General features: G+C 69.6%; 103 protein-coding genes, 3 tRNA genes and 1 pseudogene (2 of these 107 only partly in view). 63 read left to right on the forward strand and 44 right to left on the reverse strand.

All coding sequences use genetic code 11. The features are described 5' to 3' along the window. Both ABT254_RS22905 and ABT254_RS22910 read right to left on the reverse strand, forming a co-directional pair. On the reverse strand, positions 1-527 hold the beginning of the coding sequence (locus ABT254_RS22905; RefSeq protein WP_351473023.1) for a glycosyltransferase family 87 protein. Its footprint begins 982 nt before the window's first position; only the first 527 of its 1509 coding nucleotides appear in the window; its start codon is at positions 525-527; the stop codon falls past the left edge of the window. Positions 528-658: 131 nt separating this feature from the next. Next, a complete protein-coding gene (locus ABT254_RS22910) occupies positions 659-3328 on the reverse strand; it encodes a transglycosylase domain-containing protein (RefSeq protein ID WP_351473026.1) in 2670 nt (889 codons plus the stop codon). A 352-nt stretch (positions 3329-3680) separates the two neighbouring features. Between ABT254_RS22910 and ABT254_RS22915 the strand changes: the two genes are divergently transcribed. The 4 genes from ABT254_RS22915 (at position 3681) to ABT254_RS22930 (ending at position 7491) form a co-directional block, all read left to right on the forward strand. Further along, a complete protein-coding gene (locus ABT254_RS22915) occupies positions 3681-4364 on the forward strand; it encodes a helix-turn-helix transcriptional regulator (protein ID WP_099930059.1) in 684 nt (227 codons plus the stop codon). A 44-nt stretch (positions 4365-4408) separates the two neighbouring features. Then, positions 4409-5491 carry an inositol-3-phosphate synthase gene (locus ABT254_RS22920; protein WP_351473029.1) on the forward strand — a complete coding sequence of 361 codons (1083 nt, stop codon included), beginning with the start codon at positions 4409-4411 and terminating at the stop codon, positions 5489-5491. Between the two features lie 86 nt (positions 5492-5577). Further along, entirely contained in the window at positions 5578-6840 is a 1263-nt protein-coding gene (locus ABT254_RS22925) for an MFS transporter (protein ID WP_351473032.1), read from the forward strand. Positions 6841-6963: 123 nt separating this feature from the next. After that, positions 6964-7491, forward strand: coding sequence for an LppU/SCO3897 family protein (locus ABT254_RS22930; RefSeq protein ID WP_351473034.1), 528 nt, complete (start codon positions 6964-6966; stop codon positions 7489-7491). Between the two features lie 98 nt (positions 7492-7589). Here ABT254_RS22930 and ABT254_RS22935 read toward each other — a convergent pair whose 3' ends face one another. Beyond that, positions 7590-9056, reverse strand: coding sequence for a CCA tRNA nucleotidyltransferase (locus ABT254_RS22935; RefSeq protein ID WP_351473036.1), 1467 nt, complete (start codon positions 9054-9056; stop codon positions 7590-7592). A gap of 259 nt (positions 9057-9315) precedes the next feature. Here ABT254_RS22935 and ABT254_RS22940 point away from each other — a divergent pair, with 259 nt between their 5' ends. From ABT254_RS22940 to trxA, 7 genes are all read left to right on the forward strand, one after another. Further along, entirely contained in the window at positions 9316-11703 is a 2388-nt protein-coding gene (locus ABT254_RS22940; protein ID WP_351473039.1) for a DUF6049 family protein, read from the forward strand. 44 nt (positions 11704-11747) lie between these two features. Next, the gene (murJ, locus tag ABT254_RS22945) at positions 11748-14033 is read left to right on the forward strand and encodes a murein biosynthesis integral membrane protein MurJ (protein ID WP_351473041.1); all 2286 of its coding nucleotides are present in this window, start codon (positions 11748-11750) and stop codon (positions 14031-14033) included. Between the two features lie 138 nt (positions 14034-14171). Next, positions 14172-15890, forward strand: coding sequence for a serine/threonine protein kinase (locus tag ABT254_RS22950; RefSeq protein WP_351473044.1), 1719 nt, complete (start codon positions 14172-14174; stop codon positions 15888-15890). Positions 15891-15921: 31 nt separating this feature from the next. Beyond that, positions 15922-16659: an RNA polymerase sigma factor SigM gene (gene sigM / locus ABT254_RS22955; RefSeq protein ID WP_351473047.1), complete on the forward strand. Its 738-nt coding sequence runs from the start codon at positions 15922-15924 to the stop codon at positions 16657-16659. After that, on the forward strand, positions 16656-17576 hold the full coding sequence (locus ABT254_RS22960) for an anti-sigma factor family protein (protein WP_351473049.1): 921 nt from the start codon (positions 16656-16658) through the stop codon (positions 17574-17576). The genes sigM and ABT254_RS22960 overlap by 4 nt, the downstream gene beginning before the upstream one ends. A 169-nt stretch (positions 17577-17745) precedes the next feature. After that, complete coding sequence (gene trxB / locus ABT254_RS22965) at positions 17746-18714, forward strand: thioredoxin-disulfide reductase (RefSeq protein WP_351473052.1); 969 nt, start codon at positions 17746-17748, stop codon at positions 18712-18714. A 41-nt stretch (positions 18715-18755) separates the two neighbouring features. Next, on the forward strand, positions 18756-19088 hold the full coding sequence (trxA, locus tag ABT254_RS22970) for a thioredoxin (protein ID WP_003991504.1): 333 nt from the start codon (positions 18756-18758) through the stop codon (positions 19086-19088). Between the two features lie 96 nt (positions 19089-19184). Here trxA and ABT254_RS22975 read toward each other — a convergent pair whose 3' ends face one another. From ABT254_RS22975 to rpmH, 9 genes are all read right to left on the reverse strand, one after another. Next, positions 19185-19802, reverse strand: coding sequence for a GNAT family N-acetyltransferase (locus ABT254_RS22975; protein ID WP_351473055.1), 618 nt, complete (start codon positions 19800-19802; stop codon positions 19185-19187). Between the two features lie 329 nt (positions 19803-20131). Further along, entirely contained in the window at positions 20132-21232 is a 1101-nt protein-coding gene (locus ABT254_RS22980) for a ParB/RepB/Spo0J family partition protein (RefSeq protein ID WP_351473058.1), read from the reverse strand. After that, complete coding sequence (locus ABT254_RS22985) at positions 21229-22302, reverse strand: AAA family ATPase (RefSeq protein ID WP_115907067.1); 1074 nt, start codon at positions 22300-22302, stop codon at positions 21229-21231. Before ABT254_RS22985 ends, ABT254_RS22980 begins: the two co-directional genes overlap by 4 nt. A 301-nt stretch (positions 22303-22603) precedes the next feature. Next, positions 22604-23320 carry a 16S rRNA (guanine(527)-N(7))-methyltransferase RsmG gene (gene rsmG, locus ABT254_RS22990; protein ID WP_123966235.1) on the reverse strand — a complete coding sequence of 239 codons (717 nt, stop codon included), beginning with the start codon at positions 23318-23320 and terminating at the stop codon, positions 22604-22606. Positions 23321-23440: 120 nt separating this feature from the next. After that, positions 23441-23953 carry a Jag family protein gene (locus tag ABT254_RS22995; RefSeq protein ID WP_351473061.1) on the reverse strand — a complete coding sequence of 171 codons (513 nt, stop codon included), beginning with the start codon at positions 23951-23953 and terminating at the stop codon, positions 23441-23443. Positions 23954-23968: 15 nt separating this feature from the next. Then, positions 23969-25255 (reverse strand): membrane protein insertase YidC, encoded by a 1287-nt coding sequence (yidC, locus tag ABT254_RS23000; RefSeq protein WP_351473064.1) that lies wholly within the window; start codon positions 25253-25255, stop codon positions 23969-23971. A 3-nt stretch (positions 25256-25258) separates the two neighbouring features. Continuing rightward, positions 25259-25612 carry a membrane protein insertion efficiency factor YidD gene (yidD, locus tag ABT254_RS23005; protein ID WP_266957591.1) on the reverse strand — a complete coding sequence of 118 codons (354 nt, stop codon included), beginning with the start codon at positions 25610-25612 and terminating at the stop codon, positions 25259-25261. Continuing rightward, positions 25609-25980 (reverse strand): ribonuclease P protein component, encoded by a 372-nt coding sequence (gene rnpA / locus ABT254_RS23010; protein WP_351473067.1) that lies wholly within the window; start codon positions 25978-25980, stop codon positions 25609-25611. The genes yidD and rnpA overlap by 4 nt, the downstream gene beginning before the upstream one ends. 21 nt (positions 25981-26001) lie before the next feature. Then, positions 26002-26139: a 50S ribosomal protein L34 gene (gene rpmH, locus ABT254_RS23015; protein ID WP_015659252.1), complete on the reverse strand. Its 138-nt coding sequence runs from the start codon at positions 26137-26139 to the stop codon at positions 26002-26004. 374 nt (positions 26140-26513) lie between these two features. On the opposite strand from rpmH, the gene dnaA reads away from it, so the two are divergent. From dnaA to ABT254_RS23060, 9 genes are all read left to right on the forward strand, one after another. Then, a complete protein-coding gene (dnaA, locus tag ABT254_RS23020; RefSeq protein ID WP_351473070.1) occupies positions 26514-28427 on the forward strand; it encodes a chromosomal replication initiator protein DnaA in 1914 nt (637 codons plus the stop codon). A gap of 856 nt (positions 28428-29283) precedes the next feature. Next, positions 29284-30414, forward strand: coding sequence for a DNA polymerase III subunit beta (gene dnaN / locus ABT254_RS23025; RefSeq protein ID WP_351473073.1), 1131 nt, complete (start codon positions 29284-29286; stop codon positions 30412-30414). 140 nt (positions 30415-30554) lie between these two features. Continuing rightward, positions 30555-31430: a phosphogluconate dehydrogenase (NAD(+)-dependent, decarboxylating) gene (gene gnd / locus ABT254_RS23030; protein ID WP_351473076.1), complete on the forward strand. Its 876-nt coding sequence runs from the start codon at positions 30555-30557 to the stop codon at positions 31428-31430. 55 nt (positions 31431-31485) lie between these two features. Further along, entirely contained in the window at positions 31486-32607 is a 1122-nt protein-coding gene (gene recF, locus ABT254_RS23035; RefSeq protein WP_351473079.1) for a DNA replication/repair protein RecF, read from the forward strand. Beyond that, the gene (locus ABT254_RS23040) at positions 32604-33137 is read left to right on the forward strand and encodes a DciA family protein (protein ID WP_351473082.1); all 534 of its coding nucleotides are present in this window, start codon (positions 32604-32606) and stop codon (positions 33135-33137) included. The genes recF and ABT254_RS23040 overlap by 4 nt, the downstream gene beginning before the upstream one ends. Positions 33138-33534: 397 nt before the next feature. Continuing rightward, positions 33535-35595, forward strand: a complete 2061-nt coding sequence (gene gyrB / locus ABT254_RS23045; RefSeq protein WP_351473085.1) for a DNA topoisomerase (ATP-hydrolyzing) subunit B — start codon at positions 33535-33537, stop codon at positions 35593-35595. A 42-nt stretch (positions 35596-35637) separates the two neighbouring features. After that, positions 35638-38232: a DNA gyrase subunit A gene (gyrA, locus tag ABT254_RS23050; protein ID WP_351473088.1), complete on the forward strand. Its 2595-nt coding sequence runs from the start codon at positions 35638-35640 to the stop codon at positions 38230-38232. Between the two features lie 18 nt (positions 38233-38250). After that, complete coding sequence (locus ABT254_RS23055; RefSeq protein ID WP_351473091.1) at positions 38251-39054, forward strand: DUF3566 domain-containing protein; 804 nt, start codon at positions 38251-38253, stop codon at positions 39052-39054. Positions 39055-39254: 200 nt separating this feature from the next. Then, a tRNA-Ile gene (locus ABT254_RS23060) sits at positions 39255-39331 on the forward strand. Positions 39332-39497: 166 nt separating this feature from the next. Here ABT254_RS23060 and ABT254_RS23065 read toward each other — a convergent pair. Next, positions 39498-39818, reverse strand: coding sequence for a DUF6344 domain-containing protein (locus ABT254_RS23065; RefSeq protein WP_351473094.1), 321 nt, complete (start codon positions 39816-39818; stop codon positions 39498-39500). 327 nt (positions 39819-40145) lie between these two features. Here ABT254_RS23065 and ABT254_RS23070 point away from each other — a divergent pair, with 327 nt between their 5' ends. Then, positions 40146-40274, forward strand: a complete 129-nt coding sequence (locus tag ABT254_RS23070) for a DLW-39 family protein (RefSeq protein ID WP_003999697.1) — start codon at positions 40146-40148, stop codon at positions 40272-40274. 211 nt (positions 40275-40485) lie between these two features. Further along, complete coding sequence (locus ABT254_RS23075) at positions 40486-41763, forward strand: hypothetical protein (protein WP_351473097.1); 1278 nt, start codon at positions 40486-40488, stop codon at positions 41761-41763. A 25-nt stretch (positions 41764-41788) separates the two neighbouring features. On the opposite strand, the gene ABT254_RS23080 is transcribed toward ABT254_RS23075, so the two are convergent. After that, the gene (locus tag ABT254_RS23080) at positions 41789-43351 is read right to left on the reverse strand and encodes a serine/threonine-protein kinase (protein WP_351473100.1); all 1563 of its coding nucleotides are present in this window, start codon (positions 43349-43351) and stop codon (positions 41789-41791) included. 172 nt (positions 43352-43523) lie between these two features. Continuing rightward, positions 43524-44072, reverse strand: coding sequence for a helix-turn-helix domain-containing protein (locus ABT254_RS23085; protein ID WP_030938997.1), 549 nt, complete (start codon positions 44070-44072; stop codon positions 43524-43526). Between the two features lie 181 nt (positions 44073-44253). Between ABT254_RS23085 and ABT254_RS23090 the strand changes: the two genes are divergently transcribed. Then, positions 44254-44326: transfer RNA gene (locus ABT254_RS23090), tRNA-Ala, on the forward strand. A gap of 119 nt (positions 44327-44445) precedes the next feature. Here the strand turns inward: ABT254_RS23090 and ABT254_RS23095 are convergent. Further along, positions 44446-45123: a ScbR family autoregulator-binding transcription factor gene (locus tag ABT254_RS23095; RefSeq protein WP_450748031.1), complete on the reverse strand. Its 678-nt coding sequence runs from the start codon at positions 45121-45123 to the stop codon at positions 44446-44448. A 247-nt stretch (positions 45124-45370) separates the two neighbouring features. On the opposite strand from ABT254_RS23095, the gene ABT254_RS23100 reads away from it, so the two are divergent. Next, the gene (locus ABT254_RS23100; protein WP_351473103.1) at positions 45371-46333 is read left to right on the forward strand and encodes an NAD-dependent epimerase/dehydratase family protein; all 963 of its coding nucleotides are present in this window, start codon (positions 45371-45373) and stop codon (positions 46331-46333) included. Between the two features lie 93 nt (positions 46334-46426). Here ABT254_RS23100 and ABT254_RS23105 read toward each other — a convergent pair whose 3' ends face one another. Continuing rightward, positions 46427-47128 carry a DUF5324 family protein gene (locus ABT254_RS23105; protein WP_351473106.1) on the reverse strand — a complete coding sequence of 234 codons (702 nt, stop codon included), beginning with the start codon at positions 47126-47128 and terminating at the stop codon, positions 46427-46429. 362 nt (positions 47129-47490) lie between these two features. Here ABT254_RS23105 and ABT254_RS23110 point away from each other — a divergent pair, with 362 nt between their 5' ends. Then, complete coding sequence (locus ABT254_RS23110; RefSeq protein ID WP_351473108.1) at positions 47491-48024, forward strand: peptidylprolyl isomerase; 534 nt, start codon at positions 47491-47493, stop codon at positions 48022-48024. A 127-nt stretch (positions 48025-48151) separates the two neighbouring features. Next, complete coding sequence (locus ABT254_RS23115; RefSeq protein ID WP_351473110.1) at positions 48152-49060, forward strand: rhomboid family intramembrane serine protease; 909 nt, start codon at positions 48152-48154, stop codon at positions 49058-49060. A gap of 268 nt (positions 49061-49328) precedes the next feature. Here ABT254_RS23115 and crgA read toward each other — a convergent pair whose 3' ends face one another. Then, positions 49329-49583 (reverse strand): cell division protein CrgA, encoded by a 255-nt coding sequence (crgA, locus tag ABT254_RS23120; RefSeq protein ID WP_030939008.1) that lies wholly within the window; start codon positions 49581-49583, stop codon positions 49329-49331. A gap of 142 nt (positions 49584-49725) precedes the next feature. Here crgA and ABT254_RS23125 point away from each other — a divergent pair, with 142 nt between their 5' ends. From ABT254_RS23125 to ABT254_RS23150, 6 genes are read left to right on the forward strand one after another with little or no spacing between them, the layout of a single operon-like run. Beyond that, complete coding sequence (locus ABT254_RS23125; protein ID WP_351473113.1) at positions 49726-50505, forward strand: DUF881 domain-containing protein; 780 nt, start codon at positions 49726-49728, stop codon at positions 50503-50505. 41 nt (positions 50506-50546) lie between these two features. After that, the gene (locus ABT254_RS23130) at positions 50547-51239 is read left to right on the forward strand and encodes a class E sortase (RefSeq protein WP_351473116.1); all 693 of its coding nucleotides are present in this window, start codon (positions 50547-50549) and stop codon (positions 51237-51239) included. A 17-nt stretch (positions 51240-51256) separates the two neighbouring features. Next, a complete protein-coding gene (locus tag ABT254_RS23135; protein WP_351473119.1) occupies positions 51257-51454 on the forward strand; it encodes a hypothetical protein in 198 nt (65 codons plus the stop codon). Beyond that, positions 51451-52089 carry an aminodeoxychorismate/anthranilate synthase component II gene (locus ABT254_RS23140; RefSeq protein ID WP_030939022.1) on the forward strand — a complete coding sequence of 213 codons (639 nt, stop codon included), beginning with the start codon at positions 51451-51453 and terminating at the stop codon, positions 52087-52089. Before ABT254_RS23135 ends, ABT254_RS23140 begins: the two co-directional genes overlap by 4 nt. Next, entirely contained in the window at positions 52086-53300 is a 1215-nt protein-coding gene (locus ABT254_RS23145) for a class E sortase (RefSeq protein WP_351473122.1), read from the forward strand. Before ABT254_RS23140 ends, ABT254_RS23145 begins: the two co-directional genes overlap by 4 nt. Before the next feature lie 6 nt (positions 53301-53306). Next, a complete protein-coding gene (locus tag ABT254_RS23150) occupies positions 53307-54065 on the forward strand; it encodes a class E sortase (RefSeq protein WP_351473125.1) in 759 nt (252 codons plus the stop codon). An 89-nt stretch (positions 54066-54154) separates the two neighbouring features. On the opposite strand, the gene pknB is transcribed toward ABT254_RS23150, so the two are convergent. The 6 genes from pknB to ABT254_RS23180 all read right to left on the reverse strand — a co-directional run bounded on the left by pknB (position 54155) and on the right by ABT254_RS23180 (position 62287). Then, entirely contained in the window at positions 54155-56137 is a 1983-nt protein-coding gene (gene pknB, locus ABT254_RS23155) for a Stk1 family PASTA domain-containing Ser/Thr kinase (protein WP_351473128.1), read from the reverse strand. Positions 56138-56305: 168 nt separating this feature from the next. Beyond that, positions 56306-57796 carry a penicillin-binding transpeptidase domain-containing protein gene (locus ABT254_RS23160; protein WP_351473131.1) on the reverse strand — a complete coding sequence of 497 codons (1491 nt, stop codon included), beginning with the start codon at positions 57794-57796 and terminating at the stop codon, positions 56306-56308. Further along, a complete protein-coding gene (locus ABT254_RS23165; protein ID WP_351473134.1) occupies positions 57793-59241 on the reverse strand; it encodes an FtsW/RodA/SpoVE family cell cycle protein in 1449 nt (482 codons plus the stop codon). The genes ABT254_RS23160 and ABT254_RS23165 overlap by 4 nt, the downstream gene beginning before the upstream one ends. 27 nt (positions 59242-59268) lie before the next feature. Beyond that, complete coding sequence (locus ABT254_RS23170) at positions 59269-60822, reverse strand: Stp1/IreP family PP2C-type Ser/Thr phosphatase (RefSeq protein ID WP_351473550.1); 1554 nt, start codon at positions 60820-60822, stop codon at positions 59269-59271. Positions 60823-60912: 90 nt separating this feature from the next. Further along, positions 60913-61425: an FHA domain-containing protein FhaB/FipA gene (locus ABT254_RS23175; RefSeq protein WP_351473137.1), complete on the reverse strand. Its 513-nt coding sequence runs from the start codon at positions 61423-61425 to the stop codon at positions 60913-60915. Positions 61426-61435: 10 nt separating this feature from the next. After that, on the reverse strand, positions 61436-62287 hold the full coding sequence (locus ABT254_RS23180; RefSeq protein WP_351473140.1) for an FHA domain-containing protein: 852 nt from the start codon (positions 62285-62287) through the stop codon (positions 61436-61438). Between the two features lie 552 nt (positions 62288-62839). On the opposite strand from ABT254_RS23180, the gene ABT254_RS23185 reads away from it, so the two are divergent. The 4 genes from ABT254_RS23185 to ABT254_RS23200 all read left to right on the forward strand — a co-directional run bounded on the left by ABT254_RS23185 (position 62840) and on the right by ABT254_RS23200 (position 65928). Continuing rightward, positions 62840-62926: transfer RNA gene (locus ABT254_RS23185), tRNA-Leu, on the forward strand. Between the two features lie 220 nt (positions 62927-63146). Continuing rightward, positions 63147-64568, forward strand: coding sequence for a DUF2252 domain-containing protein (locus ABT254_RS23190; protein WP_351473143.1), 1422 nt, complete (start codon positions 63147-63149; stop codon positions 64566-64568). 113 nt (positions 64569-64681) lie between these two features. Beyond that, positions 64682-65524 carry a J domain-containing protein gene (locus ABT254_RS23195; RefSeq protein ID WP_351473146.1) on the forward strand — a complete coding sequence of 281 codons (843 nt, stop codon included), beginning with the start codon at positions 64682-64684 and terminating at the stop codon, positions 65522-65524. Positions 65525-65598: 74 nt separating this feature from the next. Continuing rightward, positions 65599-65928: a rhodanese-like domain-containing protein gene (locus tag ABT254_RS23200; protein WP_115907038.1), complete on the forward strand. Its 330-nt coding sequence runs from the start codon at positions 65599-65601 to the stop codon at positions 65926-65928. Positions 65929-65947: 19 nt separating this feature from the next. Here ABT254_RS23200 and ABT254_RS23205 read toward each other — a convergent pair whose 3' ends face one another. The 6 genes from ABT254_RS23205 to paaA form a co-directional block, all read right to left on the reverse strand. Continuing rightward, positions 65948-67081 carry an acyl-CoA dehydrogenase family protein gene (locus ABT254_RS23205; RefSeq protein ID WP_351473149.1) on the reverse strand — a complete coding sequence of 378 codons (1134 nt, stop codon included), beginning with the start codon at positions 67079-67081 and terminating at the stop codon, positions 65948-65950. A gap of 105 nt (positions 67082-67186) precedes the next feature. Then, on the reverse strand, positions 67187-68248 hold the full coding sequence (locus ABT254_RS23210; RefSeq protein WP_351473152.1) for a 2Fe-2S iron-sulfur cluster-binding protein: 1062 nt from the start codon (positions 68246-68248) through the stop codon (positions 67187-67189). After that, the gene (gene paaD, locus ABT254_RS23215) at positions 68248-68763 is read right to left on the reverse strand and encodes a 1,2-phenylacetyl-CoA epoxidase subunit PaaD (RefSeq protein WP_502972027.1); all 516 of its coding nucleotides are present in this window, start codon (positions 68761-68763) and stop codon (positions 68248-68250) included. Before paaD ends, ABT254_RS23210 begins: the two co-directional genes overlap by 1 nt. Further along, the gene (paaC, locus tag ABT254_RS23220) at positions 68760-69491 is read right to left on the reverse strand and encodes a 1,2-phenylacetyl-CoA epoxidase subunit PaaC (protein ID WP_351473158.1); all 732 of its coding nucleotides are present in this window, start codon (positions 69489-69491) and stop codon (positions 68760-68762) included. The genes paaD and paaC overlap by 4 nt, the downstream gene beginning before the upstream one ends. After that, positions 69488-69775, reverse strand: coding sequence for a 1,2-phenylacetyl-CoA epoxidase subunit PaaB (gene paaB / locus ABT254_RS23225; protein ID WP_351473161.1), 288 nt, complete (start codon positions 69773-69775; stop codon positions 69488-69490). The genes paaC and paaB overlap by 4 nt, the downstream gene beginning before the upstream one ends. After that, the gene (gene paaA / locus ABT254_RS23230) at positions 69772-70794 is read right to left on the reverse strand and encodes a 1,2-phenylacetyl-CoA epoxidase subunit PaaA (RefSeq protein WP_351473164.1); all 1023 of its coding nucleotides are present in this window, start codon (positions 70792-70794) and stop codon (positions 69772-69774) included. Before paaA ends, paaB begins: the two co-directional genes overlap by 4 nt. A gap of 305 nt (positions 70795-71099) precedes the next feature. Here paaA and ABT254_RS23235 point away from each other — a divergent pair, with 305 nt between their 5' ends. The 3 genes from ABT254_RS23235 (at position 71100) to ABT254_RS23245 (ending at position 74133) form a co-directional block, all read left to right on the forward strand. Continuing rightward, positions 71100-71990, forward strand: coding sequence for a DUF5819 family protein (locus tag ABT254_RS23235; RefSeq protein ID WP_351473167.1), 891 nt, complete (start codon positions 71100-71102; stop codon positions 71988-71990). Next, positions 71987-73201: an HTTM domain-containing protein gene (locus tag ABT254_RS23240; protein ID WP_351473170.1), complete on the forward strand. Its 1215-nt coding sequence runs from the start codon at positions 71987-71989 to the stop codon at positions 73199-73201. The genes ABT254_RS23235 and ABT254_RS23240 overlap by 4 nt, the downstream gene beginning before the upstream one ends. 167 nt (positions 73202-73368) lie before the next feature. Next, positions 73369-74133, forward strand: a complete 765-nt coding sequence (locus ABT254_RS23245) for a TrmH family RNA methyltransferase (RefSeq protein WP_351473173.1) — start codon at positions 73369-73371, stop codon at positions 74131-74133. On the opposite strand, the gene paaN is transcribed toward ABT254_RS23245, so the two are convergent. Then, positions 74130-75821 (reverse strand): phenylacetic acid degradation protein PaaN, encoded by a 1692-nt coding sequence (gene paaN / locus ABT254_RS23250; protein WP_351473176.1) that lies wholly within the window; start codon positions 75819-75821, stop codon positions 74130-74132. The genes ABT254_RS23245 and paaN overlap by 4 nt on opposite strands. A 159-nt stretch (positions 75822-75980) precedes the next feature. On the opposite strand from paaN, the gene ABT254_RS23255 reads away from it, so the two are divergent. Further along, a complete protein-coding gene (locus ABT254_RS23255; RefSeq protein ID WP_351473179.1) occupies positions 75981-77498 on the forward strand; it encodes a 3-hydroxyacyl-CoA dehydrogenase in 1518 nt (505 codons plus the stop codon). Then, on the forward strand, positions 77495-78085 hold the full coding sequence (locus ABT254_RS23260) for a TetR/AcrR family transcriptional regulator (protein WP_351473182.1): 591 nt from the start codon (positions 77495-77497) through the stop codon (positions 78083-78085). The genes ABT254_RS23255 and ABT254_RS23260 overlap by 4 nt, the downstream gene beginning before the upstream one ends. 37 nt (positions 78086-78122) lie before the next feature. Here ABT254_RS23260 and ABT254_RS23265 read toward each other — a convergent pair whose 3' ends face one another. Beyond that, a complete protein-coding gene (locus ABT254_RS23265) occupies positions 78123-78608 on the reverse strand; it encodes an Lrp/AsnC family transcriptional regulator (RefSeq protein WP_351473553.1) in 486 nt (161 codons plus the stop codon). Positions 78609-78797: 189 nt separating this feature from the next. Here ABT254_RS23265 and pdhA (ABT254_RS23270) point away from each other — a divergent pair, with 189 nt between their 5' ends. From pdhA (ABT254_RS23270) to ABT254_RS23300, 7 genes are all read left to right on the forward strand, one after another. Then, positions 78798-79931, forward strand: a complete 1134-nt coding sequence (gene pdhA, locus ABT254_RS23270; RefSeq protein ID WP_351473185.1) for a pyruvate dehydrogenase (acetyl-transferring) E1 component subunit alpha — start codon at positions 78798-78800, stop codon at positions 79929-79931. Further along, positions 79931-80935 carry an alpha-ketoacid dehydrogenase subunit beta gene (locus tag ABT254_RS23275; protein WP_344403137.1) on the forward strand — a complete coding sequence of 335 codons (1005 nt, stop codon included), beginning with the start codon at positions 79931-79933 and terminating at the stop codon, positions 80933-80935. Before pdhA (ABT254_RS23270) ends, ABT254_RS23275 begins: the two co-directional genes overlap by 1 nt. Beyond that, a complete protein-coding gene (locus ABT254_RS23280) occupies positions 80935-82239 on the forward strand; it encodes a dihydrolipoamide acetyltransferase family protein (protein ID WP_351473187.1) in 1305 nt (434 codons plus the stop codon). Before ABT254_RS23275 ends, ABT254_RS23280 begins: the two co-directional genes overlap by 1 nt. A 93-nt stretch (positions 82240-82332) precedes the next feature. Next, positions 82333-83283, forward strand: coding sequence for an NTP transferase domain-containing protein (locus ABT254_RS23285; protein ID WP_351473190.1), 951 nt, complete (start codon positions 82333-82335; stop codon positions 83281-83283). Continuing rightward, the gene (locus tag ABT254_RS23290) at positions 83280-84662 is read left to right on the forward strand and encodes a molybdopterin molybdotransferase MoeA (protein ID WP_351473193.1); all 1383 of its coding nucleotides are present in this window, start codon (positions 83280-83282) and stop codon (positions 84660-84662) included. Before ABT254_RS23285 ends, ABT254_RS23290 begins: the two co-directional genes overlap by 4 nt. Continuing rightward, the gene (locus ABT254_RS23295; RefSeq protein ID WP_351473196.1) at positions 84659-85756 is read left to right on the forward strand and encodes a potassium channel family protein; all 1098 of its coding nucleotides are present in this window, start codon (positions 84659-84661) and stop codon (positions 85754-85756) included. The genes ABT254_RS23290 and ABT254_RS23295 overlap by 4 nt, the downstream gene beginning before the upstream one ends. An 86-nt stretch (positions 85757-85842) precedes the next feature. Next, positions 85843-86823 (forward strand): NAD(P)H-quinone oxidoreductase, encoded by a 981-nt coding sequence (locus tag ABT254_RS23300; RefSeq protein WP_351473199.1) that lies wholly within the window; start codon positions 85843-85845, stop codon positions 86821-86823. Positions 86824-86949: 126 nt separating this feature from the next. On the opposite strand, the gene ABT254_RS23305 is transcribed toward ABT254_RS23300, so the two are convergent. Beyond that, a complete protein-coding gene (locus ABT254_RS23305; RefSeq protein WP_351473202.1) occupies positions 86950-87183 on the reverse strand; it encodes a hypothetical protein in 234 nt (77 codons plus the stop codon). A 462-nt stretch (positions 87184-87645) separates the two neighbouring features. Here ABT254_RS23305 and ABT254_RS23310 point away from each other — a divergent pair. Together ABT254_RS23310 and ABT254_RS23315 are read left to right on the forward strand one after the other, a co-directional pair. Further along, positions 87646-87772 (forward strand): annotated as a pseudogene (locus ABT254_RS23310) (PadR family transcriptional regulator); the annotation flags it as partial. Between the two features lie 176 nt (positions 87773-87948). Beyond that, complete coding sequence (locus tag ABT254_RS23315) at positions 87949-88485, forward strand: bacterial proteasome activator family protein (protein ID WP_351473205.1); 537 nt, start codon at positions 87949-87951, stop codon at positions 88483-88485. Positions 88486-88576: 91 nt separating this feature from the next. Here the strand turns inward: ABT254_RS23315 and ABT254_RS23320 are convergent, their stop codons facing one another. Next, complete coding sequence (locus tag ABT254_RS23320; protein ID WP_351473207.1) at positions 88577-90241, reverse strand: protein kinase domain-containing protein; 1665 nt, start codon at positions 90239-90241, stop codon at positions 88577-88579. Positions 90242-90575: 334 nt separating this feature from the next. Here ABT254_RS23320 and ABT254_RS23325 point away from each other — a divergent pair, with 334 nt between their 5' ends. The 4 genes from ABT254_RS23325 to ABT254_RS23340 all read left to right on the forward strand — a co-directional run bounded on the left by ABT254_RS23325 (position 90576) and on the right by ABT254_RS23340 (position 96097). Then, positions 90576-92180: a protein kinase domain-containing protein gene (locus ABT254_RS23325; RefSeq protein ID WP_351473210.1), complete on the forward strand. Its 1605-nt coding sequence runs from the start codon at positions 90576-90578 to the stop codon at positions 92178-92180. A 330-nt stretch (positions 92181-92510) separates the two neighbouring features. Continuing rightward, on the forward strand, positions 92511-93689 hold the full coding sequence (gene pdhA, locus ABT254_RS23330; protein WP_351473213.1) for a pyruvate dehydrogenase (acetyl-transferring) E1 component subunit alpha: 1179 nt from the start codon (positions 92511-92513) through the stop codon (positions 93687-93689). A gap of 1 nt (position 93690) precedes the next feature. Next, positions 93691-94683: an alpha-ketoacid dehydrogenase subunit beta gene (locus ABT254_RS23335; protein ID WP_351473216.1), complete on the forward strand. Its 993-nt coding sequence runs from the start codon at positions 93691-93693 to the stop codon at positions 94681-94683. Positions 94684-94693: 10 nt separating this feature from the next. Beyond that, positions 94694-96097: a dihydrolipoamide acetyltransferase family protein gene (locus ABT254_RS23340; RefSeq protein ID WP_351473219.1), complete on the forward strand. Its 1404-nt coding sequence runs from the start codon at positions 94694-94696 to the stop codon at positions 96095-96097. Positions 96098-96150: 53 nt separating this feature from the next. Here the strand turns inward: ABT254_RS23340 and ABT254_RS23345 are convergent, their stop codons facing one another. After that, positions 96151-96804 carry a class I SAM-dependent methyltransferase gene (locus tag ABT254_RS23345; protein ID WP_351473222.1) on the reverse strand — a complete coding sequence of 218 codons (654 nt, stop codon included), beginning with the start codon at positions 96802-96804 and terminating at the stop codon, positions 96151-96153. A gap of 74 nt (positions 96805-96878) precedes the next feature. After that, positions 96879-97781 (reverse strand): D-alanyl-D-alanine carboxypeptidase family protein, encoded by a 903-nt coding sequence (locus ABT254_RS23350; RefSeq protein ID WP_351473225.1) that lies wholly within the window; start codon positions 97779-97781, stop codon positions 96879-96881. Between the two features lie 197 nt (positions 97782-97978). Between ABT254_RS23350 and ABT254_RS23355 the strand changes: the two genes are divergently transcribed. The 3 genes from ABT254_RS23355 (at position 97979) to ABT254_RS23365 (ending at position 100881) form a co-directional block, all read left to right on the forward strand. Beyond that, on the forward strand, positions 97979-98641 hold the full coding sequence (locus ABT254_RS23355; RefSeq protein WP_351473228.1) for a GntR family transcriptional regulator: 663 nt from the start codon (positions 97979-97981) through the stop codon (positions 98639-98641). Next, complete coding sequence (locus ABT254_RS23360) at positions 98638-99945, forward strand: MFS transporter (protein WP_351473230.1); 1308 nt, start codon at positions 98638-98640, stop codon at positions 99943-99945. The genes ABT254_RS23355 and ABT254_RS23360 overlap by 4 nt, the downstream gene beginning before the upstream one ends. A gap of 177 nt (positions 99946-100122) precedes the next feature. Then, positions 100123-100881 (forward strand): hypothetical protein, encoded by a 759-nt coding sequence (locus ABT254_RS23365; RefSeq protein WP_351473233.1) that lies wholly within the window; start codon positions 100123-100125, stop codon positions 100879-100881. A gap of 20 nt (positions 100882-100901) precedes the next feature. On the opposite strand, the gene ABT254_RS23370 is transcribed toward ABT254_RS23365, so the two are convergent. Continuing rightward, the gene (locus ABT254_RS23370; protein WP_351473235.1) at positions 100902-101726 is read right to left on the reverse strand and encodes a maleylpyruvate isomerase family mycothiol-dependent enzyme; all 825 of its coding nucleotides are present in this window, start codon (positions 101724-101726) and stop codon (positions 100902-100904) included. 179 nt (positions 101727-101905) lie between these two features. On the opposite strand from ABT254_RS23370, the gene ABT254_RS23375 reads away from it, so the two are divergent. After that, complete coding sequence (locus ABT254_RS23375) at positions 101906-102679, forward strand: carbon-nitrogen family hydrolase (RefSeq protein WP_351473238.1); 774 nt, start codon at positions 101906-101908, stop codon at positions 102677-102679. Between the two features lie 11 nt (positions 102680-102690). Here the strand turns inward: ABT254_RS23375 and ABT254_RS23380 are convergent, their stop codons facing one another. Then, a complete protein-coding gene (locus ABT254_RS23380; protein ID WP_351473241.1) occupies positions 102691-103185 on the reverse strand; it encodes an LURP-one-related/scramblase family protein in 495 nt (164 codons plus the stop codon). After that, complete coding sequence (locus ABT254_RS23385; RefSeq protein ID WP_351473244.1) at positions 103182-104189, reverse strand: helix-turn-helix domain-containing protein; 1008 nt, start codon at positions 104187-104189, stop codon at positions 103182-103184. The genes ABT254_RS23380 and ABT254_RS23385 overlap by 4 nt, the downstream gene beginning before the upstream one ends. Before the next feature lie 53 nt (positions 104190-104242). On the opposite strand from ABT254_RS23385, the gene ABT254_RS23390 reads away from it, so the two are divergent. Together ABT254_RS23390 and ABT254_RS23395 are read left to right on the forward strand one after the other, a co-directional pair. Then, positions 104243-104635: a cupin domain-containing protein gene (locus ABT254_RS23390; RefSeq protein ID WP_351473246.1), complete on the forward strand. Its 393-nt coding sequence runs from the start codon at positions 104243-104245 to the stop codon at positions 104633-104635. 146 nt (positions 104636-104781) lie between these two features. After that, positions 104782-105630, forward strand: coding sequence for a calcium-binding protein (locus ABT254_RS23395; protein ID WP_351473249.1), 849 nt, complete (start codon positions 104782-104784; stop codon positions 105628-105630). A 79-nt stretch (positions 105631-105709) separates the two neighbouring features. On the opposite strand, the gene ABT254_RS23400 is transcribed toward ABT254_RS23395, so the two are convergent. From ABT254_RS23400 to ABT254_RS23415, 4 genes are all read right to left on the reverse strand, one after another. Then, positions 105710-105964: a DUF6458 family protein gene (locus ABT254_RS23400; protein WP_351473250.1), complete on the reverse strand. Its 255-nt coding sequence runs from the start codon at positions 105962-105964 to the stop codon at positions 105710-105712. Positions 105965-106075: 111 nt separating this feature from the next. Continuing rightward, the gene (locus ABT254_RS23405; RefSeq protein WP_351473253.1) at positions 106076-107707 is read right to left on the reverse strand and encodes a hypothetical protein; all 1632 of its coding nucleotides are present in this window, start codon (positions 107705-107707) and stop codon (positions 106076-106078) included. A gap of 96 nt (positions 107708-107803) precedes the next feature. Further along, positions 107804-109102 (reverse strand): M18 family aminopeptidase, encoded by a 1299-nt coding sequence (locus ABT254_RS23410; protein WP_351473256.1) that lies wholly within the window; start codon positions 109100-109102, stop codon positions 107804-107806. Positions 109103-109200: 98 nt separating this feature from the next. Beyond that, positions 109201-111027, reverse strand: coding sequence for an acyl-CoA dehydrogenase (locus tag ABT254_RS23415; protein ID WP_351473259.1), 1827 nt, complete (start codon positions 111025-111027; stop codon positions 109201-109203). A gap of 149 nt (positions 111028-111176) precedes the next feature. Here ABT254_RS23415 and ABT254_RS23420 point away from each other — a divergent pair, with 149 nt between their 5' ends. The 3 genes from ABT254_RS23420 to ABT254_RS23430 all read left to right on the forward strand — a co-directional run bounded on the left by ABT254_RS23420 (position 111177) and on the right by ABT254_RS23430 (position 113854). Beyond that, positions 111177-111644, forward strand: a complete 468-nt coding sequence (locus tag ABT254_RS23420; RefSeq protein ID WP_030939169.1) for an SseB family protein — start codon at positions 111177-111179, stop codon at positions 111642-111644. A gap of 105 nt (positions 111645-111749) precedes the next feature. Then, a complete protein-coding gene (locus tag ABT254_RS23425) occupies positions 111750-112721 on the forward strand; it encodes a pirin family protein (protein ID WP_351473262.1) in 972 nt (323 codons plus the stop codon). Positions 112722-112807: 86 nt separating this feature from the next. Further along, complete coding sequence (locus tag ABT254_RS23430; protein ID WP_351473264.1) at positions 112808-113854, forward strand: AI-2E family transporter; 1047 nt, start codon at positions 112808-112810, stop codon at positions 113852-113854. Here ABT254_RS23430 and ABT254_RS23435 read toward each other — a convergent pair. Continuing rightward, positions 113827-115343, reverse strand: partial view of a SpoIIE family protein phosphatase gene (locus ABT254_RS23435; protein WP_351473267.1) — the 3' portion only. Its footprint extends 643 nt past the window's final position; 1517 of the gene's 2160 nt are visible here — the last part of the coding sequence; its start codon lies beyond the right edge, outside the window — the gene reads right to left on this strand; the stop codon is at positions 113827-113829. The genes ABT254_RS23430 and ABT254_RS23435 overlap by 28 nt on opposite strands.

Genomic DNA, 115343 nt, shown 5'->3' on the forward strand with positions numbered 1-115343 from the left:
CGCCTGGCGTGCGTACGGGCCACGCAGACCGCGATGACGGCCGCGCACACCATCAGCATCCCGGCGTTGACCATCCAGTACCACTGCTCCTGGTCCTGGATGCTGCCGCTGCCCGGGGTGAGCCAGGAGGCGACCTCCATGAACACGCCGGTCAGCACGGGGTACTCGAGGTACGGCATGTCGCCGGACAGCTTGTCGAAGTACGGCACCAGCCCGTCGGCGAAACCGCGTCCCTGATAGAGATGCGGAATGTCCGAGTAGCACGCCTTCGTGTACTGCGAACTGGCGCCGAAGAACCAGGCGCCGTTGTAGCAGGGAGCCTTCTGGATCAGTCCGAGGGCGAACATGCCGATCGCCACGAGCACGACGACCCGCACGGGAGTCCACCAGGACGTACCGAGCAGCGCGCGCCGCCCGACGGGGCCGCCGATCAGCTCGCTTCCGGACGCGGCGACCTTGTCCTCCTTGGTCGGCCGCACCGGGTCCTGCTCGTGCACGCTCGCTTGCGTCGATTCTGCGCTGGGCATGGGGCACATCCTGCCGTAAGTGTCTGGGAATACGCCGAGGGCCGCCGCAACCACTCAGGTGCGGCGGCCCCTGTTTCACGTGAAACATCGGCATGTTTCACGTGAAACGCCCGTGTCGGATGCTGCGACGACTAGCCGGCCGGGCCTCCGAAGAGTCCTCCGTTGCCGTTGCCTCTGCTGTTGCCGGTCCCGGACGTCTCCGTGGCCGTCGGCGATGAGGTCACGCCTCCGTCGGTGCCGCCGGTGTCCGTACCGCCGGTGTCCGTGCACTGCCAGCTGAACTTGCAGGACTGGCTCGGTGAGGGAGACGGGCTCGTCAAGGTCTCACTGGGTGTCGGACTCGGCGACGGGCTCGTAAGGGTCGCACTGGGCGTCGGAACGGCCGTCGGACTGGGCGCTGCGTTGACGATCGTGCCAATCGGCTCCGGCGTCGGGAAGTCCTTCACCGGCTCGTTCTTCAGCGCCTCCGCCATGTAGTCGTGCCAGATTTCGGCCGGGAACGAGGCACCGTGGATCTTCTTCTGACCGCCCGTTCCATACATCTCCAGGAAGGTGCGGTTCTTCTCCGATTCGTCGTCGTTGTAGCGGAACATCGTGATCGACGTGGACAGCTGCGGGGTGTAGCCCACGAACCAGGCGGACTTGTTGCCGTCGGTGGTACCCGTCTTGCCCGCCACCTGCCGCCCGGGCAGTTGGGCGGCGGTACCCGTGCCCTTGTCGACCACGGTCTTCAGCACGTCGGTGACGTTGTCGGCGACCTTGGGTGTGAAGGCCTCGTGGGGCTTGTCCTCATGGGTGTAGATGGTGCCGTCCTTGCTCTCGACCTTCGTGACGGAGAACGGATCACGTTGCTCGCCACTGGCCGCGAAGGTGGCGTAGGCACCTGCCATGCGGATCGCACTCGGGTCGGAGATACCGATCGAGAAGGACGGGTAGCTGGTGCCGGCCAGGCTGTTCTCCTTGAGACCGGCGTCCATGGCCGCCTCCTTCACCTTGTCCAGCCCGACGTCCATTCCGAGCTGCACATAGGCGGAGTTCACCGACTCCCGCATCGCCTCACGCAGGTCGATCTGGTACTTGGGCGGACTGCCGTACGACTCGTTGCCGTCGTTGGTCTGCCGCCACCCATCCGGTTCCTTCTCGCTCCTCCAGACCGTCTTGTCGTAGTCCAAGATCTTGAGCTTGTTCTTACCGCTGTACAGGCTCTTCGGAGAGACCGGGGTGCGTTCGTCCTGCGCCTGCTCAGGGCCGAGGCTGCTGTCCCTCACGCCCCACTTCATCGCCGCCGCCAGCACGAACGGCTTGAACGTCGAACCGACCTGGGCGCCGGTGACGTCGGCGTTGTTGGTGAAGTGCTTGGTCGCGTCCTCACCGCCGTAGATGGCCTTGATGGCACCGGTCGTCGGATCCACGGAAGCACCGCCGAACTGGACGTGTGTGTCCGTGTTGGGGCGTTGCTTGGGTTTGATGTTGGTCTTCTGGACGTTCTTGACCGAGGCCTCGAGCTCCTTGACCTTCTTCTTGTCGAAGGTCGTGTAGATCGAGTAGCCACCCCGCTGCAGGTCGTTGGCGGTGATGTTGGTGTTGTTGATCAGATACGCCTTGGCCAGGTCCACGAGGTAGCCGACCTGGCCGGCGAGCTGGGTGTTCGACCGCGGGTTCTTCACATCGGGGAGCCTGGTGTACTTCGCACGCGTCGCCGCGTCCAGGTGGTGGTACTGGACCATCTTGTCGAGGGTGTTCTGCATCTGGCGCAGCGCACGCCTGCTGTTGTTCTGAGGGGTGGCCGCCGGGTCGATGGAGGTGGCGCCCGCCGGGTCGTAGTACGTGGCGCCCTTGAGCATCGCCGCCAGGAACGCGCACTCGCCCGGGTTCAGTTTGACGGAGTCCTTGTTGAAGTACGCGCGGGCGGCCGCCTGGATACCGTAGGCGTTGCGCCCGTAGTACGCGGAGTTCAGGTAGCCCTGCATGATCTTGTCCTTGGAGACCGTGGCGCCCACCTTTATCGAGATGAAGATCTCCTTGAACTTACGCGTGATCGTCTGGGACTGGTCGTCCAACCGCGCGTTCTTGACGTACTGCTGGGTGATGGTGGAGCCACCCTGCGTCTCGCCGCCACGGGCCATGTTGAACACGGCGCGGGCGATACCCTTCGGGTCGATGCCGCTGTCGGTGTAGAAGGTCTTGTTCTCCTGCGAGATGACGGCGTACTGCATCGCCTTGGGGATCTGCGAGAGGTTGACGATCTGGCGGTTCGTCTCACCGCCCGTGGCGACCATCTCGCTCTTGTCGGACCAGTAGAAGACGTTGTTCTGGGCCGTCGCGGTGTCGGCCTCGTTCGGGACGCTCACCATGGCGTACCCGATGCCCGCCACGGCCACCAGGCTTCCGAGGAACCCGATGAACAGGCCTGCCACCAGCTTCCAGGACGGCACCCAGCGGGCCACGCCGTACTTGCCCGCGCGCGGATAGTCGATCAGGCGCTTCCTGCCGGGATCGGGTGCTCGCCCTCTGCCCCGCCCGGGCCCGCCGGGCGGCGCGCCGCGTCGACCTCCGCGGCCCGGCTCGGCCGCTCTGCGGCGGCCGCCTCCAGATCTCTGTGCCGCGCGGCGGGCTTCGGCGCGGCCGCCGTACGACCGCTCCTCGTCAGTCGACCCCTGGCCCAGTCCGTAATCGGCCGGGGACCCGGTTGCGCCTCGCGGTGCCGCGCGGCGGCCGGAGGACGAGCCGGACTGGCCGCGTCGGGCCGCGGCACGTCCGCCTCCCTGCGGCTGCGGCGGTTTGCGACGGTGCTCGCTCATCGAACGACTACTCCTCGGGCAGGCGCACCCTTGCGCGCCTGGAAACGGCGGCTGGTTTCCGGTCCCCCCGAAGTACGGATGTGGTCGATCCCGCATTCATCCGTACTGCGCCGGGAGCCGTGACATCCCCTGGCGTCACTCGGCTCCCGGTGGATTGCATGCCGCACAGACTACGCACCGCCAAAACCCACTGAGCCCCAGAGTTCACCCCAAATCAGGCAACTTGCCTCGGATGAATAAGTGATGTGATCCCGTTCACCGTCTCCCCACTTGTCGCATCCGGAAGGCCGTTCTATCGTCGTGATGTATCGAGTCGATACATCGGTGCGAGATAAGGCAGGGAGGCGAGCGGATGAGCCGGCGTTCCGGGATCCTTGAGTTCGCCGTACTCGGCCTGCTCCGCGAGTCCCCGATGCACGGCTATGAGCTGCGGAAACGACTCAATACGTCACTGGGCGTGTTCCGTGCGTTCAGCTACGGAACGCTCTATCCCTGCCTCAAGACGCTGGTCGCCAACGGCTGGTTGATCGAAGAGCCGGGACACACCCCCGAGGACGCCCTCGCGGCGCCGCTCGCCGGGCGTCGCGCCAAGATCGTCTACCGGTTGACGGCGGAAGGTAAGGAGCACTTCGAGGAGTTGCTCTCACAAACGGGCCCCGACGCGTACGAGGACGAGCACTTCGCCGCCCGTTTCGCCTTCTTCGGGCAGACGTCGCGCGATGTGCGCATGCGCGTGCTGGAGGGCCGCCGCAGCCGGCTGGAGGAGCGCCTGGAGAAGATGCGCGCCTCCCTGGCGCGCACCCGGGAGCGCCTCGACGACTACACGCTTGAGCTCCAGCGCCACGGGATGGAGTCCGTGGAGCGCGAAGTGCGCTGGCTGAACGAGCTCATCGAGAGCGAGCGGGCCGGACGGGACCTGAAGGGTCCCGCCTCCGGGGGGTCCGCTCAGCAGAACAACACATCTGGAGCGCCGGGCGTCCTGCCCCGTCCCGGGGACACCCCCGGGACGGATACGCCCGACGACACCGCCACGTGAGAGTCCAGTCAGGGCCTCACTCGTACACACAGGGAGCAACCGGAATGGGTTCGGTTCGCGTAGCCATCGTCGGTGTGGGCAACTGCGCCGCGTCACTGGTTCAGGGAGTCGAGTACTACAAGGACGCCGACCCGGCGTCCAAGGTCCCCGGCCTGATGCACGTCCAGTTCGGCGACTACCACGTCCGTGACGTCGAGTTCGTCGCCGCCTTCGACGTCGACGCGAAGAAGGTCGGCCTCGACCTCGCGGACGCCATCGGGGCCTCCGAGAACAACACCATCAAGATCTGCGACGTGCCCACTTCCGGTGTCACCGTCCAGCGCGGCCACACCCTCGACGGTCTCGGCAAGTACTACCGCCAGACCATCGAGGAGTCCGACGCCGAGCCCGTCGACGTCGTCCAGGTCCTCAAGGACAAGCAGGTCGACGTGCTCGTCTGCTACCTGCCCGTGGGCTCCGAGGACGCGGCGAAGTTCTACGCCCAGTGCGCCATCGACGCCAAGGTCGCCTTCGTCAACGCCCTTCCGGTCTTCATCGCCGGCACCAAGGAGTGGGCGGACAAGTTCACCGAGGCGGGCGTCCCGATCGTCGGTGACGACATCAAGTCGCAGGTCGGCGCCACCATCACGCACCGCGTCATGGCGAAGCTGTTCGAGGACCGGGGCGTCATCCTGGACCGCACGATGCAGCTGAACGTCGGCGGCAACATGGACTTCAAGAACATGCTCGAGCGCGAGCGCCTGGAGTCCAAGAAGATCTCCAAGACGCAGGCCGTCACCTCCCAGATCCCCGACCGGGACCTCGGCGAGAAGAACGTCCACATCGGCCCGTCCGACTACGTGGCCTGGCTGGACGACCGCAAGTGGGCCTACGTCCGCCTCGAGGGCCGCGCCTTCGGTGACGTCCCGCTGAACCTGGAGTACAAGCTGGAGGTCTGGGACTCCCCGAACTCCGCGGGTGTCATCATCGACGCCCTGCGCGCCGCGAAGATCGCCAAGGACCGCGGCATCGGCGGCCCGATCCTGTCGGCCTCCAGCTACTTCATGAAGTCCCCGCCGGTCCAGTACTTCGACGACGAGGCCCGCGAGAACGTCGAGAAGTTCATCAAGGGTGAAGTCGAGCGCTAAGCGCTGACACAACTGCTCCTGCCAGGGCGTCGAGGGTCCCCGGGTTGCCCGCCCGGGGACCCTCCCCGTATGTGAGGCTGTGCCCCATGGCCGTCGTCCGTGATCTGCGCACTCTTCTGCGCTTCGCGAACTTCCGGCGTCTGCTCGCCGTACGCCTGCTCTCCCAGGGCGCCGACGGCGTCTACCAGGTCGCACTCGCCGCCTACGTCGTCTTCTCGCCGGAGAAACAGACCTCGGCCACCGCGATCGCCTCCGCCATGGCGGTCCTGCTGCTCCCGTACTCCCTGGTGGGCCCCTTCGCCGGCGTCCTGCTGGACCGCTGGCGCCGCCGCCAGGTCTTCCTCCATGGCAACCTGCTGCGCGCCCTGCTGGCTTCGGCGACAGCTCTTCTGATCCTCGGTCACGCCCCGGACTGGCTCTTCTACATCTCCGCGCTCTGCGTGACCGCGGTCAACCGCTTCGTCCTCGCGGGGCTGTCCGCCGCGCTGCCGCGCGTCGTCGACGCCGAGCGGCTGGTGATGGCCAACTCCCTTTCCCCGACCGCCGGTACGCTCGCCGCGACCGCGGGCGGCGGTCTCGCCTTCGTCGTACGGCTGGTGGCGGCGGACTCCGACGCCGCCGTGGTCCTGCTGGGCGCCTTCCTGTACCTGTGTGCGGCGCTCGCGTCACTGCGCCTGGCACCGGAACTGCTGGGGCCGGAAGCCGAGTTGGTGCAGCCGAGCCTGGCCGCGGCAGTCACCGGCACGGCCCGCGACCTGACGGCAGGTGTACGACACCTCGCCGCACCGACGCGCCGGGAGGCGGCCTGGGCACTCGTCACGATGACCCTGATGCGGTTCTGCTACGGCGCGCTGCTGGTCATGCTGCTGATGCTGTGCCGGTACACCTTCGCCTCGACCACCGATGACGGACTGCGCCTGCTGGGGCTGGCGTTGGGGACTTCCGCCGCCGGTTTCTTCGCTGCGGCCGTGGTGACGCCCTGGGCTGCCGGGCGCCTCGGGCCGGGGCGCTGGATCGTGGTGTGCGCCGGGGCGGCCGCCGTCCTGGAACCTGCCCTCGGTCTTCCGTTCGCCACGGCACCGATGCTGGTCGCGACGTTCGTCCTCGGCCTCACCACCCAGGGCGCGAAGATCGCGACAGACACGCTCGTGCAGTCCTCTGTGGACGACGGTTTCCGGGGCCGGATCTTCTCCGTCTACGACGTCCTGTTCAACGTCGCCTTCGTCGGCGCCGCGGCGGTGGCCGCACTGATGCTGCCGCCGGACGGCCGCTCCGTGCCGCTGGTGGTCACAGTCGCCGTTGTCTACGGGGTGGTTGCTGCGGCTATGGCCCGCTTCGAGCGCCGGTAAGTGTCACATCAAGGCCACAGAGTCCCTTCTGGTTACAGAAGTGTCAGTGGCAGCCGATAACTTACCGGGGTCTTACGCGGCTCTTATGCAGTCCGCTCACCAACTCGTCAGGGGGACCCTCAAGTGACCACTCCGCCCCAGGGCCAGAACCCGTTCGCACAGGGCCAGCAGCCTTACGGCCAGCCCCAGGGCCAGGCACCGTACCCGCCGCAGGGCTCGGCGCCGTATCCGCCCCAGGGCGGCTACCCGCAGCAGCCGGGTCAGCCGGGGTTCCCGCCGCCGTACGCCGCGGTTCCGCCTCAGCCCAGCCGCAAGTTCAGCCCCAGGGCAATCAAGAACATCGTCATCATCGCCGTGGTGGCCTGCCTCGCCATCGGCGGCTACATAGCCAGCCGGAACGACGCCGACACGGCCAAGGTCGGCGACTGCATGCACCGCGGCAGCACCAACGACAACAACCCGGACCTCGAGGTCGTGAAGTGCGACTCGTCGCAGGCCCAGTACATCGTGCTGGCCAAGGTCAACGGCAATTACACGGAGACCGAGGCCCAGACCAAGTGCCTCAAAGCCGCCAAGGACTTCCAGTACTCGTACACCGAGAGCAGCGACAGCAACGACTTCCTGCTCTGCCTGAAGGACTACAAGAAGTAGAACAGACGCACGGTGGGGCGGTGTTTCACGTGAAACACCGCCCCACCGCGTATCCCGGGGTCATGTTTCACGTGAAACATGACCCCGGTTTCACGACCTCAGCTCTGCTCAGCCCACCATTCCTTGAGCGCCGCCACCGCCGCATCATGCTCCATCGGCCCGTTCTCCAGCCGAAGCTCCAACAGGAACTTGTACGCCTGACCGATGGCCGGCCCCGGACCGATACCCAGGATCTCCATGATCTGGTTCCCGTCGAGGTCGGGACGGATCGCGTCCAGCTCCTCCTGCTCCTGGAGCTGGGCGATGCGCTCCTCCAGACCGTCGTACGCCCGCGACAGCGCCGCCGCCTTGCGCTTGTTCCGCGTCGTGCAGTCCGAGCGGGTCAGCTTGTGGAGGCGGTCGAGGAGCGGGCCGGCGTCACGGACGTAGCGGCGGACCGCCGAGTCCGTCCACTCACCGGTGCCGTAGCCGTGGAACCGCAGGTGGAGTTCGACCAGCCGTGAGACGTCCTTCACCAGCTCGTTGGAGTACTTGAGAGCCGTCATGCGCTTCTTGGTCATCTTCGCGCCGACCACCTCGTGGTGGTGGAACGAGACCCGGCCGTCCTGCTCGAACCGGCGGGTGCGCGGCTTGCCGATGTCGTGCAGCAGCGCGGCCAGGCGAAGAGTCAGGTCGGGGCCGTTCTCCTCCAGCGCGATCGCCTGTTCCAGGACGATCAGCGTGTGCTCGTAGACGTCCTTGTGCCGATGGTGCTCGTCACGCTCCAGCCGCAGGGCCGGAAGCTCGGGCAGCACATGGTCCGCGAGACCGGTCTCGACCAGCAGCGTCAGACCCTTGCGCGGGTTCGCGGACAGGATCAGCTTGTTCAGCTCGTCCCGTACCCGCTCGGCCGAGACGATCTCGATGCGGCCGGCCATCTCCTTCATGGCCGTCACGACCTCTGGAGCCACCTCGAAGTCGAGCTGCGCGGCGAAGCGTGCGGCCCGCATCATCCGCAGCGGATCGTCGGAGAACGACGCCTCGGGAGTGCCGGGGGTGCGCAGCACGCGCGCGGCGAGATCGTCCCGTCCGCCGTGCGGGTCGATGAACTTCTTCTCCGGGAGGGCGAGGGCCATCGCGTTGACGGTGAAGTCGCGCCGGACGAGGTCTTCCTCGATGGAGTCGCCGTACGACACCTCGGGCTTGCGCGAGGTGCGGTCGTAGGCCTCCGACCGGTAAGTCGTCACCTCGATCTGGAAGTGCTTGTCAGCGTCTGCGACGCGGGCGTTCTTCTGAGCTCCGACCGTCCCGAAGGCGATCCCCACCTCCCACACGGCGTCCGCCCACGGACGGACGATCTTGAGGACGTCCTCGGGGCGTGCGTCGGTCGTGAAGTCGAGGTCGTTGCCGAGCCGGCCGAGCAACGCGTCCCGGACCGAGCCGCCGACCAGGGCGAGCGAGAACCCGGCCGCCTGGAAACGGCGGGCGAGGTCGTCGGCGACAGGATCCACCCGCAGCGGTTCGCTCGGCACGCGGTGCGGCTCCTGGCTCGGGGCACTGAGGTTGGCTTCGTTGGCGTTCGGCACAACAGAAGAGGGTACGTGGCCCGGGCGCCCGCAAGCGCCTCCATTAAGCGTCCACGGACACCGAAGGAGATACGTACGCAAGCGATGCTCTTGGGGTGCACACGCTGCGTTTCCCTTTATACATGTAGATAAAGGACAGGTCGGTCTCGCTCCCTGATCTTGTGCGGCAGTCCGCGGCACTTCCCCTCAGCGCGCATCGTTACCATGCGTGGACGCACATTCCGACGACCACTGACGACGACGAGGGACGGACGAGCGCGTGGCCGAGGCGGCAGACTTCCAGGGGACGAATCCCTCACCTGCCCGCCGGTGGCTGCGGCGCACCGGAGCACTGCTCGCAGGGGCGCCTCTGCTGGCCGGCCTCCTCCAGCTGCCCTCCGCGGCTTTTGCGAACGCGGCTGGTCGGACCTCCGTGCAGGATGCCTCAGGCTCGGGCTCGGTGGCCGTCTCCCTCGACTCACTCAGCCCCGAGGTCCCCACGGACGGGGACACACTGACCGTGTCGGGCACCGTGACCAACAACGGCAAGCAGACGGTCACCGGCGCCCACGTGGGACTGAGCGTGGGCCCGCAGCTGAACACACGCTCGGCCGTCGACGACATCACCCGGGACAGCCGCAGCCTCCAGGGCGCGACCCGCTCGGAGCTCGGCGGCAAGTACGTCGAGAAGTTCTCCCGGCTCACTCCGGGGGTCGCCGAGCCCTTCAGCATCTCCGTGCCGGTCGACAAGCTGGACCTCGGTGACGACGGGGTCTACCAGTTCGCCGTGTCGCTGTCCGGCCAGACGGCCGCCCAGCCGTGGAACCAGGTCCTCGGCACCCAGCGGACCTTCCTGCCCTGGCAGCCCGACGAGGCCGGCACGAAGACGAAGACGACCTTCCTGTGGCCGCTGGTCTCCACCGTCCACATGACGGCGGAGACGGGGTCGAACGAGCAGCAGACACCGGTCTTCCTCAATGACGATCTCGCCAAGGAGATCTCCCCGGGCGGCCGCCTGGACGAGATGCTGTCCCTGGGCGAGAGCCTCGACGTCACATGGGTGATCGATCCTGATCTGCTGGCCTCGGTCGACGCGATGACCCGCAGCTATCGGGTCCGGGCCGCGGGCAACACCACCACGGCGGGCACGCACCAGGCCGTCGCCAAGCAGTGGCTCGCCGAGCTGCAGAAGGCGGTGGCCGACAAGGAGGTCGTCGCGCTGCCCTTCGCCGACCCGGACCTTGCCTCCCTCGCCCACAACGGCACGAGCGTGACCGGTTCGCTGAGCCACCTCAAGGAGGCCACGGACGTCGTCGCCAACACGGTGGAGCCGATCCTCCACGTGAAACCCAACACGGACTTCGCCTGGCCCGTGGACGGGGCCGTCGATCCGTCGATCGTGAAGGTCGCCACATCCGCCGGCGCCGACCAGGTCATCGCGCGCAGCGACAGCCTCCAGGAGACCGGCGGCCTCTCCTACACCCCCTCCGCAGCCCGCCCGATCGGCGGCGGCACCACGGCGGTCGTCGCGGACGCCCGCCTGTCGGAGGCCTTCGAGGGCGACCTCACATCGGCCTCTGACGGCACCCTCGCCGTGCAGCAGTTCCTTGCCCAGAGCCTGGCGCTCAACCTCCAGACGAACAAGCAGCGCAGCATCGTCGTCGCCCCGCAGCGCATGCCCACGACACACCAGGCCCAGACCATGGCCGACGCGCTGGCGGCCCTCCAGGGCGGCAACTGGTCCGAGGCCCAGAAGCTCACATCGGCCGCCAAGGCCAAACCGGACCCGGGTGCCACGACGAAGGTGCCGTCGACGTCCGCGTATCCGTCCTCGCTGCGCAAGCAGGAGCTGCCCCGCTCGGCCTTCGAGGAGATCGCGACCACACAGGACGAGCTCGACAACTTCAAGGTGATCCTCAGCGACGAGTCCCGTGTGGTGACCCCCTTCGGGCGCGCCATGAACCGCGGGATGTCCACCTCGTGGCGGGGCAACGCGGCCGCCGCGGCCGGCTTCCGCAACGACGTCGACAACCACCTCACCGATCTGACCGGCCAGGTCAAACTGATCGACAAGTCCGACACCAAGCTCTCCGGACGCAGCGCCACCATCCCCGTGACCGTCCAGAACAATCTGGTACAGGGCGTCCAGCACCTGACGCTGCGCCTCACCTCGACGAGCCCCACCCGCCTCCAGATCGGCGGTCACGCCTACCAGGAGCAACCTGTCACGGTCTCCGGCGGGCACAGCCAGACGGTGAAGTTCACCACGACGGCCAAGGCCAACGGCCAGGCGACGGTGGTCGCCCAGCTGTACACGGAGGACGGCCAGGAATACGGCCACGCCGTCACCTTCGACGTCAAGGTCACCGAGTTCACGGCCACCGTGATGCTGGTCATCGGCGGCGGCTTCCTCCTGCTCGTCCTCGCCGGCTTCCGGATGTACACGCAGCGCAAGCGGGCAGCCGCCCGTGAGGCCGAGGGCGGTCCCGACGGGGCCGAGGAGCCCGCGGAGGGGCCGGAGAACCCCGAGGGCCCCGAAGACCGTCTCCAGGAGGAGTCCGGCACCGACGCCCGGGCAGACGACCCTGAGCAGCCGAGTGACCCGACACCGGACACCGCACCGGAAAGCACCGACCCGTCCGGCACGGGTGAGAGAGTGGACCGTTGAGGATGTCGTGGCCGGTGGGCCCGGGACGATGAGGTGGGGTAACCATGAACGCGCCGTACGACGGTGACCGCGGCCAGGCCGCGGGCAGCTCGGGCCCCCCCGAGGGCCCGCTGCCCGAGCACGGCCAGGTACCGCCGCAGCCCCCCGCGGACATGTACCTCCAGGACGCCTACGACCAGGACCCCTACCGGGCACAGGACCTCTCCGCGCAGGACCCGGTCGCCGAGGCCCTCTACGACCGCGCCGCGCACCCCCCGCCGCCCCCGGGGACCTACCAGCCGCAGCAGCCGCTGTACGCCCAGCCGCCTCAGTCCCCGCACGCCCCCGACTCCCGGGTCTGGGCCCAGACCCCGGCGCCGGAACCGGACGGCCCGAGCCAGTACCTGCCGTACGGCGACGACCCCCGCACGACCCAGTACGTGGGCGTCGACGACCTCGTCACGCAGGCCGGCGAGGAGCGCCACGAGCCGGACGCCTTCGCGCATCTCTTCCGGGACCAGCAGCAGAACGGCGGATACCCGCCGTCGGATCCCCCGGCGGTGCCCGGCCCGGCGGCCGCGCCGGGCGCGTCCTCGCCGACCCCGCAGTACCAGGCTCCGGCGGCACCCACGCCCGCGACCGACCAGACCATGAACCTCGGCACCACGCCGCCCGTGGCTCCCGTACCCCCCGCCGCTCCTGCGGCCCCGGTGAAGAAGGGCGGGCGCGGCGGGGGCCTGCTCAAGTCGAGCGCCGTGATGGCCGCGGGCACGATGGTCTCCCGCCTCACCGGCTTCATCCGCTCCGCACTGATCGTCTCGGCGCTGGGCGTCGGTCTGCTCGGCGACACCTTCCAGGTCGCCTACCAGCTGCCCACGATGATCTACATCCTGACCGTCGGCGGCGGCCTCAACTCGGTGTTCGTGCCGCAGCTCGTGCGCGCCATGAAGGAGGACGAGGACGGCGGCGAGGCCTACGCCAACCGTCTGCTGACCCTCGTCATGGTGGCGCTGGGCGCCCTCACGGTCCTCGCGGTCTTCGGCGCACCGCTCCTGATCCGCCTGCTGTCGGACTCGGTGGCCAGCGATCCGGCGGCCAACGATGTCGGCATCACCTTCGTCCGCTACTTCCTGCCCTCGATCTTCTTCATGGGCGTCCATGTGGTGATGGGCCAGATCCTCAACGCCCGAGGGAAGTTCGGCGCCATGATGTGGACGCCGGTCCTGAACAACATCGTCATCATCGTGACGCTCGGCATGTTCATGTGGGTGTACGGCACAGCGGCCGACTCCGGCATGAAGGTCACGAACATCCCGCCGGAGGGCCAGCGGCTCCTCGGCATCGGTGTGCTGCTCGGCCTCGTCGTCCAGGCGCTGGCGATGATCCCGTACCTGCGCGAGACCGGGTTCCGGCTGCGGCTGCGGTTCGACTGGAGGGGCCACGGCCTCGGCAAGGCCGTGACCCTCGCCAAGTGGACCGTCCTGTTCGTCCTCGCCAACCAGGCCGGCGCGATCGTCGTCTCGCAGCTGTCCACCTCGGCCGGCAAGGCCTCACCCGTCGACGGCACCGGATTCGCCGCCTACGCCAACGCCCAGCTGATCTGGGGCCTGCCGCAGGCCATCATCACCGTCTCCCTGATGGCCGCCCTGCTGCCCCGCATTTCGCGCTCGGCGGCGGAGGACGACAGCGGCGCCGTCCGCGACGACATCTCCCAGGGCCTGCGCACCACGGCCGTCGCCATCGTGCCGATCGCCTTCGGTTTCCTCGCCCTCGGCATCCCGATGTGCACGCTGATCTTCGGCTCCTCGGGCATCAGCGAGGCCACCAACATGGGCTTCATGCTCATGGCGTTCGCCCTCGGCCTGATCCCGTACTCCGTGCAGTACGTGGTCCTGCGCGCGTTCTACGCCTACGAGGACACCCGGACCCCCTTCTACAACACGGTCATCGTCGCCGCGGTCAACGCGGGCGCCTCGGCACTGTGTTACGTCACGCTGCCGGCCCGCTGGGCCGTGGCCGGCATGGCCGCCTCGTACGGCCTCGCCTATGCGATCGGTGTCGGCGTCGCCTGGAACCGGCTGCGCAAGCGGCTCGGCGGCGACCTGGACGGCGCCCGCGTCCTGCGGACGTACGCCAGGCTCTGCATCGCCTCGGTGCCCGCAGCGGCCCTCAGCGGCGCGGCCTGCTACGAGATCGGCCACACGCTCGGCCAGGGCGTCGTCGGATCCCTCGCGGCCCTGGTGGCGGGCGGTGCGGTCCTGCTCGGGATCTTCTTCCTGGCCGCCCGCAAGATGCGCATCGAGGAGCTGAACTCACTGGTCGGCATGGTCCGCGGGCGTCTGGGGCGCTGACGCGGGGGTACGCGCACAACCATCGTCCGCCACCGTGTGTCGTGCATAGCGGCGGACTGTGGGCACAATTGGTTTCGGCGTCGGACAGCGCGCACGGATGTTGACCGGCGCGCGATGAATGGGGAGGCAGGAACGACGGTGGCAGAACGGAGCGCGGCTGCCGTCGACGTGGCAGACAACAGCGGTGACACACCGCTGACCGCAGAGGCGGACCAGTCCACGGCCGACGGGGTGGCCCAGAACCGGGAGCGGGACACGGAGATCGACGAGGCACAGGGGAGTGGCGGGACCGAGGGTCCCGGGAAGGCCTCACCGCCCGAGCTGCACAGCGGCCACAAACTCGCCAGACGGTACCGGCTCGAGGAGTGCGTCACTCGACTGGACGGATTCAGCAGTTGGCGTGCCGTGGACGAGAAGCTTCGCCGCGCCGTCGGCGTCCACATCCTGCCCGCGGACCATCCACGGGCACGTTCGGTGCTGGCCGCGGCCCGCTCCTCGGCGCTGCTCGGTGATCCGCGCTTCGTCCAGGTGCTGGACGCGGTCGAGGAGAACGACCTCGTCTATGTCGTCCACGAGTGGCTGCCCGACGCCGCCGAGCTGACCACGCTGCTCGCCTCCGGTCCGCTGGAGCCGCACGACGCCTACCAGATGGTCAGTCAGATCGCCTCCGCGATGGCTGCGGCGCACCGTGAGGGCCTGGCCCATCTGCGCTTGAACCCCAACGCCGTCCTGCGCACCTCCAGCGGCCAGTGGCGCATCCGTGGCCTCGCCGTGAACGCCGCCCTGCGCGGCATCAGTTCGGACACCCCGCAGCGCACCGACACGGAGTCCATCGGCGCGCTCCTGTACGCGGGGCTCACCCAGCGCTGGCCGTACGAGAACGACGCGTACGGTCTGGCGGGGCTGCCCAAGGACGTCGGTCTGATCGCACCCGACCAGGTGCGGGCCGGTGTCCACCGCGGTCTGTCCGAGCTGGCCATGCGCGCACTCGCCAACGACGGGGCGACTGCCTCCCGCCACGAATCCCCGTGCACCACGCCGGAGGAACTGGTGAAGGCGATCGGCGAGATGCCCCGCATCCGCCCGCCGGAGCCCGCCTTCACCGCCCCGCCGGAGTACCAGCGCACCACGTATCAGCAGGGCACTTACGGCCGCCCGGCACCGCACCCCGGCGCCACCCAGCCGGTGCCGGCTCCTCCGGCCCCGCTGCAGAGCCGCACCGGCAAGGCGCTGAAGTGGGCCGTCTCGGCTCTCCTCATCGCGGCCCTGGGCCTGGGCAGCTGGCAGCTGGCGGACGCGCTCATGGGCAACGGCAACCAGTCCGACGACACGAACAAGACGCAGACGACGGACGGGGGCGGCAAGAGCGGCGACAACGCCAAGCCGGTCACGCACATCAAGATCAAGGAAGCGCAGGAGTACGCCGTCGAGGGGTCCCTTCAGGCACCCGGAGACGTCAAGAACACATACGACGGCAACAGCACCACCTACTGGCGGACCAAGAGCTACAACGAGGGCCCCAAACTCGCGCCGTACAAGCCAGGCGTGGGCATCGTCTACGAGCTCAGCTCGGCCCAGACGATCTCTGCGGCGACCATAGGGCTCCGGTACGGAGGTGACCACACAACGGTCCACCTGTACGCAACCGACTCTCTGTCCCCCTCCGCATCGGTCGACGGGTTGGAGGAGATCGGAACCGCGACCACGAGCGGCACCTCTCTCACGGTGAAGGCCTCAAAGAAGCTGAAGACCCAGTACGTCCTGCTGTGGATCACCGACGTGCCGAAGGCGCCCGGTGACGACTACAGCAGCGCCGGCTACAAGCAGGCCATCACCGACGTGAAGTTCACCGGCTGAAAGCGCACCGCATCCCAGGGGAGGGGGTCCGATGGCAGATGACACCGCATACGGCGACGCAAGCGATCAGGACCTCCTGGCCCGCCATGTAGAGGGCGACCCGGACGCCTTCGGCGAGCTTGTGCGGCGTCATCGTGACCGGCTGTGGGCGGTGGCCCTGCGGACGCTGGGGGACCGGGAGGAGGCCGCTGACGCCGTCCAGGACGCCCTGGTGTCCGCCTACCGGGCCGCCCACACCTTCCGGGGTCAGTCGGCCGTCACGACGTGGCTGCACCGGATCACGGTGAACGCCTGCCTCGACCGCGCCCGCAAGGCCGCCTCACGCAAGACCTCCCCGGTCGACGACACCGAGCGGCTGGAGCAACTGCTGGAGCCCCACGAGGAGGCATCGGCCCCCGCAGAGCGCAACGACCTGCACCGGCAGCTGCTGGAGGCGCTCGGCACCCTGCCGGCCGATCAGCGCGCCGCCCTCGTCCTGGTGGACATGCAGGGGTACCCGGTCGCCGAAGCCGCCCGTGTGCTCGATGTCCCCACCGGCACGGTGAAGAGCCGCTGCGCCCGCGGCAGAGCCAGACTCCTGCCGCTCCTCACCCACCTCCGTCCGGAAAACGCCGGTGGCGGCAAGGAACCGAGTCAGGGGCGGAACCGGACGCAGGGGACATCCGTCCCACCGGCAGCGGGACCGCCGACTGCCGGTCCACGCGACAGAGGGCCGGATACCGGGTCAAGCGATTCAGCTGCTGTGAAGGGCGGAGGTGGGCGAGCGTGACATCCACGACGGACATGGCCGGACACCCGGACGTCGCCGAAATCTCCGACCTCACCGAGGGGCTGCTTCCGCCGTCCCGGACTACCGACGTGCGACGTCACCTCGACGAGTGCGAGCTCTGCGCGGACGTCTACTCGTCGCTGGAGGAGATCCGGGGGCTGCTCGGTTCGGTGCCGGGCCCGACCCGCATGCCCGCCGATGTCGCAGGCCGTATCGATGCCGCGCTCGCAGCTGAGGCACTGCTGAACGCGACGGCACCGGACACCAGGGACGCCCCGACGCTCGTCGGCGCCTCCCGTTCCACGGACGACGCCCGTGACAGCGCGCATGTTTCACGTGAAACATCGGCAACAGCAGACCGTCCCGCGGGGCATTCGCGGGCCTCCGCAGCCACCGGACCGGGTCGCAAGCAGCGCAAGTGGGGCGGCCGCCGCAGGGTTGCCATCCTGGGCACCGTCTTCACAGTCGCCGCACTGGGCTTCGGCTCGGTCCTGCTCACGTCGCTGAACGACGGGAAACCACCCGCGTCTGAGGCCCAGGGCCGGGAGCCCTCCACCGCGGACACCTTCTCGCAGGCCAATCTGGAGGGCCAGGTCACCGGTCTCCTCAAGAGCCAGGGCTCCGGCAGCGGCTCCCATGCTCCGCACAGTTTCGGCGTGGAGGGCGGCACCAACCAGCCCAAGGTCTTCAAGGAGCCCACGGTGCCGGACTGCGTCCGTAACGGCATCGGACGCACCGAGCCGGCGCTCGCGACGAAGCCAGGGACCTACAAGAGGACGGACGTCCTGCTCGTGGTCATGCCGGACGCCTCCGCCAGCAACAAGGTGACCGCGTACATCGTGGATGCGAGCTGTGTGAGCCATGCGTCCGCCGCCAAGGCGAAGGTTCTCCTGACGCACTCCTACACCCGTCCCTGAACGCACACGCTTCGTCTCCGCCATGCGTGGTATCCCGTACCCGTGTCGCGCCTCCGTGTGCCCGGACACAGTGGGAATGCGCGCCCCTTAGGATCCGTTGGGTGGGGTGAGAGTTCTGAGAGGGGCTCCCCCGGTCCGACGACGCAGTCCAGAGACGAGGAAACAAGCCGTGAGCGACGTCCGTAACGTGATCATCATCGGCTCCGGGCCCGCCGGCTACACGGCGGCGCTCTACACCGCGCGCGCGTCGCTGAAGCCGCTCGTGTTCGAAGGCGCCGTCACCGCCGGTGGCGCGCTGATGAACACGACCGACGTGGAGAACTTCCCCGGCTTCCGGGACGGCATCATGGGTCCCGAGCTCATGGACAACATGCGAGCCCAGGCCGAGCGTTTCGGTGCCGAGCTCGTCCCGGACGACGTCGTCTCCGTCGACCTGACCGGTGAGATCAAGACCGTCACCGACACCGCCGGCACCGTGCACAAGGCAAAGGCCGTCATCGTCACCACCGGCTCCCAGCACCGCAAGCTGGGCCTGCCGAACGAGGACGCCCTCTCCGGCCGCGGTGTCTCCTGGTGTGCCACCTGTGACGGCTTCTTCTTCAAGGACCAGGACATCGCCGTGATCGGCGGCGGCGACACCGCGATGGAGGAGGCAACCTTCCTCTCCCGCTTCGCCAAGTCCGTGACGATCGTCCACCGCCGGGACACCCTGCGCGCCTCCAAGGCGATGCAGGAGCGCGCCTTCGCCGACCCGAAGATCAAGTTCGTGTGGGACAGCGAAGTCGCCGAGATCCAGGGCGACCCCAAGCTCTCGGGCCTGAAGCTGCGCAACCTCAAGACCGGCGAACTCTCGGACCTGGCGGTCACCGGCCTGTTCATCGCGATCGGCCACGACCCGCGCACCGAACTCTTCAAGGGCCAGCTCGACCTCGACGAGGAGGGCTACCTCAAGGTCGCCGCTCCTTCCACCCGCACCAACCTGACCGGTGTCTTCGCCGCCGGTGACGTGGTCGACCACACCTACCGTCAGGCGATCACCGCCGCCGGTACCGGCTGCTCCGCCGCGCTCGACGCCGAGCGCTTCCTCGCCGCCCTTGCGGACGAGGAGCAGGCCGAGCCCGAGAAGACCTCTGTCTGACCTCCATCCGCCCCACGCACCAACCAGTTAAGGAGCCCGCCGTGGCCGGCACCCTGAAGAATGTGACCGACGACTCCTTCGAGCAGGACGTCCTCAAGAGCGACAAGCCCGTACTGGTGGACTTCTGGGCCGCCTGGTGCGGCCCGTGCCGCCAGATCGCGCCGTCTCTCGAGGCGATCGCCGCCGAGTACGGCGACAAGATCGAGGTCGTCAAGCTCAACATCGATGAGAACCCGGGTACGGCCGCCAAGTACGGCGTCATGTCCATCCCGACGCTGAACGTCTATCAGGGTGGCGAGGTCGCCAAGACCATCGTCGGTGCGAAGCCGAAGGCCGCGATCGTCCGCGACCTCGAGGACTTCATCGCCGAGTAGTCGGCACAAGCCGTCGAGTCGGCGGTGGATGTTTCACGTGAAACACGAATGGGCCAACCCCGGAGGGGTTGGCCCATTCGCTTGTCCGGATGCTCTTCACAGCGGCCTGAGCGCCGGCTCCTTCTGCACAGCCCCCAGCAACCGGTCGAGCGCCATCTCCACGTCTTCCTTCCAGGAGAGCGTCGTCCGCAGTTCCAACCTCAGGCGGGGGTAAGCAGGGTGCGGGCGGACCGTCTTGAAGCCCACGGCCAGAAGATGGTCAGCCGGCAGGACGCAGGCGGGTTCCTTCCACCGTGCGTCCCCGAAAGCCTCGATTGCTTTGAAGCCCCGCCGCAGTAGATCCTTGGCGACCGTCTGGACCATGACTCGTCCAAGCCCCTGCCCCTGATAGCCCGGCATGATGAACGAGGTGATCAGCTGTACCGCGTCAGGCGAAACAGGACTCGTGGGGAAAGCCGCGGAGCGCGGAACATAAGCCGGAGGGGCGTAGAGAACGAAGCCCACCGGTACATCGTCGACGTAGACGACCCGGCCGCAGGACCCCCAGTCCAGCAGGACCGCGGAAATCCACGCTTCCTTCTCCAGGGCGGACGTGCCCGCTTTTACCGCGGCCTCACCGCTGACTGGGTCCAACTCCCAGAAGACACACGCACGACAGCGCTGGGGAAGGTCCTGAAGGTTGTCCAGCGTGAGCGGTACGAGCCGACGCCCCATGAAGCCTGTTCCTCGCTTCCTTCGCCCGCAGCGTCGCGGGCGGCTGTCAGAGCGCTCCGTTCCCTCAGCAGGCTGCCGACGAAGCCGCCGACCGCGCCGAGTCCGAGACCTGCGCTCACCAGTCCGCTGCGGCTCATCGTTCGCATGGCCCCTGCCTCCCTCTCAGAGGTACTGCCGGGTGGATGCGCCATACCCGAACGCATCGTATCGACCAAGCGATTCCATCGATACCGCCTGAAAGCAAAGAGCGGGCCGTGTTCCGGTACACACCGGACACGGCCCACTCCGTTGGCCCAGCGAGCGAAACCGCCCGGTCGGCCACAGGCTGTCTAGGCCTCGAGTTCCTCGGAATCGTCTTCCAGGAGGCTCTTCTGCAGAACCGGTCCCTCGCCGGGAGCGAGGCTGCTGAGGATCCGCTCGAGGTCCTCCATGGAGGCGAACTCGACGGTGATCTTGCCCTTCTTCTGCCCCAGGTCGACCTTCACCCGTGTCTCGAAACGGTCCGAGAGACGGGTCGCGAGGTCGGTCAGCGCAGGAGAGACCCGCGCGCCGGCCCGAGGGCCCTTGGACCGCTGGGCCGTCTGCGGCCGCGACCCCATCAGGGTCACGATCTCCTCCACGGCTCGTACGGACAGCCCCTCGGCCACGATCCGGTGGGCCAGCCGATCCTGCTCCTCCGAGTCCTCGACGGAGAGCAGCGCCCTCGCATGACCGGCGGACAGGACCCCGGCAGCCACCCGGCGCTGGACCGCCGGCGAGAGCTTCAGCAGCCGCAGCGTGTTGGAGACCTGGGGACGGGAACGACCGATCCGGTCGGCCAGCTGGTCGTGGGTGCAGTTGAAGTCCTTCAGAAGCTGGTCGTAGGCAGCAGCCTCTTCCAGCGGGTTCAGCTGCGCCCGATGCAGGTTCTCCAGCAGGGCATCCAGGAGAAGCTTCTCGTCGTCCGTGGCCCGCACGATCGCCGGGATCGCGTCCAGGCCGGCCTCCCGGCAGGCCCGCCAGCGCCGCTCGCCCATGATGAGCTCGTAGCGGGCAGGACCCAACTGCCGTACGACGACCGGCTGGAGGAGACCCACCTCCTTGATGGAGGTGACGAGTTCCTGCAACGCGTCCTCGTCGAAGACCTCACGCGGCTGGCGCGGGTTCGGCGTGATCGAGTCGAGAGGGAGCTCCGCGAAGTGGGCGCCCACAGGAGACCCGGGCTCCTCCGCGACGCCGTACAGCGACGGCTCCTCGGTTTCATGTGAAACAGGCGGCAGCGTCGTCACCTTCGCCGCGGCCACTCCCCGGTCGGTGGTCAGCACCGGGACCGCAGACGGAGACGCAGAACCAGCGCCCCCCATCGCGGCCGGGGCCGGTGTCTTCTCCGTCGGGGCAGCAGGGATCAGTGCGCCGAGACCACGGCCCAAACCCCTCCGTCGCTCGCTCACTGAATCCCCTCCACCATGCTTGGATCACTCTGGGCGCCGATATGGGCGTGCGGCGCGTCGTAGGACACGCCCACACCCTTCAGCGCGATTTCTCGTGCCGCCTCAAGATAGGACAGGGCACCGCTCGATCCTGGATCGTAGGTCAGCACTGTCTGCCCGTAACTCGGCGCCTCGGAGATGCGGACCGAGCGGGGAATGCTCGTCCGCAGCACCTCGTCGCCGAAGTGGCTGCGCACCTCGTCCGCGACCTGGGACGCGAGGCGCGTCCGACCGTCGTACATGGTGAGCAGGATCGTCGATACATGCAGCGTGGGGTTGAGGTGCCCCCGTACCAGGTCGACATTGCGCAGCAGCTGGCCCAGACCCTCCAGCGCGTAGTACTCGCACTGGATGGGGATGAGAACCTCCGCGCCGGCCACCAGCGCGTTGACCGTCAAGAGGCCGAGCGAAGGGGGACAGTCAATCAGGATGTAGTCCAGCGGCTGCTCATATGCCTGGATGGCCCGCTGCAGCCGGCTCTCCCGTGCCACCAGGGACACCAGCTCGATCTCCGCACCGGCGAGATCGATCGTGGCGGGGGCGCAGAAGAGACCCTCGACGTCGGGGACCGGCTGGACGACCTCCGCGAGGGGCTTGCTTTCGACCAGGACGTCGTAGATGGACGGGACCTCGGCGTGATGATCGATCCCCAGCGCAGTGGATGCGTTGCCCTGAGGGTCGAGGTCGATCACCAGGACACGGCCGCCGTGCAGGGCCAGGGAGGCCGCAAGATTGACGGTGGTCGTCGTCTTGCCGACACCGCCCTTCTGGTTGGCAACCACCATGACGCGTGTCTGCTCGGGCCGTGGCAGGCCCTCGCCTGCGCGGCCCAGAGCCTCCACCGCCAGTTGGGCAGCACGACCGATCGGAGTGTCGTCCATCGGGGGCGGTGTTTCACGTGAAACATCCTCCCCCATCGACTCGGTACGGGGACCGGGGACCGGATCGGTCATCGGTCCCGCGATGTTGGCGTCGGACCGCAAGGATTCACTCTCCTCGACTTCAGGCTCGCAATGAACAGAGCCTCCCATGTCTTCGGGGTCGTGAACCAGTGAGGCCTGTTGTTCTGTGGAGAAATCCACCTCTGTGGACAACTCGGCCCCCCTCCTGGGGGACCAAGTCTCATCGGATACGGGTGCCTCTCCGAGTGATCCGAGAGGCTTACGGTCGCGGGGTTCGGCAGCGGCGCGGCCGCGGCTGATGATGCCGTGCAGCAGTGAGCGACGTTTCACGTGAAACACGATGCACAGCAGCGGTGGCCGAACTGTCGCGACACTCCGGCGTGCGTAGGTTTGGCAGCTTGTGTGGAGTACGTCTCGTCGTCAGGCCGGATCAGCGCCGACGACGTGCCCGGCCCGCCCGGGCGGCCTTGGCCTTCTTCGCGGCGAAGCGGACGCCCCCGGGGCTCTCCCCGACCTCGACCCGCACGACCGTGGACAGCGGATCCACCACGCCTTCACCCACATGCAGGATGGACGTCTCCACCGCACCCAGCTTGCTGAGCGCCGTGGCCGCGCTCTTGAGCTCCTCCTCAGCGGTGTCGCCCTTGAGCGCAAGCATCTCCCCGTAAGGCCGCAGCAGCGGAATGCCCCAGGTGGCCAGCCGGTCCAGCGGGGCCACGGCCCGCGCCGTCACCACATGCACCGACGGCACCTTGCCCATGACCTCCTCGGCACGGCCGCGCACCACCGTCACATGGTCCAGCCCGAGCAGCTCCACGACCTCGGTGAGAAAGTTCGTACGCCGCAGCAGAGGCTCCAGCAGCGTGATCTTCAGGTCCTCGCGGACCAGCGCCAGCGGAATGCCCGGCAGGCCCGCACCCGAGCCCACATCGCAGACCGTCACGCCCTCGGGCACGACCTCGGAGAGCACCGCGCAGTTCAGCAGATGCCGCTCCCACAGACGAGGCACCTCACGCGGGCCGATCAGACCGCGCTGCACACCCGCCTCAGCAAGCAGCTCCGCATAGCGGACCGCGTCCGCGAAGCGATCGCCGAACACCGCGCGCGCCTGCTCGGGCGCAGGGGGAAGCTCCGCTGCCTCCGTCACGGGGGACCGTCCTTCCGTACCGCATCAGCGCATCGAGCGCCGAGACCACCAGAACTATCAGGCTGACAAAGCTCGGCCCCGCCTGCGCTACAGACGGGGCCGGAGGAACGTACGAACCGATCAGGCCGGGAGCACAACGACGAAGCGCTGCGGCTCCTCGCCCTCGGACTCGCTGCGCAGGCCCGCGGCCTTGACGGCGTCGTGCACGACCTTGCGCTCGAACGGCGTCATCGGCTTCATCTTCACGGGCTCGCCGGTGTTCCTGACCTCGGCGGCCGCCTTCGCACCGAGCTCGGAAAGCTCGGCGCGCTTCTTTGCACGGTAGCCGCCGATGTCCAGCATCAGCCGGCTGCGATCCCCGGTCTCCCGGTGCACGGCCAGGCGCGTGAGCTCCTGCAGCGCCTCCAGCACCTCACCGTCACGGCCGACCAGCTTCTGCAGGTCGCGGCTGCCCGCGTCGCTGATGATCGAGACAGCAGCGCGGTCGGCCTCGACGTCCATGTCGATGTCGCCGTCGAGATCGGCGATGTCCAGCAGACCTTCGAGGTAGTCCGCCGCGATCTCGCCCTCCTGCTCCAGGCGGGTAAGGGTGTCTGCACCCTCGGCAGCGGCGGAGGTGGTGCCTTCCGTCACGGGATGGGCTCCTTTTTACTTCTTGGACGGGGACTTGGGGCGCTGCGGGCCCTTGCGCTGCCCGGACTGGGCCTTGCTGCGGGCGGTACCGCCACCAGGCTGCGGCTCGGCCTTCTTCGCAGCGGCGGAGGGCTTGGCGTCCTCCGGCTCGTCGGACTTGCTCAGCGAAGTCTTCGGCTCGGAGTCGCCGGGCGCCTTCGCACCACCGGACTGACGCTGGGCCTTGCTCTGCCGCTTGGGCTGCTGGCGCCTGGGAGCGGCGGCGCCACCGGTGGTCGGTGTACCGTCCTCGGACTGGGCGGCGGCAGCGCTGTCGCTCTTCATCACGGTGCCGTCGGTCTGGGCGACGAGACCCGCCTTGTTCAGGGCGTTGATGAACTTGCGCTCGTACTCGTTGCGGTCACGGCCCTTGGCGACGATCGCCTTGACGATGGTCTTCTCGCTCCGCTTGCGGGTCTTGCCGTGGTGCGTGACGTGCTTGGTCAGGCGCTCCAGGTAGGCGGCCTGGGCCTTGGAACCCGGGGTCGGGTTGTTGTGGATGACGTACATCTGCTGGCCCATGGTCCACACGTTGGTGGTCAGCCAGTAGACGAGGACACCGACCGGGAAGTTGATGCCGAAGACGGCGAACATGACCGGGAAGACGTACATCAGCATCTTCTGCTGCTGCATGAACGGCGTCTTCACCGTGGTGTCGACGTTCTTCGTCATCAGCTGGCGCTGCGTGTAGAACTGCGACGCCGACATCAGAACGATCATGATGGCGGTGACGACACGCACATCGGTGATGTCAGCACCGAGCTGGGCCACCTTGTCGGCGCTGTCGGTGAACTTCGCGGCAAGCGGGGCGCCGAAGATGTGCGCGTGACGGGCGCTGGCGAGCAGCTGATCGTCGATGACGCCGATCGTCTTGCCCGTCGCGATGCCGTTGAGCACGTGATACAGGGCGAAGAAGAACGGGGACTGCGCCAGGATGGGAAGGCACGAGGAGAGCGGGTTGGTACCCGTCTCCTTGTACAGCTTCATCATCTCTTCGGACTGGCGCTGCTTGTCGCTCTTGTAGCGCTCCTGGATCTTCTTCATCTCGGGCTGCAGCGTCTGCATCGCCCGGGTCGCCTTGATCTGCTTCACGAAGAGCGGGATCAGGCAGATACGGATCAGAATCACCAGGGACACGATGGACAGGCCCCAGGCCCAGCCCGTGTCGGGACCGAAGATCTTCCCGTACACCGAGTGGAACTGGACGATGACCCATGAAACGGGTGTCGTGATGAAGCTGAAGAGGCTGGCAATCGTGTCCACTAATCATGCTCCTTGGGCATGGGACGAGGTCTCTGCGGCCGGGCTCGAAGGAAGATTCTCCTCGGTGGCCGGTTCGCCGGCGGAGGGCCCGCCCTTGCGTGCACGCCAGGCGCCACGCAGCATTTCGTGCCACCGCGGACGCTTGCGCGGCGGGACATGGTCCACACCGCCCAGCGACCACGGATTGCACCGCAGGATGCGCCACGCGGTGAGCGCAGTGCCCTTGATCGCACCATGCCGGTCGATGGCCGTGTAGCCGTAGTGGGAACACGACGGGTAGTACTTGCACACCGGCCCGAGCAGCGGACTGATCGTCCACTGGTACAGCTTGATCAGAGCCAGCAGCGGGTACTTCATCGTGCGCCCCCTCCCAGCAGCCGCTCGATGGCGGCATCCAGGTCTCGGGCCAGTTGTGCATGGTCGGCGTCACCCGCGCCGGGCAACGCTCGTACGACTACCAGGCTACCGGGGGGCAACAGGACGACTCGGTCGCGCATCAGGTGGCGCAGTCTGCGCTTGACCTTGTTGCGTACCACCGCACCGCCCACGGCTTTGCTCACGACGAAACCCGCACGCGTCGGGGGAGCGCTCTCCCCAGGCGCGTGCGGGTCCGTGGCACCGCTACGAAGATGGACGACGAGGGACGGGCGTCCGGCCCGGCGCCCTCGTCGTACCGCGGTCGCGAAGTCCTCGCGCCGCCTCAGCCGGTTCTCGGTGGGCAGCACGACGGCATGACCTGACCGGGATCAGGCGGACAGGCTGGCGCGACCCTTGGCACGACGGTTCGCGAGAATCGCGCGACCGGCACGGGTACGCATCCGCAGACGGAAGCCGTGGGTCTTGGCGCGACGACGGTTGTTCGGCTGGAAGGTGCGCTTGCTCACTCGGGGGCTCCAGAAATTAATCGGTGGTGGCGGGTGCCGTCCTGGCTGTCACCGTGCGCCCACGAGTAGCTCGCAGTTACGCCCGATTGCACCGCTTCCCGATCACCTGACGCGATCTGTGCCCATCGGAGGCAGGCGGCAGCAGCCATCGACAACTCGACCTGGTTACGGTACGCGGGGCTACGCCATCCGGTCAAACCAGCGGTCACTGGGAGACACTATCCACAGCCTGGGGACAACAACTTGAACCGCACCCGTCGCCCTGACTACCGTGGCTGAACTCCGATTCGTTCCCTTGTACCTGCCCCACCCCATTTGAATCCCGACCCGTCCCACAATCACACGTTCGTGGGACCCGTGAGAGAGCGTGCCCTGTGGCTGACGTACCTGCCGATCTTGCCGCAGTGTGGCCACGAGTATTGGAACAGCTCCTCGGCGACGGCCGCGGGCAGGGCGTGGAGACAAAGGACGAACACTGGATCCGGCGCTGCCAGCCGCTCGCGCTCGTCGCCGACACCGCACTGCTCGCCGTACCGAACGAGTTTGCGAAGGGCGTGCTCGAAGGGCGCCTCGCCCCCATCGTCAGCGAAACCCTGAGCCGTGAGTGCGGCCGCCCGATCCGTATCGCGATCACCGTCGACGACTCCGCGGGCGAACCCCCCGCCCCGCCGGCGCCACCGGCCCGCCCCCAGCCGCGCTACGAGGAACCCGAACTCCCCTCCGGGCAGTACGACGGCTACGGCCGCCACCGCGCCGACGACCACCGGTCGAACCGCCCCGAGCAACCCCCCGGCGACCCGGGCGACCAGCTCCCCACCGCCCGCCCTGCCTACCCCTCGGAGTACCAGCGCCCCGAGCCCGGCGCCTGGCCGCGCCCGTCACAGGACGAGTACAGCTGGCAGCAGCAGCGCCTCGGCTTCCCCGAGCGGGACCCGTACGCCTCGCCGCCGCAGGACTCCTACGGCTCCCCGGCACAGGACGCGTACGCCCCGCCCTCCCAGGACTACCGTCCCCAGTCGTTGGAGCGCCCGCCCTACGAGGCACAGCGACCCGACTACGAGCAGCCGCGCCCGGACTACGACCAGCACCGACCCGATTACGACCAGCGTGACGCCCGCCGGGAACTGCCCGAGCAGCCGTCCGGCTCCGGGCACGTCCACCGCGGCGGCCCCGTCGGCTCCTCGCTGCCCGCCTCCAGCGGCGCCCCCGGCCCGCTGGCCGCGAAGCCCGCGCCGGCCACCGGCCCCGGTGAGCCCACCGCGCGCCTGAACCCGAAGTACCTCTTCGACACGTTCGTCATCGGCGCTTCCAACCGCTTCGCACACGCCGCCGCGGTCGCCGTCGCCGAGGCACCGGCAAAGGCGTACAACCCCCTGTTCATCTACGGGGAGTCCGGGCTCGGCAAGACGCACCTGCTGCACGCCATCGGGCACTACGCGCGAAGCCTCTACCCGGGTACACGTGTGCGGTATGTGAGCTCGGAGGAGTTCACCAACGAGTTCATCAACTCCATCCGCGACGGCAAGGGCGACAGCTTCCGCAAGCGCTACCGCGAGATGGACATCCTGCTCGTCGACGACATCCAGTTCCTCGCGGACAAGGAGTCGACGCAGGAGGAGTTCTTCCACACCTTCAACACCCTCCACAACGCCAACAAGCAGATCGTGCTCTCCAGCGACCGGCCGCCCAAGCAGCTGGTCACGCTGGAGGACCGGCTGCGGAACCGTTTCGAGTGGGGCCTGATCACCGACGTCCAGCCGCCCGAGCTGGAGACGCGCATCGCGATCCTGCGCAAGAAGGCGGTCCAGGAGCAGCTCAACGCCCCGCCGGAGGTACTGGAGTTCATCGCCTCCCGCATCTCGCGCAACATCCGTGAGCTGGAGGGCGCGCTGATCCGTGTGACGGCGTTCGCCTCGCTCAACCGGCAGCCGGTGGACCTGGGCCTGACCGAGATCGTCCTCAAGGACCTGATTCCCGGCGGCGAGGACTCGGCCCCCGAGATCACCTCGACGGCCATCATGAGCGCGACCGCCGACTACTTCGGCCTCACCGTCGAGGACCTGTGCGGTACCTCACGCGGCCGCGCGCTGGTGACCGCCCGCCAGATCGCCATGTATCTGTGCCGGGAGCTGACGGATCTCTCCCTGCCGAAGATCGGCGCACTGTTCGGCGGCCGCGACCACACCACGGTCATGCACGCCGACCGCAAGATCCGCAATCTGATGGCCGAGCGGCGCTCCATCTACAACCAGGTGACCGAGCTGACGAACCGCATCAAGAACGGCTGACAGCCGCAGACGACGCCGTCGAGGGCGCCCCGGGCCACGATCCCGGGGCGCCCTTCGTCATGCCGGGGACGCCCGCTGTTCGATTACCTGCCGAGTTACGGCCGCCCTCCACAGATTCGTGAACTTTCTGCTGTCCACATCCTGGGGACTGCGGAGTTGTCCAGAGTTCGGTCCACAGGGGAGCGCTTGAACAGCCATCCAGGCAGCTCAAGTGCCTGTGGATCGGTGGATGAAGGATCTCCACAGACTGTGGACGGAGAACTGATCCACAAGCTGTGCACGAAGTTGTCCACCGACAACCCACAGGCTGGGCCTGATTGTCCCCAGCGAAGGGCGACTTCTCCACACCGCTGTCCACTGTTCGGCAACGTGACGCGCCTGATCACCGCGTCGAGTGAAAGGCGTCACACAAAGGTGCCGGGTTGGGCTGTGGGCAACGGGGGAAAAGCTGGGGACGGCGCTGGGGAGAACTCACCTCAGGCTGTGCACGGGGTGTGCAGAACTTTCCGTTCTCCACAGATCTGCAGAGTTGTCCACTGTCTCCGCCCACAGGGCCCGTGGACAAAATCTCGCCTCTGAGCTGGGAAAACAGGGTTATCCACGGTTTCCACAGGCCCTACTACTACTCCCGACTAGAGAGAGCGAGAAGTTCGTTTCGAAGGGGGTCCTGTGCACAACTCGCCGTCCGGCTCCCGGCTGCCCCTCGTCACGACTTGACCCCGAGAGGCACCTACTGTCAGTGCCGTGCGTCAGACTGTTCCCCGGTGTCCTTCCCACCGCAGGGACCGATGACACCGAGACAGACGACGAAGCCAGGCAGGGCGAGAAGCGCCGGCAACAGCAGGAGGCGGCAACAGTGAAGATCCGGGTGGAACGCGACGTACTCGCGGAGGCAGTTGCCTGGGCGGCGCGCAGCCTCCCGGCCCGTCCGCCGGCGCCTGTCCTCGCCGGCCTTCTGCTGAAGGCCGAGGACGGCGCTCTGAGCCTGTCCAGCTTCGACTACGAGGTCTCCGCGCGGGTGTCGGTGGAGGCGGAGGTCGAGGAGGAGGGCACCGTCCTCGTCTCCGGCCGGCTGCTCGCCGACATCTCCCGCGCCCTCCCCAACCGGCCCGTGGAGATTTCCACAGACGGTGTACGGGCGACCGTGGTCTGTGGGTCCTCCCGGTTCACACTCCACACCCTGCCTGTGGAGGAGTACCCGGCGCTGCCGCAGATGCCGAACGCCACGGGCACCGTGCCCGGCGAGGTCTTCGCCTCCGCGGCCGCCCAGGTGGCCATCGCGGCCGGCCGTGACGACACGCTGCCCGTCCTCACCGGTGTGCGCATCGAGATCGAGGGCGACACCGTCACCCTGGCCTCCACCGACCGCTACCGCTTCGCGGTCCGCGAGTTCCTGTGGAAGCCGGAGAACCCCGACGCCTCCGCGGTCGCCCTGGTGCCCGCCAAGACGCTCCTGGACACCGCCAAGGCCCTCACGAGCGGCGACAGCGTGATCCTGGCGCTGTCCGGCTCGGGCGCGGGCGAGGGGCTGATCGGTTTCGAGGGCGCCGGGCGGCGCACCACCACCCGTCTCCTCGAGGGCGACCTCCCGAAGTACCGCACGCTGTTCCCGACGGAGTTCAACACCGTCGCCGTCATCGAGACCGCCCCCTTCGTGGAGGCCGTCAAGCGTGTGGCCCTGGTCGCCGAGCGCAACACCCCGGTGCGGCTGAGCTTCGAGCAGGGCGTGCTGATCCTGGAGGCCGGCTCCAGCGACGATGCACAGGCTGTGGAACGTGTGGACGCGCAGCTGGAGGGCGACGACATCTCGATCGCCTTCAACCCGACGTTCCTCCTGGACGGCCTGAGCGCCATCGACTCGCCGGTGGCGCAGCTGTCGTTCACGACGTCCACCAAGCCCGCGCTGCTCAGCGGCAAGCCGGCGCTGGATGCCGAGGCGGACGAGGCCTACAAGTACCTGATCATGCCGGTGCGGCTCAGCGGCTGATCTCTCTCCTCAGAGAATCCGCAGGTAGGGGCGTACTTATGAGCGGGTATGCCCACAGGTGTGCGCGAGCGTCCGGGTTTAGGCTCGGACGCAGGTACGAACGTGCCCCACACGCCACACAGCAACCTAAGGAACAACTGATGGAGCTCGGTCTCGTCGGCCTCGGCAAGATGGGCGGCAACATGCGCGAGCGGATACGCCGCGCAGGCCACACCGTGATCGGATTCGACCGCAACCCGGACCTTGCCGATGTCCACAGCCTGGAAGAGCTTGTGGGCAAGCTCAGCGGGCCCCGCGTGGTCTGGGTGATGGTCCCGGCCGGAGCGCCCACCCAGTCGACGATCGACGAACTGGGCGAGCTCCTGGAGCCGGGAGACGTCGTCGTGGACGGCGGCAACTCCCGCTGGACGGACGACGAGAGGCACGCCGAGGAGCTGGCGGCCAAGGGCATCGGTTTCGTTGACTGCGGCGTCTCGGGCGGCGTCTGGGGCCTGGAGAACGGCTATGCGCTGATGTACGGCGGTGACGCGGCGAACGTCGCCAAGGTGCAGCCGGTCTTCGACGCGCTGAAGCCCGAGGGGAAGTTCGGCTCGGTGCACGCCGGCAAGGTCGGTGCGGGGCACTTCGCGAAGATGGTCCACAACGGCATCGAGTACGCGATGATGCAGGCCTACGCCGAGGGCTGGGAGCTGCTGGAGAAGGTCGACTCGGTCACGGATGTGCGCGAGGTCTTCCGCTCCTGGCAGGAGGGCACGGTCATCCGTTCCTGGCTGCTGGACCTCGCGGTGAACGCCCTCGACGAGGACGAGCACCTGGACAGGCTGAAAGGTTTTGCACAGGACTCCGGCGAGGGACGCTGGACTGTGGAAGCCGCCATCGACAACGCCGTGCCGCTGCCCGCGATCACGGCCTCCCTCTTCGCGCGGTTCGCGTCGCGTCAGGAGGACTCTCCGCAGATGAAGATGATCGCGGCGCTGCGGAACCAGTTCGGCGGCCACGCGGTCGAGAAGAAGTAATCCACAGGGCTGTTGAAAAGTCAGCCCGCAACCTGGGGGAGGTCGGCGACCGACCATGCACGTCACGCACCTGTCGCTGGCCGACTTCCGTTCGTACGCCCGGGTCGAGGTCCCGCTGGACCCGGGCGTCACCGCTTTCGTCGGCCCGAACGGGCAGGGCAAGACCAACCTCGTCGAGGCCGTCGGCTATCTCGCCACCCTCGGCAGCCATCGCGTGGCCTCCGACGCCCCCCTGGTGCGCATGGGCGCGGATCGCGCGGTCATCCGGGCGCAGGTCAAACAGGGCGAGCGGCAGCAGCTGGTCGAGCTGGAGCTGAACCCCGGCAAGTCCAACCGCGCCCGCATCAACAGGTCCTCGCAGGTCAGACCGCGTGACGTGCTGGGCATCGTACGGACCGTCCTGTTCGCGCCCGAGGATCTCTCTCTGGTCAAGGGGGACCCCGGGGAGCGGCGTCGTTTCCTGGACGAGCTGATCACCGCTCGTTCCCCGCGCATGGCCGGCGTGCGCTCCGACTACGAGCGGGTCCTGAAGCAGCGCAACACGCTCCTGAAGTCGGCCGCGCTGGCCCGTCGGCACGGCGGCCGCTCCATGGACCTGTCCACGCTCGACGTCTGGGACCAGCATCTCGCGCGCGCGGGCGCCGAGTTGCTCGCCCAGCGCCTGGATCTGGTCGCGGCGATCCAGCCGCTGGCCGACAAGGCGTACGAGCAGCTGGCGCCGGGGGGCGGCCCGGTGAGCCTGGAGTACAAGCCGTCCGCGCCCGGTGAGGCCCATACCCGCGAGGATCTCTACGAGCAGCTGATGGGGGCGCTCGCCGAGGCGCGCAAGCAGGAGATCGAGCGGGGCGTCACCCTCGTAGGACCCCATCGGGACGATCTGCTTCTCAAACTCGGTCAGCTGCCCGCCAAGGGGTACGCCTCCCACGGGGAGTCGTGGTCGTATGCGCTGGCGCTGCGCCTCGCCTCGTACGACCTGCTGCGGGCCGAGGGCAACGAGCCGGTGCTCGTCCTCGACGATGTCTTCGCGGAGCTGGACACCCGTCGCCGCGAGCGTCTGGCGGAGCTGGTCGCGCCCGGTGAGCAGGTGCTGGTGACGGCCGCGGTGGACGACGACGTACCGCACGTACTGACCGGGACGCGGTACTCGGTGTCCGACGGGACGGTGGAGCGCGCATGACGGACGAAGAGCCCGCGCCCAAGAAGGCCCCCGAGCCGTCCGGCGTCGACCTCGCGCGCGTGGCGCTGAGGGCGGCGAAGGAACAGGCACGCGCGCGTGGGGACGCGGCCCAGCAGAAGAAGCAGGCGCGACGCGGTGGTCTGCGCTCCGGCGCACGCGCGGACGGACGCGACCCCATGGCGCTCGGTGCTGCGATCAACCGGCTCATCACCGAGCGCGGTTGGGAGACCCCGGCGGCGGTGGGCGGGGTGATGGGCCGCTGGCCGCAGATCGTGGGCGAGGACGTGGCCAAGCACTGTGAGCCGGAGAAGTACGACGAGGACGAGCGCGTCCTGGTGGTGCGCTGCGATTCGACGGCCTGGGCGACGAATCTGCGCCTGCTCGCCCCGACGCTGGTGGCCCGTCTCAACGAGGACCTCGGGCACGGCGCGGTGAAGATGATCAAGGTGAACGGCCCCGGTGGCCCCGCCCGTCGCTACGGTCCCCTGCGTGCCCCCGGCAGCACGGGCCCCGGCGACACGTACGGGTGACAGACCTCACATCTGCAGGCCGTCGGCGGTCCGGTCGTGGCTCCGGCGGCCTCCGTGTCGTACCGCCGCACACGGTTGCGAATTGCGACCTGACTCCCAAGTAGCCAAGGGTTGACAGTCGGAAGCGCTGAGTGCCTCTGTGAGCCTCTTGGAGCCCTGCTCCGTATATGGGGACCCGGCAGACGCCGGTTCAGGGCGCCACATGAGGACTCAGGTACCGGCAAACCCCCATCACTGTCGGCGCTACCGGTAGACTGGAAGCCAATCCCGCCCCAGTCGTGGGGACGTCCGGGAAAAGCTGAGCAACGCTGAACAAGGCTTACCAACGCAACATGCCGCAGCCGCTCCGGCAACCCGCCGACGAGCCTGGCTCGTGCTGTGCCAGAAAGGGCGCTTCGTGGCCGATTCCGGCAACCCCAACGAGAACATCCCGTCCACCGACGCCGGCGAGAACGGCGCGGTGACCTCGTCGAACGGCGAGGTCACCGCCTCGTACGACGCCAGCGCCATCACCGTCCTCGAGGGGCTGGACGCGGTCCGCAAGCGCCCCGGTATGTACATCGGCTCGACCGGTGAGCGAGGGCTGCACCACCTCGTGTACGAGGTCGTCGACAACTCCGTCGACGAGGCACTGGCCGGCCACGCGGACACCATCGACGTGACGATCCTCGCCGACGGCGGCGTCCGCGTGGTCGACAACGGCCGTGGCATCCCGGTGGGCATCGTGCCCTCCGAGGGCAAGCCGGCACTCGAGGTCGTGCTGACCGTTCTGCACGCGGGCGGCAAGTTCGGCGGGGGCGGCTACGCGGTCTCCGGCGGTCTGCACGGCGTCGGCGTCTCCGTCGTGAACGCGCTGTCCTCGAAGGTCGCGGTCGAGGTCAGGACCGACGGTCACCGCTGGACCCAGGACTACAAGATGGGCGTCCCCACGGCGCCGCTGGTCAAGCACGAGGCCACCGAGGAGACCGGCACGTCGGTCACCTTCTGGGCCGACGCCGACATCTTCGAGACCACCGACTACTCCTTCGAGACGCTGTCGCGGCGCTTCCAGGAGATGGCGTTCCTCAACAAGGGTTTGACGATCAAACTCACTGATGAGCGCGAGTCGGCGAAGGCCACCTCCGGGGCGGACGAGGCGGGCGCCGACGAGACCGCCGAGGTCAAGCACGTCACGTACCACTACGAGGGCGGCATCGTCGACTTCGTGAAGTACCTCAACTCCCGCAAGGGAGACGCGGTGCACCCGACGGTGATCGACCTCGAGGCGGAGGACAAGGAGAAGAGCCTCTCCCTCGAAGTCGCGATGCAGTGGAACAGCGGTTACAGCGAGGGCGTGTACTCCTTCGCCAACATCATCCACACGCACGAGGGCGGTACGCACGAAGAGGGCTTCCGCGCGGCGCTCACCAACCTGATCAACAAGTACGCGCGCGACAAGAAGCTGCTGCGCGAGAAGGACGACAACCTCACGGGTGACGACATCCGCGAGGGCCTGACGGCGATCATCTCGGTGAAGCTGAGCGAGCCGCAGTTCGAGGGCCAGACCAAGACCAAGCTGGGCAACACCGAGGCGAAGACCTTCGTCCAGAAGGCGGTCTACGAGCACCTCAACGACTGGCTGGACCGCAATCCGAACGAGGCGGCGGACATCATCCGCAAGGGCATCCAGGCGGCCACCGCGCGTGTGGCGGCCCGCAAGGCCCGTGACCTGACGCGTCGTAAGGGCCTCCTCGAGTCCGCGTCGCTGCCGGGCAAGCTCTCCGACTGCCAGTCGAACGACCCGACCAAGTGCGAGATCTTCATCGTCGAGGGTGACTCCGCCGGCGGCTCGGCCAAGTCCGGCCGCAACCCGCAGTACCAGGCGATCCTCCCGATCCGCGGAAAGATCCTCAACGTCGAGAAGGCCAGGATCGACAAGATCCTCCAGAACCAGGAGATCCAGGCACTGATCTCCGCCTTCGGCACCGGGGTCCACGAGGACTTCGACATCGAGAAGCTCCGCTATCACAAGATCATCCTGATGGCGGACGCCGACGTCGACGGCCAGCACATCAGCACCCTGCTGCTGACCTTCCTGTTCCGCTTCATGCGGCCGCTGGTCGAGGCCGGTCACGTGTACCTGTCCCGTCCTCCGCTGTACAAGATCAAGTGGGGCCGGGACGACATCGAGTACGCCTACTCGGACCGTGAGCGTGACGCGCTGATCGAGATGGGCCGTCAGCGGGGCAAGCGCGTCCGCGAGGACTCCATCCAGCGCTTCAAGGGTCTCGGCGAGATGAACGCCGAGGAACTGCGTGTGACCACGATGGACCAGGAGCACCGGGTCCTCGGCCAGGTCACCCTCGACGACGCCGCCCAGGCCGACGACCTGTTCTCGGTCCTGATGGGCGAGGACGTCGAGGCGCGCCGCCAGTTCATCCAGCGCAACGCCAAGGACGTCCGCTTCCTCGACATCTGAGTCGGTCTCAGCTGACCGCACCAGGAAGGATCTTCACCAGCAATGGCCGACGAGAACACTCCCAGCACGCCTGAAGAGGGCGGCGAGGTCGTCCTGCGTGTCGAGCCCGTCGGGCTCGAGACGGAGATGCAGCGCTCGTACCTGGACTACGCGATGTCCGTCATCGTGTCCCGTGCGCTGCCCGACGTCCGGGACGGCCTCAAGCCCGTCCACCGCCGCGTCCTGTACGCCATGTACGACGGCGGCTACCGCCCCGAGCGCGGCTTCTACAAGTGCGCCCGCGTCGTCGGCGACGTCATGGGCAACTACCACCCCCACGGCGACAGTTCGATCTACGACGCCCTGGTCCGTCTCGCCCAGCCGTGGTCGATGCGCATGCCGCTCGTCGATTCCAACGGCAACTTCGGCTCTCCGGGCAACGACCCGGCGGCGGCCATGCGCTATACCGAGTGCAAGATGGCGCCGCTGTCGATGGAGATGGTCCGTGACATCGACGAGGAGACCGTCGACTTCACGGACAACTACGACGGCCGCTCCCAGGAGCCGACCGTCCTGCCGGCCCGCTTCCCGAACCTGCTGATCAACGGCTCGGCCGGTATCGCGGTCGGCATGGCGACCAACATCCCGCCGCACAACCTGCGCGAGGTCGCGGCGGGCGCCCAGTGGTACCTGGAGAACCCGGACGCCTCGCACGAGGAGCTCCTCGACGCCCTCATCGAGCGCATCAAGGGCCCGGACTTCCCGACCGGCGCCCTGGTGGTGGGCCGCAAGGGCATCGAGGAGGCGTACCGCACCGGCCGCGGCTCCATCACGATGCGCGCGGTCGTCGAGGTCGAGGAGATCCAGAACCGCCAGTGCCTGGTGGTCACGGAGCTGCCGTACCAGGTCAACCCGGACAACCTCGCGCAGAAGATCGCCGACCTGGTGAAGGACGGCAAGATCGGCGGCATCGCGGACGTCCGCGACGAGACCAGCTCCCGTACCGGTCAGCGTCTCGTCATCGTGCTCAAGCGGGACGCGGTCGCCAAGGTCGTCCTGAACAACCTGTACAAGCACACGGACCTGCAGACGAACTTCGGCGCCAACATGCTGGCGCTGGTCGACGGCGTCCCGCGCACGCTCTCCCTGGACGCGTTCATCCGCCACTGGGTGACGCACCAGATCGAGGTCATCGTCCGCCGTACGCGCTTCCGCCTGCGCAAGGCCGAGGAGCGGGCGCACATCCTGCGCGGCCTGCTGAAGGCCCTGGACGCCATCGACGAGGTCATCGCGCTGATCCGGCGCAGCGACACCGTCGAGATCGCGCGCGCGGGCCTGATGGAGCTCCTGGAGATCGACGAGATCCAGGCGAACGCCATCCTCGAGATGCAGCTGCGCCGACTGGCCGCCCTGGAGCGCCGGAAGATCATCCAGGAGCACGACGAGCTCCAGGCGAAGATCACCGAGTACAACGAGATCCTCGCCTCCCCGGTCCGCCAGCGCGGCATCGTCAGCGAGGAACTCGCCGCGATCGTCGAGAAGTACGGCGACGACCGCAAGACGATGCTGGTGCCCTTCGACGGTGACATGTCCATCGAGGACCTGATCGCCGAAGAGGACATCGTCGTCACCATCACGCGCGGCGGCTACATCAAGCGCACCAAGACGGAGGACTACCGCTCGCAGAAGCGGGGCGGCAAGGGCGTACGCGGCACGAAGCTGAAGCAGGACGACATCGTCGACCACTTCTTCGTGTCGACCACGCACCACTGGCTGCTGTTCTTCACCAACAAGGGCCGCGTCTACCGTGCGAAGGCCTACGAGCTTCCGGACGCCGGCCGTGAGGCGCGCGGCCAGCACGTCGCGAACCTGCTCGCCTTCCAGCCGGACGAGGCGATCGCCGAGATCCTCGCGATCCGCGACTACGAGGCGGCGCCCTACCTGGTCCTCGCCACCAAGGGCGGCCTGGTCAAGAAGACGCCGCTGAAGGATTACGATTCACCCCGCTCCGGCGGTGTGATCGCGATCAACCTCCGGGAGACGGAGGACGGTTCGGACGACGAACTGATCGGAGCCGAACTCGTTTCGCCCGATGACGATCTGCTTCTGATCAGCAAGAAGGCGCAGTCGATCAGGTTCACTGCCACGGACGAGAGCCTGCGGCCCATGGGCCGTGCCACCTCCGGTGTCAAGGGCATGAGTTTCCGTGAGGGCGATGAACTTCTGTCGATGAATGTTGTTCGACCCGGTACGTTCGTGTTCACTGCTACGGACGGTGGGTACGCGAAGCGGACTGCCGTCGACGAGTACCGCGTCCAGGGTCGCGGCGGCCTCGGTATCAAGGCTGCCAAGATCGTGGAGGACCGCGGTTCGCTGGTCGGCGCGCTGGTGGTCGAGGAGACCGACGAGATCCTCGCCATCACGCTGTCGGGCGGTGTGATTCGTACGCGAGTCAACGAGGTCAGGGAGACGGGCCGTGACACCATGGGCGTCCAACTGATCAACCTGGGCAAGCGCGATGCCGTCGTCGGTATCGCTCGTAACGCCGAGGCGGGACGCGAGGCGGAGGAGGTCGACGGCGATGTGGCCGTCGACGAGACCGCCGAAGGTGCCGCGACCACCGGCACGGACGAGGGTGAGGCGCCCTCGGACGAGTAGCACGAGGAGTGAGTCATCGTGAGCGGAGCCACGGGCGCCGGATCGGCCGCTACCCCCACGGGTACGGAATCGGACGGAGGCGGCCGTGGCTCCGCCGCGCGTGCGACGGATCCGCACACGACCCAGCTGCGCAAGATCGACGCAGCCGAGACCGACTCACCCTCGTCGGAGACGCATGGATCCCAGGGGGGAACTGTGACGGAAGCCCGAGGCCCGCAGACACAGCAGCAGAAGGCCGGGCCGGCTCCGGCCGCCCAGCCGCAGCCGCAGCAGCCTCCGGCCCAGCCCGCACCGGCCCCGGCGGCCTCTCCGCTCCCCGGTGAGCGGCAGCCGCAGCAGCCCGCCGGGCCCTACCACCCGCCGCAGGCCTACCAGAACCAGGCACAGGCGCCCGCCCAGTCACCGGCCGGTGCCGTACGGCGGCCGCGCACCGGCGCGCGCACCACGCCCCGCATCCGCAAGGCACGCCTGCGCGTGGCGAAGGCCGATCCGTGGTCGGTGATGAAGGTGAGCTTCCTGCTCTCCATCGCGCTGGGCATCTGCACGATCGTCGCGTCCGCGGTCCTGTGGATGGTCATGGACGCGATGGGCGTCTTCTCGACGGTCGGCGGCACGATCTCGGAAGCCACCGGCTCCAACGAGTCGAACGGCTTCGACCTGCAGTCGTTCCTGTCGCTCCCGCACGTCCTGATGTTCACGTCGATCATCGCGGTCATCGACGTCGTCCTCGCGACGGCCCTCGCGACCCTCGGCGCGTTCATCTACAACCTCTCGGCGGGCTTCGTCGGCGGCATCGAGCTGACGCTCGCCGAGGACGAGTGACCTTGGCCGTGCCCCTCGCCGAGGACGAGTGACCTTGACCGTGCCCCTCGCCGAGCACGAGTGACATCAACCGGGGCCCTCGTTTCGAACCTCCGGCACCGGTCCTGCCGCCGGCCCTCGGACAACCGATTTTGGGACTGCCCACGTCGTGCGCTAATCTTCAGGGGTCAGCGCGCGGGACACACACCGCAGAGCGCGGCGGGGCTATAGCTCAGTTGGTTAGAGCGCATCCCTGATAAGGATGAGGCCACAGGTTCAAATCCTGTTAGCCCCACCAGTACGAAGACCCCCAGTCCACAGGGCTGGGGGTCTTTTGCGTTCAGAAGGTCATGTCTGTCAGTGGAGAACGAAGAAGACCCCCAACCGATTCCGGTTGGGGGTCTTCTTCATGGGCGGTTCGGGTACGCAAGTTCGCCGTTACGCCGGGTTGCAGGGGCGGTGCCTCACAGCTGGAGGGGAGTGGCCGGCTCGGAGAGGTCCGTGCCTGCCTCCGTTTCCATGATCGGGCTGTGGCGGCAGCTGGGGGACTTTCCGTGGGCCTCGGCGCGGATGCGCTGCTTCATCGTGGGGGGCAGGGCCCTGGCATAGGACCAGGACCAGTGGGAGGTCGTCGGCATCGTCACCGGCGCGCTGCAGTTGCCGGTCGCCTCGGTCTGCGGTACCGCCGCGGAAGCGGTCGTCGTGATGAGTCCGAACGTCGTGCACAGCGCGAGAAAGGCGGTGACGATGACGTTCCACAGCTTCATGACCTGGTTCTGGGCCATGGCCCCTCACTTTCGGGTCGGGCGATTTGCGTACTTTCCTCATGATGTGTATCGGGGCCGCGAAGTGGTGGACCGACGCCCGTGGCGCGGCGATGTTCAGATGAACAACACCCGGATGGGTGCAAACGGCTCGTTAATAGGAGAATGAAGAACAAAGTCACCGTCCGTGGGGGTGTGATCACCCTCAGATCGGAGCGGTGACCTCCGGTTCTACTGCGGTTTGCCGGAGGGGAGTTGAGGGCCCACGCAGGTCACCGATCGGTATCGGTCGGTGTGTATAGTCGGGCGCCAGAAGTCCCCTACGTCAAGGAAAGACGAGGTCGCGCGGTGAAGAAGCTTCTCCTGGTCGCACTGGCCGCCATCGGCGGGCTCCTCGTGTACCGCCAGATCCAGGCGGATCGCGCCGAGCAGGATCTGTGGACGGAGGCGACCGACTCCGTGCCCACGGGTTCGTGAGTACCGACAACGGAATCTGAACAGACCCCGGCCGTCCTTGCGGTCGGGGTTTTGTGTTGCCCGGATGAGGCGCTCCCCCGCGGGGCAGGATGGGCCACGGTCCAGCGGTCCGGACGACGACGAGGGGTGGCGCGTGATGGGGCGGCGTACGGCGTGGTGGCGCGCGAGGGCATGGCGCGGGCGTCCATCGGCACGCGCGCGCGTGGCGGCCATGACGGCGGTGCTGTGCACGGCAGCCGCGGCGCCCTGGTCGACCGCCGCCGCGGCGGCAGCCGCAACCCCGAGCACCGACGTCTCCGCCGCTGCCTCCTCCTACACCTTCGCGGAGGACGCACAGCCTGTGGACGGAGCGAAAGGCACCACGAACGCCGAGCTCCTCGAAGCCGGCGGGACCTACCGCAGCTCCCTCCCCAGGGGCGCGAAGGTCTACTACCGCCTTGATCTCGATGCCACGTCCAACGCGTACGTCTCCGTCACCGCCATTCCCCGCGCGGACGCCACGCTCTCCATCACCGACGGCATCAGGGTGTCGGTGCAGGACTCCGACAACCACTCCTGCTCCAACGAGCGCGCCCGCTTCGGTGCAGCCAGGAGCCCGCACCCCATCACGGCATGGGGCGCACGGACGACCTCCCCGGCCGACCCCCTGTGCCAGGGCTCCGGCGCCTACTACGCCGTCGTCGAACGCACCGGTACGGCGGACTCCTCACCCGGCGCCTGGGACCTGGAGATCACGGCCACCACCGAACCGCGCCTGAAGCAGGCGGGTGCGACGAGCCCGCCCAAGGTGTGGAACTCCGCCTCACCCGCCCCGGTGTCGGGGACTGCCAAGCACAGCCAGGGCGGCGCCGGGTTCTCCGGGGCGGCCACGGTGGGGCAGGGCGTCTGGAGCGCCGGCATCACGCCCGGCCAGACGCTCTTCTACAAGGTCCCGGTCGGCTGGGGCCAACAGCCGTCCGCCACGGCCGAACTGGGCAGCGCCAACGGCGACGGGCACGGCTACGCCATCGACGCCCTGGCGCTCACGCTCTACAACCCCGTCCGCGCCGACGTGGAGGACGCGAACGTCGGCTACGACGGCAAGCGGAAGTCGGCCTCGCTCGCCGCGGTACCTCCCGTCGACTACGGCAACCGCTACGCCATCCCCGACCGCGTGAACGGAATGCGGTTCGCCGGCTCGTACTACCTGGTGGTGCACCTCGCCTCGGGAGTGGCCGCCAAGTTCGGCGACGGGCCGTTCGGGCTGACGCTGCGTGTCGGGATCGAGGGCGGGGCGCAGGACGGGCCCGCGTACGAGGGACAGTCCGTGCCGAGGAACCTCTTCGAGCTCACCGCCCAGGAACGGCAGGCTGCCGCGGCGGGCGGGACCACGGACGCCCACGCCACGATGAAGGTCGTCGCCGCGGGCGGGATCGGAGCGGGCACGCTCGTGCTCGTCGTGCTCGGGGTGTGGACGGCCGCGGCCCGGCGGAGAGCACGGGCCTGGTGAGGTCCGCGGCCCCGCGGACGGTTGTTCAGATACGGGTCAGCGCCCAGAACCCCACGGCGTAGCAGGCCAGCGCGAGAAGCAGGAGCGGGATCGCCACCTTGGCGGGCGGGCCGGGGCGGCGTGCCGGGCGGGCGCGATGGCTGCGGCGCGTCGTCTCCTGCGGGACCGCCTGCGCGGGAGGCGGAACCTGAGGGGCCTGGGCGGTGTACGAAACAGTGGAGACATCAACGCGTTGGTACGGCGTCGGCGTCGGCGTCGGCGTCAGGGCCTGGGCCTGGGCCGGGTGCAGCGGCGTGCGGGACTGGGGGGAGGGCAGTACATGCGTGGGGTCGTGTGGGGAGGCGTAGGCGCGCTGGTGCTGGCTGCCCTGGTCGGGATGTACCTGTGCGTGGGGCGTCGGCGCCTGTGCTGCGGGAGTTCGGACGGAGGAGGCGCTGGTGGCCTGCGGTGGCGGCAGATGGAAGCTGCCGGTGTCCGACATGCTGGGCGGCTGCGTAGGAACGGACGACTCGGGCTGGCGCCCGGAACCCTGGCGTGGATCGGGCAGTGGCGTGAGGCCCGAGGACGCCACGACGTCTGCGTCCGGCGCGGACGACCGGGAGGGCACCGCTGCCCCGGCAGACCGCTCAACGGGCTGCGACGAGGCCTCACTTACACCGGTTCCGCGTGTGTCAGCCTCCCTCTTCGCCTCCACCCCCGGTGCGGCTTTCAGAGGTCCCGAAGGGGCGAACCCCGGTGGGAGCGGTCCGAGTTGGTCGAAGATCTCGATCAACTCGTCGTCGGGACCGGGGTCCGGCAACAACTCCCTGGCGGAGGCGAGCGCTTTGCGCGCCCCTGTGGCCGTACGGAACCGGGCCTGCGGGTCGGGCTGCAGCAGCGTCGCCACAACCTGCCACAGCGGCTCGGGAATGCCCTTGGGCGCGCTCGGTGTCCCGTGCGCCGCGAAGTACTGGATGAGCGCCTTGGCGTCGGGCTTGGCACCCTCCAGCAGATACAACGCGACCAGTCCCACCGCGAACAGGTCGGCGGGGAAGTCCGGTTCCGCGCCCATCATCTGCTCGGGCGCGAGATAACCCGGCGTCCCCACCACGAGATTGGTCTCCGTCAGACGCGGTTCCCCCAGCCGCATCGCGATGCCGAAGTCGGACAACCGCAGCCGCGGCCGGCCCGTGCCGGTTGCTTCCAGCAGGACATTGGCCGGCTTGATGTCACGGTGCACCACATCCTCGGCATGCACGGCGGCCAGCCCCGAAAGCAGCTGGTCAAGCAAGGTGCACACGAAGGCCGGGGGCAGGGGGCCGTAGTCCCCGACCAGATGAACCAGCGAGCCGCCGGCGACGAGGTCCATGGTGAACAGGACCTTGTCGTCGTCGGCGGCCCAGCTGGCGGGCGCCAGCACATGGGGGTGATCGATACGCAGAGCCTGCTCGCGGACGAAACGCAGCAGAGAGTGCGCGTCGCGCTGCTGCAGCACCTTGGCGGCCACATAGCGACGGCGGCGGTGGTCCCAGGCGCGCCAGACGGCGCCGACTCCTCCGCGTCCGATCGGGTCGACCAGTTCGTACCGGCCGGCGAAGACCTCACCCATGGCTGTGCGTCGCTCCTCCCCCTTCGGCTACCCCCCTTGCTTGCCCCTCGACGGGTGGTGCGACTCCCCCCAGTGCGTTCCTCGACGAGTGTGATGAGTGATACGAGCCCCCGCGCCCCTCCTCGGCCGTCGGCCCGGCTGCCGAACCCCCTTCGGCGACCGGGCCACGGACTCAGCTCTGGTGCGACTGGTAATGCGTGACCGCGTCGGACGTGCGGCCGGCGCCGTACACCCGGAGGAACTCTGCCAGCTCCGGATGACTGGGGGCGAGAGTGTCCGCGGCGTCGATGATGTCCCCCGCGGCGGCCACCGAGCGCAGCAGCGACTGGATCTCGCGGACCACCCGCTTGACCGTGGGCGCCCCCGAACTGCTCGTCGTGGTCGTCGTGTTGCTGAGCACCGAGCCCCCCTGCGACTTCTTGATCTCTTCCATGCGCTCCGTGGCCTCGGCCGCGCTCACGCTGCCGTCCGCGACCTGCCCCGCCAGGTCCTGCAGCAGCTGCACCCGCTGTACGACAGCCGGGTTGCCGATCTTCGCCCGCTGCCCGCTCATCAACTGCGACAGCATCGGAGCGGACAGCCCCAGTACCCCCGCGAGACGGGCCTGGTTGAGTCCGAGATCTTCTATGAGCTTACGGAAGAGCGCCCCCAACGGCTCCCCGTACCAGTTCCGCTGCAGTTCCCGCGCTCTTGCGGTCGCTTCCTGCTGTGCGGCGTCCATTGCGTCTCCCCATCGCTTCCCCAAGTACTGTGGTTCGCTGTAGCGAACCACGCCGAGCATCTTACGGAGAGTGGTCGTCCACGGGGACCCCCAATCTTTTTGCGAGATCCCGGGGGTGACCCGGTACTCTGGTCTGCGGCGCCCACCGGTACGCGGTTCTTCCGGGGGATGCTCCCTTTCCGGGGCCTTAGCTCAGTTGGTAGAGCGCTGTCTTTGCATGGCAGATGTCAGGGGTTCGACTCCCCTAGGCTCCACTCCGGATCCCCTCCGACCTGCGGAAACGCAGAGCGGAGGGGATTTTTCGCTACCGGGGCCGGCACCACCGGGGCGAGCCCCCGCTGTCGTGCGGCGGGGCGGACGGCTGACGGTCCGGTCAGCCGGTGACGGCCCCGACCTCGATGTCGGCCTCGGCCTCGGTCCGGTCCTCGTCCCGCGCCGTGACAGCCGCCGGGTCGGTGGCGCCCTCCGGGCGCAGGCGTGAGATGGCGGCGGGATGGGCGACGGACGGCAGAATGTGACGCCACATCACAGCGACCCGCCCCCGCAGATCGGCTCGCTGGTTGATGGCCTCGGACACCAGCTGAACGCCGGTGAACGTGGCGACGACGAACTCCGCGGTTTCCCTGGGCACGACCTGGGGGAGCACCTCACCCTGCTCCTGCCCCTCGGTCAGCAGCCGGGCGGTGAGGTCGAACCAGTCGCCCCACGGGTGCGTGCCGTTGAAGAAGACACCCTCGATGGACAGCCGCGTCCCCGCCCTGGCAAGGGCGTCATGGCGCAGCACATGGGCGAACTGGTGCGTGATGTCGATGATCGACTGCACGGGCGAGAGCCGGTGCTCCACCCTGACCAGACCGGTCTGCTCGTCCATGATCGCCTGCGCCAGCGACTCCTTCGACGGGAAGTGGAAGTACATCGCACCCTTGGTGACATTGGCCCGGCGCAGGATCTCCGAGGTGGCCGCGCGTTCGTAGCCGTACTCGGCGAACACACTCGCTGCGGCTTCCACGATCGAGCGCCGGGTCTGCACCGCGCGAGCCTGCTTGGCCATTACGTTCCTTCCGGGCGTGCCTGCTGCATCCACCCTAGCGAACCACCCGGTCTGTTTCCGTGACCTCTCCACCGGCGGAGACCCGAGGAGCGCTGCCTTCCTCAGCGGCCTATGGCGACGCGGTGGTGGCGTGCACCACGTGACGTGCGCCATCCTCCCTCAAGGAAAAAGAGGCCGAGCGGTCTTGTTTCCGTTATCGGTCCGCCGCAGCTTGCGAGGCAACCGGCCGACGACGTTCCATCTCGGCATGGACAAGATCCTGCTCGTGGGCGGCACCGGGTTCATCGGTTCGGCCGCCCTGCGCGCACTGACCGGAGGCCGGCCGCCCCAGCCCGGCGAGGTGAAGGCACTGGTCAGACGCCTACCGGAAGCGGCCGCAGCGGTGCCCGGCGTCGAGTACGTCACAGGAGACCTCACCGACCCGGCCTCCCTGCGGGGCATCTGCCGCGGCATGCACACCGTGCTCCACTGCGCCTCACACATCAGCGCCGACGAGGACAAGTGCCGCGCCGTCAACGTCGAGGGCACCCGCGCCCTGCTCGCCGAGGCAGAACGCGCCGACGTCCACCGCACCCTCCTGGTGAGCACCACCGCCGTCTACGGCCCCGGACCGCACCGCGACCTCACCGAGCACGAAGCCACTCCCGCCCCCGCCTCCGCCACCAGCCGCACCCGGCTACAGGCCGAGCAGGCCGTACTCGCCGCGGGCGGCACAGTCGTCAGACCGCCGCTCGTGTACGGCGCCGGGGACAAGTGGTTCGTCCCCGGCGTGAGTGAACTCCTCCAGCGCGTACCGGCGTTGCCGGAGAACGGCCGGGCCCGCCTGTCGCTCGTGGCGGTCGACGACCTGGCCCGACTGCTGGCCACCCTCGCCCGGACACCCGAGCACGCCCCACCCGGCACCGTGCACCATGCCGCCCATCCGCACGCACCGACACTGCGCGAGTTCGTCGCCCTGCTCGGCGAAACGCTCGGCCTGCCGGTCCCCCAGGACGGTCTGGCCCTCGACGACTACCTGACCCGCCTCCGCGCGACACCGGGAAGAGTCAGTGCACACCAGGCCGGGCTGCTCGCACAGGACCGCTGGTACCGCTCCCCGCTCTGGTCCCGCACCGAGTGCCCGCCCGGACCCGGACACCGGGCCAGGCTGACCGAGGCAGCCCCCTGGTACCGAAAGGCGCTGAGGCCGCAGACGCCGTCCGCGAGGTGAATGCGCCGCCAGACATGTTTCACGTGAAACACAGCCGTGGGGCGGAAGACCCTCAAGTCTCCCGCCCCACACCGCAGTTCGGACCACAGCACGTCACCGGCCGTCGTCGCGCTTGGCGGCCTCCTCCTCGGCCTCCTTGGCCTGCACCTCAGGGTCGAGCAACGACTGACCGCTGCCGTCCACCGACGACAGCCGGTTCGACTCCGGGACCTCCGTCGCGGCAGGCGGCTCGACCAGCCAGTCAGGGTTGGCCTGCTTGTCCCACCACTTCCAGGCAGCGAAAGCACCGCCCGCGAGAGCACCGAGCACCAGCAGCACCTTCGCGGCACGACCGGCCCTCGCCCGACGCTCATGCCGGCGAGCCAGCTTCTGAATCTCCTTCGCCGAGACCTGACCGCGCAGCGCGGCCAATGCGGCAGCACCGCGCGCGGCGGCCTCGTCCTTGACAGGCCCGGCCACGGCCACCGCCTGCTCCAGCCTCGGCCGGGAATAGTCGGCGGCCTGCCGGGCCGCCTGCCGGGTACGGGCGGCAGCCTCATGGGCGGCCTGGTCGACCTTCGGCGGCACATGCGTACGGGCCTGCTCCAGCCGTGGCGCGACATAGGCGTCGTACTGAACGCGGGCCTGATCCGCGGCTTGGGACACCTTCGGCGCGAGCCGTACGCGTGCCTCGTGTGCGTAGTGCGCGGCCCTGTCCTTGGCCGTGTCGGCGTAGGGCGCCACCACTTCCGCGGCGTGCAGCACGCTGTCCTTCGCCGAACCGGTCGCGGCGCGCACGCTGTCGATGCGGGTCACGGGTTCCTCCTCCTCGGTGGCGTACGGTATTTCGACTTTCCACCCTTTTACGGATCATGCCTGTCAACAGACAACGGGGCATGTGAGGGCGGGCATCCGGGTCATGCACACCGACTCAGGACCATCTCCAGCAAGAGCCGATCAAGAGCCGATCAAGTCCAATAGAGGATGAATACGGGGCAACAGACGCTTGTCGTCGACAATGCCACGGATCGCCGCCGAGCGCCCCCGGCCCGGAGGCACTCGACCGGTTTTCTCCCGGCAACATCGCCCAACAGGCACCCGCAGACGGGCGCCGGGCGACGCAGGACGCAGACCGTGCGAGGATCAGGGGGTCACAGGAAGACAACGGAAGGCAGATCGTGGCTGAGCAGCTTTACGCCACCCTGAAGACCAACAATGGCGACATCGAAGTCCGGCTCCTGCCGAACCACGCGCCCAAGACGGTCCGGAACTTTGTCGAGCTCGCCACGGGCGAGCGTGAGTGGGTCAACCCCGAAACGGGCCAGAAGACCACGGACAAGCTCTACGACGGCACGGTCTTCCACCGGGTGATCAGTGGATTCATGATCCAGGGCGGAGACCCGCTGGGCAACGGCACCGGTGGTCCCGGCTACCAGTTCGAGGACGAATTCCACCCAGACCTCTCCTTCAACAAGCCCTACCTGCTGGCCATGGCCAACGCCGGTCCGGGCACCAACGGCTCGCAGTTCTTCATCACCGTCGCCCCGACGACGTGGCTGAACCGCAAGCACACCATCTTCGGCGAGGTCACCGACGCCGCCAGCCAGAAGGTGATCGACGCCATCGCCACCACCCAGACCAACCCCCGCACCGACCGCCCCGTCAACGACGTGGTGATCGAGTCGGTCGTCGTCGAGACCCGCGAGGGCTGAGACCCACGAGGACCCCGCCGCAAGGTCGAGTCCCCGCACAGCAGGAACCAAACGCCCCGCCCATCCGTAAAGATGGGCGGGGCGGTGCATTTGTGCACAGGACCCGACCGACGACCTAGGGGATCTCATGGACCAGGCGCCAGGCAGCCCACAAGGCCCGGACGACCAGGGACCCCAGCACGCCCGGAGCCTGCCCGGCTGCTACCGCCACCCCGACCGCGAGACCGGCATCCGCTGCACCCGCTGCGAACGCCCCATCTGCCCCGAGTGCATGGTCAACGCCTCCGTCGGCTTCCAGTGCCCCGAATGCGCCCGCGGCGACTCCGGCACCGGCCACCCCCCGGCCGCCACCCGCCCCCGCACCATCGCCGGCGGCACCGTCACCGCCGACCCGCGCCTGCTCACCAAGATCCTCATCGGGATCAACGTGGCGGTGTTCATCGCCGTCCACGTACAGACCTCGCTCCTGGACCACCTCGTCCTCATCGGCGAATGGCCCCCCGCACCCTTCAAGGCCACCCAGGGCGTCGCCGACGGCGAGTGGTACCGCCTGGTGACCGCGATGTTCACGCACCAGGAGATCTGGCACATCGGCTTCAACATGCTCAGCCTCTGGTGGCTCGGCGGCCCCCTCGAAGCCGCCCTCGGACGCGCCCGCTACCTCTCCCTCTACTTCGTCTCGGGCCTCGCCGGCAGCGCGCTCACCTACCTGCTGGCCTCACCGACCGAAGCCTCCCTGGGTGCCTCCGGCGCCATCTTCGGCCTTTTCGGTGCCACCGCCGTCCTCATGCGCCGCCTCAACTACGACATGCGGCCGATCATCGCCCTGCTGGTGATCAACCTGATCTTCACCTTCGGTTGGAGCAACATCGCCTGGCAGGCCCACATCGGCGGACTCGTCGCCGGCGTCATCACCGGCTACGCCATGGTCCACGCCCCCCGCGAACACCGCGCCCTCGTCCAGTACGGCACCTGCGCCCTGGTTCTGGTCGTCGTAGTGGTGCTGACCCTGCTCAGGACGGCTCAGCTCACCTGACGTGCGCGCTTGTCCACAGCGGGTTGCCACTGTTGTGCATAGCGTGCGGGAACAGCTGTGCCCCCTGTCACCGACCAGTGTTTCCGCAGGTCAGGCAGGGGGCGAACAGGCTTGCGAAGGCGGGTGGGATGGTCGTATCGGCGTCAATGCCCGGCTGGTTATCCACAGATGGTCGTTCTTTATCCCCAGGAGTTGTGGACTATTCTCCAGGCTGTGGATAACTCAGCGGATAGCCCTGGGCAGGGCTATGTTCACCGAGAGGTGGCCGTTACTTCCACTGCGTGGAGACGCCGAATCCGGCGGCGATGAAGCCGAAGCCCACCACGATGTTCCAGTTGTCCAGCGCATCGATGGGCAGCGAACCGTCGGTCACGTAGAAGACGACGATCCAGGCCAGGCCGATGAGGAACATGGCCAGCATGACGGGCGCGACCCAGGCACGACTGTTCAGCTTGATGCTGGTCGCCTGCTTCGCCGGCGGCGGCGTGTAGTCGGCCTTCTTGCGGATACGTGACTTCGGCACGAGGGTCTCTCCTGTCGATGCGCTGCGTGGCCGCGCAGGGAACTGTGGCTGGCTCCGGAGCAGCGTACAAGGGGACTCTTAGCGCTCCCCCGGGCGTCCGTTAGCGTAGTGCTTCCGCGGCGCCGAAGGAGATAAGGGTACGTTGAGCAATTCTGCCGACTCCCCCCAGGACGGATCCAGTCCTGCCCGCGGGCGCCGTTTCCGGCCGGTGCGGGTGCTCACGGTGGCCGTCTTCGCCCTCGCGGGGCTCATTTTCTTCACCAGTTTCAATACGGCCAAGGGCACCAATATCCGCACGGACACGTCCCTGCTGAAGCTCTCCGACCTCATCCAGGAGCGCAGCCGCAAGAACGGCGAACTGGACGAGTCCAACGGCTCCCTGCGCCGTGAGGTCGAGTCCTTCGCCGAGCGCGACGACGGCAGCACCAAGGCGCAGGACGAGAAGCTGGCGGGCCTGGAGAAGGGTGCGGGCACCCGGAAGCTGAAGGGCGAGGCGATCACCGTCACGCTCAACGACGCACCGCCGGACGCCACCGCCAAGCTGCCCGGCTATCCCGAGCCGCAGCCCGACTACCTGGTCATCCACCAGCAGGACCTGCAGGCCGTGGTGAACGCGCTGTGGCAGGGCGGCGCCAAGGGCATCAAGGTGATGGACCAGCGGCTGATCTCCACCAGTGCCGTGCGCTGCGTGGGCAACACCCTGATCCTTCAGGGGCGCGTGTACTCGCCGCCGTACAAGATCACGGCGATCGGGGATCCCGACAAGCTGAACAAGGCGCTGTCGGATTCCACGGCGATCCAGAACTACATGGTCTACGTGAATGTGTACGGCCTGGGCTGGAAAGTGACCCATGACGGGACGGTGACTCTGCCCGGCTACTCGGGCACAGTGGATCTGCACTACGCCCAGCCTGTGGAGTGAACCAGCCCGCGGAGTGAACTGAGCCGTCTCGGGAGCCGCCGGTGCGCGTCGTCGTCAGGACCGTCAGTGAGCTCTGTATCACCGTGGGCAGCCTGATCGTGCTCTTCGTCGTCTATGTGCTGTTCTGGACCGGTGTGCGGGCGGACGGTGCGATGAACCACCAGATCGATGTGCTGCACGACCAGTGGGCGAAGCAGACGGCGCATCCGACGGCGAGTGCCGAAGCCGGTGCCGCGGCCGCTCCGAGGAAGCCGGCGCCGTATGCCGCGGGCAAGCCCTTCGCGATCATGTACATCCCGCGGCTTGGTTTCACGTGGAACAAGCCCGTGCTCGAGGACACCGCCGTGAGCACCCTGAAGAAGGGGCTCGGTCACTACGCGAACACGGCGCAGCTGGGGCAGGAGGGCAACTTCGCGGTGGCGGGGCACCGGCGGACGTATGGAGATCCGTTCGTGGACTTCCCCAAGCTGCGGCCGGGTGACGCGGTGGTGCTCACGGACGGCACCACCTGGTTCACGTATCGGATCGACAAAGGGCCCTACAAAACTGTTCCGACGGACGTTGAGGTGATCGATCCTGTGCCACGTAAGTCGGGGTACACGCGTGAGGGCCGTTATCTGACGCTCACCACGTGCGATCCGGAGTGGGGGCACAGCCATCGGCTGATCGTGTGGGCGCACCTGGATTCCACACAGCCTGTGGAGGCCGGGAAACCAGCGGCGCTGCGCCGTTAGTCTGGTGCGGGTACGGCGTGAGTCTGGTGCCGTGGTGGAACGGAAGGGACGGCATGTACGGCTGGATCTGGCGGCATCTGCCGGGAAACGCGTGGGTGAAGGCGCTGATCTCACTCCTGCTGGTCCTGGTCGTGGTCTATGTCCTGTTCCAGTACGTCTTTCCGTGGGCCGAACCGCTGCTGCCCTTCAACGATGTGACGGTGGACAACCAGTGAGTGCGCGGATTCTCGTCGTCGACAACTACGACAGCTTCGTCTTCAACCTGGTGCAGTACCTGTACCAGCTGGGCGCCGAGTGCGAGGTGCTGCGCAACGACGAGGTGTCGACGGCGCATGCCCAGGACGGTTTCGACGGTGTGCTGCTGTCGCCGGGGCCGGGGACGCCGGAGGAGGCGGGCGTCTGCATCGAGATGGTGCGGCACTGCGCGGCGACCGGTGTCCCGGTGTTCGGGGTCTGCCTGGGGATGCAGTCGATGCAGGTGGCGTACGGGGGCGTGGTGGACCGTGCGCCCGAGTTGCTGCACGGCAAGACCTCGCTGGTCGAGCACGAGGGCAGGGGTGTGTTCGCCGGGCTGCCCTCGCCGTTCACGGCGACGCGCTACCACTCGCTGGCCGCGGAGCCGGAGACGGTGCCGGCCGAGCTGGAGGTGACCGCGCGTACGCACGACGGGATCATCATGGGGCTCAGGCACCGTGAACTCCCGGTCGAGGGCGTGCAGTTCCACCCGGAGTCGGTGCTGACCGAGCACGGTCACCGGATGCTGGCCAACTGGCTGGTGGAGTGCGGCGACCAGGGTGCCGTGGCGAGGTCGGCGGGGCTCGCCCCGGTGGTGGGCAGGGCCACGGCGTGACCGCGCTGCGCCCCGAGCGCGAGTCCGCCGCCTCGTACGGTCAGGAGCCGTACGGGGGGTACGCCTCGTACGACGGGTACGAGGCGTCCGGTTCGTTCGAGGCGTCCGGTGCGTTCGAGAGCTCCGGTGGGTTCGAGGCCTCCGCCGGGTTCGACGAGTGGAACGGCGAGCCGGCGGGGCAGCAGGGGCAGCACGGGGGGTATGCGGCGGCTGCCGAGGAGCCGTACGTACCGCCGCTTGTGGAGGAGCCCGAGCCGTATCTCCCGCCCGTGGACGAGGAGACGGTGGCTCTGCGGATACCGGAGCCGCCGTCGGGCGGTTCCATATCGCCCTCTGACGCCTCAACGGCCACGCCTGCCACAGGAACCACTCCGGGAGGACGAGCGGCCCGGAGGAAGGCCGCCAAGCGCCGTCATGGGCGCCATGGGGGCGCCCGCACGGCTTCGGAGGCGGCGGAAGGCGCCGAGGAGACGTCGGCCGACGCGTCCAAGGCTCCGCTTTCGCGCGTGGAGGCACGCCGGCAGGCCCGTGCACGCAAGCCCAGTGCGGGGGTCGTCGCGAGCCGGGCGATCGGTGAGGTGTTCATCACCACCGGTGTGCTGATGCTGCTGTTCGTCACCTACCAGCTGTGGTGGACGAACGTCCGGGCGCATGCGGCGGCGGACAAGGAGACCAGCACCCTGCAGAACGACTGGGCGAGCGGCAAGCGCGCACCGGGCGAGTTCGAGCCGGGCCAGGGTTTCGCGATCCTCCACATCCCCGAGCTGGACGTGGTCGTGCCGATCGCCCAGGGCGTCAGCAACAAGCAGGTGCTCGACAAGGGCATGGTCGGCCACTACAGCGAGGGCAGGCTGAAGACGGCGATGCCCGACGCGAAGACCGGCAACTTCGCGCTCGCCGGCCACCGGAACACGCACGGCGAGCCCTTCCGGTACATCAACAAGCTGAAGAACGGCGACGAGGTCGTCGTCGAGACGCAGGACAAGTACTTCGTGTACAAGGTGACGTCGACGCTGCCGGTGACGTCACCGAGCAATACGAGCGTGATCAGTCCCGTGCCGCCCCAGTCGGGTTTCACCAAGCCGGGCCGGTACATCACGCTGACGACCTGTACTCCGGAGTTCACCAGCAAGTACCGGTTGATCGTCTGGGGCAAGATGGTCGAGGAACGGCCGCGCAGCAAGGGCAAGCCGGATGCGCTCGTCGAGTAGGGGCAGATGAACGTGGCAGCGACCACCGACGACACTCAAGAGGACACGGACGCGCCCGCGGCGCCACCGGCCCGCCGCCGCGGCACGGGCCGTATCGCCGCGGTGGTGAGCGTCTTCGGTGAACTCCTCATCACGGCGGGCCTGGTGCTGGGCCTTTTCGTCGTGTACTCGCTCTGGTGGACGAACGTCATAGCCGACCGGGCAGCGGACAAGCAGGGCGACAAGGTCCGCGACACATGGGCCCACGAGGGCGGGGCCACGGGCCCCGGCGCGCTGGACACCCGGAACGGCATCGGCTTCCTGCATGTCCCCGCCATGAAGAACGGCGAGGTCCTGGTCGAGAAGGGCACGTCGACGAAGGTCCTCAACGACGGCGTGGCCGGCTACTACACGGACCCGGTCAAGGCGACGCTGCCGACCACGGGCAAGAAGGGCAACTTCACGCTGGCCGCCCACCGGGACGGCCACGGCGCGAAGTTCCACAACATCGACAAGCTGAAGGTCGGCGACCCGATCGTCTTCGAGACGAAGGACAAGTGGTACGTCTACAAGGTCTACGACATCCTCGACGAGACCTCGAAGTACAACGTGAAGGTCATCTCCCGGATCCCGAAGGAGTCCGGGAAGAAGAAGGCCGGGCACTACATCACGCTGACCACGTGCACGCCGGTGTACACGAGCCGGTACCGGTACGTGGTGTGGGGGGAGCTGGTGCGGGTGGACAAGGTGGACAGCAGGAGGACGCCGCCGAAGGAACTTCAGTAGCTTCCGGGAGTGACATGCCGTCACTCCCGACATGAGCTGGGCCCCTGCCGGACTTCCCGGCAGGGGCCCATTCGCTGGGGTGGGGGGCGTCAGCCGCTCGTGCCGCCGAAGATGTTGGTGCCTCCGTCGTTCCCGCCGTTGTTGTTGCCGCCTCCGCCGAAGGTCTGCAGGTTGACCGCCGTGCCCTGGTCGACCGTGCTGCCCGGGGACGGGTCCGAGCCGATGACGATGGCGTTGTCGTCCTGGGAGCCGTTGATGTTGCCGACCTGGAGACCCGCCTGCTGAAGGGCGTTCTTGACGTCCTTCAGCTTCTGGCCCTGGATGTTGGGCACCTGGACCTGGTTGTTCTGCTTCTGGCCGACGTTGATCTGCACCGCGGTGTTCTTCTTGACCTGGGTGCCGATCCCCGGGGTGGTCGAGATGACCTTGTTGACCTGGTTGTCGTCGGTGGTCGGCGTGTTGACGCAGTTGCCGTTGAGGCCGACGGCCTGCAGCGCGGATTTGGCCTGGTCGCAGCTCTGGCCGGCGACGTTGGGCACGGGAACCGTCGCCGCAGCCTTGGCCACGGTGAGGGTGATCGTGGTGTCCTTCTCCTTCTCCACGCCGCCCTTCGGGTCCTGGGAGAGGACGAGGCCCGGGGTCTGGTCGGACTCCTGGGTCTTCTGGTCGACCTTGAAGCCCTTGTTCTCGAGCTGGGTCTTCGCCTGGTCGTACTGCAGGCGCGTGACGTCCGGGACAAGCACCTTCGGGGCGCCCGTCGACACCACGAGGTTGACCGCCTCCCCCTTCTTGAGGGTGGCGCCCCTGCCCGGGTCCTGCGAGCAGACATTGCCCTTGCTCTGCTTGTCGCAGGGCTGCTTCTTGACCGTGCCGACCTTGAGGCCGATGTTGGTCAGCTGATTCTCGGCGTCGCTCTGCTTCAGGCTGACGAGGTTGGGCACGTCCACCTTGTCGTTGCCGACGCCCCCGTTCCCGCTGAACGCGTACTTCCCGATCAGGATCGCGCCCACCAGCACCAGGATGCCCGCCACGACCAGCAGGATCGTGGAGGTGTTGGACTTCTTCTGGCGGCGGCGGGAGCGGTCGTCGTAGCCGTAGCCGCCGTCGTCCGGGTTCATCGGGGGCAGCATCGACGTGGCGCCGGCGTCCGTGGCGCGCAGGGCCGTGGTCGGCTGGTCGTCGGGGTAGCCGCCGTAGCCGACCGAGCCCATGGCCGCGGTGGCCGCGACGGGCTGGCCGTCGAGGCAGGCCTCGATGTCGGCGCGCATCTCGTCGGCGGACTGGTAGCGGTAGTTCGGGTCCTTGACCAGGGCCCTCAGGACGATGGCGTCCATTTCGGGCGTGATCTCGGGGTCGAAGACGGAAGGCGGCTGGGCTTCCTCACGTACGTGCTGGTACGCGACGGCGACCGGGGAGTCGCCGACGAACGGGGGACGTACCGTCAGCAGCTCGTAGAGCAGACAGCCCGTCGAGTACAGGTCGGAGCGGGCGTCGACCTGCTCGCCCTTCGCCTGCTCCGGCGAGAGGTACTGCGCGGTGCCGATGACGGCGGCCGTCTGCGTCATCGTCATGCCGGAGTCGCCCATGGCGCGGGCGATGCCGAAGTCCATGACCTTGACCTGGCCGTTGCGCGTCAGCATGACGTTGGCCGGCTTGATGTCGCGGTGGACGATGCCGTTGCGGTGGGCGTACTCCAGGCCCTGGAGGATGCCGATGGTCATCTCCATAGCGCGCTCGGGCAGGAGCTTGCGGCCGGAGTGGAGGAGTTCGCGGAGCGTGGAGCCGTCCACGTACTCCATCACGATGTACGGGATCGAGACCCCGTCGATGTAGTCCTCGCCCGTGTCGTAGACCGCGACGATCGCGGGATGGTTGAGCGAGGCGGCCGACTGGGCCTCCCGGCGGAACCGGGCCTGGAAGGAAGGGTCGCGTGCGAGGTCCGCGCGCAGTGTCTTCACCGCCACCTGGCGCCCGAGGCGGGTGTCATGCGCGAGGTAGACCTCCGCCATGCCACCACGACCGAGCACCTGGCCCAGTTCGTACCGGCCGCCGAGGCGACGCGGCTCTTCCATAGCTCCTACCAGCCCTCTCCGTCGGTCCCGGCTCACACGTGTGTGCGGCCGGAGGCTGCCGTCCGGGCCTACCGTACCCGGCTAGCTTTGTGTGACCTGGCTAAGTGCGTCACCCGATACAGGACCGGTATCGCAACGTGCACCGATGTGAAGGGGACGTGAGCGGGGTCACTTCTTGGAGTTGATGACCGCCTCCATCACGCTCTTCGCGATCGGGGCGGCGAGGCCGCCACCGGAGATGTCGTCACGGTTGGCGTTCTCGTCCTCGATGACGACGGCCACGGCGACCGGCGAGCTGCCGTCGGACAGCTTGGCGTAGGAGATGAACCAGGCGTAGGGGTTCGCGCTGTTGGCGACGCCGTGCTGGGCGGTACCGGTCTTGCCGCCGACGGTGACACCGCCGCCGATCTGTGCCTTCTGGCCGGTGCCGTCCTTGACGACGGTCTCCATCATCGTCTGCAGGATCTGCGCGTTCTTCGCCGACAGGGGCTGGCTGAGCTCCTGCGGGTCGGTCTGCTCGATGGTGTCGAGGTTGGACGACTGCAGCTTGTCGACCATGTACGGCTTCATCAGCTTGCCGTTGTTGGCGACGGCGGAGGCGACCATGGCCATCTGCAGGGGGGTCGCGGCGGTGTTGTACTGGCCGATCGAGGACAGCGCGGTCTGCGAGGGGTTCATGTTGTCGGAGAACACCGAGGCGCTGGAGCGGACCGGGGTGAACTGTTCGGAGTCGAAGCCGAACTTCTTCGCCTCGGCGAGCATCTTGTCGTTGCCGAGGTCGGAGCCGATCTTGCCGAACACCGTGTTGCAGGACACCCGCAGGGCGACCCGCATCGTGGCGTTCTTGCAGGGGATGTTGCCCTCGTTCTTCAGCTCGGTCGTCGTGCCCTTCATGATGTACGGCAGCGGCGAGTCGGTGGGCTGGTCGGCGGAGGTGTACAGGCCGTTCTCCAGCGCGGCCGCGGCCGTGACCACCTTGAAGGTGGAGCCCGGCGGGTAGGTCTCGCGCAGCGCCCGGTTGAGCATCGGGTCGGCCTTGTTGTTCTTCTTCTGCAGCGCGATCCAGTTCTTGGAGTCCGTCGACGTGGAGTTCCCCGCGAACGACGAGGGGTCGTACGACGGGTAGGAGGCCAGCGCCAGGATCTTGCCGGTGGACGGGTCGAGCGCGGCGACCGCGCCCTTGCCGCCCTGGGACTTCAGCCCGTTGTACGCGGCCTTCTGCGCGGCGGCGTTGAGGGTCGTGACGACGTTGCCGCCCGCCTTCTCCTTGCCGGTGATCATGTCGAGGGTGTTGCGGAAGAAGAGCCGGTCGTCGGTGCCGGAGAGGATGCCGTCGTCGATGCTCTCCAGCTGGGTGGCGCCGAAGGCCTGCGAGGCGAACCCGGTGACCGGCGCCCACATGGGGCCGTTCTTGTAGGTGCGCTTGTACTTCAGGTCGTTGAGGCCGCTCGTGCTGGTCGTGGTGGACCCGGTGATGGGGTCGCCGTCGACGATGATGTCGCCGCGCGGGGTGGAGTAGCGGGCGATGGTGACACGGCGGTTCAGCTTGTCGTTCTTGAGGCTGTCGGCCTTGACGTACTGGAGCCAGTTGTCGCGGACGAGCAGGGCGAGGACGAGCAGGCCGCAGAAGATCGCGATCCGGCGCAGGGGCTTGTTCATGACGGGCGGACCACCTGGGTCATCTCGGCGTCGGGGTTGCCGGCGGGCGCGGGCGCCGGGCGGCGGGCGGTGTCGCTGATTCTGATCAGGATGCCGATCAGGGCCCAGTTGGCGATGACGGAGGAACCTCCGTACGCCAGGAACGGCATCGTCATACCGGTCAGCGGGATCAGCCCCATCACACCGCCCGCGACAACGAAGACCTGGAGGGCGAAGGCGCCGGAGAGGCCGACGGCGAGCAGCTTGCCGAAGGGGTCCCGGGCGGCGAGGGCGGTGCGGATACCGCGTTCCACGATCAGGCCGTAGACCAGCAGGATCGCCATGAGGCCGGCCAGGCCCAGCTCCTCGCCGAAGGTGGCGAGGATGAAGTCGGAGTTCGCGGCGAAGCGGATGAGCTCGGAGTGCCCCTGGCCCCAGCCGGTGCCGAGGGTGCCGCCCGAGCCGAAGGCCCACAGGGCCTGCTGCAACTGGTCGGAGTGGACTCCGGTGACGCCCGGCGTACGGCTGAGCTTGTACTCGTGCATCGGGTTGAGCCAGGCCTGGACACGGGTCTGGACGTGCGGCTCGAAGCTGGCCACGCCCACGGCACCGGCCGCCGACATCAGCAGACCGAAGACGATCCAGCTGGTCCGCTCGGTGGCGACGTACAGCATGATGACGAACATTCCGAAGAACAGCAGCGACGTACCGAGGTCGGTCTCGAACACCAGGATGAGGATCGAGATCATCCAGACGACCATGATCGGGCCGAGGTCGCGGCCGCGCGGCAGGTACAGGCCCATGAAGCGGCGGCTGGCGAGGGCGAGCGCGTCCCGTTTCACCATCAGGTAGCCGGCGAAGAAGATGGCCAGCACGATCTTGGCGAACTCACCGGGCTGGATGGTGAAGCTGCCGACCTTGATCCAGATCTTGGCGCCGTAGGTGAGGTCCGCGCCGAGGCCCGGCACCAGCGGGAGCAGCAGCAGGACCAGCGCGCCCGCCATGGAGATGTACGTGTACCGCTGCAGGACGCGGTGGTCCTTGAGGAAGATCAGCGCGACGACGAACAGGGCGATGCCCAGCGCGGTGTAGATCAGCTGGTTGGTCGCCTTGCCGCCGGCGACTCCGATGGACTGCAGCAGCTTGGACTGGTCGAGGCGCCAGATGGCGACGAGGCCGAGCCCGTTGAGGAGCGTGGCCAGGGGCAGCAGCAGCGGGTCCGCGTACGGGGCGAACTTCCGTACGGCGAGATGGGCGACACCGGCCAGCAGACCGAGGCCCAGGCCGTAGCCGAGCAGACCGGTCGGCACCTTGTCGTCGATGGCCAGGCCCACGTTGGCGTAGGCGAAGACCGGGATGAGGACGGCGAACAGCAGGAGCCCGAGCTCGGTGTTGCGCCGACTCGGTGCGCCGATCGCGCCGATCGTGGACGTATGGTGCGTCGGTGTGTTGGTAGTACTGCTCATCGTGTGACAGGGCCTCTCACGGCTTGCCTACTGCTTACCGCACAGCGAGACGACCTTCTGCTCATCCTCCGAGAGAGTGGGGCCGGGGCTGGGGGTGGGTGCGGTCGCTGATGTGGACGGGGTCGGTGAGGTCGAGGGGCTCGGTGATGCCTTGGACGTGAGGGAGGTCTTGGTGGTTCCCGTGGTGCCGCCCGCCTGGCCCGTGCCGGTCTTCGAGTTGTTCTTGCTCTCGGCCGCCTGACGCTCGGACTCCTTCTTGCAGGCGGAAGCCTGCACGGAAAGCGCGTCGATCTTCGACTGGGCGCCGGTCAGGCTGCCTTCGGCGATCGTGGCCTTCACCTGCTTCTGCTGGTACGGAGGCAGGTACTTGAGTTCGATCTCGGGGTGGTCCTTCTCCACCTTGGAGAGGGAGACCCAGGCCAGATCCTGGCTGATGCCCCGGTACAGCGCGACGTGCTCGTCCTTGGTGCCGACGTAGTACTGGGTCTGGGTCCAGCGCCAGCCGCCGTAGAGGCCACCGCCGATCACGGCGAGGGCGAGCACCGTGTAGAAGGATCTCTTCGCCCACTTGCGGCCCCTGCGGGGTTTGACGAAGTCGTCGTCGGTGTAGTCGCCGAAGCTGCCCGCGGGAATGTAACCGGTGGTGTCGCCGGAGCCGGGCGGGCCGAACTCGCCGCCGCCCTGCCCGTGGCCCTGACGGCCGAGGCCGGAGGCGCGGCCCGCCGGGGTCTCCATGAAGCCGGGGTCGTGCAGGTGGTTCTGGTTCTCGGCGACCGCGCCGACCACGACCGGGGTGTCGGAGAGCTGCCCGGCGAGGGTGTCCCCGGTGTCCAGGTCCAGTACGTCGGCGACGATGACGGTGATGTTGTCGGGGCCGCCGCCGCGCAGCGCGAGCTGGATCAGCTCCTGCACGGTCTCCTGCGGGCCCTGGTAGCTGGCGAGGGTGTCCTCGAGCGTCTGGTGGGAGACCACGCCGGACAGGCCGTCGGAGCAGATCAGGTAGCGGTCGCCGGCGCGGACCTCACGGATGGAGAGATCGGGCTCGACGTGCTCGCCGCTGCCCAACGCCCGCATCAGCAGGGAGCGTTGGGGATGGGTGGTGGCCTCTTCCTCGGTGATGCGGCCCTCGTCGACCAGGCGCTGCACCCAGGTGTGGTCCTGGGTGATCTGGGTGAGGACGCCGTCACGCAGCAGATAGGCGCGTGAGTCGCCGACGTGGACGAGCCCGAGGCGCTGGCCGGTCCACAGCAGGGCGGTGAGCGTGGTGCCCATGCCCTCGAGCTGGGGATCCTCCTCGACCATGGAGCGCAGCTGGTCGTTGGCGCGCTGCACGGCGGTGCCGAGGGAGGTGAGGATGTCGGAGCCCGGCACGTCGTCGTCGAGGGCGACGATGGTGGAGATGGCCTCGGAGGAGGCGACCTCACCGGCGGCGGCGCCGCCCATGCCGTCGGCGATCGCGAGCAGGCGCGGACCGGCGTATCCGGAGTCCTCGTTGCCCTCGCGGATCATGCCTTTGTGCGATCCGGCGGCAAAGCGCAGTGACAGACTCATGCGCACCTCGCCCGTCGGCTCCGGGTACATCCGCACGGTGCCCACCCTCCGGTCGGGAGCGCGCCGGTGCCCGTGGTGGGGGCCGCCGCTGCGTGCTCGCTCCGCTCGCTCATTGTCGTACTACTTCCGCAGCTCGATGACTGTCTTGCCGATGCGGATCGGCGCGCCCAGCGGAATCGGCGTGGGGGTCGTCAGCCGACTCCGGTCGAGGTATGTGCCGTTGGTGGAGCCCAGGTCCTCGACGATCCACTGGCCGTCGCGGTCCGGATAGATCCTGGCATGGCGGCTGGAGGCGTAGTCGTCGTCCAGCACGATCGTGCTGTCGTGCGCCCGGCCCAGGGTGATGGTCTGGCCCTGGAGCGCGACAGTCGTGCCGGTGAGGGTGCCCTCGGACACGACGAGTTTGGTGGGGGCGTTGCGGCGCTGGCGGCCGCCGGCCTGCTGACGCTGCTGCGGGGGCGCGGCCTGCTGGCGGGCGGCCTGCTGTGGCCGTGCGGCCTCGCGCCTGGACCCGCGCTGGGTGACGCGCGTACCGAACAGGTCGCTGCGGATGACCTGCACGGCCACGATCACGAACAGCCACAGAACGGCCAGGAAACCCAGCCGCATGACCGTGAGGGTCAGCTCTGACATTGCCCCCGCTTCACCCTTCGGCTTGCCGGTAAATGATGGTGGTGCTGCCCACGACGATCCGCGAGCCGTCGCGGAGCGTAGCGCGGGTGGTGTGCTGCCCGTCCACCACGATGCCGTTGGTGGACCCGAGATCCTGGATCGTCGAGGGCGTTCCGGTCCGGATCTCACAGTGCCGGCGGGAGACGCCGGGGTCGTCGATCCGCACGTCGGCTTCGGTGCTGCGGCCCAGCACCAGCGTCGGGCGGGAGATCTGATGGCGGGTGCCGTTGATCTCGATCCAGTGGCGGGTGCGGGAGCCGGGCTGGGGTGCGCCGACCGGGCCGCCCGCGCCGGGACGCTGGCCGTAGGGCGCGGCGCCGGGCGGCGGCGCGACAGGCATCGGCGGGGCGCCCGCGGGTGCGGCGGCCGGCGGGTAGCCGTACCCACCGCCGGGGCGGCCCGCGGACCCCGCCGGCGGAGCGGCCGGCCCGGGAGCCTGCTGGCTGCTGGAGGAGGCGAGCGTACGGCTGCGCACCCGGTACAGACCGGTGTCGAGGTCGTCCGCCTTCTCCAGGTGCACCTTGATGGGGCCCATGAAGGTGTAGCGCTGCTGCTTGGCGTAGTCGCGCACCATGCCGGCGAGCTCGTCGCCGAGCTGTCCGGAGTAGGGGCTGAGCCGCTCGAAGTCCGGCGTGCTCAGCTCCACGATGAAGTCGTTGGGGACGACCGTGCGGTCGCGGTTCCAGATGGTGGCGTTGTTGTCGCACTCACGCTGGAGCGCTCCGGCGATCTCCACGGGCTGGACCTCGGACTTGAACACCTTGGCAAAGGTGCCGTTGACCAGACCTTCGAGACGCTGCTCGAACTTCTTCAGGACTCCCATGAGGCACCTCCTCCGATGTCGCTTCCGTCCAGTGTCCCGGCTGGCGGGCGCTGCCTTGCCTGATACTCCTGATACTGCTTACTGATCGTATCCACGCGCGGGTGAATCAGCTGGTTCCCCCTGTCGGCCCTGTCGACGGGTGTCGACGCCGCACGAAGTTCCCTCCGGAGGTTCCCTCCGAAGCTGCCCTTCGAACTCCTCCCACGCACTCCTTCTGCCCAGGATCGTAGAGGCGGCCGCAGACAAGTGTCCCGCACCTGGCTGGGGACCCTGCCCGGCTCCAGGGGAGACGGGCAGGACCGGTACGAGGTTGATACGTGAACCGGTACGTGCTGATACGGAGCGGAGGGCTTCCGGGACGGCTCGTCCGCGTGCCGCGGGTCGTGCCGCGGGAGGAGCGTGGGGCGGCCGGTCGACGGCCGCACGGCACGTCCGTGCTGGTGGGCGGCTGCGCAGGGATAAGGGATGTGAACCCACCCCTGCCAGCGTGCTAATGTTCTGGGTGTCGGAAGGCGCCAGCCCAAAGGGCCGGAGCCGGAGGACACACCCAATGCGCGGGTGGCGGAATAGGCAGACGCGCTGGATTCAGGTTCCAGTGCCCGCAAGGGCGTGGGGGTTCAACTCCCCCCTCGCGCACCAGACCAGCCGAAAGCCCCAGGTCTTTGACCTGGGGCTTTCGCGTTGTCCGGGGTGGTGTGAGGCGCGTTACCCGGTGAGGACAATCACATGCCCCGCAGATCCGGTCCCGGGCAGCGTTTTCCACAGCCCGAAGTTGTCCACAGGCTCTGACGCGCTTCGCCCACCGGCTGTACGGTCGGCGCAAGTTGATGTTCGCGGACATGCGGGGGAGGCGGTCGGTGTGACCGGAACCGGAGAGACAGCAGCGGACTCGGGCGGGCGGCGGCTTCCGCGGGTGCGGGGCTTCGCCGAATGGCCCGCGGAGGGCTCCCCCAAGGACGAGGGCAAGGCACTGCGCAAACGCGTGCCGCGCAGTGCGCACTCCGCACTCGACCTCGACGCCTCCCGCCCGCACGCGGCCGACGCGGTCGAGGAGTCCCACCGGGGCCGCATCGCCGAACTCACCCCGATACGCGCGGGCCGGATGGCGGCCACCCCCTTCGCCTTCCTGCGCGGCTCCGCCGGCCTCATGGCCTACGACCTGGCGCGCACCCCCATGACCCGAATACGCGCGCAGATCTGCGGCGACGCACATGCCGCCAACTTCGGCCTCTACGGGGATGCGCGCGGCGGCCTGGTCATCGACCTCAACGACTTCGACGAAACCGTCCACGGCCCCTGGGAGTGGGACCTCAAGCGGCTGGCCGCCTCCCTCGTGCTCGCGGGCCGGGAGGCCGGCGCCGACGAGGACCAGTGCCGCAAGGCGGCCTACGACGCCACCGGCGCCTACCGCCGCACCATGCGGCTGCTCGCCAAGCTGCCGGTGCTGGACGCGTGGAACGCCATCGCGGACGAGGAACTCGTCTCCCACACCGACGCCCACGACCTGCTCGGGACGCTGGAGCGGGTCTCCGAGAAGGCGCGGGCCAACACGAGCGGACGCTTCGCGGCGAAGTCGACCGAGCAGACCGAGGACGGCGGGCGGCGCTTCGTGGAGGCACTGCCGGTGCTGCGGCGGGTCCCGGACGCGGAGGCCGCGGCGGTGGCGGCGGCCCTCGAGCAGTACGTGACGACGCTCTCCGAGGACCGGCTCCCGCTGCTGGCCCGCCACGCGGTGCACGACGTCGCCTTCCGGGTCGTCGGCACGGGCAGCGTCGGCACCCGCTCGTATGTCGTGCTGCTCCTGGACCACCGGGGGGAGCCGCTCGTCCTCCAGGTGAAGGAGGCCCGCCCCTCGGCGCTGGTGCCGCACCTGGTGACCGCGGGCTTCGAGGCGCCGCAGGTGGAGCACGAGGGCCGCCGGGTTGTTCTCGGGCAGAAGCGCATGCAGGTGGTCAGCGACATCCTGCTGGGCTGGACGTCGGTGGAGGGACGGCCCTTCCAGGTACGGCAGTTCCGCAACCGTAAGGGCAGCGTCGACCCCGCGGCGCTGGCCGCCGACCAGATAGACGACTACGGCCGCATGACCGGCGCGCTCCTGGCCCGCGCGCACTCCCACAGCGCCGACCCGCGGCTGATCGCCGGGTACTGCGGCAAGAGCGAGGAACTGGACGAGGCGATCGCCGACTTCGGCGTCGCCTACGCCGACCGCACGGAGGCCGACCACGCCGATCTGGTGGCGGCGGTGCGGGCGGGGCGGGTTGCGGCTGAGATGGGGGTTTGACGGGAGGGCGCGAAGAGGGGGGCGGGGAGGGAGGGGGAGGGGGAGGGGAGGCCCCCCGAAGGCGATGACTGTGCCTCGGAGTGTCCGCCCCGCCCGTGGCCTACGCTGGTCGGGTGACGAGCCCGGAAGCTGAGCAGGGTGGTGTCGCCGGCGAGGCGCAGGCGACACCCCAGGACGGTGCGCCGCGTCCCGAGGAGCGGCTGGAGCGGGCCGTGCGGGCCGCCGAGCAGGCGCTGATCGAGTACGAGATCGCTGTGGAGACCTTCCGTGTGGAGGTCGAGAACTTCTCCCGGCTGCACCACCAGAAGCTCGGCCCGATGTACGCCCGCCTCGACGAACTGGACGCGCAGATCGCCGAGGCCCGGGCCGCCCGCACCGGTGACCCCGAGGACCGGCGCAAGGCGGACGAGGCCCGGGCCCGGGTGCTGCCGATGCCGGGCGTCGAGGAGCTGTTCCACGGCTGGATGGACGGGGAGGGGCTCTTCCCGGAGGCCGTGGCGATGCTCACGGACCAGCCCGTGCGGCCGCCGCAGCGGGTTCGCCCGAGCGACGAGGCCCGCAAGCTCTACCGCGAACTGGCGCGCAAGGCCCATCCCGACCTGGCCCAGGACGACACCGAGCGGGCCCGGCGGGAGGAGTTCATCACCCGCGTCAATGCCGCCTACGCCCGTGGCGACGAGCTGCTGCTGCGGGAGCTGGCCGAGGAGTGGGCCAAGGGTCCGGCGCCCCAGGAGCGCGGTCCGAGCCGCAGCGAGGAGCTCTACGCCCGTCTCGAATGGCTCGCCCAGCGCAAGGAGCTGCTCACGCTGGTCGCCAAGGAACTGGAGGAGAGCGCGATCGGCGCGATGCTCCGGCTGGCACCGGACGACCCCGACCGGCTCCTGGAGGAGATCGCCGAGAAGCTCCTGGCCGATGTCTCCCGGCGCGAGGCGGAGCTGGCCGAGCTGCTGGCGTAGTCCCCCGGCTCGGGCGGCGGGTTCCGTGTCCGGCCGCGTCGGGTAGCGTCTTGTGCATGCATTTCGGAGCTGGTGTGCCCACGGTCGAGGTCTCGGACCTCAAGGACGGCGACTTCCTGCTGGACGTCCGCGAGGACGACGAGTGGCAGGCGGGTCACGCCGAAGGGGCCCTGCACATTCCCATCAGTGATTTCGTCGCCCGGTACGGCGAGCTGACCGAGGCCGCGCCGCAGGACGGCCGCGTCAACGTGATCTGCCGTTCGGGCGGCCGCTCGGCGCAGGTGGCGATGTACCTCGTGCAGCAGGGCATCGACGCCGTGAACGTCGACGGTGGCATGCAGGTGTGGGCGGCCGCGGGCCGCCCGGTCGTGACGGACGAGGGTCAGCCCGGGTTCGTCCTGTAGCGCGCGGTGGCCGGGGCGGTCAGCCCAGCGGGTGGGCCGCCAGCAGGTCGCCGAGGGCCTCCTCGTGTGCTGCCGGCGGGCCGAGCTGCAGCTCCAGGTGCTTGGCCCAGGCGTGGTAGCGGTGCAGCGGGTATTCGACGTCGGCTCCGAACCCGCCGTGCAGATGCTGTGCCGTCTGCACGACCCGCCGTACGCCTTCCGACGCCCAGATCTTGGCGACGGCGACGTCACCGGAGGCGGGCAGTACGCCGGGTGCCCCCGAGGCGATCCGCCACGCGGCCTGCCACAGCGTGGCCTCCATTGCGCGCAGGTCGATGTACCGGTCGGCGGCCTGTACGGCGACGGCCTGGAAGGTGGCGACGGGGTGTCCGAACTGCTCCCGTTTGCCGGTGTATTCGCTGGTCATCGAGAGGACCCGTTCGCCGAGGCCGAGGGCCAGCGCGCAGGTGCCGGTGGTCAGCAGTTCGCGCAGCCACTCCCATGCGCCGTCGGCGTCGATGACGTCATGGGCGGGGATCCGTGCGGACTCCAGACGCAGTTCGCCGAGGCGCTCGCCGGTGGTGGAGACCTGCTCGCCGAGCCCGACGCCCGGGTGGATGCGGGGGATCACGGCGAGGAGGGTGCGGTCGGCGGTCGTATGGGCGGGTACGACGAGGAAGTCGGCGGTGTGCGCCCACGGCACGGCGGTCTGCACGCCGTCCAGGATCCACTGCTCGCCCTCCTGCCGTGCGGTGACGGCGAGTTCGGCCGGGTCGTGCCCGGTGCGGCCGTTCGCGGCGACGGTCAGCACCGCCTCGCCGCGCCCCGCGCGGGTGAGCAGCGACGACTTCAACTCCTCGCCGCCGTATGCCTGTACGGCTGCTGCGGCCGCGCTGGTCTCCAGCAGGGGAACGCGCGCCAGTACCCTGGCCGACTCCCGCAGCACCAGGCAGAGCGCGATGGCGTCCAGGCCGGCACCGCCGTACTCCGCGCCCAGCAGCAGGCTCAGCAGGTCTGCCTCGGCGAGCCTGGTCCACAGCGCGCGGTCGAAGTCGTCGGCGACGGCGCCGGGGAGGAGTGAGGGGCTGGGCACCGTGTCCGGCTGGACCCCGGCGAACACGCCCTGCGCCGCCTGGGCCGCCGCCTGCTGTTCCTCGGTGAAGGTGAAGTCCACGGTCCTGTCCCTCCGGAGGGTCCGCTGATCTGACGGACCGTCAAGATAGAACAGGTTCTAGAAGAAGGGAACGGTGCGCCGACTTCCGGAAGCCCGGCCAGGGGTTCAGCGGTCGAAGTCGAGCTCCACCTTCTCCGTCACCGGATGCGACTGGCATGCCAGCACATAGCCCGCCTCCGTCTCCTCCGGTTCCAGCGCGAAGTTGCGGTCCATGCGCACCTCGCCGGTGACCAGGAAGGCCCGGCAGGTGCCGCACACTCCGCCCTTGCAGGCGTAGGGCGCGTCGGGCCGGTTGCGCAGGACCGTCTCCAGCAGGGACTCGCCGTCCTGTACGGGCCAGGTCCCGCCGCGGCCGTCGAGCCGGGCGGTGACCGTGCTGTGCGCGGGGGCTGTCGCGGCCGGCGCGGGGGCGGCGGTGTCCACATGGAAGATCTCCTCGTGGATGCGGGTGCGCTTCACGCCGAGCCCGCGCAGGGCCCGCTCGGCCCCTTGGACCAGCCCGAACGGCCCGCACAGGAACCATCCCGCCACCTGCTCGACCGGCAGCATCGCCGGCAGCAGCCCGGTCAGCCGGTCCTGGTCGAGCCGCCCGGACGGCAGGCCCGCCTGCTGTTCTTCCCGGGACAGCACCGTCACCAGCTGGAGCCGCCCCGGATACCGGTCCTTGAGGTCGGCGACCTCGTCCAGGAACATCGTCGAGGCGGCCGTGCGGTCGCTGCGTATCAGACAGAACCGGGCCTCCGGCTCGCGCGCCAGCAGCGTCGAGACGATCGACAGCACCGGGGTGATGCCGCTGCCGCCGACGATCGCCGCGTACAGGCCGGGGGCGGGGTCGAGGGTGAAGCGGCCGGCCGGGGTCATCACCTCCAGCTCGTCTCCGGGATTGATCTCTTTCAGCGCGTAGGTCGAGAAGGCCCCGCCCTCGACGAGGCGCACGCCGACCCGCAGGGTGCCGGGGCCCGCGTCGTCGGGGGCCGGTGCCGGGGAGCAGATCGAGTACGTGCGCCGGATCTCCTCCCCGTCGACCAGGCGCCGCAGGGCGAGGTGCTGGCCCGGGGCGTGCCGGTACTCCTCGCGCAGCTCCGGGGGCACGGTGAGGGTGAGGGCGACGGAGTCGTCGGTGAGCCGGTCGACCGCTGCCACCCGGAGCGTGTGGAAGCGGGCCATCACAGCTCCTTGAAGTGGTCGAAGGGTTCGCGGCAGGACAGGCAGCGCCGCAGCGCCTTGCAGGCGGTGGAGGAGAAGCGGCTGAGCAGTTCGGTGTCGGTGCTGCCGCAGTACGGGCAGTGCACCGGCTCCAGCGTGCGGGTCGGGCCCAGCGACACGGGGACCGGTCCGGAGTCCGCTCGCACGCGCGGGGGAGCTATCCCGAACTCCCTCAGCTTGCGCCGTCCTTCGGCGGTGATGTCGTCCGTCGACCAGGCGGGCCGCAGCACCGTGCGGACGGTGACGTCCCGTATGCCGTGCGCGTGCAGTACTCGCTCTATGTCCAGGGACATCGCCTCGATGGCCGGGCAGCCGGTGTAGGTCGGCGTCAGCTCGACCTCGACCGCGTCCTCGCCGCGCACATGTACCGCGCGCAGGACGCCGAGCTCCTGGAGGGTGAGCACGGGCAGTTCGGGGTCGGGCACCGAACCGGCGATCTCCAGGAGTTCGGTCTCCAGGGCGGTGGCCGTCGTCACCATGACGCCCCCGGGTGGCTGCGGTGCAGGTGCTGCATCTCGGCGAGCATCCGCCCGAAGGACTCGGTGTGCACGCCCTGGCGGCCCGCGCCGGCCGTCCACGCCCCGGCGCGCGGTCCCTCGGGGACCGTCAGGGTCGCGCGGTGCAGCACGGCCCGGACGGACTCCAGCCAGGCGGTCTCCATCCCGGCGAGGTCGATGTCCAGGCCGTCCACCGGCTGGAACATCTCGCCGGTGAACCGCCACAGGGCCGTGCACGCGCGCTGCATGCGTTCATGGCCGGTCTGGGTGCCGTCGCCGAGCCGCAGGGTCCACTGTTCGGCGTGGTCGCGGTGGTAGGCGACCTCCTTGACGGCCTTTGCGGCGAGGCCTGCGAACGGGCCGTCGCCGGTGGCCAGTTCGGCGTACAGCAGGTGCTGGTAGGTGGAGAAGTAGAGCTGGCGGGCGATGGTGTGGGCGAAGTCGCCGTTCGGCTGTTCCACCAGCTGGAGGTTGCGGAAGGCGCGCTCCTCGCGCAGATACGCCAGCTCGTCCTCGTCGCCCACGGTCGACAGCAGCACGCGGGCCTGACCCAGCAGGTCCAGCGCGATGTTGGCGAGGGCGACCTCCTCCTCCAGGACGGGGGCGTGGCCCGCCCATTCGCCGAGGCGGTGCGAGAGCACCAGGGCGTCGTCGCCGAGGGCGAGGGCGGCGGTCGTGGGAACCGCGGCCGTTTCTGGGGCTGTCACAGGTGCTTCACCCCCTCCGGGATCTCGTAGAACGTCGGGTGCCGGTACGGCTTGTCGGCGGCCGGTTCGAAGAACGGGTCCTTCTCGTCCGGGGAGGACGCGGTGATCGCGGACGACGGGACGACCCAGATCGAGACGCCCTCACCGCGGCGGGTGTACAGGTCGCGGGCGTTGCGCAGGGCGAACTCCGCGTCCGGGGCGTGCAGGCTGCCGGCGTGGGTGTGCGAGAGGCCGCGGCGTGAGCGCACGAAGACCTCCCACAGGGGCCATTCGGTGTTCGTCATGCTTGTGTCGCTTCCCTCTCGCCGGGCTTGGTCGTCCCACTGGTCCTGCTTGTGTGCTTGGCCGCGTAGGCCGCGGCCGACTCCCGTACCCACGCGCCTTCTTCGTGCGCGCGCCTGCGCTGGGTGAGCCGCTGTTCGTTGCACGGGCCGTTGCCCTTGAGGACTTCCTTGAACTCCGTCCAGTCGATCGGGCCGAAGTCGTAGTGCCCCCGCTCCTCGTTCCACTTCAGGTCCGGGTCGGGGAGGGTGAGGCCCAGGGACTTGGCCTGGGGGACGCAGATGTCGACGAAGCGCTGGCGCAGCTCGTCGTTCGAATGCCGTTTGATCTTCCATGTCATCGACTGCGCGGAGTGCGCCGACTCGTCGTCGGGCGGGCCGAACATCATCAGGGACGGCCACCACCAGCGGTTCACCGCGTCCTGCGCCATCTCCCGCTGCTCGGGGGTGCCGCGGCCGAGGGCCAGCAGCAGTTCGTACCCCTGGCGCTGGTGGAAGGACTCCTCCTTGCAGATGCGGATCATCGCGCGTGCGTACGGGCCGTAGGAGCAGCGGCACAGCGGGACCTGGTTGGTGATCGCGGCGCCGTCCACCAGCCAGCCGATCGCGCCGACGTCCGCCCAGGTCAGCGTCGGGTAGTTGAAGATCGAGGAGTACTTCTGGCGGCCGGAGTGGAGCTTGTCGAGCAGCTCGTCGCGGCTGGTGCCGAGGGTTTCTGCGGCGCTGTACAGGTAGAGGCCGTGTCCGGCTTCGTCCTGGACCTTGGCCATCAGGATCGCCTTGCGGCGCAGGGAGGGCGCGCGGGTGATCCAGTTGGCCTCCGGCTGCATGCCGATGATCTCGGAGTGGGCGTGCTGCGCCATCTGCCGGACCAGCGTCGCGCGATAGGCGTCGGGCATCCAGTCGCGTGGCTCGATGCGCTCGTCGGCGGCCACGGCGGCGTCGAAGGCGTGCTCGTAGGCATCGGTGTCGGCGGTGTCCTGCGCGGTGCCGTACGCCTGGTGCGCGGCTGCTGTCGCCATGCGGTCCCCCTCGACCTGGGCTCGGTCCGGAGCCGGCTCCCGACCGATCGTTCGGTTCGTGCGATTCCATGGTGGGACGGGCGCCGTAAGGTGTCAACCGCTGTGGATGACTTGCGGGCGTGTCCTGTGGACAAACGGGGCGACCTCGCGTACGCCGCGACGAGGTCGGCCCGGCAGGGGCTGTGCCGCAGGGGCGGGCCTGAGTACCGTGCCCGTGCGAGCGCGGTGGCGCGGTGCGCGCACGCGGTACGGCGCCCCGCGGTCGGGCGGCCGGAAGACGGACCGGGATCGGGAGACGGGGCGGAATGGACGCGTACGGCACAGACTCGGACGCCCGGCACGGGCCGGACGGACCGGGCAGGCCCGGCGGTGCGTCCGACCCGGCTGCTCTGCCCGGGCCGCACAGGTCGCCTGCGCCGGCCAGTCCGCCCGAGCCGGCCGGACCGGACCCGGCGGACGATCCGCCGGGCGCCTCGGCGGCGGACGCCGACGTGCTCGATTCCGGCGCCCTGGCCTTCCCGGTCGCTCCTGGCGCCTACGTCGAACCCCGCACGGGGGTGGCCGCCCTCTCCCTGCGCTACCAGATCGGTGCCGCGCTGGCGCTCGCCGTCGTCGCCGTCGTGGTGTGCGTGCACGTCGGGATGGTCTTTCTGCATGTAGCGCCGTCGAACACGCTGACCAGGGCGCACGGCAAGGCGATCGACGACTGGATCTACCCCGAGTTCGAGCAGAACTGGAAGCTCTTCGCGCCGAACCCGCTGCAGCAGAACATCGCCGTCCAGGTCCGCGCCGAGGTGCAGGAGAAGAACGGCGAGGTCCGCACCACCGGCTGGTACGACCTGTCCGCCCAGGACGGGCAGGCCATCGACGGCAATCTGCTGCCCAGCCACACCCAGCAGAACGAGCTGCGCCGGGCCTGGGACTTCTTCGTCGCCACGCACGACGGCAACAACCGTCCGGTCGGACTGCGCGGCGGCCTGTCCGAGACCTATCTGCGGCGCATAGTGGTGCTCCGCCTGGGCCGCGACGACGCGGCCGGGAAGGGCGGGGTCATCGAACAGGTCCAGGTCCGTTCCCGTACCACCAACGTGCCCCCGCCGAAGTGGAGCACCGAGAAGATCTCCGACAAACCCATGGACCGGGTGCTGCCCTGGTGGCCGGTCTCCGCCGCCGACACCGACGGAGGCGCCCGGTGAACCGCTTCGCCCTCTCGGTCTCCTCCGCCATCGCCCGCATCACCGAATCGGCGCTCGGCCCCTACCAGTCCGCCGTGATCCGCATCGGCTTCGGCGCGACCTGGCTGCTGTTCCTGCTGCGCGAGTTCCCCCATCGCGAGGAGCTGTACGGCCCCGGCAGCCCGTGGAGCTGGGACCTCGCCCAGCAGCTGATCGCGTCCAACAGTGCCTTCACGGCCCTGATGTGGTCGGACGGCCGGGGCTGGTTCGAGTTCGTCTACGCGCTCGCCGCCCTCTCGAGCGTCCTGCTGCTGCTCGGCTGGCGCACCCGCACCATGTCCGTGCTGTTCATGGTCGGTGTGCTCTCGCTGCAGAACCGCAGCGTCTTCATGGGGGACGGCGGCGACAACGTCCTGCACCTGATGTCCGTGTACCTCGTGTTCACGCGCTGCGGCCAGGTCTGGTCGCTGGACGCACGGCGCGCGGAGCGCGCGCGTCGGGCACGCGCGCGTGGAGAGCGGGTGCCCGACCGGGTCGGCCCTGCGCTGTGGGCCGTGCTCGGGGTCGCGCTGGTCGCGGTGACGGCCGGCGGGCGGTTCGACGGGGCCGACCCGACCGTGCCCGTGATCCTTTGGGGCGTGTGGCTCGCGCAGGCCGTGGGATGGCTGGTCGGGCGCAGGGCGAAGAGCGGGGAGCCGGGGATCCTGCTGGACGTCGTCGCCAACATCGTGCACAACGGCGCCCTCTTCGTGATCATGACGGAGGCCTGTCTGATCTACGCGACGGCCGGCTGGTACAAGATCCAGGGCACGCGCTGGCAGGACGGCACCGCGGTCTACTACCCGCTCCACCTCGACTACTTCTCGCCCTGGCCCGGGCTCGCCGACCTGCTGTCGTCCAGCGGCACGATGGTGATGCTCGTGACGTACGGAACGGTCATCGTGCAGGTCGCGTTCCCGTTCACGCTGTTCAACCGGCGGGTCAAGAACGTCCTGCTGGCGGCCATGATGACCGAGCACGCCGTGATCGCCGTCGTTCTCGGGCTGCCGTTCTTCTCGCTGGCGATGATCGCGACGGACGCGGTCTTCCTGCCGACGTCGCTGCTGCACCGGCTCGGCGGCTGGGCGGCACGCGCGCGTGGCCGCGTCCTCGACCGCGCGGGTCGTAGAACGCCGTCCGGGCCGGGCGCCCCAGAGAGCCCTGAGCCCGCGCAGGTGAGCTCCACGGCGTGAGCCCTGCGGGCTTGCGCCTGTCGTTTGCGGGTGTGCCGTGCGGGCTTGCGCCCGTCGTCTGCGGGTGGGCCCTGCGGCTTGCGCCCGCCGTCCGCGGGTGTGCCCCGCGCCCATGGCCCGTGTTCCGCGGGGTGAGCCCCGTCCCCCGCGCACGTAGGCTGCACGCCATGACCGAGCCCACCCCCGACCCCGTGACCGCCTGGCGCCGGATCGCCGGTACCTGCGTGCTGCTCGACGGTTTCCACGCCCTCAAGCACGCCCTGCGGTTCGGAGCCGAGGTCCCGGTGGCGGTCACCGCCGACCGGGGGGCGGCGCTCGCCCTCGCCGAGGAGCTCGCCCCCGACGTACGGGACGCGTTGGACGGCCTCCTCACCGAGGTGCCCGAGCCCACGTACCGGAGCCTGGTGCCGCGCCCGCATCCCACCGCCGTCGCAGCCCTGGCCGTACGGTCGTCCCGCGCGGCCAATCTGGAGAAGCTCGCGCACAGCCCGCGCACCGCCCCCGTCGTGGTCCTCGACAACCCGCGCAACCTCGGCAACGCGGGCGCCGTGATCCGGCTGGCCGCCGGTTTCGGTGCGACCGGTGTGGTCACCACCGGCACCCTCGACCCGTGGCACCCCACCGTCGTGCGTGGCGGCGCGGGGCTGCACTTCGCGACCGCGGTGGAACGGCTGGCCGTCGAGGAGCTGCCGGCCGGACCGCTGTTCGCCCTGGACCCGGAGGGCGACGACATCCGGGGCGTGAAACTCCCGGACGACGCCGTCCTCGCGTTCGGCTCCGAGCGCAGCGGTCTGTCGGCCCCACTACGCGCGCGTACCGACCACTTGCTGGCGCTGCCGATGCGCCCCCAGGTCTCCAGCTACAACCTCGCGACCAGTGTGGCCATGACGCTGTACCACTGGAGCGCCACCGGGAGCGCGATCAGTTCCTAGGCCTCGCGGCGCACCTCGACCACCCGGAAGCGGTTCGCGACGAACGCCCCGTCGCACAGCGCTGAGTTGGCCGCCGGGTTGCCGCCCGAGCCGTGGAAGTCCGAGAAGGCGGCCGTCTGGTTGACGTACACCCCGCCCGTCAGGTTCAGCGACAGCTGGGCGGCCTCCTCCAGGCAGACCTCCTGGACCGTCCGCTCGACCTCCTCGTCGGTCGTGTACGCGCCGACCGTCATCGCGCCCTTCTCACGGATGGTGCGGCGCAGCAGCTCCGCGCCCTCCGCGGCCGAGTCGACCGCGACGGCGAAGGAGACCGGGCCGAAGCACTCGCTCATATAGGCGGCCTCGTCGTCGGGCTTGGCGCCGTCCAGCTTCACGATCACGGGCGTGCGCACGACCGCGCCCGGGAACTCCGGGTTGCTGATCTCCCTTGAGGCCAGGGCGACTTCACCGAGACCGGCAGCGGCCTCCAGCCGGGCCTTCACGTCCGGGTTGACGATCGCGCCGAGCAGGGCGTTCGCGCGCGCGTCGTCGCCGAGGAGACCGTCGACCGAGCGGGCGAGGTCGGCGACCACCTCGTCGAAGGTCTTGGGGCCCTCGTCGGTGCGGATGCCGTCGCGGGGGATCAGCAGGTTCTGCGGGGTCGTGCACATCTGGCCGCTGTACAGCGACAGCGAGAACGCCAGGTTGGAGAGCATGCCCTTGTAGTTCGCCGTGGAGTCGACCAGCACCGTGTTGACGCCGGCCTTCTCCGTGTAGACCTGCGCCTGGCGGGCGTTGGCCTCCAGCCAGTCGCCGAACGCCGTCGAACCCGTGTAGTCGATGATCCGGATCTCCGGGCGCGTGGCCAGCGTCTTCGCGATGCCCTCGCCCGGCCGCTCGGCCGCCAGCGCCACCAGGTTCGGGTCGAAGCCCGCCTCGGCGAGGACCTGGCGGGCGACCTGCACGGTGAGCGCGAGCGGCAGCACCGCGCGCGGGTGGGGCTTCACCAGGACCGCGTTGCCGGTGGCGAGGGACGCGAACAGGCCCGGATAGCCGTTCCACGTCGGGAAGGTGTTGCAGCCGATCAGCAGCGCGATCCCGCGCGGGACCGGGGTGAACTGCTTGGTGAGCGCCAGCGGGTCGCGCTTGCCCTGGGGCTTGGTCCACTCCGCGGTGTCGGGGGTGCGGACCTGCTCCACGTACGCGTACGCCACCGCTTCCAGGCCGCGGTCCTGGGCGTGCGGGCCGCCCGCCTGGAACGCCATCATGAAGGCCTGGCCGGAGGTGTGCATGACCGCGTGCGCGAACTCGTGCGTCCGGTCGCTGATCCGCTTCAGGATCTCCAGACACACCACCGCGCGCGCCTCCGCGCCCGCGTCGCGCCACGCGCGCTGTCCGGCCTTCATGGCGGGCAGCAGCTCGTCGACGTCCGCGTGCGGGTAGGTCACGCCCAGCTCGATGCCGTACGGCGAGACCTCGGCGCCCACCCAGTCGTCCGTGCCGGGCTGGCCGAGGTCGAGGCGGGTGCCCAGCAGGGCGTCGAAGGCGGCCTTGCCCGCGGCCGCGTCCAGGCTGCCGTTCTCGCCGTACGCCTTGGGGTGTTCGGGGTGCGGGGACCAGTACGCGCGCGTGCGGATCGCTTCCAGCGCCTGGTCGAGGGTGGGCCGGTGCTTGGCGATCAGCTCGCGGGTGGTCAGTTCGGCGGCCATGCGGGACCAACTCCTCGTCTCGAGAACTCTTCGTCGAGCTCATGACCTGGCAGAAACATGGGCAGGAACAGCCGGTCAGAGTTAGAGTAACCGAACGATCGGTCGGGACAAGGGGGCCTGCCGCATCTGTGGAAAACCCCGTGCGGGAGGATCGCGCACATGACAGCACTCGACCTCAGCAGCCCCGTGGCCGTCGTCGGCACCGGCACCATGGGCCAGGGCATCGCCCAGGTCGCGCTGGTCGCGGGCCACCGCGTACGGCTGTACGACGCCGCTGCCGGGCGCGCCTGCGAGGCGGCCGCGGCGATCGGCGCCCGCCTCGACCGGCTCGTCGAGAAGGACCGGCTCACGGCCGCCGACCGGGACGCGGCACGCGAGCGGCTGCTGCCCGCCGAGAGCCTCTCCGAGCTCGCCGACTGCTCCCTGGTCGTCGAAGCCGTCCTGGAGCAGCTGGACGCCAAACAGGCCCTGCTGCGCGAGCTGGAGGACATCGTCGCCGAGGACTGTCTGCTCGCGACCAACACCTCCTCGCTGTCCGTCACCGCCATCGGCGGCGCCCTGCGCCACCCCGGGCGCTTCGTCGGCCTGCACTTCTTCAACCCGGCGCCGCTGCTCCCCCTGGTCGAGGTCGTCTCCGGGTTCGCCACCGACGTCACCTCGGCCACGCGCGCGTACGAGATGGCGCGCGCCTGGGGCAAGACACCGGTCGCCTGCGCCGACACCCCCGGCTTCATCGTCAACCGCATCGCCCGGCCCTTCTACGCCGAGGCCTTCGCCGTGTACGAGGCCCAGGGCGCCGACCCCGCCACCATCGACGCGGTCCTGCGCGAGTCGGGCGGCTTCAGGATGGGCGCCTTCGAACTGACCGACCTCATCGGACAGGACGTCAACGAGTCCGTCACCCACTCCGTGTGGCGGTCCTTCTTCCAGGACGTGCGCTTCACGCCCTCGCTCGCCCAGCGGCGCCTGGTCGAGTCGGGCCGGCTCGGCCGCAAGAGCGGTCAGGGCTGGTACGAGTACGGGGACGGCGCCGAGCGCCCCGAGCCGCACACCGCGGAGCCCGCACAGCAGCCCGCGTACGTCGTCGTCGAGGGCGACCTGGGCCCCGCCTCCGAGCTGCTCGCGCTGATCCGCGAGGCGGGCATCGCCGTGCGCGAGGAGGAAGAGGACCACGGCACCCGCCTGGTGCTGCCGAGCGGCGGCCAGCTGGCGCTCGCCGACGGCCAGACCTCCGTCGAGTTCCGCGACGTCGTCTACTTCGACCTCGCCCTCGACTACCGGCGGGCCACCCGTGTCGCCCTGTCCGCGTCCCAGGACACCTCACCGCAGACCCTCGCCGAGGCCACCGGCCTCTTCCAGGCGCTCGGCAAGGACGTCAGCGTGATCGGCGACGTCCCCGGCATGATCGTCGCCCGCACGGTCGCCCGGATCGTCGACCTCGCGCACGACGCCGTCGCCAAGGGCGTGGCCACCGAGGAGGACATCGACACCGCGATGCGCCTGGGCGTCAACTACCCGCTGGGGCCCTTCGAGTGGAGCCGCAGGCTGGGCCGCAACTGGGCGTACGCCCTTCTCGACGACCTGCACCTGCGCGACCCCTCGGGGCGCTATGCGCCCTCCCTCGCGCTGTACCGGCATGCGTACGCCTCCGACAAGCGGGAGGGCAGCCAGTCATGACCACCGCCAAGCGCGACACGTACACCCCGGAGACGCTGCTGTCCGTCGCCGTCCAGGTCTTCAACGAGCGCGGCTACGACGGCACCTCCATGGAGCACCTCTCCAAGGCGGCCGGAATCTCCAAGTCGTCGATCTACCACCATGTGGCCGGCAAGGAGGAGCTGCTGCGCCGGGCCGTCAGCCGGGCGCTCGACGGCCTCTTCGGGATCCTCGACGAGGAGCACGCGCGCGTGGGGCGCGCCGCCGGCCGCCTGGAGTACGTCGTGCGGCGCATGGTCGAGGTGCTGATCGGCGAACTGCCGTATGTGACGCTGCTGCTGCGGGTGCGCGGCAACACGGGCACCGAGCGGTGGGCCCTGGAGCGGCGCCGCGAGTTCGACCACCAGGTGGCCGAGCTGCTGAAGGCGGCGGCCGCCGACGGGGACGTACGCGGTGACGTGGAGGTGCGCCTCGCCACCAGGCTCGTCTTCGGGATGATCAACTCGATCGTCGAGTGGTACCGGCCCGACGGGCGGGGCATGAGCGAGCGCGAAGTGGCCGACGCGGTCGTGCAGTTGGTCTTCGGAGGGCTCCGCAAGGAGGCCTGAGCGGCATCGCAAGGAGGCCTGAGCGGCTTCGCGGGGCTCAGCCCTGGGGCTCCAGGTCCTCCTCCTCGAACACCAGCAGCGTGCGCGTGCTGAGCACTTCGGGCATGGCCTGGAGGCGGGTGAGCACCAGCTCGCGCAGTGCCTTGTTGTCCGGCGTGTGCACCAGCAGCAGTACGTCGAAGTCGCCGCCCACCAGGGCGATGTGGGAGGCCCCGGGCAGCCGTGTGAGCTGCTCGCGCACCGTGCGCCAGGAGTTCTGGACGATCTTCAGGGTGATGTACGCCGAGGTGCCCTGACCTGCGCGCTCGTGGTTGACGCGGGCCCCGAAGCCGCGGATGACGCCGTCCTCGATGAGGCGGTTGATCCGCGCGTAGGCGTTGGCGCGTGAGACGTGCACCCGTTCCGCGACCGACCGTATGGATGCGCGGCCGTCCGCCTGGAGCATCTGGAGGATGTCCAGATCGATCGCGTCCAGCGGACGCGGGAGCGGTGGGGGACTTCCGCCTTCCGGCCCTTCGGCCATTTGTTCAGGTGCCATGTCCCCCCGCCTCCCTACCATGGACGTACTGCGTTCATTTCAGGTTGTGGAGAACCGTTTGTCCACAGCCTGGAGGTGCCTGTAGCCAAAATGTGCCGACGACCGAACAATCGGTAGGTGAGGCGCATCACACCCGTGGCGCGCCTGAAGCCGCTCCCACGAGGAGGTGCCGTCATGACGGTCATGGAGCAGCGGGGCGGGTATCGGCCATCGCCGCCCCCCGCCTGGCAGCCCCGCACCGACCCCGCGCCGCTGCTGCCGGACGCGGAGCCCTACCGCGTCCTCGGCACGGAGGCCGCCGCGAAGGCCGACCCGGCCCTGCTGCGCCGCCTGTACGCCGAGCTCGTGCGCGGCCGCAGGTACAACGTGCAGGCGACCGCCCTCACCAAGCAGGGCCGCCTCGCCGTCTACCCCTCCAGCACCGGCCAGGAGGCCTGCCAGGTCGCCGCCGCGCTCGCCCTCCAGGACCGCGACTGGCTCTTCCCCAGCTACCGCGACACGCTCGCAGCAGTAGCCCGCGGCCTCGACCCCGTCCAGGCGCTCACGCTCCTGCGCGGCGACTGGCACACCGGCTACGACCCGCACGAGCACCGCGTGGCCCCGCTGTGCACCCCCCTCGCCACCCAGCTCCCGCACGCCGTCGGTCTCGCGCACGCCGCCCGCCTCAAGGGCGACGACGTGGTCGCGCTCGCCCTGGTCGGCGACGGCGGCTCCAGCGAGGGCGACTTCCACGAGGCACTGAACTTCGCCGCCGTCTGGCAGGCCCCGGTGGTCTTCCTGGTCCAGAACAACGGCTTCGCGATCTCCGTTCCGCTGGCCAAGCAGACCGCGGCCCCGTCGCTGGCCCACAAGGCCGTCGGCTACGGCATGCCCGGCCGCCTGGTCGACGGCAACGACGCGGCCGCCGTGCACGAGGTCCTCACCGACGCCGTGCGCCGCGCCCGAGAGGGCGGCGGCCCCACGCTGATCGAGGCGATCACCTACCGCATCGACGCCCACACCAACGCCGACGACGCGACCCGCTACCGCGGCGACACCGAGGTCGAGGCCTGGCGCGCCCACGATCCCATCGCGCTCCTGGAGCACGAACTGACCGAGCGCGGCCTGCTCGACGAGGCCGGTATACGGGCCGCCCGCGACGACGCCGAGACCATGGCCGCCGACCTGCGCGAGCGCATGAACCAGGACCCGGTCCTCGACCCCATGGACCTGTTCGCCCATGTGTACGCCGAGCCCACCGGGCAACTGCGCGAACAGCGGGCCCAGTTGCAGGCGGAGCTGCACGCGGAACAGGAAGGCGGCCACTGATGACCACCGTCGCCCTCAAGCCGGCCACCATGGCGCAGGCGCTCACCCGCGCGCTGCGCGACGCCATGGCCGCCGACCCCACCGTGCACGTCATGGGCGAGGACGTCGGCACCCTCGGCGGTGTCTTCCGCGTCACCGACGGCCTCGCCAAGGAGTTCGGCGAGGACCGCTGCACGGACACCCCGCTGGCCGAGGCGGGCATCCTCGGCACCGCGGTCGGCATGGCGATGTACGGCCTGCGCCCGGTCGTGGAGATGCAGTTCGACGCGTTCGCCTACCCGGCGTTCGAGCAGCTGATCTCGCACGTCTCCCGGATGCGCAACCGCACCCGCGGCGCGATGCCCCTCCCGCTCACCATCCGCGTCCCCTACGGCGGCGGCATCGGCGGCGTCGAGCACCACAGCGACTCCTCCGAGGCGTACTACATGGCGACTCCGGGGCTCCATGTCGTCACGCCCGCCACCGTCGCCGACGCCTACGGTCTGCTGCGCGCCGCGATCGCCTCCGACGACCCGGTCGTCTTCCTCGAACCCAAGCGCCTGTACTGGTCCAAGGACTCCTGGAACCCGGAGCACCCGACGGACGTTGAACCGATAGGCCGCGCGGTGGTGCGGCGCTCGGGCCGGAGCGCCACGCTCATCACGTACGGACCGTCGGTTCCCGTCTGCCTCGAAGCCGCCGAGGCCGCGCGGGCCGAGGGCTGGGACCTCGAAGTCGTCGACCTGCGCTCCCTGGTGCCGTTCGACGACGAGACGGTCTGCGCCTCGGTACGGCGGACCGGCCGCGCGGTCGTCGTGCACGAGTCGGGCGGGTTCGGCGGCCCGGGCGGGGAGATCGCGGCCCGTGTCACCGAGCGCTGCTTCCACCACCTGGAGGCGCCGGTGCTGCGCGTGGCAGGCTTCGACATCCCCTACCCGCCGCCGATGCTGGAGCGCCACCACCTGCCCGGCGTGGACCGCATCCTGGACGCCGTGGGGCGTCTGCAGTGGGAGGCCGAGAGCTGATGGCACAGGTGTTGGAGTTCAGGCTCCCCGACCTCGGGGAGGGGCTCACCGAGGCGGAGATCGTCCGCTGGCTGGTGGAGGTCGGCGACGTCGTCGCGGTCGACCAGCCGGTCGTCGAGGTCGAGACGGCCAAGGCGCTGGTCGACGTGCCCTGCCCCTACGGCGGGGTGGTCACCGCCCGCTTCGGCGAGGAGGGCACCGAACTGCCCGTGGGCGCCCCCCTGTTGACGGTCGCGGTCGGACCGGCGGCCTCAGGGGGCGAGAGCGAGGGCTCGGGCAACGTGCTGGTGGGTTACGGCACTTCGGAGGCGCCCGCGCGACGCCGGAGGGTACGGCCGGGGCAGCCGGCGCCCGCCGCGCCCCGGGAGGCGAACGGAAGCTCCGGCGCACGCGAGCCGGCGGACGGGCCCGTTCCCGTGATCTCGCCGCTGGTGCGCAGGCTCGCCCGGCAGAACGGCCTGGACCTCAAGGAGATGACGGGCTCCGGCCCCGACGGGCTGATCCTGCGCGCCGACGTGGAGTACGCGCTGCGTGCCGCCGAGGCACAGGGACGGACGGCCGAGCCGGCCGCCGAACCCCAGCCGCCCGCGCCGGCCCCCACCGCGGCACCCGGCACCGGCGTCCGCGTCCCCCTCAAGGGCATCCGGGGCGCGGTGGCGGACAAGCTCTCCCGCAGCCGCCGGGAGATACCGGACGCGACCTGCTGGGTGGACGCCGACGCGACCGAGCTCATGCGCGCCCGTACCGCGATGAACGCCGCCGGCGGGCCGAAGATCTCCCTTCTCGCCCTGCTGGCCCGCATCTGCACGGCCGCCCTCGCCCGGTTCCCCGAGCTCAACTCCACGGTCGACATGGAGGCCAGGGAGGTCGTCCGGCTCGACCAGGTGCACCTCGGCTTCGCCGCGCAGACCGAGCGCGGCCTCGTCGTCCCGGTCGTACGGGACGCACACGCGCGTGACGCCGAAGCACTCACCGCTGAGTTCGCCCGGCTGACCGAGGCGGCCCGCACGGGCAGCCTCACACCCGGGGAACTCACCGGCGGCACCTTCACGTTGAACAACTACGGCGTGTTCGGCGTCGACGGCTCCACGCCGATCATCAACCACCCCGAGGCGGCCATGCTCGGCGTCGGCCGCATCGTCCCCAAGCCGTGGGTGCACGAGGGCGAGCTCGCCGTGCGGCAGGTCGTCCAGCTCTCGCTCACCTTCGACCACCGGGTGTGCGACGGCGGCACGGCGGGCGGCTTCCTGCGGTATGTGGCGGACTGCGTGGAACAGCCGGCCGTCCTGCTGCGCACACTGTGACGACGAGACGCCCGCACGTTCCGTGTGACGCCGATACGTTCCGTGTGACGCCCATGCGTTCCCTGTGATCGTGAGGGCACGCATACTCGGGAGATGACCTCGCACGAGCCCTCCGGCGACCGCGGCGCCGCCCCGGCACACGACGCGTACGACGCCGTCGTGCTCGCCGGGGGCGCCGCCCGGCGGCTCGGCGGCGCCGACAAGCCCGGCGTGCACATCGGCGGCCGGGCGCTGCTCGACCGGGTGCTGAGGGCCTGCGCCGACGCCCGCACAACCGTCGTCGTCGCCGGCCCAAGGCCCACCGCCCGACCCGTGCTGTGGGCCCGCGAGGACCCGCCCGGCGGGGGACCCCTCGCCGCGCTCGGCGCCGGACTGCACCACACCACCTCCGACCGGACCGTGGTGCTCTCCGCCGACCTGCCGTTCCTCGGGGCGGCCACCGTGCGCCGACTGCTGAGCGCACTGCACGCGAGCGACGCCGAAGGCGTCCTGCTCACCGACGCCGACGGCCGCGACCAGCCCCTCGTGGCCGCCTACCGCACGCACGCGCTGCGCCGCGAACTGGCCGCGCTCACCGCCGCACACGGCAGCCTCACCGGGCTGCCGCTGCGCCGGCTGACCGCCGCCCTCCACCTCACCCGCGTCCCGGACCCCGTCGCCTCCTTCGACTGCGACACCTGGGACGACATCGCCACCGCCAGGGCACGCATCAGGGAGCATGGGCACGTGTTGGATGAATGGATTTCCGCAGCCAAGGACGAGCTCGGCATCGACCTCGACGTCGACACCGGTGTCCTGCTCGACCTCGCCCGCGACGCCGCCCACGGGGTGGCCAGGCCCGCGGCACCGCTGACCACCTTCCTCGTCGGCTACGCGGCCGGCCGGGCCGGCGGCGGCCCCGAAGCCGTCGCCGAAGCCGCCCGCAAGGCCGAGGCTCTCGCCCTGCGCTGGGCCAAGGAGGCCGCCGAGACGGACGAGACCGCGGGCGCCGAGCCCGACGTCGCTCCCGATGCCACCCCCGACACCCGCCCGGACGCCGGATGACCGCCCGCTCCACCCGGCCCGGTGAGGACGTCGAGGACCTCGACGTCGAGGAGGTGCTCGCCCTGGTGAAGGAACCCGACCACCGCACCCCCGATCACCGCACCCCCGGCGACTCCGTACCGGCGCCCGCCGCGCAGGAAGCGCACTCCGCCGCGCCGCACAAGCCCGACGCCCACCACAGGGCCACCCCCTGGCCGGAGGCCCGGGTCATCGCCGCACGCGCCGCCCGGTCCGGAGCCCGCCGCCCCCTCGTCACGGTCCCCCTCGAAGCCGCCCTCGGCCTCACCCTGGCCGCCCCCCTCACCGCCCTCACCGACCTGCCCTCCTTCGACACCTCCGCGATGGACGGCTGGGCGGTCGCGGGACCCGGCCCCTGGGACGTAGGGGACGAGGGCGTCCTGGCCGGACACGCCGAGCCCGAAGCCCTCACCGACGGCGAGGCCGTCCGTATCGCCACCGGCGCCCGCATCCCCCCGGACACCACCGCCGTGATCCGCAGCGAACACGGCCGCACCGACGACAAGGGCCGCCTGCACGCCACCCGCGAGGTCCAGCACGGCCAGGACATCCGCCCCCGCGGCCAGGAGTGCCGCACCGGCGACCAGCTCCTCCCCGTCGGCGCCCTGGTGACCCCCGCCGTACTCGGCCTCGCCGCGGCCGCCGGCTACGACACCCTCACCGCGGTCCCCCGCCCCCGCGTCGAGGTCCTCGTCCTGGGCGACGAACTGCTCACCGAGGGACGGCCGCACGACGGCCTGATCCGGGACGCCCTCGGACCGATGCTGCCGCCCTGGCTGCGCGCGCTGGGCGCCGAGGTGACCTCCGTACGACGGCTCGGCGACGACGCCAAAGCCCTGCGCAAGGCCGTCACCGGGTCCGAGGCCGACCTGATCGTCACCACCGGCGGCACCGCCTCCGGCCCCGTCGACCACGTCCACCCGACCCTGGAGCGCATCGGCGCCGAACTCCTCGTGGACGGCGTGAAGGTGCGGCCCGGGCACCCCATGCTGCTGGCCCGCACCAAGGAGAACCAGCACCTCGTCGGACTGCCCGGCAACCCCCTCGCCGCCGTCTCCGGCCTGCTCACCCTCGCCGAACCCCTGCTGCGCACACTCGCCGCACGCCCCGCCCCGGAGCCGTACGCCCTGCCCCTCCAGGACGGGGTCCACGGGCATCCGTACGACACGCGGCTCATCCCCGTCGTGCTGCGCGGCGACAGCGCCGTGCCGCTGCACTACAACGGTCCGGCCATGCTGCGCGGCATCGCGGCGGCCGACGCCCTCGCCGTCGTCCCACCGGGCGGCGCCCGCCCCGGTCAGGAGCTGGAGCTCCTCGACCTGCCCTGGGCGTCCGCCGGAATCGGGGTGTGTTTCACGTGAAACTTCCGGGCCATGACGCGATCGCCCGCCAGGCGGACGAACATCTCGTGACCCATCGGGTGAGACTGCCGAGGAAGGTGGTCGAACGGCCCATCCGCCAGGTCGCCAAACGGCTGTTACTGGCCCTGGCGGTCCTGGTGGCGACCGCCCTGATCGTCTACGCCGACCACGACGGCTACAACGACAACTCCGATCGGGCGGTCGACCTGCTCGACGCCTTCTACTACGCCACCGTCACCCTCTCCACCACCGGATACGGCGACATCACCCCGGTCAGCGACGCCGCCCGGTTCACCAACATCTTCGTCGTCACGCCGCTGCGCGTGCTCTTCCTCATCATCCTGGTCGGCACCACGCTCGAAGTCCTCACCGAGCGCACCCGTGAGGAATGGCGACTGAGCCGCTGGAGGTCCACCTTGCGCGACCACACCGTCGTCGTCGGCTTCGGGACGAAGGGGCGCTCGGCGATCCAGACCGTGTGTGCGACGGGACTGAAGAAGGAGCAGGTCGTCGTGGTCGACCCCAGCTCCAAAGTGATCGAGGCGGCGACGGCCGAGGGCTACGCCGGCGTGGTCGGCGACGCCACGCGCAGCGAGGTGCTGAAGCGGGCCGAGGTGCACCGGGCGCGCCAGATCATCATCGCCACCCAGCGCGACGACACGGCCGTCCTGGTCACGCTGACGGCCCGGCAGCTCAACCGCGGGGCGAAGATCGTGGCCGCGGTGCGCGAGGAGGAGAACGCGCCGCTGCTCCAGCAGTCCGGCGCCGACGCGGTCATCACCAGCGCCAGTGCCGCCGGCCGCCTGCTCGGCCTGTCCGTGCTCAGCCCGGCGGCCGCCATGGTCATGGAGGACCTCATCCAGCAGGGCAGCGGCCTCGACATGGTCGAGCGGCCGGTCGTGAAGGCCGAGGTGGGCAGGACACCGCGGGAGACCGAGGACCTGGTGGTGAGCGTCGTCCGCGGGCACCGGGTGCTCGGATACGACGATCCGGCCGTCGGGACACTGCAGTTGACGGACCGGCTGATCACCATCGTGCGGGCGTCACCCGGCGCTCAGGTCGCACCCGACGTCCGGCCCCTGCGCCAGGAGTGAGCACCCGCGGTCGCGGTGCCGCACCGGGGCCGGCCCGAGGACGGGCACGCCCGCGCCCGCCGACGCCAGGGAGTAGCGTCCCCTTCATGCATGCGATCACGATTCCCGAACCTGGTGGGCCCGAGGCGCTGGTGTGGGACGAGGTCCCGGATCCGGTGGCCGGCGAGGGCGAGGTCCTGGTCGAGGTGGTGGCCAGTGCCGTCAACCGCGCCGACGTCCTGCAGCGGCAGGGCTTCTACGACCCGCCGCCCGGCGCGTCCCGCCACCCCGGCCTGGAGTGCTCCGGCCGCATCGCCGCGCTCGGTACCGGAGTCTCCGGCTGGGCGGTCGGCGACGAGGTGTGCGCGCTGCTCGCGGGCGGCGGCTACGCCGAGAAGGTCGCGATCCCCGCCGGACAGCTCCTGCCCGTCCCCAAGGGCATCGACCTCAAGCAGGCGGCCGCGCTGCCCGAGGTGGTCTGCACGGTCTGGTCGAACGTCTTCATGATCTCCCATCTGCGCCCCGGCGAGACGCTGCTCGTGCACGGCGGCTCCAGCGGCATCGGCACCATGGCGATCCAGCTCGCCAAGGCGGTCGGCGCCAAGGTCGCCGTCACGGCGGGCACCGAGGAGAAGCTGCGGCAGTGCGCCGCTCTGGGCGCCGACATCCTGATCAACTACCGGGAGCAGGACTTCGTCGCCGAGGTCAAGAAGGCCACGGACGGCGCGGGCGCCGACGTCATCCTCGACAACATGGGCGCCAAGTACCTGGACCGCAACATCCAGACCCTCGCGGTCAACGGCCGTCTCGCGATCATCGGCATGCAGGGCGGCATCAAGGGCGAGCTGAACATCGCCACGCTCCTGAACAAGCGGGCCGCCGTCAGCGCGACCTCGCTGCGGGCCCGCCCGCTCACCGAGAAGGCGGCGATCGTCGCGGCCGTACGCGAGCATGTGTGGCCCCTGCTCGACGCCGGCCACATCCGCCCCGTCGTCGACCGCGAGATCCCGATGGACGACGCGGCGACGGCCCACCGGGTCGTCGAGGAGAGCGGTCACGTCGGCAAGGTGCTGCTGGTCGTGCCCTGAATGCCCGCCTCCCCAGGGCCCGTCGTTCGCATCGGCTCGGCCTCGCGGCCCCCGACAGGCACTCCCCGGAGGATGTGTCCCGCAAGCCGCAGTCCTCGGCAGCCGACCTGATCCGGACGGCGGGTCCTAGGCCCGCCGCATCCGCAGCCCGATGAAGGCGAGTCCCAGGCCGAGACCGATCAGGACCAGTCCGCTGCCCAGCGGCAGGATCCGCAGGACGGGCTCGGTGGGCTGCCCGGCGGCTTGAGCAGCCGGACGCTGCGCCGGCCCGGAGGGCACCAGGCCCGCCTCCGCGGGCGGTGAGGCCGAGGCGTCCTGTCCAGCGTCCGCCTCCTCCTGGGACGAGTCCTCGTCCCCCACGTCCGAGGGGGCGGCCGCGGACTCGTCCGCCGCCTCCCGTCGCCCCGGCCGCTCCCGGCCCTCACCCGCCCGGCTCCCGGCACGGGACGGCTCCGGGGACGCGGTGGAGGAGGCGGAGGAAGACGCAGAGGCAGAGGGAGTCCGGGAAGCAGCGGCAGGAGCGCCCTCGGCAGCCGAGTGACCACCCTCGTACGACCCGTGTACCGGTACGGCCCCGGGCGTCGAAAAACTCCCGTGCGTCGAAAAGCTCCCGTGCGTGGGCACACCCCCGTAAGACGCAACAGCCCCGTACGACGAACCACCTCCGCACGGAAACACCAGTACGCCCGCCCCCACCCCCGCCACCAGGCCGGCCCCCTTCAAAGCACGCAACCATGGATTCACGCCCCAAGCGTCACATTCACCGGTACTTCCGGCATTCCGGGTTCCGCCAAAGAACCGAACCCGCTGCACAATCCGGGTATGTCGATTCGTCACGGGCTGCCGGCGCTCCTCGAAGACGGCCCCCGCTACGGCGGCCGGCTGCGCACCGAGTTCGAGGCGCGCCCCGCCGGCCCCTGGCCGCTGAACGCCGGGCAGGTCCACACGGCACGGCACGTTCTCGACTTCGCTCGAACCCGGGGGGACCCCACCGGGGCGAGGCTGCTGCGCCTCAGCACGGAAACCCACGCCCCGTGAGGGGAAACTCCCGCACCGTAAACGGTGGATCACCCTCCACAGGGGGCACCACGGTGATGAGATGCACACGTGCGAGAGAATGGCGGCATGGAGATGCCGAGGAACGACAGGTCACCGGAGAACCCCCAGATCCTGGTCGTGGGCCAGGACGGCATGGCGATTGGCGGCGGGGACGAGGACTCCCGCGAGATTCCGGTGACGGAGCAGGTCGAGCAGCCGGCCAAGGTGATGCGGATCGGCAGCATGATCAAGCAACTCCTGGAGGAGGTGCGCGCCGCTCCCCTGGACGAGGCGAGCCGGGCCCGGCTCAAGGAGATCCACCGCAGCTCGGTGAAGGAGCTGGAGGACGGGCTGGCGCCGGAGCTGGTCGAGGAGCTGGAGCGGCTCTCGCTGCCCTTCACGGACGACGGCACGCCCAGCGACGCCGAACTGCGTATCGCGCAGGCCCAGTTGGTGGGCTGGCTGGAGGGCCTCTTCCACGGCATCCAGACCACGCTGTTCGCCCAGCAGATGGCCGCGCGGGCCCAGCTGGAGCAGATGCGGCGGGCGCTGCCGCCGGGCGTCGGCCACGACCTGGGCGAGGACGGCCCCACGGCCGGCCGCTCGGGCGGGCCGTACCTGTAGTCACGGGGGCGACCCGCAGGGATGTGAGCGCAAGGGCCCGGCGGCTTCGGCCGCCGGGCCCTTCGTCATCTCTGCGAACGGCTGCCCCGGGTCAGGACGGGTTGCCCGTGGAGACGTCGAGCGTGATCTCGACGTTGTCCGGGTCGACGTCCGTGCCCGCCTCGGGGGACTGGTCGATCACCGCGCCCTCGCCGTAGGTGTTCTCGTTGTAGTCGTTGACCACCAGCGTCCAGTCCGCGGCCTTCGCGCACTCCTTGACCGACTCGATGTACTTGAACCGGAAGTCGGGCACCCGGATCTTGTTCTCGTCGGTGTACGACTCCTCGGGCTCCGTGCACTCCGTCGAGTCGATCACCTTGGTGGTGTCCGGCCCCCGCCAGTCCGCAGCGTGCGTCGTCGTGGGGTCCGGGCTGCTGCTGCCACTGCCACTGTCGCCGCCGCTTCCGCCGCCACCGCCGTTGAGCGCCAGGGCCGCGATCAGACCGCCGACGGCGATGATCGAGACGACGATCGTGCCGATGACCACCGACTTGTTGTTCTTGCCGCCGCCCGCGGGCCCGGCGGGCCGCTGCTGGGGCGCGAGGTTGTACGGCGGCGGGGTCTGCGGCTGCGCGTACGGCGACGGTGTCCGGTAGCCGCCCTGCTGCGGGTAGCCGTACGCCGGGGAGGGAGGTGGCGTCGGCGCGCCGTACGGGTTCGGAGCCGGGGTCTGGGGCTGGGGCGGCTGGTACGGCGTCTGTACGGGGCCCGGCGGTGCCTGGGGCGCCTGGCCGACCGGCGGGAACACCGCGGCGCCGACCCCGGTGCCGCTCTGGGCGCGCGCGCCCGGCACGATGCTCGGCGGGGCGGCCTGCACCGACGCCGCCACGCGCAGGCACTCGTCGCGCATCGACTCCGAGCTCGGGAAACGCTCGTTCGGGTTCTTCTTCAGCGCGCGGGCCACCAGTGCGTCCACCGCGGGAGGCAGCGCCCGGTTGATCGACGAAGGAGCCACCGGCTCCTCCTGCACATGCGCGTACGCGATCGCCAGCGGCGAGTCCGCCTCGAACGGCAGCCGCCCGGTGACCAGTTGGAACAGCATGATGCCGACGGAGTAGAGATCGGACCGGGCGTCCACGCCCCGCCCCAGCGCCTGCTCCGGCGACAGGTACTGCGGGGTGCCGACGACCATGCCGGTCTGCGTCATGGACGTCACACCGGACTGCATGGCGCGCGCGATGCCGAAGTCCATCACCTTGACGACGCCGCGCTTGGTGACCATGACATTGCCCGGCTTGATGTCCCGGTGGACCAGGCCCATCTCGTGGCTGATCTCCAGCGCCGCGAGAACGTCCGCGGTGATCTTCAGCGCCTTGTCGGCGGGCATCGCGCCGAACTGCCGTACGTCCTCGTCGAGCACTGAGCCCAGCGGGCGGCCCTCGACGTACTCCATCACGATGTACGGCGTGGGCATGCCGTCCCCCGCGGCGGAGCCGCTGATGGGCAGCGTGTCCTCGCCGGTGTCGAAGACCGAGACGATATTGGTGTGCGTGAGCTTCGCCACGGCCTGGGCCTCGCGGCGGAAGCGCTCGCGGAAGGCCTGCTCGCGGCCGAGCTCGGTGTGCAGCGTCTTGATCGCGACCTGGCGGTCGAGCACGGAGTCGTAGGCCAGGTGCACGGAGGCCATGCCGCCCTCGCCGAGCAGGTCGCGCAGTTGATAGCGGCCGCCGGCGAGCGCCCGCCCCGCATACCGGCCCTGTGCGCCGTCCTGGCTCATGTTCCGCTTCCCCCGTGGGCCTTGAGGCGCCGTTGACTGCCGATGATCGAAAGTGCTATTCCCGGCCAAGTCTGCCCCAGGGCACTGACACGTCAAGCTCGGTGCCCGATCCGTGACCGTACGCGATAGAAGCGTCGCGGGAGCGTTACAGAGGCTGTACGGGCGGTACACAGAACTTGCACGCACTGACGGGGTGACGGTTTGATGGCCGGTCCGTCCTGTGCCGGTTCCGGCCCCCTTCTCGGAACGGCGGCTTGCGTTGAGGCTGTAGCGTGGCCGACGGAGACCGTAACAACACCGCGCGCACCGCGGGCAGAAACGACGGCGAGGACTGATGGCACAGCAGCAGCGCGCCCAGGGCCCGTCCGACCCCGAGGCGACTGGCGGCGGTATGTCAGATGCGCCGGAAATGTGGGGGAACGGCGGATTGGTCGGGGACGGCCGGTACAGGCTGACCCGCAGACTCGGCCGGGGCGGCATGGCGGAGGTTTTCGCCGCGGAGGACGTGCGCCTCGGGCGCACCGTCGCGGTCAAGCTGCTCCGTGCCGACCTCGCCGAGGACCCGGTCTCCAAGGCCCGCTTCACGCGCGAGGCCCAGTCCGTGGCCGGCCTCAACCACCACGCGATCGTCGCCGTGTACGACTCCGGCGAGGACACGGTGCCGGGCGGCTACGGCGCGGGGGGCGCACAGAGCGTCCCGTACATCGTGATGGAGATCGTCGAGGGCCGCACCATCCGCGACCTGCTGATCAACGCCGAGGCGCCCGGTCCCGAGCAGGCCCTGATCATCGTCTCCGGGGTGCTGGAGGCGCTCGCCTACTCGCACCAGCACGGCATCGTGCACCGCGACATCAAGCCGGCGAACGTGATCATCACGCACACCGGCGCGGTGAAGGTGATGGACTTCGGCATCGCCCGTGCCCTGCACGGCGCGCAGTCGACGATGACGCAGACCGGCATGGTCATGGGCACCCCGCAGTACCTCTCCCCCGAGCAGGCGCTCGGCAAGGCCGTCGACCACCGCTCCGACCTGTACGCGACGGGCTGCCTCCTCTACGAACTCCTCGCGCTGCGACCCCCGTTCACCGGTGAGACGCCGCTGTCGGTGGTCTACCAGCACGTCCAGGACATCCCGACGCCGCCGTCCGAGGTCTCCGACGCCGTGCCGCCGGAGCTCGACGGCCTCGTCATGCGCGCGCTGGCCAAGGAGCCGGACGACCGCTTCCAGACCGCCGAGGAGATGCGCGGCCTCGTCCAGTACGGGCTGCAGATGCTGTACGACCAGGGCGGCCACACCGGCACCTGGAACACCGGCCCGGTCGCCGTGCACGAGGGCCGGCACACCCCGGCCGCGGGCTTCGCGAGCACGACGGTGCTGCCGCACCCCGGCGACTCCTCCGGCACGACGCAGATTCCGCAGCCGATCCTGCCCACGGGCTACGGCGGCGGGGACGACGGCGGCTTCGAGGGGCACGGCAACAAGGGCAGCGGCCGCGGCAAGCTGTGGATCCTCGCCGTCCTCGCGGTGATCGCCATCGCGGCGGGCGTCGCGCTGGCGCTGCACAAGGCCGGCAACGGCAGTGGCGGCGACGGCACCACCCACTCGCCGACCACCTCGCAGACCACCAAGGACAACACGGACACCGACGAGCCGACCGACGAGCCGACCGACCAGCCGACGGACTCCTCCACGGACGACGGCTCCGGCACGAACTCCGGCACCGGGAACTACACGCCGTCGTACACGCCGTCGTACACCCCCTCGCACACGCCCAGCAGCCGGCCGAGCAGGGAGCCGTCGGACCCGGCGACCACCGAGGAGCCGACGGACGACCCGACGCCCTCGACGCCGTCCTCCGGCGACTCGACGGACCCGGGGACGGTCGCCGGCGGTGACAACGGCGGCACGGCGGGCGACACGTCGGGCGTCACCGGCTGATCCGTCGCCCGCCTCGCCCGAGGTGAACTCTTCCCGTGACGTGGGTCACCGGGATAACGTGCCGTTGTTCCGGCCCCCTGCAAGGCTGTGACCAGGAGATGTTCCCGGCTTTCGCGATTTACTTGGAAATCCAAGCAAAATCGCAGGTCAGGAGGGGTTTCACAGAAATGTGGAGCACTGGGTAACGTGCCTTTTGCAGGGCGCTCGCCGGGGCACCTGTCACGCCTGTCCCCGACCGGGCCGCACCCACCCTGTGCGTCCGTAGGGCTTCAGGCGAGCCGCACTGGCATCCCGGCGAACCCGGGATGCCGGACCGACGGAGGAGCACACGTGACCGTGGAGAGCACTGCCGCGCGCAAGCCGCGACGCAGCGCCGGTACCAAGAGCACGGCCGGCAAGACGACCACCGCAAGGAAATCGCCGAGCACCGACCCCGAGCTCGTACAGCTGCTGACGCCCGAGGGCGAGCGCGTCAAGAACGCCGAGTACGACGAGTACGTCGCCGGCATCACCCCCGATGAGCTCCGCGGCCTGTACCGCGACATGGTGCTCACCCGCCGCTTCGACGCCGAGGCCACCTCCCTGCAGCGCCAGGGCGAGCTGGGCCTGTGGGCCTCGCTGCTCGGCCAGGAGGCCGCCCAGATCGGCTCGGGGCGGGCCACCCGCGAGGACGACTACGTCTTCCCGACCTACCGCGAGCACGGCGTCGCCTGGTGCCGCGGGGTCGACCCGACCAACCTGCTCGGCATGTTCCGCGGTGTGAACAACGGCGGCTGGGACCCCAACAGCAACAACTTCCAGCTCTACACGATCGTCATCGGCTCCCAGACGCTGCACGCCACCGGCTACGCGATGGGCGTCGCCAAGGACGGCGCGGACAGCGCGGTGATCGCCTACTTCGGCGACGGCGCCTCCAGCCAGGGCGACGTGGCCGAGTCCTTCACCTTCTCCGCGGTCTACAACGCCCCGGTCGTGTTCTTCTGCCAGAACAACCAGTGGGCGATCTCCGAGCCGACCGAGAGGCAGACCCGTGTCCCGCTCTACCAGCGTGCGCAGGGCTTCGGCTTCCCGGGCGTCCGGGTCGACGGCAACGACGTGCTGGCCTGCCTCGCGGTGACGAAGTGGGCCCTGGAGCGGGCCCGCCGCGGTGAGGGCCCCACCCTCGTCGAGGCGTACACGTACCGCATGGGCGCCCACACCACCTCCGACGACCCGACCAAGTACCGGGCCGACGAGGAGCGCGAGGCCTGGGAGGCGAAGGACCCGATCCTGCGCCTGCGCCGGTACCTGGAGGCCTCAAACCACGCGGACGAGGGATTCTTCGCGGAACTCGAGGCCGAGAGCGAGGCGTTGGGCAAACGAGTGCGTGAGGCGGTCCGCGCCATGCCGGACCCGGACCACTTCGCGATCTTCGAGAACGTGTACGCGGACGGGCACGCGCTCGTCGACGAGGAGCGGGCCCAGTTCGCCGCCTACCAGGCGTCGTTCGCGGATGAGGGGGGCAACTGAGATGGCTGAGACTGTGACGTCCAAGAGCATGGCTCTCGCCAAGGCGATCAACGAGTCGCTGCGCCGCGCCCTGGAGTCCGACCCCAAGGTCCTGATCATGGGCGAGGACGTCGGCAAGCTGGGCGGGGTCTTCCGGGTGACGGACGGCCTGCAGAAGGACTTCGGCGAGAGCCGGGTCATCGACACCCCGCTCGCCGAGTCCGGAATCGTCGGTACGGCCATCGGTCTGGCCCTGCGCGGCTACCGCCCGGTCGTGGAGATCCAGTTCGACGGCTTCGTCTTCCCCGCCTACGACCAGATCGTCACGCAGCTCGCGAAGATGCACGCGCGCTCGCTCGGCAAGGTCAAGCTCCCGGTCGTCGTCCGCATCCCCTACGGCGGCGGCATCGGCGCGGTGGAACACCACTCCGAGTCCCCCGAGGCGCTCTTCGCGCATGTGGCCGGCCTGAAGGTGGTCAGCCCCGCGAACGCGTCGGACGCCTACTGGATGATGCAGCAGGCCATCCAGAGCGACGACCCGGTGATCTTCTTCGAGCCCAAGCGGCGCTACTGGGACAAGGCCGAGGTCAACACCGAAGCCATTCCCGGTCCGCTGCACAAGGCCCAGGTCGTCCGCGAGGGCACCGACCTGACTCTCGTCGCCTACGGCCCGATGGTGAAGCTCTGCCTGGAGGCCGCCGCGGCGGCCGCCGAGGAGGGCAAGTCCCTCGAGGTCCTGGACCTGCGCTCGATGTCCCCGCTGGACTTCGACTCGATCCAGACGTCCGTGGAGAAGACGCGCCGCCTGGTCGTCGTCCACGAGGCGCCGGTGTTCCTCGGCACGGGCGCGGAGATCGCCGCCCGCATCACGGAGCGCTGCTTCTACCACCTGGAGGCACCGGTCCTCAGGGTCGGCGGCTACCACGCCCCGTACCCGCCGGCCCGCCTGGAGGAGGAGTACCTGCCGGGCCTGGACCGGGTGCTCGACGCCGTCGACCGCGCCCTGGCGTACTGAGGAGAGGGTCGTGACGACGATGACGGAAGCGTCCGTACGCGAGTTCAAGATGCCGGACGTCGGCGAGGGCCTCACCGAGGCCGAGATCCTCAAGTGGTACGTCCAGCCCGGCGACCGGGTCACCGACGGCCAGGTGGTGTGCGAGGTCGAGACCGCGAAGGCGGCGGTGGAGCTGCCCATCCCGTACGACGGGGTGGTCCGCGACCTGCACTTCCCCGAGGGCTCCACGGTGGACGTGGGCACGCCGATCATCGCGGTCGACGTGTCGGGCGGGGCCGCGGCGCCCGCCCCGGCGCAGGCCGCCGCTCCTGCTGCCCCCGTCGAGGAGAAGAAGCCGGAGGGCTCGGGCCGCCAGCCGGTGCTGGTGGGTTACGGCGTCGCCGCGTCCTCCACCAAGCGCCGCCCGCGCAAGGGCCCCGAGGTGGTGCTCCCGGAGGCCTCGACGGCGGTCCAGAAGGAGCTCAACGGCCACGGCCCGGTCGCCGCGGCCGCCCCGGCGGGTACGGCCGAGAAGCCGCGCCCCCTCGCCAAGCCGCCGGTGCGCAAGCTGGCCAAGGACCTGGGTGTCGACCTGGCGACCGTGGTCCCCTCCGGCCCGGACGGCATCATCACGCGCGAGGACGTCCATGCGGCGGTGGCACCGCCTGCCGCGGAGCCGGTGAGCGCTCCCGCTGTCTCCGCACCCCCGGCGCCGGTTCCGGCGTACGACACGGCCCGTGAGACCCGTGTCCCGGTCAAGGGCGTGCGCAAGGCGACGGCGGCGGCCATGGTGGGCTCGGCGTTCACGGCGCCGCACGTCACCGAGTTCGTGACGATCGACGTGACCCGCACCATGAAGCTGGTCGAGGAGCTCAAGCAGGACAAGGACCTGCAGGGGCTGCGCGTCAACCCGCTCCTCCTGATCGCCAAGGCCCTCCTGGTCGCCATCAAGCGCAACCCGGGGATCAACGCGTCCTGGGACGAGGCGAACCAGGAGATCGTGCTCAAGCACTACGTCAACCTGGGCATCGCCGCGGCCACCCCGCGCGGTCTGATCGTCCCGAACATCAAGGACGCCCACGACAAGACGCTCCCGCAGCTGGCCGAGGCCCTCGGGGAGCTGGTGTCGACGGCGAGGGAGGGCAAGACGTCCCCGGCGGCCATGCAGGGCGGCACGGTGACGATCACCAACGTCGGCGTCTTCGGCGTCGACACGGGCACGCCCATCCTCAACCCCGGCGAATCCGCGATCCTCGCGATCGGCGCGATCAAGCTCCAGCCCTGGGTCCACAAGGGCAAGGTGAAGCCACGCCAGGTCACCACGCTGGCGCTGAGCTTCGACCACCGCCTGGTGGACGGCGAGCTGGGCTCGAAGGTGCTCGCGGACGTGGCGGCGATCCTGGAGCAGCCGAAGAAGCTCATCACCTGGGCCTAGCAGGCACCGCCGTCAGGAGCCGCGCATCCGTCCCCGGTGCGTGGCTCCTTCGGTCACAGCGGCCTCTGGCACAGCAGTGTGGCGATCCGTGCCCTTCTGCCCTCCTCGGGCTCCTGGAACACCCGTGCCGTGACGACCAGCCCGGCCCGTTCCAGGAGTTCCACGAGCTGCTCCGGCGGGAGCCGATGGGACTCGTACGAGACGGGATGGCCGCCGTAGGCCGGCTTCGGCCGGACGCGTTCGCCGGCTCCCACGTAACCGGCCAGCATGAGCAGGCCGCCGGGCCTGAGGGTCCGCTGGAACTCGCCGTAGACCAGTGGGAGCAGCTCCGGTGGGGTGTGGTGGGTGGAGTAGTAGGCGAGGATGCCGGCGAGGGAGCCGTCCTCGATGTCCAGGCCGGTCATGGAGCCCACCGTGAAGGACAGCTCCGGATGGGCCCGGCGGGCCAGTTCGACCATCCTCGGTGACAGGTCGACGCCGAAGGCGGACAGCCCCAGACCGGCGAGGTGCGCGGTCACGAGGCCCGGGCCGCAGCCCAGGTCCGCGACGGGCCCCCCGCCGCCCTCCCGCACGGCTTCCGCGAACGCGGTCAGCAACGCCCGTGACAGCGGATCCAGTTCGGCGGGCCGCTTGACCTGCTTCAGGTAGTCGGCGGCGACGGTGTCGTACGACTCCCGGACGGCGGTGAGGTAGGAGGGCTCGGTCATCCGGCGACTCTAGACGAGGCGAAGGGCCCCTCGCCGACGGCGAGGGGCCCTTCCGTTCCTGTCCTGACCCGGGGTCAGCTGATCTTCGCGTACCCGTAGTTGATGAGCTTCTTCACGTCCGACGTGCGGTCGGTCGCGGAGGGGGCGGTCATGACGGCGCCGATCACCGACTTGCCGTTCAGCGTGGCGGCGAAGACGAGGCAGTAGTGGGCATCGGGGCCCGAGCCGGTCTTGATGCCGAGCGTGCCGTTCCAGCCGAGCAGCGTGTTGGTGTTCGTCCACGTGCTCATCGTGCGCGTCGAACCGGAGCTCGTGACCGTCTTCGCCGTGTACGACTTGCTCTTCACGACGGTCTTGAACGCGGTGCTCTTCATCACGCTGCGGGCGACCTTCGTCAGGTCGCGCGGCGTCGAGTAGTTGTTGCCGTTGCTGAGGCCGTCGAACGAGTCGAAGTGCGTGTTCGTCATGCCGAGGCTCTTGGCCATCGTGTTCATCTTGCCGATGAAGTTCTTGGTCCGGGCGGAGGACGTCGTGCCGGAACCGAACTTGTCGGCCAGCGCGAACGCGGCGTCGCAGCCGGACGGCAGCAGCATCCCGTACAGCAGCTGACGGACGGTGACCTTGTCGCCGACGATCAGGTGCGCCGACGAGGGGTAGCCCTTGGCGACCATGTAGTCGCTGACGGCCTTCTTGATCGTGACCTTGGTGTCCAGGTTCAGGTTCGGCTGCGAGAGGACGACCTTCGCGGTCATGACCTTCGTCGTGGAGGCCGTGAGCCGCTTCGTGTCGGCGGCCTTGGTGAAGAGGGTCTTGCCGGTGGCGCTGTTCATCAGGTACCCGCCCTTGGCGGTGATGGTGGGCGTCGTGACAGCCTGCGCCGGTGCCGCGGTGAGAGCTCCGGTGGCGAGCACTGCGCCGGCCGTGACGGCGACGGCTGCGGCTCTGCGGACACGGAAGCCCTTGATGGCGGTTTTCAACTCAAATACCCCGATTACGTCGAATGCCCCTGGGATGCGGCCAAGTTGGAAGGGAGGGAAAGCGGGGCCGCACGTGTGTGACACGTAAGTAGCACAGAAGGTTGTGCGGTTGATGAGGCGGGGTGTTCCTTGGGCTGCGGACGTCCGGATGCTGGACGAGCCTCCTCATGGGTACGTGTTGTATCTATCCTGTTCGCATGAGCAGTCCCGGGACCCTGACCGCCAAGCAGCCACCCGCCGCCGACCGCGTCTACGCCCACGTCAAGCAGGGCGTACTGGAGCGCCACTACGAGGGCGGGACCCTCCTCACCGAGGGCGAACTCGCCGAGGCCGTGGGGGTGTCCCGCACCCCGGTGCGCGAGGCGCTGCTGCGGCTCGAGGTGGAAGGGCTGATCAAGCTCTACCCGAAGAAGGGAGCCCTGGTCCTGCCCGTGTCCGCGCAGGAGATCGCGGACGTGGTGGAGACCCGGCTGCTGGTCGAGGAGCATGCGGCGCGCAAGGCCGTGCCCGCCCCCGCGGGGCTCGTCGAACGGCTGGAGGAACTGCTGGCGAAGCAGAAGGCGCAGGCCGCCGCAGGCGACCTCGCCGGGGCCGCCGTCACCGACCGCTGCTTCCACGCCGAGATCGTCCGCAGCGGCGGCAACGAGATCCTCTCCCGGCTCTACGACCAGCTCAGGGACCGGCAGTTGCGCATGGGCGTCGCCATCATGCACTCCCATCCCGACCGGATCGCCAAGACCCTCGCCGAGCACGAGGAGATCCTCCAGGCGCTGCGCTCCGGGGACCCGGAGGCGGCGGTCGGGGTCGTGCACCGGCACGTCAGCTGGTTCTCGCACCTGGCGCGGGGTGAGGTCCGATGAGGCAGTCGTCCGCCACGACCACCCTGCCGGGTGACCCGCCGGGCGGCAGGCGCGCGATGGCCGTCTGGGGCATCGGCGTCTCCGTCTACTTCGTCGCCGTCATCTTCCGTACGTCCCTCGGGGTCGCGGGCCTCGACGCCGCCGACCGCTTCCATGTGAACGCCTCGGCGCTGTCGACCTTCTCGATCCTGCAGCTCCTCGTCTACGCCGGCATGCAGATACCCGTCGGCCTGCTGGTGGACCGGCTCGGCACCAAGGAGGTGCTGACCATCGGGGTCGTGCTCTTCACGGCCGGTCAGCTCGGGTTCGCGTTCTCCCCCTCGTACGGCATGGCCCTCGCCTCCCGTGCGCTGCTCGGCTGCGGTGACGCGATGACCTTCATCAGCGTGCTGCGGCTGGGCACCCGCTGGTTCCCGGCGCGGCGCGGGCCGCTGGTCGCGCAGCTCGCGGGGCTGGCCGGCATGGCGGGCAACCTGGTCTCCACGCTGGTGCTGGCCCGGCTGCTGCACGGCGTGGGCTGGACGGCCGCCTTCGCGGGCAGCGCGCTGGCCGGAGTCGTCGTCCTCGTGCTGCTCCTGCTGTTCCTGAAGGACCACCCCGAGGGGCACGAGCCGGAGCCGTTCCCGCACCAGGGCGCCGCGTATGTGCGGCGGCAGATCGCGGCCTCCTGGCGCGAGCCGGGGACGCGGCTCGGGCTGTGGGTGCACTTCACGACCCAGTTCCCGGCGATGGTGTTCCTGCTGCTGTGGGGGCTGCCCTTCCTGGTGCAGGCGCAGGGCCTGTCCCGGGCCACGGCCGGTGAACTCCTCACCCTGGTCGTCCTGTCGAACATGGTCGTGGGTCTGGTCTACGGCCAGATCATCGCCCGGCACCACGCGGCGCGGCTGCCGCTGGCGCTCGGAACCGTGGGCGCCACGGCCGTGGTGTGGGCGGCGACGCTGGCCTACCCGGCCGACCGGGCGCCGATGTGGCTGCTGATCGTGCTGTGCACGGTGCTCGGCTTCTGCGGTCCGGCGTCGATGATCGGCTTCGACTTCGCGCGGCCTGCCAACCCGGCGGAGCGGCAGGGCACGGCTTCCGGGATCACCAACATGGGCGGCTTCGTCGCCTCGATGACCACGCTGTTCGCGATCGGGGTGCTGCTGGACGCCACCGGCGACGACTACACCGTCGCGTTCTCCGCGGTGTTCGTGCTCCAGGCGCTCGGGGTCGGTCAGATCCTGCGGCTGCGTCAGCGGGTCGCCCGGCGGGAGCGGGAGCGGCTGGTGGCGAGCCGGGTGGAGACGGTGCACGTGCCCGCGTGAGGCGGGCGGTTCACCGCGACGGAGGATCACAGCCCGGATGTTGCTCTGTCATGGGCGTGTGACAGGGGTGTCGTGAAGCGGGGACGGGCGTGAACCCGAGGGACCTGCGGACCCTCATAGTCAGCGAGCGCATCGCATGCCTCGAACGCAGTCCTCGCTCCCGAAGGGAACCTCCTGATGAACCGCCACCTGCGCAAGACCGCCCTCGTCACCGCCGCGATCACGGCCGGCCTGCTGATGACGGCTTGTCAGAACGGTTCCACCGGCAAGGGCAGCTCCCCGGACACCTCGGCGTCCACGACGGCCACGTCGCAGGGCACGTCGAAGACCTCGGAGTCGTCCCCGAGCTCCGGCACCTCGAGCACCTCCGCCGGGAACACGTCGAAGTCCCAGCAGGGCGTGAACGCCGTCGTCACCGGCGGCACGGTCAGTTACCTCGCCCCGGGCAAGTACATCGTGTCCGTGCCCGGAAAGACCGATCGGGCGTTCTTCGTCGCAAGCGACACGCAGATCCACGGCGCCGGCACGATCTGCGGCGGCTCGCACTGCGCCCTGGACCAGCTGGAGAAGGCCACCAGGAAGGCAGCCGTCCCCGCCGATGTGACGATCAGGAAGGGCGTCGCCACCGTCGTCCGTGAACGCGCGGGCGCCGGCGGCGGCACCGGCACCAAGGGCGTCAGCGGCACCTGGCTCGGCAACGTCAGCTACTTGGCGCCGGGCAAGTTCACCGTGTCCGACATGAAGGGCGTCGAGCAGGCGTTCTACGTCGCCGACAGCACCAAGGTGTACGGCGCGGGCACCATCTGCGGCACCCAGGGGTCCTCGGGGACCTCCCTCTGCACCCTGGACCAGCTGGAGGCCGCCGCCAAGAAGGGCGTCTCCGCGAAGGTCGTGATCAGCGGCGGTGTCGCCACCACCGTCACCGAGGACCACTGATCAGCGGATCCCCGCAGGCGCTACGGCGTCACCGTGAAGTTCCGCAGGATCGCCGCCGTCAGCGCCGGGTCCCCCTCCGTCTTCACCCGGTCCGCGACCGCCTCCGGGGTCACCCGGCCGCAGGCCAGGCGTACATATGTCTCCCAGTCGAGGGTGAGGGTGGCGGCGGGGCCGAGGGCGGGGGCGGTTTCGAGGGTGCCGCGGCCCTGGATGTCGACGCGGATGGTGCGCAGGAACTCGACCGGGCCGTGCACGTCGAAGACGATCGCCGAACTGCGCGGAGCGTCCGCCTTGTCGGCCACGACATTGGGCAGCTCGGCGAGGAGCACGTCGCGGGCGATGTGCGCGCCGGGGGAGTCGAGGTTGCCGGGGCGGCCCAGGGCCGCGCGGAGGTCCTGTTCGTGCACCCACACGTTGAAGGCGTGGGAGCGCATGGACTCTTCGAGGGTGAGCTCGGTGCCGAGGGGGCCGCGCACCTTGGTGCCCGGGTCGCGCGACTCGTTGCGCAGCTGGCGGTTGCGACGGATGATCACGTACTCCAGCTCGGACGTCATCTCCGGTGCCGTGTGGTGACGGCGGACGTCGACCTGCATCTCCATGTAGCGCTGGTGGTCGTTGGTGACGTGGAAGAGGTCGCGCGGCAGGGTGTGGATGGGGCGCGGGTCGCCGAGCATCTCGCAGTCCAGGCCGATGACATGGGAGACGACGTCACGGACCGACCACCCCGGGCACGGCGTCCGCCGGTTCCACTCTCCCTCCACAAGCGGCCCCACCAGCTCGGATATCGCTTCGATCGAATGGGTCCAGGCGTCGGCGTAGGGCTGGAGGGTGGGATGCAGACTCACGGAACGGGACCCCTCGGTCGGTACACGGGCGGTTGGTGGCAGCGTTGCCAGCGGGAGGTGGCTGCACTCGGCGGGTGTCTTGGAACGCTAAGTTACGCTGCTGTGAGGCACCCCGGCAGTGCTTTCGTGTGACGATCGTAGGCCCGTGTGGACGGCTCGAATGCCAGGACGGTGGTAGTGTGCGCGCTTCTCTGATCCAGATCGCCGTAGACGAGGGCGAATCGGTCGAATCGCGTCGGCGGCGGGTGGCCGCGCTGGTACGGGAGCAGGCCGGGGCCGATCTGGTCGTGCTGCCGGAGCTGTGGACGACCGGAGCCTTCGCCTACGAGGAGTTCGGCACCGAGGCCGAGCCGCTGGAGGGGCCGACGTACGAGGCGATGGCGAAGGCCGCGAGCGACGCGGGCGTGTGGCTGCACGCGGGCTCCATCCCCGAACGTGACCCTGACGGTCCCCTCTACAACACCTCTCTCGTCTTCTCCCCCTCCGGTGATCTGGCCGCCGCCTACCGCAAGATCCACCGCTTCGGCTTCGACAAGGGCGAGGCCGTGCTGATGGGCGCGGGGCGGGAACTGGTGACGGTCCGTCTGCCCGACACGACCGTGGGCGTCGCCACCTGCTACGACCTCCGTTTCCCCGAACTCTTCCGCGGTCTCGTCGACGCCGGCGCCGAGACCCTGGTCGTCCCGGCGGGCTGGCCGGAGCGCCGCCGGGCGCACTGGACGCTGCTGGCCCGGGCGCGGGCGGTCGAGAACCAGGCGTTCGTGCTTGCCTGTGGAACGGCCGGGACCCATGCGGGAGTTCCGCAGGCTGGTCACTCGATCGTGGTGGACCCGTGGGGCGAGGTCCTCGCGGAGGCCGGGGCGGACGAGGAGATCCTCACCGTGGAGTTCGATCCGGGGAAGGTGGCGACGACGCGGGAGCAGTTCCCGGCGCTGAAGGACCGGGTCCTCTAGCTTCCGGGGGTTCAGTCGTCCTCCCGTTCCTTCTCCGCCAGGTGGATCACGCAGACCGTCACCGCGATCAGCAGGGCCGGGTCCGCGTCCTCCCGTACGACGTCGACGCCGTAGGTCTCCCGGATGTGCAGCCAGCGGCGGGAGATCACGGCCAGCAGCTCGCCGTCGTACTCGATGGCGAACTCCCGGTCGAGGATCTTGCCGCTGACGTCGAGTTCCGTGCCGTCGACCATGGAGACCCGGTAGTGGTGGCGCAGCAGGGACAGGCGTTTGCGCTTGATGCGCGCGAGGGCGGTGCCGTCCCGTTCGATCACCATGGTGTCCCGCAGGGCGAACATCTTCTGGTGGATGTCGATCAGGACGCGCCCCTGGGTGTCCTTCAGCTCGAAGGTGTCCCGCAGGCGCATGGCCTTGCCGTCGACGAGGAACACCTTGTTGCCGTGCTCGTCCTCGATCCAGTAGTCGTCACCGATGCCGAGGAGCCGGTCGCGTACGAGGAATCTCATACCGTCACCGCTTCCCCGGCGGCCGGTCCGAAACGCCGCCGGTAGGCCGACGGGCTGAGTCCCGTCTCGCGCCGCACGAGCGCGCGCAGGTTGGCCGCGGTCCCCAGGCCGCTCCTGGCGGCCACCACGTCCAGCCGCTCCTCCCCCCGCTCGATCATCCGGCAGGCGAGCGCCACCCGCTCCCTCGTGAGCCAGGCCAGCGGGGTGGTGCCGAGTTCCGCCCGGAAGCGGCGGTGCAGCGTGGCGGGGGAGACGGCCGCACGGGCCGCGAGACCGGCCACCGTCAGCGGCTCCCCCAGCCGTTCCTGCGCCCATGCCAGCAGCGGGCCGAGCGACTCGTCGGGCACCTCGGGCACCGGCCGCTCCACGAACTGCCGCTGCCCGCCGTCCCGGTGGGCGGCGAAGACCAGCCGTCGCGACACGGCATTGGCGATCTCGGCCCCGTGGTCCCTGCGCACGACGTGCAGGCCGAGGTCGAGCGCGGCCGCGCTGCCGGCCGCGGTCAGGATCTCGCCCTCGTCGACGAAGAGGACGTCCGGCTCCAGGCGGACCTGCGGGTGCAGCTCGCGGAAGACGTCGGCCCACATCCAGTGAGTGGTGGCCCGGCGGCCGTCGAGCAGCCCGGCCTCGGCGAGCGCGAAGCTGCCGGTGCACAGGCTCAGGACGCGGGCGCCACGCGCGTGCGTGCGGCGGATCGCGTCCAGTACGGCGGCGCCGCGCGGTACGACGTTGTCGGGCCGGCCGGGCACGACGAGGGTGTCCGCGTCGTCAACGGCGTCCAGGCCGGGCACGCCGGTCAGGGTGAAGAAGCCGTGGTTCATGCGCACCTCGGGGGTGGGCGTGCACAGCGTCACCTCGTAGAGCGGTCCGGGGAGCCCGAGTTCGGGCCGCGGCAGACCGAAGAGCTCGGTGGCGACGCCGACCTCGAAGGGGTTGGTGCCCTCGTCGACGATCACAGCGACCTTGTGGGGGTGGGGACGGTGGTGCGAGGATCCTTGCGGCATATGCGATTTCTAGCACTCGTGCGACCGCCGGGCCACCGCCGACGATGACGGGCATGAGCAGCGAACCCATCTCCCTGGACCAGGCCCTCGCCTCCTTCACCGAGCGGTGGAGCCCGCGCATCGTCACGGCCGTCAACGACTACGACGTGCGCGTCGCGAAGGTCGAGGGCGAGCACGTGTGGCACGTGCACGACCACACCGACGAGTTCTTCCTGGTGCTGGAGGGCGAACTCCACATCTCCCTGCGTGAGCCGGCCGGCGAGCGCACGGTGACGCTCCCCAAGGGCTCGGTCTTCACCGTCCCGCGCGGCACCGAACACAAGCCGCACGCGCGCGTGCCCAGCGAGATCCTGGTCTTCGAACCCACCGGCACCCTCTCGGTGGGCGACCGGCACGACGAGGTCCCCTCGCACGTGGACGCGACGACCGGGCACGCCCTGAGCTGACCGGACTGCGGAATCGAGCGGGCGGACGAGTGTCCTGGGGTTGAACTTCCCGTGCTCTTGCGGGAGTTGACCAACCAAGGCGGTGAATCCCGAGTCGGACGTTGCGTAAGTCGCACACTTGCGCACGTTCCTCTCGGAGGTTCCCCATGCACGCTCGTCCCGCCCGCCGCCCGACACGCGTCGTCCCGGTGCTGACGCTGGCCCTCGGCGCGGCCCTCGCCCTACCGCTCGGCACCGCCTCCGCCGCGACGACACCCGCGACCGCCGCGGTCAACCAGTCCGACTGGCAGCTCACCTACAAGGCCGCCCCCGGCCAGACCAACAAGGCCGGCGTCACCGCCTCACTCACCACGGACCGCACGGGCATCACCTACGTCATCGACGACGTCGTCCCGATCAGCGCGGGCCACGACTGCGCGTACCCCACCGCGTCGGACCGCACGAAGGTCTCCTGCACGGTCACGTTCGTGGACAGCCAGGACCCGTACCCCGGGCTGGTCGTGAACCTCGGCGACGGCAACGACACGCTCGCCTACGACAACGCCACCGACCAGATCTACACGTACGCCGAGATCTCGCTCGGCGTCGGCAACGACCACGCGACCGACTCCGGCCGTCTCGACGGCGCCTACGTCTCGGGCGACGCGGGCAACGACACCCTCACCGTGGGCGCGGAGGGCCTCGCCTGGGGCGGCGACGGCAACGACACGATCACCGCGAGCGGCGGCGACAACATCGTGCAGGGCGGCAGGGGCGACGACACGCTGCACGGCGGCAACGGGGCCCAGTACCTGTCCGGCGACGACGGCAACGACACGCTCACCGGCGGCACCGACGCCGACACCCTGTACGGCGGCAAGGGCAACGACGTCCTGTACGGCAACAGCGGCAACGACAAGCTCTACGGCAACAGCGGCAACGACAGGCTGTACGGCGGGCCGGGCAGCGACACGCTGTCGGGCGGCCCCGGCACGGATGTGATCCGCCAGGGCTGAGAGCCGGCGGAGGCGTGCCCGTCCGCCTCGTCGCCGAGAGGACGGACCGCCTTCCGCCGGTCCTTGCGGGCAGGGACGATCAGACGCCGTAACCGTCGGTGTAGCCGTCGCGGCGGTGGTGGTGGGTCCCCTCCTCGTCGACGACGGGCGTGGTGGGTGGCACCACCACGCGACGGCGGCGGGCGATGCTGCTGAAGGTACTGACGCCGATCAGTCCGACGATCATGAGGATGATGCCGACCAGGTCGAGGTTGACCCCCTGCATGTGCCAGTCGGTCGCGAACGTGAGGATGGCTCCCACGGCGATGAGGATGATGCATCCACCGAGGCCCATGAGTTGTCGCCTCCCTGTGCGGTCCGGAGCTGCCGGTGTTCCGGCCGACTCCGGGTACCCGCGGGCCCGTTGCCCATGCGGATGCCGCCGCTCCCGTCGCTGCGACCCACGTCACGTCACGTCGACGTAGTCCTCCCGGCCGGAACTGACCAGGTGGGTGCTGGTCGGGTAGAGCAGCACCGCGACCCAGGTGCCGTCCTTCGAGGCGGTGAAGCCCTTGCTGAAGGTGCCGTCGGAGCGGGTGTACGTGTTGCCCATGTCGTACCAGCTGCCGGCGTCCTTGGGCCGGAAGAGGATCTTCACCTTCTGGCCGCCGTAGGCCTTCCAGGCGCCCGAGGTGTAGTGCTGCAGCCTGCCCTTGCAGGTGATCGTGCGGCCCTTGCGGACGGGCTCGGGCGAGGCGTTGCCGTCGATGATGCGGGTCGGCGTGCGCTGGGCGTGGACGACGGAGCCGTACGACTCCTGGAAGTCGCGGCTGCCCTTGAAGTGTGCCCGGTAGTAGCCCTTGTAGGGCGCGTCGAACGTGCCCTTGAAGGGGATGCCGGTCTCGGGTTCGCCGCCGCTCGCCGTGACCGTCTTCATGGTCTGCCAGCCGGTCTTCCCGTCGGCCGAGTACTGGAGTTCGACCGTGGCGCTCGAGGGCATCCGCTTGCCGGTGACCAGCAGGCCCTTGGCGGTGAGTTCGGAGTATTTGTTCAAGGTCGCCGTGAAGCCGGTCAGGGACGTCGTGCTCGCGACGTACACATTGACCGTCTCGTACCCGCTGTACCTCAGATACGTCCCGGTGCGCACCTGCACATCGACCCGTCCGGTCTTCGGCACGGTCAGGCCTGCGGTGAAGCGGCCGTCGGCGCCCGTGACGGGCGCCGCGCCGACGCCGGCACCTCCGTCGCCGCTGTCCCACACCTCGTCGACGACGGCTCCGGCCAGCGGCTTCCACACCCCGTCGAGGTACACCTCGGCCGTGCCGGAGACCGTGGCCGGCTGACCGGCCTTCACATAGACGTCGGTGGAGTCCAGGGTCACGCGGGTCTGCGACTGCACGGCCCGGACCTCGACGCTCTCGTTGGCCCGGGACTGGTAGAAGGGATCGGACAGCCGCAGCCAGGCGTTGACGGAGTCGATGGACGGGTCGGTCACCGTGTAGGTGGCGGTGAAGCGGCCGTCCGCGCCGGTCGTGGGCGTCGGCGCGGTCCCGTTCCAGATCTCCAGGTCCACCTCCTTGCCCGCCGCCGGCGTCGTCTCGCCGGTGCGCGGGTCGGTGACCGTGAAGCCGCCGGTGACGGTGACGTCCTGGTGCTCGTAGTCCGGGTTCTGCGGTGTGGCCTGCAGATCCGTCAGGTTCGCCTCGAGCTCGTACTGGTAGGTGCCCTCGGCCTTGGTGGTGTCCCCGTCGGCGTCGGTCAGGTCGACGACGACGCGGTAGGTGCCGAGGTCCGCCAGGCGCAGCGGGGCGGTGGTGCGCCAAGTGTTCGCGAAGCCGGTGCTGGAATCCGGGGTGAAATCGCTGACCTCGGTGACCTCCTGGGCGTCGGCGGCGGAGCCCGGCGCGTAGAGGTGCGCGGTGATCGAGGTGATGGCGGTGTCGGAGGAGGCGGAGACCCACACCAGACCCTGGCCCGGGTGGTCACCGCTGCCGACGCCGTACAGCACGGGCGCCACCGCCGCGTGCGCCGCCGGCACCGGGCCGAGCAGCAGGCCGGCCGCGACGGATGCGCAGGCCAGCACTGACTTTCTTCGCATGTTGAGTCCCCCCACGAGACCGAAAATCATCCAAGACTGACCGAAAGACAGTGCAAGAGTGAGCGAATCCTACGCAGGGGGACCGGCGCCCGGGAGCTACCCCTCCAGGAACGCCACCAGGGCGTTGGCCAGCAGATACGGGTCGTCCGCGCCGCACAGCTCACGGGCGCTGTGCATGGAGAGGATCGCGACGCCGATGTCGACGGTCTTGATGCCGTGCCGGGCCGCGGTGATCGGGCCGATCGTCGTGCCGCACGGCATGGAGTTGTTGGAGACGAAGGACTGGAAGGGGACGTTCGCCTTCTCGCAGGCGGCGGCGAAGACCGCACGGCCCGAACCGTCCGTCGCGTAGCGGTTGTTGACGTTGACCTTGAGGATCGGGCCGCCGTTGACCCGCGGGTGGTGCGTGGGGTCGTGGCGCTCCGCGTAGTTGGGGTGCACCGCGTGACCGGTGTCCGAGGACAGGCACACCGTGCCCGCGAAGGCTCTCGCCCGGTCCTCGAAGGAGCCGCCGCGCGCGAACACCGAACGCTCCAGCACGCTGCCGAGCAGCGGCCCGTCCGCGCCCGTGTCCGACTGCGAGCCGTTCTCCTCGTGGTCGAAGGCGGCCAGCACCGGGATGTACGGCAGGTCCGCACCGCCGGAGGCGACCGCCGTCAGCGCGGCCACCGCCGCGTGCACGGACAGCAGGTTGTCCATGCGCGGTCCCGCGAGCAGCTCCTTGTCGCGGCCCAGGTAGGCCGAGGGCTCCACGGAGTGCGTCATCAGGTCCCAGCCGGTGACCTCGCCCGCCGGCAGCCCCGCGGTCTCCTCCAGGAAGGCGATCAGGTCACCGTCGCGCACATCGCCGCCCAGGCCCCAGATGGGCGTCAGATGGCGCTGCTTGTCCAGCTTGAGGCCGTCCGCGGACACCGAACGGTCCAGGTGGATGGCGAGTTGCGGCACCCTCAGCAGCGGCCGGTCGACGTTGACCAGCCGGGTCGAGCCGTCCCGCAGGGTCAGCCGGCCGGCCAGGCCCAGGTCGCGGTCGAGCCAGGAGTTGAGCAGCGGCCCGCCGTAGATCTCCACCGCCACCTGGCGCCAGCCGTGCGCCCCGGTGTCGGGCAGCGGCTTGACCCGCAGGTTCGGGGAGTCGGTGTGTGCGCCGACGATACGGAACGGCGTGTGGGGCGCCGCGCCCTCGGGGACGTACCAGGCCACGATCGCACCGCCGCGCAGCACATACCTGCCGCCGGTCGTCCCGTCCCAGGCGTCCGTCTCCGCGACCTGGCGGAACCCTGCCTTCTCCAGCCGCTCGGCGGCGCTCGCCACCGCGTGGTACGGCGACGGGCTCGCCGTCAGGAAGGACATGAGGTCGTCGGTGTGGCCGCGGTCGAAGCGGTGGGGTTCGCTCATGGGTTCACCTTAACGACGTACGAGGGCCCACTCCTCGTGATGAGGAGCGGGCCCTCGTGAGGGCGATGTGGAGTTCTGGCTACCCAGAACGGGAGGGACTAGAACGCCGCCTCGTCCAGCTCCATCAGGTCCAGCTCGACGTTCTCGGCCAGCTTGCGGGCGCCGGTGACGCCCGGCAGGACGTTGGCCGCGAAGAACTTCGCCGCCGCGATCTTGCCCGTGTAGAACGCCTTGTCCTTCGCGGAAGCCGTCTGCAGCTTCTCGGCGGCGATCGCGGCACCCTTGAGCAGCAGGTATCCGACGACGACGTCACCGGAGGCCATCAGCAGGCGGGTGGTGTTCAGGCCCACCTTGTAGATGTTCTTGACGTCCTGCTCGGTGGCCGCGAGGTCGGTCAGCATCAGGCCGACGATGGCCTCCAGCTCGACGGCGGCCTTCGCGAGGTGCTCGCGGGCGCCCGCCAGCTCCTCGCCCCCCTCGCCGAGCGCCAGGAACTTCTTGATCTCCTCCGCGAGGGAGTTCAGCGCCGCGCCCTGGTTGCGGACGATCTTCCGGAAGAAGAAGTCCTGGCCCTGGATCGCGGTGGTGCCCTCGTACAGGGTGTCGATCTTGGCGTCGCGGATGTACTGCTCGATCGGGTACTCCTGCAGGAAGCCGGAGCCGCCGAAGGTCTGCAGCGACTGGGCGAGCTGCTCGTAGCCCTTCTCCGAGCCGTAGCCCTTGACGATCGGCAGGAGCAGGTCGTTCAGGGCCTCCAGCGCCTTGGTGTCCTCGCCCGCGGCTTCCTTGACCTGGATCTCGTCCTGGAGGGAGGCCGTGTAGAGCACCAGGGCGCGCATGCCCTCCGCGTACGCCTTCTGCGTCATCAGCGAGCGGCGGACGTCCGGGTGGTGCGTGATGGTGACCTTGGGGGCGGTCTTGTCCATGAAGTTCGCGAGGTCGGGGCCCTGGACGCGCTCCTTGGCGTACTCCAGCGCGTTCAGATAGCCCGTCGACAGCGTGGAGATCGCCTTCGTGCCGACCATCATGCGGGCGAACTCGATGATGCGGAACATCTGGCGGATGCCGTCGTGCTTGTCGCCGATCAGCCAGCCCTTGGCGGGGTGCTTGTCGCCGAAGGTCATCTCGCAGGTGTTGGAGGCCTTCAGGCCCATCTTGTGCTCGACGTTCGTCGCGTACACGCCGTTGCGCTCGCCCAGCTCGCCGGTCTCGAAGTCGAAGAGGTACTTCGGGACGAGGAAGAGGGACAGGCCCTTGGTGCCGGGGCCCGCGCCCTCGGGGCGGGCGAGGACGTAGTGGAGGATGTTCTCCTCCATGTCGTGCTCACCGGAGGTGATGAAGCGCTTCACGCCCTCGATGTGCCAGGAGCCGTCCTCCTGCTGGATCGCCTTGGTGCGGCCGGCGCCGACGTCCGAGCCCGCGTCGGGCTCCGTGAGGACCATCGTGGAACCCCAGGTCTTCTCAACGGCGATCTTCGCGATGTGCTTCTGGACCTCGTTGCCCTCGTCGAAGAGGATGCCGGCGAACGCCGGGCCGGAGGCGTACATCCACACGGCCGGGTTCGAGCCGAGCAGCAGCTCCGCATACGACCAGATCAGGGAGCGCGGGGCGGTGGTGCCGCCGATCTCCTCGGGCAGGCCGAGCCGCCAGTACTCCGAGTCCATGAAGGCCCGGTAGCTCTTCTTGAAGGACGCCGGGACCGGAGCGGTGTTCGTCTCGGGGTCGAAGACCGGCGGGTTGCGGTCGGCGTCCGCGAAGGACTCCGCCAGCTCGTTCTCAGCGAGGCGGGTCAGCTCCTCGAGGATGCTCCTGGCGGTGTCGACGTCCATCTCCTCGAACGGGCCGGTGCCGTACAGCTTGTCCCGACCGAGGACTTCGAAGAGGTTGAACTCGATGTCGCGCAGATTCGACTTGTAGTGCCCCATGGCGACGGCTCCGTTAGAGAGATCGGCGAGGCACCGGGTGTAGCTCCTCGCACTAGTTCACGTACCAACAAGTAGCTACGATGATGCTACCCGCCGGTAATAAGAAGCAACCCCGAATGGGTCATCTGTGACTCAGTACTCTTGCGCTCATGTACGGCTACGACCAGAACGTGGGTGCGGGTGCTCAGCAGCAGTACGCCCAGCCGCAGCAGGGCCCCGGCGGTTACGGGCAGCAGCAGCCGCTGTATCCCGAGCCGTCCCCGCCGTCCCTCGCGGACGCGGTACGGGCCTTCACCACCGGCCAGCTGTCCGCGGAGGACTTCCAGCAGGTCTTCGCCACGTCGAAGGTCTACTGCCCACGCGGCGACAACCCCGGTTTCCTCGCCCTGCACAACACCCAGCAGCCGGTGATCCCGATGTTCACCTCGCTCAAGGAGCTGCGCCGGTACGCGGGCAAGGAGTCCAAGTACTTCGTGATCACGGGAGCCGAGGTCATCGACCTGCTCCCCACCGGCTACGGCTTCGTCCTCGACATGGAGGGCGAGCACCGCATGGTCTTCGACGCGAAGGCCGTGGAGCAGATGGTCGAGTTCGCGATGCGCAGAATGTACGGCTGACACCTGTCTGCCGGAGCCCGGAGGGAATGCCCTCCGGGCTTTCTCTGTTACGGGTGGCAGAAAGTTCAATGCTCAACTAAACTGGCCGCACAAGGAGGTACCGACATGCCTGCAGTGACCGTCGAGAACCCGCTGACCCTGCCCCGTGTGGCCGCTCCGGCCGACGCCGTGGCACGTCCCGTGCTCGCCGTCACGACCGCGCCGAGCGGTTTCGAGGGCGAGGGCTTCCCGGTGCGCCGGGCGTTCGCCGGGATCAACTACAAATACCTCGACCCGTTCATCATGATGGACCAGATGGGCGAGGTGGAGTACGCGCCGGGCGAGCCCAAGGGCACCCCCTGGCACCCGCACCGCGGCTTCGAGACCGTCACCTACATCATTGACGGGATCTTCGACCACCAGGACTCCAACGGCGGTGGCGGCACCATCACCAACGGCGACACCCAGTGGATGACCGCGGGCTCGGGCCTGCTGCACATCGAGGCTCCGCCGGAGTCCCTCGTCATGTCCGGCGGCCTCTTCCACGGCCTCCAGCTGTGGGTGAACCTCCCGGCCAGGGACAAGATGATGGCTCCGCGCTACCAGGACATCCGCGGCGGAAACGTTCAGCTGCTGACGACCCCGGACGGCGGCGCGCTGCTGCGGGTGATCGCCGGTGAGCTCGACGGCCACCAGGGCCCCGGCATCACGCACACGCCGATCACGATGATCCACGCGACGCTCGCGCCGGGTGCCGAGCTCACCCTGCCGTGGCGCGAGGACTTCAACGGCCTCGCCTACGTCCTCGCCGGCCGGGGCGCGGTCGGTGCCGAGCGGCGGCCGATCGAGCTGGGCCAGACCGCCGTGTTCGGTGCGGGCTCCGCGCTGACCGTCCGCGCGGACGAGAAGCAGGACTCGCACACCCCGGACCTGGAGGTCGTGCTCCTGGGCGGGCAGCCGATACGGGAGCCCATGGCCCACTACGGCCCCTTCGTGATGAACACCCGCGAGGAGCTCCAGCAGGCCTTCGAGGACTTCCAGAAGGGCCGGCTGGGCACCGTCCCGGCCGTGCACGGGATGACCGAGGGCGGCCTGTAGGACCGCGCGCGGGCGGAGCACCGGGTCTCACCCGGGTGGTCCGTCCGCGCAGGACACGGCGCGGGCGGACGTGATCCGCTGGACGGGTGCAGCTCCTCCCCGACCCCGTCCGGCGGCTGGCCGCCTGGTGCGCCGTGATCCTGCTGGTCGCCGGGGTCGTGTACGTCGGGGTCCTGCTGTGCTCGCAGCTGCGTACGGCCGTGACACCGGTGCTGCTCGCCCTGCTCGGAACCGCCCTGCTGGGGCCGCTGCACCGGCGGCTGGTCAGGGCCAGGGTCAACCGGTCCGTCGCCGCGGGGCTCACTTGCGTCGCGGTCGTGGCCGTGGTCGGTGGGGCCGTCTACATCATCGTCGCCGCGCTCATCGACACCGGTGACCAGATCGTCGCCTCACTGAAGGACGCGGCCCAGGGCGTCGCCGATCATTTCGGGGCCGCGGGGACCTCCCTGGACGACCTCGCCACGAATGCGAAGGACCTCCTCACCAAGTTCGGCGGGACCGCGGCCTCCAATGTCATCAGCGGGGTCAGCGTCGTCGGCGAGACCATCGCCATGGCGGTCCTCGCGCTGTTCCTCGTCTTCTTCTTCCTGCGGGACTCGCACAAGGCCGCCGACCTGATCCGGGGCATCGCCCCGGGGGAGAGCGGCGACACGCTCGAGGCCATGGCCCGCCGTGCCTACGAGGCCGTCGAGGGATTCATGCGCGGCACCAGCTTCATCGCGCTCATCGACGCCGTCTGCATCACCCTGGGCCTGCTGGTGCTGGATGTGCCCGGTGCCGTCGGGCTCGGCGCGCTCGTCTTCGTCGGGGCCTTCATCCCCTACCTCGGCGCCTTCATCTCCGGTGCCGTCGCCGTGCTGGTCGCGCTCGCCGACCGTGGGTTCGTGATCGCGCTGTGGGCGCTCGGGATCGTCCTCGCCGTGCAGGTGCTGGAGGGGCACGTGCTGACGCCGATGATCCAGAGCCGGACCGTGCAGATGCACCCGGCGATGGTGATGGTGACCATCACCGCCGGAGCCTCCGTCGCCGGGGTGCTCGGGATGCTGCTCGCCGTGCCGCTCACCGCCGCCGCCTTCGGCGTCGTACACGAGCTGCGGGCGCGGTATCAGGTGCCCGAGCCGTCGGACTCGTAGAGCTCGAACCAGATGCTCTTGCCCTCGCCCTGCGGGTCCACGCCCCATGCGTCCGCGAGCAGCTCGATGAGCATCAACCCGCGCCCCGAGGAGGCCAGTTCACCGGGTCGGCGCTTGTGCGGGAGGGCGTCGCTGGTGTCCGTGACGGTGATGCGCATCCGGCGGCTGCCCAGCTCGCCCCGCACCTCCGCCAGCAGCAGCGCGTCGGCGTCGGTGTGCACGAGGACGTTGGTGAGCATCTCGGAGACCAGCAGCACCGCCGAGTCGACCTGGTCCGGCGAGGGCCAGTCGTGCAGCAGCTCCCGCAGGTGCTGACGGGCCACCGCCACCCGCTCCGGTTCCGCCTGCGCGACGGACAGCATGGTGCGGCGGACCCTCGGCGGCACGAGCAGCGTCTCGCCGAAGCCCTCCTCGGGCCGGGACAGCAGCAGTACGGCTATGTCGTCCTCGCGCCGGTCCGCGAGGGGGCCGGTGGTGTGGTGCGAGGAGGGCCCGTGGACCCCCTGGACCAGGGCGTCGGCCAGTTCCTCCAGGTCGCCCTTGTGCTCCTCGAGGATCGCGCGGATCCGCTGCCAGCCGCTCTCCAGGTCGTGGCCGCCGGTCTCGATCAGACCGTCCGTGCAGATCAGCATGGTCTCGCCGGGTTCGAGGATGATCCGGGTGGTCGGGTAGTCGGCGTCCGGGTCGATGCCGAGCGGCAGACCGCCCGCCGTCGGACGGGCCAGCACCGTGCCGTCCGCCATCCGGATCGCCGGGTCCGGGTGCCCGGCGCGGGCGATGTCGAGGGTCCCGGTCGCCGGATCGGCCTCGACGTACAGACAGGTCGCGAAACGCAGGTCCGCGAGGGCGTCCTCCTCGACGGCGCCGGGCCGCGTGGCGCCGTCCGACAGGCCGTGCAGGAACCGGGAGGCGCGGGAGAGCACCGCGTCGGGGCGGTGGCCCTCGGAGGCATAGGCGCGCAGGGCGATACGGAGCTGGCCCATCAGGCCGGCCGCCCGTACGTCATGGCCCTGGACGTCCCCGATGACCAGGGCGATCCGGCCGCCCCCGGAGGGGGGACCCCCGGGCAGCGGGATCATGTCGTACCAGTCGCCGCCGACCTGGAGGCCGCCGCCGGTGGGGACATAGCGGGCGGCGACGCTCATGCCCGGTATCTGCGGGCCGAGGGTCGGCAGCATGGAGCGCTGCAGGCCGTCCGTCAGCGCGCGCTCGGTCTCGGCGGCGCCGGCCCGGGACAGCGCCTGGGCGAGCATGCGGGCCACCGTCGTCAGCACGGACCGCTCGTCCGGATTGAAGGTCACCGGGTAGGCGAAGGCCGCCATCCAGGCGCCCATCGTGCGGCCCGCCACCGTCAGCGGCAGGAACGCCCAGGAGTGGCGGTTGAAGGACGCGGCGAGCGGCCAGGCGGCCGGGTAGCGCGCCTTGTACTGCTCGGGAGTGGAGAGGTAGACGGCACGGCCGGTGCGGGCCACCTCGGCGGCCGGGTAGT

This window comes from Streptomyces sp. NPDC001137 (genome assembly GCF_040298885.1).
In the GTDB taxonomy this organism is placed as follows: domain Bacteria; phylum Actinomycetota; class Actinomycetes; order Streptomycetales; family Streptomycetaceae; genus Streptomyces.

What these genes read in the sequence shown, in the direction of transcription:
- ABT254_RS22910 (WP_351473026.1), bottom strand. Translation starts at nt 3,328, where the DNA reads ATGAGCGAGCACCGTCGCAAACCGCCGCAGCCGCAGGGAGGCGGACGT.
- ABT254_RS22915 (WP_099930059.1), top strand. Translation starts at nt 3,681, where the DNA reads ATGAGCCGGCGTTCCGGGATCCTTGAGTTCGCCGTACTCGGCCTGCTC.
- ABT254_RS22920 (WP_351473029.1), top strand. Translation starts at nt 4,409, where the DNA reads ATGGGTTCGGTTCGCGTAGCCATCGTCGGTGTGGGCAACTGCGCCGCG.
- ABT254_RS22925 (WP_351473032.1), top strand. Translation starts at nt 5,578, where the DNA reads ATGGCCGTCGTCCGTGATCTGCGCACTCTTCTGCGCTTCGCGAACTTC.
- murJ (WP_351473041.1), top strand. Translation starts at nt 11,748, where the DNA reads ATGAACGCGCCGTACGACGGTGACCGCGGCCAGGCCGCGGGCAGCTCG.
- sigM (WP_351473047.1), top strand. Translation starts at nt 15,922, where the DNA reads ATGGCAGATGACACCGCATACGGCGACGCAAGCGATCAGGACCTCCTG.
- ABT254_RS22975 (WP_351473055.1), bottom strand. Translation starts at nt 19,802, where the DNA reads ATGGGGCGTCGGCTCGTACCGCTCACGCTGGACAACCTTCAGGACCTT.
- ABT254_RS22985 (WP_115907067.1), bottom strand. Translation starts at nt 22,302, where the DNA reads ATGGGAGGCTCTGTTCATTGCGAGCCTGAAGTCGAGGAGAGTGAATCC.
- yidD (WP_266957591.1), bottom strand. Translation starts at nt 25,612, where the DNA reads ATGAAGTACCCGCTGCTGGCTCTGATCAAGCTGTACCAGTGGACGATC.
- gnd (WP_351473076.1), top strand. Translation starts at nt 30,555, where the DNA reads ATGGAGCTCGGTCTCGTCGGCCTCGGCAAGATGGGCGGCAACATGCGC.
- recF (WP_351473079.1), top strand. Translation starts at nt 31,486, where the DNA reads ATGCACGTCACGCACCTGTCGCTGGCCGACTTCCGTTCGTACGCCCGG.
- ABT254_RS23040 (WP_351473082.1), top strand. Translation starts at nt 32,604, where the DNA reads ATGACGGACGAAGAGCCCGCGCCCAAGAAGGCCCCCGAGCCGTCCGGC.
- gyrA (WP_351473088.1), top strand. Translation starts at nt 35,638, where the DNA reads ATGGCCGACGAGAACACTCCCAGCACGCCTGAAGAGGGCGGCGAGGTC.
- ABT254_RS23065 (WP_351473094.1), bottom strand. Translation starts at nt 39,818, where the DNA reads ATGGCCCAGAACCAGGTCATGAAGCTGTGGAACGTCATCGTCACCGCC.
- ABT254_RS23075 (WP_351473097.1), top strand. Translation starts at nt 40,486, where the DNA reads ATGACGGCGGTGCTGTGCACGGCAGCCGCGGCGCCCTGGTCGACCGCC.
- ABT254_RS23080 (WP_351473100.1), bottom strand. Translation starts at nt 43,351, where the DNA reads ATGGGTGAGGTCTTCGCCGGCCGGTACGAACTGGTCGACCCGATCGGA.
- ABT254_RS23085 (WP_030938997.1), bottom strand. Translation starts at nt 44,072, where the DNA reads ATGGACGCCGCACAGCAGGAAGCGACCGCAAGAGCGCGGGAACTGCAG.
- ABT254_RS23095 (WP_450748031.1), bottom strand. Translation starts at nt 45,123, where the DNA reads ATGGCCAAGCAGGCTCGCGCGGTGCAGACCCGGCGCTCGATCGTGGAA.
- ABT254_RS23100 (WP_351473103.1), top strand. Translation starts at nt 45,371, where the DNA reads ATGGACAAGATCCTGCTCGTGGGCGGCACCGGGTTCATCGGTTCGGCC.
- ABT254_RS23115 (WP_351473110.1), top strand. Translation starts at nt 48,152, where the DNA reads ATGGACCAGGCGCCAGGCAGCCCACAAGGCCCGGACGACCAGGGACCC.
- ABT254_RS23150 (WP_351473125.1), top strand. Translation starts at nt 53,307, where the DNA reads ATGAACGTGGCAGCGACCACCGACGACACTCAAGAGGACACGGACGCG.
- pknB (WP_351473128.1), bottom strand. Translation starts at nt 56,137, where the DNA reads ATGGAAGAGCCGCGTCGCCTCGGCGGCCGGTACGAACTGGGCCAGGTG.
- ABT254_RS23160 (WP_351473131.1), bottom strand. Translation starts at nt 57,796, where the DNA reads ATGAACAAGCCCCTGCGCCGGATCGCGATCTTCTGCGGCCTGCTCGTC.
- ABT254_RS23165 (WP_351473134.1), bottom strand. Translation starts at nt 59,241, where the DNA reads ATGAGCAGTACTACCAACACACCGACGCACCATACGTCCACGATCGGC.
- ABT254_RS23170 (WP_351473550.1), bottom strand. Translation starts at nt 60,822, where the DNA reads ATGTACCCGGAGCCGACGGGCGAGGTGCGCATGAGTCTGTCACTGCGC.
- ABT254_RS23175 (WP_351473137.1), bottom strand. Translation starts at nt 61,425, where the DNA reads ATGTCAGAGCTGACCCTCACGGTCATGCGGCTGGGTTTCCTGGCCGTT.
- ABT254_RS23180 (WP_351473140.1), bottom strand. Translation starts at nt 62,287, where the DNA reads ATGGGAGTCCTGAAGAAGTTCGAGCAGCGTCTCGAAGGTCTGGTCAAC.
- ABT254_RS23210 (WP_351473152.1), bottom strand. Translation starts at nt 68,248, where the DNA reads ATGGCCCGCTTCCACACGCTCCGGGTGGCAGCGGTCGACCGGCTCACC.
- paaB (WP_351473161.1), bottom strand. Translation starts at nt 69,775, where the DNA reads ATGACGAACACCGAATGGCCCCTGTGGGAGGTCTTCGTGCGCTCACGC.
- paaA (WP_351473164.1), bottom strand. Translation starts at nt 70,794, where the DNA reads ATGGCGACAGCAGCCGCGCACCAGGCGTACGGCACCGCGCAGGACACC.
- ABT254_RS23235 (WP_351473167.1), top strand. Translation starts at nt 71,100, where the DNA reads ATGGACGCGTACGGCACAGACTCGGACGCCCGGCACGGGCCGGACGGA.
- ABT254_RS23245 (WP_351473173.1), top strand. Translation starts at nt 73,369, where the DNA reads ATGACCGAGCCCACCCCCGACCCCGTGACCGCCTGGCGCCGGATCGCC.
- paaN (WP_351473176.1), bottom strand. Translation starts at nt 75,821, where the DNA reads ATGGCCGCCGAACTGACCACCCGCGAGCTGATCGCCAAGCACCGGCCC.
- ABT254_RS23255 (WP_351473179.1), top strand. Translation starts at nt 75,981, where the DNA reads ATGACAGCACTCGACCTCAGCAGCCCCGTGGCCGTCGTCGGCACCGGC.
- ABT254_RS23260 (WP_351473182.1), top strand. Translation starts at nt 77,495, where the DNA reads ATGACCACCGCCAAGCGCGACACGTACACCCCGGAGACGCTGCTGTCC.
- ABT254_RS23265 (WP_351473553.1), bottom strand. Translation starts at nt 78,608, where the DNA reads ATGGCCGAAGGGCCGGAAGGCGGAAGTCCCCCACCGCTCCCGCGTCCG.
- pdhA (WP_351473185.1), top strand. Translation starts at nt 78,798, where the DNA reads ATGACGGTCATGGAGCAGCGGGGCGGGTATCGGCCATCGCCGCCCCCC.
- ABT254_RS23275 (WP_344403137.1), top strand. Translation starts at nt 79,931, where the DNA reads ATGACCACCGTCGCCCTCAAGCCGGCCACCATGGCGCAGGCGCTCACC.
- ABT254_RS23280 (WP_351473187.1), top strand. Translation starts at nt 80,935, where the DNA reads ATGGCACAGGTGTTGGAGTTCAGGCTCCCCGACCTCGGGGAGGGGCTC.
- ABT254_RS23285 (WP_351473190.1), top strand. Translation starts at nt 82,333, where the DNA reads ATGACCTCGCACGAGCCCTCCGGCGACCGCGGCGCCGCCCCGGCACAC.
- ABT254_RS23290 (WP_351473193.1), top strand. Translation starts at nt 83,280, where the DNA reads ATGACCGCCCGCTCCACCCGGCCCGGTGAGGACGTCGAGGACCTCGAC.
- ABT254_RS23300 (WP_351473199.1), top strand. Translation starts at nt 85,843, where the DNA reads ATGCATGCGATCACGATTCCCGAACCTGGTGGGCCCGAGGCGCTGGTG.
- ABT254_RS23315 (WP_351473205.1), top strand. Translation starts at nt 87,949, where the DNA reads ATGGAGATGCCGAGGAACGACAGGTCACCGGAGAACCCCCAGATCCTG.
- ABT254_RS23320 (WP_351473207.1), bottom strand. Translation starts at nt 90,241, where the DNA reads ATGAGCCAGGACGGCGCACAGGGCCGGTATGCGGGGCGGGCGCTCGCC.
- ABT254_RS23325 (WP_351473210.1), top strand. Translation starts at nt 90,576, where the DNA reads ATGGCACAGCAGCAGCGCGCCCAGGGCCCGTCCGACCCCGAGGCGACT.
- ABT254_RS23335 (WP_351473216.1), top strand. Translation starts at nt 93,691, where the DNA reads ATGGCTGAGACTGTGACGTCCAAGAGCATGGCTCTCGCCAAGGCGATC.
- ABT254_RS23345 (WP_351473222.1), bottom strand. Translation starts at nt 96,804, where the DNA reads ATGACCGAGCCCTCCTACCTCACCGCCGTCCGGGAGTCGTACGACACC.
- ABT254_RS23355 (WP_351473228.1), top strand. Translation starts at nt 97,979, where the DNA reads ATGAGCAGTCCCGGGACCCTGACCGCCAAGCAGCCACCCGCCGCCGAC.
- ABT254_RS23360 (WP_351473230.1), top strand. Translation starts at nt 98,638, where the DNA reads ATGAGGCAGTCGTCCGCCACGACCACCCTGCCGGGTGACCCGCCGGGC.
- ABT254_RS23365 (WP_351473233.1), top strand. Translation starts at nt 100,123, where the DNA reads ATGAACCGCCACCTGCGCAAGACCGCCCTCGTCACCGCCGCGATCACG.
- ABT254_RS23380 (WP_351473241.1), bottom strand. Translation starts at nt 103,185, where the DNA reads ATGAGATTCCTCGTACGCGACCGGCTCCTCGGCATCGGTGACGACTAC.
- ABT254_RS23385 (WP_351473244.1), bottom strand. Translation starts at nt 104,189, where the DNA reads ATGCCGCAAGGATCCTCGCACCACCGTCCCCACCCCCACAAGGTCGCT.
- ABT254_RS23390 (WP_351473246.1), top strand. Translation starts at nt 104,243, where the DNA reads ATGAGCAGCGAACCCATCTCCCTGGACCAGGCCCTCGCCTCCTTCACC.
- ABT254_RS23395 (WP_351473249.1), top strand. Translation starts at nt 104,782, where the DNA reads ATGCACGCTCGTCCCGCCCGCCGCCCGACACGCGTCGTCCCGGTGCTG.
- ABT254_RS23400 (WP_351473250.1), bottom strand. Translation starts at nt 105,964, where the DNA reads ATGGGCCTCGGTGGATGCATCATCCTCATCGCCGTGGGAGCCATCCTC.
- ABT254_RS23405 (WP_351473253.1), bottom strand. Translation starts at nt 107,707, where the DNA reads ATGCGAAGAAAGTCAGTGCTGGCCTGCGCATCCGTCGCGGCCGGCCTG.
- ABT254_RS23410 (WP_351473256.1), bottom strand. Translation starts at nt 109,102, where the DNA reads ATGAGCGAACCCCACCGCTTCGACCGCGGCCACACCGACGACCTCATG.
- ABT254_RS23415 (WP_351473259.1), bottom strand. Translation starts at nt 111,027, where the DNA reads ATGGGGCACTACAAGTCGAATCTGCGCGACATCGAGTTCAACCTCTTC.
- ABT254_RS23420 (WP_030939169.1), top strand. Translation starts at nt 111,177, where the DNA reads ATGTACGGCTACGACCAGAACGTGGGTGCGGGTGCTCAGCAGCAGTAC.
- ABT254_RS23425 (WP_351473262.1), top strand. Translation starts at nt 111,750, where the DNA reads ATGCCTGCAGTGACCGTCGAGAACCCGCTGACCCTGCCCCGTGTGGCC.